This is a genomic window from Haemophilus haemolyticus (assembly GCF_001008205.1).
Lineage (GTDB): Bacteria > Pseudomonadota > Gammaproteobacteria > Enterobacterales > Pasteurellaceae > Haemophilus > Haemophilus haemolyticus_Q.
Genome location: NZ_LCTK01000020.1, coordinates 1 through 96,518 on the forward strand (window position 1 = coordinate 1; position 96,518 = coordinate 96,518).

At 38.4% G+C, this 96,518-nt stretch carries 98 protein-coding genes, 9 tRNA genes and 1 other annotated feature; of the genes, 62 read left to right on the plus strand and 45 right to left on the minus strand.

The window, feature by feature from the left end; all coding sequences use genetic code 11:
- Window positions 1-171: 171 nt before the first annotated feature.
- Genes AAX18_RS04315 through rnd form a run of 5 tightly spaced genes read left to right on the plus strand, consistent with a single transcriptional unit; the run spans window position 172 to window position 6,322 of the window.
- Window positions 172-2,094, plus strand: coding sequence for an ATP-dependent DNA helicase (locus AAX18_RS04315; protein WP_046953080.1), 1,923 nt, complete (start codon window positions 172-174; stop codon window positions 2,092-2,094).
- 12 nt (window positions 2,095-2,106) lie between these two features.
- The gene (tsaB, locus tag AAX18_RS04320) at window positions 2,107-2,817 is read left to right on the plus strand and encodes a tRNA (adenosine(37)-N6)-threonylcarbamoyltransferase complex dimerization subunit type 1 TsaB (protein WP_046953081.1); all 711 of its coding nucleotides are present in this window, start codon (window positions 2,107-2,109) and stop codon (window positions 2,815-2,817) included.
- A 24-nt stretch (window positions 2,818-2,841) separates the two neighbouring features.
- Window positions 2,842-3,393 (plus strand): Slp family lipoprotein, encoded by a 552-nt coding sequence (locus tag AAX18_RS04325; RefSeq protein ID WP_046953082.1) that lies wholly within the window; start codon window positions 2,842-2,844, stop codon window positions 3,391-3,393.
- 42 nt (window positions 3,394-3,435) lie between these two features.
- Window positions 3,436-5,124: a long-chain-fatty-acid--CoA ligase FadD gene (gene fadD / locus AAX18_RS04330; RefSeq protein ID WP_046953083.1), complete on the plus strand. Its 1,689-nt coding sequence runs from the start codon at window positions 3,436-3,438 to the stop codon at window positions 5,122-5,124.
- A 55-nt stretch (window positions 5,125-5,179) separates the two neighbouring features.
- Complete coding sequence (rnd, locus tag AAX18_RS04335) at window positions 5,180-6,322, plus strand: ribonuclease D (RefSeq protein ID WP_046953084.1); 1,143 nt, start codon at window positions 5,180-5,182, stop codon at window positions 6,320-6,322.
- 50 nt (window positions 6,323-6,372) lie between these two features.
- Here the strand turns inward: rnd and ychF are convergent, their stop codons facing one another.
- Together ychF and pth are read right to left on the minus strand one after the other, a co-directional pair.
- Window positions 6,373-7,464 (minus strand): redox-regulated ATPase YchF, encoded by a 1,092-nt coding sequence (ychF, locus tag AAX18_RS04340; protein WP_046953085.1) that lies wholly within the window; start codon window positions 7,462-7,464, stop codon window positions 6,373-6,375.
- 47 nt (window positions 7,465-7,511) lie between these two features.
- Window positions 7,512-8,096, minus strand: a complete 585-nt coding sequence (gene pth / locus AAX18_RS04345) for an aminoacyl-tRNA hydrolase (protein ID WP_046953086.1) — start codon at window positions 8,094-8,096, stop codon at window positions 7,512-7,514.
- A gap of 176 nt (window positions 8,097-8,272) precedes the next feature.
- On the opposite strand from pth, the gene AAX18_RS04350 reads away from it, so the two are divergent.
- The 5 genes from AAX18_RS04350 to cpdA all read left to right on the plus strand — a co-directional run bounded on the left by AAX18_RS04350 (window position 8,273) and on the right by cpdA (window position 12,783).
- A complete protein-coding gene (locus AAX18_RS04350; RefSeq protein ID WP_046953087.1) occupies window positions 8,273-8,581 on the plus strand; it encodes an RnfH family protein in 309 nt (102 codons plus the stop codon).
- Window positions 8,582-8,583: 2 nt separating this feature from the next.
- Entirely contained in the window at window positions 8,584-9,798 is a 1,215-nt protein-coding gene (locus AAX18_RS04355; RefSeq protein WP_046953088.1) for a ribosomal protein uL16 3-hydroxylase, read from the plus strand.
- Window position 9,799: 1 nt separating this feature from the next.
- A complete protein-coding gene (gene xseA / locus AAX18_RS04360; RefSeq protein ID WP_046953089.1) occupies window positions 9,800-11,119 on the plus strand; it encodes an exodeoxyribonuclease VII large subunit in 1,320 nt (439 codons plus the stop codon).
- A 197-nt stretch (window positions 11,120-11,316) separates the two neighbouring features.
- Window positions 11,317-11,949, plus strand: a complete 633-nt coding sequence (nudF, locus tag AAX18_RS04365; protein WP_046953090.1) for an ADP-ribose diphosphatase — start codon at window positions 11,317-11,319, stop codon at window positions 11,947-11,949.
- A gap of 9 nt (window positions 11,950-11,958) precedes the next feature.
- On the plus strand, window positions 11,959-12,783 hold the full coding sequence (gene cpdA, locus AAX18_RS04370; RefSeq protein ID WP_046953091.1) for a 3',5'-cyclic-AMP phosphodiesterase: 825 nt from the start codon (window positions 11,959-11,961) through the stop codon (window positions 12,781-12,783).
- A gap of 91 nt (window positions 12,784-12,874) precedes the next feature.
- On the opposite strand, the gene purM is transcribed toward cpdA, so the two are convergent.
- Both purM and AAX18_RS04380 read right to left on the minus strand, forming a co-directional pair.
- Complete coding sequence (gene purM, locus AAX18_RS04375) at window positions 12,875-13,912, minus strand: phosphoribosylformylglycinamidine cyclo-ligase (protein ID WP_046953092.1); 1,038 nt, start codon at window positions 13,910-13,912, stop codon at window positions 12,875-12,877.
- Between the two features lie 138 nt (window positions 13,913-14,050).
- Window positions 14,051-14,338 (minus strand): YfcZ/YiiS family protein, encoded by a 288-nt coding sequence (locus AAX18_RS04380; RefSeq protein ID WP_046953093.1) that lies wholly within the window; start codon window positions 14,336-14,338, stop codon window positions 14,051-14,053.
- A 207-nt stretch (window positions 14,339-14,545) separates the two neighbouring features.
- On the opposite strand from AAX18_RS04380, the gene AAX18_RS04385 reads away from it, so the two are divergent.
- From AAX18_RS04385 to mutH, 3 genes are all read left to right on the plus strand, one after another.
- Window positions 14,546-15,922, plus strand: coding sequence for an outer membrane protein transport protein (locus AAX18_RS04385; protein ID WP_046953094.1), 1,377 nt, complete (start codon window positions 14,546-14,548; stop codon window positions 15,920-15,922).
- 76 nt (window positions 15,923-15,998) lie between these two features.
- Window positions 15,999-16,538, plus strand: a complete 540-nt coding sequence (locus tag AAX18_RS04390) for a methylated-DNA--[protein]-cysteine S-methyltransferase (protein ID WP_046953095.1) — start codon at window positions 15,999-16,001, stop codon at window positions 16,536-16,538.
- Window positions 16,535-17,206 carry a DNA mismatch repair endonuclease MutH gene (gene mutH / locus AAX18_RS04395; RefSeq protein WP_046953096.1) on the plus strand — a complete coding sequence of 224 codons (672 nt, stop codon included), beginning with the start codon at window positions 16,535-16,537 and terminating at the stop codon, window positions 17,204-17,206. The genes AAX18_RS04390 and mutH overlap by 4 nt, the downstream gene beginning before the upstream one ends.
- A gap of 18 nt (window positions 17,207-17,224) precedes the next feature.
- Here the strand turns inward: mutH and AAX18_RS04400 are convergent, their stop codons facing one another.
- The 6 genes from AAX18_RS04400 to znuC form a co-directional block, all read right to left on the minus strand.
- Window positions 17,225-17,842 (minus strand): MarC family protein, encoded by a 618-nt coding sequence (locus AAX18_RS04400; protein WP_046953097.1) that lies wholly within the window; start codon window positions 17,840-17,842, stop codon window positions 17,225-17,227.
- 88 nt (window positions 17,843-17,930) lie between these two features.
- Window positions 17,931-19,217, minus strand: a complete 1,287-nt coding sequence (gene tilS / locus AAX18_RS04405; RefSeq protein WP_046953098.1) for a tRNA lysidine(34) synthetase TilS — start codon at window positions 19,215-19,217, stop codon at window positions 17,931-17,933.
- Entirely contained in the window at window positions 19,217-20,083 is an 867-nt protein-coding gene (gene pdxY, locus AAX18_RS04410; protein ID WP_046953099.1) for a pyridoxal kinase, read from the minus strand. Before pdxY ends, tilS begins: the two co-directional genes overlap by 1 nt.
- A 73-nt stretch (window positions 20,084-20,156) precedes the next feature.
- Window positions 20,157-21,104, minus strand: coding sequence for an acetyl-CoA carboxylase carboxyl transferase subunit alpha (accA, locus tag AAX18_RS04415; protein ID WP_005639260.1), 948 nt, complete (start codon window positions 21,102-21,104; stop codon window positions 20,157-20,159).
- Between the two features lie 88 nt (window positions 21,105-21,192).
- Window positions 21,193-21,978: a zinc ABC transporter permease subunit ZnuB gene (znuB, locus tag AAX18_RS04420; RefSeq protein ID WP_046953100.1), complete on the minus strand. Its 786-nt coding sequence runs from the start codon at window positions 21,976-21,978 to the stop codon at window positions 21,193-21,195.
- Complete coding sequence (gene znuC / locus AAX18_RS04425; protein WP_046953101.1) at window positions 21,978-22,784, minus strand: zinc ABC transporter ATP-binding protein ZnuC; 807 nt, start codon at window positions 22,782-22,784, stop codon at window positions 21,978-21,980. The genes znuB and znuC overlap by 1 nt, the downstream gene beginning before the upstream one ends.
- Before the next feature lie 177 nt (window positions 22,785-22,961).
- On the opposite strand from znuC, the gene mepM reads away from it, so the two are divergent.
- Window positions 22,962-24,431 carry a murein DD-endopeptidase MepM gene (mepM, locus tag AAX18_RS04430; protein ID WP_046953102.1) on the plus strand — a complete coding sequence of 490 codons (1,470 nt, stop codon included), beginning with the start codon at window positions 22,962-22,964 and terminating at the stop codon, window positions 24,429-24,431.
- A 120-nt stretch (window positions 24,432-24,551) separates the two neighbouring features.
- Entirely contained in the window at window positions 24,552-25,508 is a 957-nt protein-coding gene (locus tag AAX18_RS04435) for a sigma 54-interacting transcriptional regulator (RefSeq protein WP_046953103.1), read from the plus strand.
- 11 nt (window positions 25,509-25,519) lie between these two features.
- On the opposite strand, the gene hflX is transcribed toward AAX18_RS04435, so the two are convergent.
- The 3 genes from hflX to rluC all read right to left on the minus strand — a co-directional run bounded on the left by hflX (window position 25,520) and on the right by rluC (window position 28,231).
- Complete coding sequence (gene hflX / locus AAX18_RS04440; protein WP_046953104.1) at window positions 25,520-26,881, minus strand: ribosome rescue GTPase HflX; 1,362 nt, start codon at window positions 26,879-26,881, stop codon at window positions 25,520-25,522.
- A gap of 14 nt (window positions 26,882-26,895) precedes the next feature.
- Window positions 26,896-27,171, minus strand: a complete 276-nt coding sequence (gene hfq, locus AAX18_RS04445; RefSeq protein WP_005645681.1) for an RNA chaperone Hfq — start codon at window positions 27,169-27,171, stop codon at window positions 26,896-26,898.
- 91 nt (window positions 27,172-27,262) lie between these two features.
- Window positions 27,263-28,231, minus strand: a complete 969-nt coding sequence (rluC, locus tag AAX18_RS04450; protein ID WP_046942173.1) for a 23S rRNA pseudouridine(955/2504/2580) synthase RluC — start codon at window positions 28,229-28,231, stop codon at window positions 27,263-27,265.
- Window positions 28,232-28,642: 411 nt separating this feature from the next.
- Between rluC and rne the strand changes: the two genes are divergently transcribed.
- Both rne and AAX18_RS04460 read left to right on the plus strand, forming a co-directional pair.
- Entirely contained in the window at window positions 28,643-31,456 is a 2,814-nt protein-coding gene (gene rne / locus AAX18_RS04455) for a ribonuclease E (RefSeq protein WP_046953105.1), read from the plus strand.
- Between the two features lie 152 nt (window positions 31,457-31,608).
- A tRNA-Ser gene (locus AAX18_RS04460) sits at window positions 31,609-31,698 on the plus strand.
- Window positions 31,699-31,749: 51 nt separating this feature from the next.
- Here the strand turns inward: AAX18_RS04460 and priC are convergent.
- From priC to cmoA, 5 genes are all read right to left on the minus strand, one after another.
- Window positions 31,750-32,337, minus strand: coding sequence for a primosomal replication protein PriC (priC, locus tag AAX18_RS04465; RefSeq protein ID WP_046953106.1), 588 nt, complete (start codon window positions 32,335-32,337; stop codon window positions 31,750-31,752).
- 32 nt (window positions 32,338-32,369) lie between these two features.
- Window positions 32,370-33,722: a Na+/H+ antiporter family protein gene (locus AAX18_RS04470; RefSeq protein WP_046953107.1), complete on the minus strand. Its 1,353-nt coding sequence runs from the start codon at window positions 33,720-33,722 to the stop codon at window positions 32,370-32,372.
- A 103-nt stretch (window positions 33,723-33,825) separates the two neighbouring features.
- Window positions 33,826-33,947, minus strand: a sequence feature (His leader region).
- Window positions 33,948-34,053: 106 nt separating this feature from the next.
- Window positions 34,054-34,731, minus strand: coding sequence for a ribonuclease T (gene rnt, locus AAX18_RS04475; RefSeq protein ID WP_005628550.1), 678 nt, complete (start codon window positions 34,729-34,731; stop codon window positions 34,054-34,056).
- Between the two features lie 73 nt (window positions 34,732-34,804).
- On the minus strand, window positions 34,805-35,212 hold the full coding sequence (gloA, locus tag AAX18_RS04480) for a lactoylglutathione lyase (protein WP_046953108.1): 408 nt from the start codon (window positions 35,210-35,212) through the stop codon (window positions 34,805-34,807).
- A 74-nt stretch (window positions 35,213-35,286) separates the two neighbouring features.
- Window positions 35,287-36,009, minus strand: a complete 723-nt coding sequence (cmoA, locus tag AAX18_RS04485) for a carboxy-S-adenosyl-L-methionine synthase CmoA (protein WP_046953109.1) — start codon at window positions 36,007-36,009, stop codon at window positions 35,287-35,289.
- 197 nt (window positions 36,010-36,206) lie between these two features.
- Here cmoA and aspS point away from each other — a divergent pair, with 197 nt between their 5' ends.
- From aspS to ruvB, 6 genes are all read left to right on the plus strand, one after another.
- Window positions 36,207-37,973, plus strand: coding sequence for an aspartate--tRNA ligase (aspS, locus tag AAX18_RS04490; RefSeq protein WP_046953110.1), 1,767 nt, complete (start codon window positions 36,207-36,209; stop codon window positions 37,971-37,973).
- Between the two features lie 21 nt (window positions 37,974-37,994).
- Complete coding sequence (gene nudB, locus AAX18_RS04495; RefSeq protein WP_046953111.1) at window positions 37,995-38,468, plus strand: dihydroneopterin triphosphate diphosphatase; 474 nt, start codon at window positions 37,995-37,997, stop codon at window positions 38,466-38,468.
- Window positions 38,469-38,480: 12 nt separating this feature from the next.
- Window positions 38,481-39,221 carry a YebC/PmpR family DNA-binding transcriptional regulator gene (locus AAX18_RS04500; RefSeq protein ID WP_005637404.1) on the plus strand — a complete coding sequence of 247 codons (741 nt, stop codon included), beginning with the start codon at window positions 38,481-38,483 and terminating at the stop codon, window positions 39,219-39,221.
- A gap of 46 nt (window positions 39,222-39,267) precedes the next feature.
- Window positions 39,268-39,840 (plus strand): crossover junction endodeoxyribonuclease RuvC, encoded by a 573-nt coding sequence (ruvC, locus tag AAX18_RS04505; protein WP_005628536.1) that lies wholly within the window; start codon window positions 39,268-39,270, stop codon window positions 39,838-39,840.
- A gap of 62 nt (window positions 39,841-39,902) precedes the next feature.
- On the plus strand, window positions 39,903-40,517 hold the full coding sequence (gene ruvA / locus AAX18_RS04510; protein WP_005628534.1) for a Holliday junction branch migration protein RuvA: 615 nt from the start codon (window positions 39,903-39,905) through the stop codon (window positions 40,515-40,517).
- Window positions 40,518-40,524: 7 nt separating this feature from the next.
- A complete protein-coding gene (gene ruvB, locus AAX18_RS04515) occupies window positions 40,525-41,532 on the plus strand; it encodes a Holliday junction branch migration DNA helicase RuvB (protein ID WP_046953112.1) in 1,008 nt (335 codons plus the stop codon).
- A gap of 51 nt (window positions 41,533-41,583) precedes the next feature.
- On the opposite strand, the gene AAX18_RS04520 is transcribed toward ruvB, so the two are convergent.
- Window positions 41,584-41,868, minus strand: a complete 285-nt coding sequence (locus tag AAX18_RS04520) for a DUF5339 domain-containing protein (RefSeq protein ID WP_005634127.1) — start codon at window positions 41,866-41,868, stop codon at window positions 41,584-41,586.
- A 452-nt stretch (window positions 41,869-42,320) separates the two neighbouring features.
- On the opposite strand from AAX18_RS04520, the gene AAX18_RS04525 reads away from it, so the two are divergent.
- The 21 genes from AAX18_RS04525 (at window position 42,321) to iscX (ending at window position 57,593) form a co-directional block, all read left to right on the plus strand.
- Window positions 42,321-43,886, plus strand: coding sequence for a cytochrome ubiquinol oxidase subunit I (locus tag AAX18_RS04525; protein ID WP_005629075.1), 1,566 nt, complete (start codon window positions 42,321-42,323; stop codon window positions 43,884-43,886).
- A gap of 14 nt (window positions 43,887-43,900) precedes the next feature.
- Complete coding sequence (cydB, locus tag AAX18_RS04530) at window positions 43,901-45,037, plus strand: cytochrome d ubiquinol oxidase subunit II (protein WP_032825774.1); 1,137 nt, start codon at window positions 43,901-43,903, stop codon at window positions 45,035-45,037.
- Window positions 45,038-45,147: 110 nt separating this feature from the next.
- Window positions 45,148-45,441, plus strand: coding sequence for a cyd operon protein YbgE (gene ybgE / locus AAX18_RS04535; RefSeq protein WP_005626977.1), 294 nt, complete (start codon window positions 45,148-45,150; stop codon window positions 45,439-45,441).
- Between the two features lie 78 nt (window positions 45,442-45,519).
- A complete protein-coding gene (gene ybgC, locus AAX18_RS04540; protein ID WP_046953113.1) occupies window positions 45,520-45,930 on the plus strand; it encodes a tol-pal system-associated acyl-CoA thioesterase in 411 nt (136 codons plus the stop codon).
- 17 nt (window positions 45,931-45,947) lie between these two features.
- Window positions 45,948-46,634, plus strand: a complete 687-nt coding sequence (tolQ, locus tag AAX18_RS04545; RefSeq protein ID WP_005626973.1) for a protein TolQ — start codon at window positions 45,948-45,950, stop codon at window positions 46,632-46,634.
- Window positions 46,635-46,698: 64 nt separating this feature from the next.
- Complete coding sequence (tolR, locus tag AAX18_RS04550) at window positions 46,699-47,118, plus strand: colicin uptake protein TolR (RefSeq protein ID WP_005634116.1); 420 nt, start codon at window positions 46,699-46,701, stop codon at window positions 47,116-47,118.
- A gap of 14 nt (window positions 47,119-47,132) precedes the next feature.
- Window positions 47,133-48,296 (plus strand): cell envelope integrity protein TolA, encoded by a 1,164-nt coding sequence (tolA, locus tag AAX18_RS04555; protein ID WP_046953114.1) that lies wholly within the window; start codon window positions 47,133-47,135, stop codon window positions 48,294-48,296.
- Window positions 48,297-48,337: 41 nt separating this feature from the next.
- Window positions 48,338-49,621 (plus strand): Tol-Pal system beta propeller repeat protein TolB, encoded by a 1,284-nt coding sequence (gene tolB, locus AAX18_RS04560; RefSeq protein WP_009766717.1) that lies wholly within the window; start codon window positions 48,338-48,340, stop codon window positions 49,619-49,621.
- Window positions 49,622-49,646: 25 nt separating this feature from the next.
- The gene (gene pal / locus AAX18_RS04565; RefSeq protein ID WP_005626966.1) at window positions 49,647-50,108 is read left to right on the plus strand and encodes a peptidoglycan-associated lipoprotein Pal; all 462 of its coding nucleotides are present in this window, start codon (window positions 49,647-49,649) and stop codon (window positions 50,106-50,108) included.
- Between the two features lie 154 nt (window positions 50,109-50,262).
- Window positions 50,263-50,338: transfer RNA gene (locus tag AAX18_RS04570), tRNA-Lys, on the plus strand.
- 23 nt (window positions 50,339-50,361) lie between these two features.
- Window positions 50,362-50,437 (plus strand) — tRNA-Lys (locus AAX18_RS04575).
- Between the two features lie 115 nt (window positions 50,438-50,552).
- The gene (trmJ, locus tag AAX18_RS04580; RefSeq protein ID WP_046953115.1) at window positions 50,553-51,272 is read left to right on the plus strand and encodes a tRNA (cytosine(32)/uridine(32)-2'-O)-methyltransferase TrmJ; all 720 of its coding nucleotides are present in this window, start codon (window positions 50,553-50,555) and stop codon (window positions 51,270-51,272) included.
- A gap of 56 nt (window positions 51,273-51,328) precedes the next feature.
- Window positions 51,329-51,784: a Fe-S cluster assembly transcriptional regulator IscR gene (gene iscR / locus AAX18_RS04585; protein ID WP_005630093.1), complete on the plus strand. Its 456-nt coding sequence runs from the start codon at window positions 51,329-51,331 to the stop codon at window positions 51,782-51,784.
- A 71-nt stretch (window positions 51,785-51,855) separates the two neighbouring features.
- Window positions 51,856-53,070, plus strand: coding sequence for an IscS subfamily cysteine desulfurase (locus AAX18_RS04590; protein WP_005634106.1), 1,215 nt, complete (start codon window positions 51,856-51,858; stop codon window positions 53,068-53,070).
- Window positions 53,071-53,127: 57 nt separating this feature from the next.
- Window positions 53,128-53,511 (plus strand): Fe-S cluster assembly scaffold IscU, encoded by a 384-nt coding sequence (gene iscU / locus AAX18_RS04595; RefSeq protein WP_005626962.1) that lies wholly within the window; start codon window positions 53,128-53,130, stop codon window positions 53,509-53,511.
- A 53-nt stretch (window positions 53,512-53,564) separates the two neighbouring features.
- Window positions 53,565-53,888: an iron-sulfur cluster assembly protein IscA gene (gene iscA / locus AAX18_RS04600; protein ID WP_005626961.1), complete on the plus strand. Its 324-nt coding sequence runs from the start codon at window positions 53,565-53,567 to the stop codon at window positions 53,886-53,888.
- A 12-nt stretch (window positions 53,889-53,900) separates the two neighbouring features.
- Window positions 53,901-54,422 (plus strand): Fe-S protein assembly co-chaperone HscB, encoded by a 522-nt coding sequence (hscB, locus tag AAX18_RS04605; RefSeq protein ID WP_009766719.1) that lies wholly within the window; start codon window positions 53,901-53,903, stop codon window positions 54,420-54,422.
- Between the two features lie 30 nt (window positions 54,423-54,452).
- Window positions 54,453-55,139 (plus strand): DUF2625 domain-containing protein, encoded by a 687-nt coding sequence (locus tag AAX18_RS04610; RefSeq protein ID WP_046953116.1) that lies wholly within the window; start codon window positions 54,453-54,455, stop codon window positions 55,137-55,139.
- Between the two features lie 18 nt (window positions 55,140-55,157).
- A complete protein-coding gene (gene hscA, locus AAX18_RS04615; RefSeq protein ID WP_046953117.1) occupies window positions 55,158-57,017 on the plus strand; it encodes a Fe-S protein assembly chaperone HscA in 1,860 nt (619 codons plus the stop codon).
- Between the two features lie 40 nt (window positions 57,018-57,057).
- Window positions 57,058-57,399 carry an ISC system 2Fe-2S type ferredoxin gene (fdx, locus tag AAX18_RS04620; protein WP_005640724.1) on the plus strand — a complete coding sequence of 114 codons (342 nt, stop codon included), beginning with the start codon at window positions 57,058-57,060 and terminating at the stop codon, window positions 57,397-57,399.
- Complete coding sequence (gene iscX / locus AAX18_RS04625) at window positions 57,399-57,593, plus strand: Fe-S cluster assembly protein IscX (RefSeq protein ID WP_005626949.1); 195 nt, start codon at window positions 57,399-57,401, stop codon at window positions 57,591-57,593. Before fdx ends, iscX begins: the two co-directional genes overlap by 1 nt.
- A gap of 50 nt (window positions 57,594-57,643) precedes the next feature.
- Here the strand turns inward: iscX and AAX18_RS04630 are convergent, their stop codons facing one another.
- The 6 genes from AAX18_RS04630 to rlmN all read right to left on the minus strand — a co-directional run bounded on the left by AAX18_RS04630 (window position 57,644) and on the right by rlmN (window position 63,451).
- Window positions 57,644-58,258 carry a YfgM family protein gene (locus tag AAX18_RS04630; RefSeq protein WP_046953118.1) on the minus strand — a complete coding sequence of 205 codons (615 nt, stop codon included), beginning with the start codon at window positions 58,256-58,258 and terminating at the stop codon, window positions 57,644-57,646.
- Window positions 58,259-58,275: 17 nt separating this feature from the next.
- Complete coding sequence (gene hisS, locus AAX18_RS04635; RefSeq protein ID WP_046953119.1) at window positions 58,276-59,547, minus strand: histidine--tRNA ligase; 1,272 nt, start codon at window positions 59,545-59,547, stop codon at window positions 58,276-58,278.
- A gap of 9 nt (window positions 59,548-59,556) precedes the next feature.
- Window positions 59,557-60,663 (minus strand): flavodoxin-dependent (E)-4-hydroxy-3-methylbut-2-enyl-diphosphate synthase, encoded by a 1,107-nt coding sequence (ispG, locus tag AAX18_RS04640; RefSeq protein WP_005630108.1) that lies wholly within the window; start codon window positions 60,661-60,663, stop codon window positions 59,557-59,559.
- Between the two features lie 11 nt (window positions 60,664-60,674).
- Complete coding sequence (locus AAX18_RS04645) at window positions 60,675-61,586, minus strand: RodZ domain-containing protein (RefSeq protein ID WP_046953120.1); 912 nt, start codon at window positions 61,584-61,586, stop codon at window positions 60,675-60,677.
- 70 nt (window positions 61,587-61,656) lie between these two features.
- The gene (gene pilW / locus AAX18_RS04650) at window positions 61,657-62,199 is read right to left on the minus strand and encodes a type IV pilus biogenesis/stability protein PilW (RefSeq protein ID WP_046953121.1); all 543 of its coding nucleotides are present in this window, start codon (window positions 62,197-62,199) and stop codon (window positions 61,657-61,659) included.
- Between the two features lie 100 nt (window positions 62,200-62,299).
- Window positions 62,300-63,451 (minus strand): dual-specificity RNA methyltransferase RlmN, encoded by a 1,152-nt coding sequence (gene rlmN, locus AAX18_RS04655; RefSeq protein ID WP_046953122.1) that lies wholly within the window; start codon window positions 63,449-63,451, stop codon window positions 62,300-62,302.
- A gap of 246 nt (window positions 63,452-63,697) precedes the next feature.
- On the opposite strand from rlmN, the gene AAX18_RS04660 reads away from it, so the two are divergent.
- The 5 genes from AAX18_RS04660 to AAX18_RS04680 all read left to right on the plus strand — a co-directional run bounded on the left by AAX18_RS04660 (window position 63,698) and on the right by AAX18_RS04680 (window position 68,240).
- Window positions 63,698-64,576, plus strand: a complete 879-nt coding sequence (locus AAX18_RS04660; RefSeq protein ID WP_046953123.1) for a D-alanyl-D-alanine carboxypeptidase family protein — start codon at window positions 63,698-63,700, stop codon at window positions 64,574-64,576.
- 202 nt (window positions 64,577-64,778) lie between these two features.
- Window positions 64,779-65,660 (plus strand): metal ABC transporter substrate-binding protein, encoded by an 882-nt coding sequence (locus AAX18_RS04665; protein ID WP_046953124.1) that lies wholly within the window; start codon window positions 64,779-64,781, stop codon window positions 65,658-65,660.
- Window positions 65,660-66,580, plus strand: a complete 921-nt coding sequence (locus tag AAX18_RS04670) for an ATP-binding cassette domain-containing protein (protein ID WP_032825517.1) — start codon at window positions 65,660-65,662, stop codon at window positions 66,578-66,580. The genes AAX18_RS04665 and AAX18_RS04670 overlap by 1 nt, the downstream gene beginning before the upstream one ends.
- Window positions 66,581-66,583: 3 nt before the next feature.
- A complete protein-coding gene (locus AAX18_RS04675) occupies window positions 66,584-67,432 on the plus strand; it encodes a metal ABC transporter permease (RefSeq protein WP_046953125.1) in 849 nt (282 codons plus the stop codon).
- Window positions 67,425-68,240 (plus strand): metal ABC transporter permease, encoded by an 816-nt coding sequence (locus AAX18_RS04680; protein ID WP_005637468.1) that lies wholly within the window; start codon window positions 67,425-67,427, stop codon window positions 68,238-68,240. The genes AAX18_RS04675 and AAX18_RS04680 overlap by 8 nt, the downstream gene beginning before the upstream one ends.
- Before the next feature lie 348 nt (window positions 68,241-68,588).
- Here AAX18_RS04680 and AAX18_RS04685 read toward each other — a convergent pair whose 3' ends face one another.
- Entirely contained in the window at window positions 68,589-69,644 is a 1,056-nt protein-coding gene (locus AAX18_RS04685; RefSeq protein WP_046953126.1) for a porin, read from the minus strand.
- Between the two features lie 263 nt (window positions 69,645-69,907).
- Window positions 69,908-70,372 (minus strand): ribonuclease HI, encoded by a 465-nt coding sequence (gene rnhA, locus AAX18_RS04690; RefSeq protein ID WP_046953127.1) that lies wholly within the window; start codon window positions 70,370-70,372, stop codon window positions 69,908-69,910.
- A 60-nt stretch (window positions 70,373-70,432) separates the two neighbouring features.
- Between rnhA and dnaQ the strand changes: the two genes are divergently transcribed.
- The 3 genes from dnaQ to AAX18_RS04705 all read left to right on the plus strand — a co-directional run bounded on the left by dnaQ (window position 70,433) and on the right by AAX18_RS04705 (window position 71,467).
- On the plus strand, window positions 70,433-71,203 hold the full coding sequence (gene dnaQ / locus AAX18_RS04695) for a DNA polymerase III subunit epsilon (RefSeq protein ID WP_046953128.1): 771 nt from the start codon (window positions 70,433-70,435) through the stop codon (window positions 71,201-71,203).
- An 87-nt stretch (window positions 71,204-71,290) separates the two neighbouring features.
- Window positions 71,291-71,367 (plus strand) — tRNA-Asp (locus tag AAX18_RS04700).
- Between the two features lie 23 nt (window positions 71,368-71,390).
- Window positions 71,391-71,467, plus strand: a tRNA-Asp gene (locus AAX18_RS04705).
- A gap of 133 nt (window positions 71,468-71,600) precedes the next feature.
- Here AAX18_RS04705 and AAX18_RS09085 read toward each other — a convergent pair.
- Complete coding sequence (locus tag AAX18_RS09085) at window positions 71,601-71,660, minus strand: hypothetical protein (RefSeq protein ID WP_371316032.1); 60 nt, start codon at window positions 71,658-71,660, stop codon at window positions 71,601-71,603.
- Between the two features lie 225 nt (window positions 71,661-71,885).
- On the opposite strand from AAX18_RS09085, the gene der reads away from it, so the two are divergent.
- Window positions 71,886-73,397, plus strand: coding sequence for a ribosome biogenesis GTPase Der (der, locus tag AAX18_RS04710; protein ID WP_046953129.1), 1,512 nt, complete (start codon window positions 71,886-71,888; stop codon window positions 73,395-73,397).
- Between the two features lie 79 nt (window positions 73,398-73,476).
- On the opposite strand, the gene AAX18_RS04715 is transcribed toward der, so the two are convergent.
- The 4 genes from AAX18_RS04715 to udk are packed head-to-tail and all read right to left on the minus strand — an operon-like array spanning window position 73,477 to window position 77,089.
- Window positions 73,477-74,667, minus strand: coding sequence for a sugar transporter (locus AAX18_RS04715; RefSeq protein ID WP_046953130.1), 1,191 nt, complete (start codon window positions 74,665-74,667; stop codon window positions 73,477-73,479).
- Complete coding sequence (locus tag AAX18_RS04720; protein ID WP_046953131.1) at window positions 74,667-75,851, minus strand: hypothetical protein; 1,185 nt, start codon at window positions 75,849-75,851, stop codon at window positions 74,667-74,669. The genes AAX18_RS04715 and AAX18_RS04720 overlap by 1 nt, the downstream gene beginning before the upstream one ends.
- A gap of 3 nt (window positions 75,852-75,854) precedes the next feature.
- Entirely contained in the window at window positions 75,855-76,442 is a 588-nt protein-coding gene (gene dcd, locus AAX18_RS04725; RefSeq protein ID WP_046953132.1) for a dCTP deaminase, read from the minus strand.
- 8 nt (window positions 76,443-76,450) lie between these two features.
- Window positions 76,451-77,089 carry a uridine kinase gene (udk, locus tag AAX18_RS04730; protein WP_046953133.1) on the minus strand — a complete coding sequence of 213 codons (639 nt, stop codon included), beginning with the start codon at window positions 77,087-77,089 and terminating at the stop codon, window positions 76,451-76,453.
- A gap of 166 nt (window positions 77,090-77,255) precedes the next feature.
- On the opposite strand from udk, the gene AAX18_RS04735 reads away from it, so the two are divergent.
- From AAX18_RS04735 to fbpC, 4 genes are all read left to right on the plus strand, one after another.
- Entirely contained in the window at window positions 77,256-78,296 is a 1,041-nt protein-coding gene (locus tag AAX18_RS04735) for an ABC transporter substrate-binding protein (protein WP_005668523.1), read from the plus strand.
- A gap of 122 nt (window positions 78,297-78,418) precedes the next feature.
- Window positions 78,419-79,453 (plus strand): ABC transporter substrate-binding protein, encoded by a 1,035-nt coding sequence (locus AAX18_RS04740; RefSeq protein ID WP_046953134.1) that lies wholly within the window; start codon window positions 78,419-78,421, stop codon window positions 79,451-79,453.
- 63 nt (window positions 79,454-79,516) lie between these two features.
- The gene (locus AAX18_RS04745) at window positions 79,517-81,574 is read left to right on the plus strand and encodes an ABC transporter permease (protein WP_046950167.1); all 2,058 of its coding nucleotides are present in this window, start codon (window positions 79,517-79,519) and stop codon (window positions 81,572-81,574) included.
- Window positions 81,575-81,598: 24 nt separating this feature from the next.
- Window positions 81,599-82,648 (plus strand): ferric ABC transporter ATP-binding protein, encoded by a 1,050-nt coding sequence (gene fbpC / locus AAX18_RS04750; RefSeq protein ID WP_046953135.1) that lies wholly within the window; start codon window positions 81,599-81,601, stop codon window positions 82,646-82,648.
- An 89-nt stretch (window positions 82,649-82,737) separates the two neighbouring features.
- Here the strand turns inward: fbpC and AAX18_RS04755 are convergent, their stop codons facing one another.
- Window positions 82,738-84,054, minus strand: a complete 1,317-nt coding sequence (locus AAX18_RS04755) for an NCS2 family permease (protein WP_005627949.1) — start codon at window positions 84,052-84,054, stop codon at window positions 82,738-82,740.
- A 233-nt stretch (window positions 84,055-84,287) separates the two neighbouring features.
- On the opposite strand from AAX18_RS04755, the gene AAX18_RS04760 reads away from it, so the two are divergent.
- On the plus strand, window positions 84,288-84,818 hold the full coding sequence (locus tag AAX18_RS04760; protein WP_046953136.1) for an inorganic diphosphatase: 531 nt from the start codon (window positions 84,288-84,290) through the stop codon (window positions 84,816-84,818).
- 118 nt (window positions 84,819-84,936) lie between these two features.
- Here the strand turns inward: AAX18_RS04760 and AAX18_RS04765 are convergent.
- The 4 genes from AAX18_RS04765 to AAX18_RS04780 all read right to left on the minus strand — a co-directional run bounded on the left by AAX18_RS04765 (window position 84,937) and on the right by AAX18_RS04780 (window position 85,301).
- Window positions 84,937-85,012, minus strand: a tRNA-Lys gene (locus tag AAX18_RS04765).
- A 19-nt stretch (window positions 85,013-85,031) separates the two neighbouring features.
- Window positions 85,032-85,118: transfer RNA gene (locus tag AAX18_RS04770), tRNA-Leu, on the minus strand.
- Window positions 85,119-85,145: 27 nt separating this feature from the next.
- Window positions 85,146-85,219, minus strand: a tRNA-Cys gene (locus AAX18_RS04775).
- A 6-nt stretch (window positions 85,220-85,225) separates the two neighbouring features.
- Window positions 85,226-85,301 (minus strand) — tRNA-Gly (locus tag AAX18_RS04780).
- A 246-nt stretch (window positions 85,302-85,547) separates the two neighbouring features.
- On the opposite strand from AAX18_RS04780, the gene AAX18_RS04785 reads away from it, so the two are divergent.
- From AAX18_RS04785 to trxA, 3 genes are all read left to right on the plus strand, one after another.
- Complete coding sequence (locus tag AAX18_RS04785; protein WP_032825634.1) at window positions 85,548-86,657, plus strand: methionine biosynthesis PLP-dependent protein; 1,110 nt, start codon at window positions 85,548-85,550, stop codon at window positions 86,655-86,657.
- Window positions 86,658-86,669: 12 nt separating this feature from the next.
- A complete protein-coding gene (locus tag AAX18_RS04790) occupies window positions 86,670-87,665 on the plus strand; it encodes a 2-hydroxyacid dehydrogenase (RefSeq protein WP_005627942.1) in 996 nt (331 codons plus the stop codon).
- A 120-nt stretch (window positions 87,666-87,785) separates the two neighbouring features.
- Window positions 87,786-88,109 (plus strand): thioredoxin, encoded by a 324-nt coding sequence (gene trxA / locus AAX18_RS04795; RefSeq protein ID WP_005627940.1) that lies wholly within the window; start codon window positions 87,786-87,788, stop codon window positions 88,107-88,109.
- 100 nt (window positions 88,110-88,209) lie between these two features.
- Here trxA and AAX18_RS04800 read toward each other — a convergent pair whose 3' ends face one another.
- The 6 genes from AAX18_RS04800 to AAX18_RS04825 all read right to left on the minus strand — a co-directional run bounded on the left by AAX18_RS04800 (window position 88,210) and on the right by AAX18_RS04825 (window position 93,301).
- Window positions 88,210-88,674: a hypothetical protein gene (locus AAX18_RS04800; protein ID WP_046953137.1), complete on the minus strand. Its 465-nt coding sequence runs from the start codon at window positions 88,672-88,674 to the stop codon at window positions 88,210-88,212.
- Window positions 88,667-89,836, minus strand: a complete 1,170-nt coding sequence (locus AAX18_RS04805; protein ID WP_005627935.1) for a cobalamin-independent methionine synthase II family protein — start codon at window positions 89,834-89,836, stop codon at window positions 88,667-88,669. Before AAX18_RS04805 ends, AAX18_RS04800 begins: the two co-directional genes overlap by 8 nt.
- Window positions 89,837-89,889: 53 nt before the next feature.
- Entirely contained in the window at window positions 89,890-90,696 is an 807-nt protein-coding gene (locus tag AAX18_RS04810) for a phosphate/phosphite/phosphonate ABC transporter substrate-binding protein (protein ID WP_046953138.1), read from the minus strand.
- A gap of 13 nt (window positions 90,697-90,709) precedes the next feature.
- Entirely contained in the window at window positions 90,710-91,837 is a 1,128-nt protein-coding gene (locus AAX18_RS04815; RefSeq protein ID WP_046953139.1) for an acyl-CoA dehydrogenase family protein, read from the minus strand.
- A gap of 111 nt (window positions 91,838-91,948) precedes the next feature.
- Window positions 91,949-92,737, minus strand: a complete 789-nt coding sequence (locus AAX18_RS04820) for a TatD family hydrolase (protein ID WP_046953140.1) — start codon at window positions 92,735-92,737, stop codon at window positions 91,949-91,951.
- 54 nt (window positions 92,738-92,791) lie between these two features.
- Window positions 92,792-93,301 carry a peptidylprolyl isomerase gene (locus AAX18_RS04825; RefSeq protein ID WP_005627927.1) on the minus strand — a complete coding sequence of 170 codons (510 nt, stop codon included), beginning with the start codon at window positions 93,299-93,301 and terminating at the stop codon, window positions 92,792-92,794.
- Between the two features lie 102 nt (window positions 93,302-93,403).
- Between AAX18_RS04825 and cysS the strand changes: the two genes are divergently transcribed.
- Window positions 93,404-94,783 (plus strand): cysteine--tRNA ligase, encoded by a 1,380-nt coding sequence (gene cysS, locus AAX18_RS04830; protein ID WP_005627925.1) that lies wholly within the window; start codon window positions 93,404-93,406, stop codon window positions 94,781-94,783.
- 74 nt (window positions 94,784-94,857) lie between these two features.
- On the opposite strand, the gene AAX18_RS04835 is transcribed toward cysS, so the two are convergent.
- Window positions 94,858-95,724, minus strand: coding sequence for a ferritin-like domain-containing protein (locus AAX18_RS04835; protein ID WP_046953141.1), 867 nt, complete (start codon window positions 95,722-95,724; stop codon window positions 94,858-94,860).
- Between the two features lie 10 nt (window positions 95,725-95,734).
- Window positions 95,735-96,518: acyl-CoA thioesterase II (gene tesB / locus AAX18_RS04840; protein ID WP_046953142.1), on the minus strand; the 784-nt coding region annotated here is incomplete at its 5' end.

Here is a 96,518-nt window from a genome sequence, read left to right on the forward strand (position 1 = left end):
GTAAAAACAGAAGAACCCCATGTCGAAAGATACGGGGTTTTTGTTTTTTATAATCTATTCATGATCTTAAAGAAATAAGAGTCTAATTTTAGTTTTAATAAAACTGCTATCTCCATATACGATTTTTTATAAGTTTGTTAAACTAATAAAAATTTATGTTTTTCTAATTTAATGAATTATCAAGATCGCATTTCTAATATTTTCTCTGTTAATGGCGAATTAAGTCAGAGTATCAAAGGTTTTAGACCTCGAGCTGAGCAGATTGAAATGGCGCATGCTGTTGGCGAGTCAATCCAAAATAAATCTTCCCTTATCATTGAAGCTGGAACGGGTACAGGAAAGACCTTCGCATATCTGGCTCCAGCTCTACTATTTGGTAAAAAAACAATTATTTCTACAGGATCTAAAAATCTTCAAGATCAGCTTTTTAATCGAGATCTGCCTGCTATTAAAAAAGCCCTTAATTTCACGGGAAAAATTGCGTTGCTAAAAGGTCGGGCAAACTATCTTTGTTTAGAACGTTTAGATCAAGTTATTGCTCAAGGTGTGCTTGGAGATAAGTCCGTTTTAGCTGAATTAAGCAAAGTACGTAAATGGAATAACAGTACTAAAACAGGTGATTTTACAGAATGTATTGAGCTTGCAGAAGATAGCCCTATTATTCCTCAACTGACGAGTACAGCGGAAAGCTGTTTAGGTACAGATTGCCCTAATTATTCAGAATGTTATGTAGCAAGTGCGCGTAAAAAAGCATTAAATGCTGATTTGGTTGTGGTTAATCATCATTTATTTTTTGCTGATATGGCTGTGAAAGAAAGTGGTTTTGGAGAACTTATTCCAAATGCAGAAGTAATTATTTTTGACGAAGCTCATCAGCTGCCAGATATTGCTAGTCAATATTTTGGTCAATCTTTAACATCACGCCAGCTTTTTGATTTATGTAAGGACATTAATATTGTCTATCATACAGAGCTCAAAGATATGCAACAGCTTGGCACAACATCTGATACCTTACTGAAGGTTGTGCAAGATTTTCGTTTATTATTGGGTAATGGGAGTAATGTTCGAGGAAATTGGCGTGAGCTTTACACGCAAAATGCGGTGAAAAAATCCTTTGAATTATTACAGGAGAAAATAGATTTCTTAGCTGAGGTAATTAAATTAGCGCTTGGTCGCTCCCAAACTTTGGATAGTATTTTTGAGCGTGTTGAATCCATTAAAATTCAGCTCAAGCGTTTATCTGAAACAAATATTGTGGGTTATTGTTATTGGTATGAAGGAAATGGTCGCCAATTTGGTTTACATATTACGCCATTAACGGTGGCCGATAAGTTTGGTGCTCAGCTCGAAGCTAAAGAAGCCGCTTGGATATTCACATCCGCGACATTAGAAGTAGGTGGAACCTTTAATCATTTCTGCCAACGTTTAGGCATTGAAGATGCTACACAAAAAATTTTACCTAGTCCCTTTAATTATTCTGAACAATCTTTGCTTTGTGTGCCTCGATATTTGCCGAATACGAATCAGGCTAATACATTAAGTTCACTAGGAGAAATGTTATTGCCTGTGATTGAAGCAAATAAGGGGCGTTGTTTTGTTCTGTGTACCTCTTATTCAATGATGCGCGGTTTAGCAGAATACTTCCGTGAAAAAAGTAACCTTTCTATTTTATTACAAGGCGAAACCTCAAAAGGAAAATTACTAGAGCAATTTATAAAAGAAACGCATAGCGTTTTGGTGGCAACATCTAGCTTTTGGGAAGGTGTAGATGTGCGCGGCGATGCACTTTCTTTAGTCATTATTGATAAGCTTCCTTTTACTGCGCCAGATGAGCCTTTGTTAAAAGCCCGTATTGAGGATTGTCGTTTGCAAGGTGGCGATCCATTCAATGACATTCAAATTCCTGAAGCGGTGATTACGTTGAAACAAGGCGTTGGACGTTTAATTCGCGATGTTACAGATCGTGGCGTTGTGATTATTTGTGATAATCGATTAGTAATGCGCAATTATGGCGAAACTTTTTTGAAAAGTTTACCTAACTCAAGTCGTACCCGTGATCTCAACAAAGTGATACAATTCTTACAAAATAAATAAACGAGAATAATAATGCAAAATTTAACTTTACTGGCGCTAGATACTTCAACGGAAGCTTGTTCTGTCGCTTTATTGTATCGTGGTGAGAAAACACATATTAATGAACTTGCTCAACGCACTCACACCAAACGAATTTTACCTATGATCGATGAAATTTTGGCAAATTCCGGGATAGGTTTAAATCAAGTTGATGCCCTTGCCTTTGGGCGTGGTCCGGGGAGTTTTACTGGCGTTCGTGTTGGTGCTGGGATTGCACAAGGTTTAGCGTTTGGTGCGGATTTGCCTGTCATTCCTATTTCAAATTTAACCGCAATGGCACAGGCGGCATTTGAATTACATCAAGCAGAAAATGTCGTTGCAGCGATTGATGCGAGAATGAACGAAGTTTATTTTTCTCAATTAGTGAGAGAAAAAGTGCGGTCTGATGTCGGGGAATTTTTTCAATGGCGAGAAATCATAACTGAACAAGTTTGTTCCCCAGAACAAGCGATTAAACAGCTTCAAAATGATAATGCATTTAGAGTCGGGACTGGTTGGGCAGCGTATTCTCAATTTACTGAAAAAAATCTAACGAGCTCAGATATAGCGTTGCCTAATGCATTATATATGCTGGAGCTTGCACGAGTAGAATACTTGCAAAAACGCACAATTTCAGCTTTAGAGATTGAACCGATTTATTTGCGAAACGAGGTTACTTGGAAAAAATTACCAGGACGTAAATAAGTTTAAATAACTGGAGGATAGAAAATGAAAGGAAAAATCACCTTATTTTTTACCGCACTTTGCTTGGGATTGACAGGCTGTATGGTACCGCCGAAAGGATTAGAAGAAGAGCGGTTCTCTATTAATTCCTATCGCGATATTTCACCTAAAGATTTAACTTGTCATTGTAAAACTGTTCGACTTGGAGGGAAAATTGTTCAGGCGACTGTTTTACCAAGTCAAACAAAAATTGAAGTGTTAAGTTTACCGGTATCATCAATTTCAGGTAAACCATTTGTTGAATTTCAATCAGATGGCCGTTTTATTGTGTATTTCAACGGCTTTGTGGATCCTGAAAATTTAAAAGAACGTTATATTACTGTGGGCGGGCTATTAGCTGGAACAGAGAAAGGCAAGATAGAACAGGCTGATTATACTTATCCTGTTATTCAACCTGATAAATACCGTATTTGGACACTTAGTACCACCTATGATTATCCAACAGATGATTGGGATGAAGATGATGATTGGGGATTTTTTAGATGGAGACATCGCCCTTGGTATGTGCAGCCTGAAATTCGCTATTATTTGAATTAAATGATAAAATCTTAAAGATTTTCCAACAAATTAGGATAAAAAATGGAAAAAATTTGGTTTCAAAATTATCCAGAAGGTTCTGAAAAATTTCTGGATACCTCAAAATATGAATCTATTTTGGATATGTTTGACAAAGCAGTGCGCGAACATCCAGATCGCCCCGCTTACATTAATATGGGGCAAGTACTTACTTTTCGTAAATTAGAAGAGCGCAGTCGTGCATTTGCCGCGTATTTGCAAAATGAATTTAAACTTCAACGTGGTGATCGTGTAGCATTAATGATGCCAAATTTATTGCAATATCCTATCGCACTTTTTGGTATTTTGCGTGCGGGCTTAATTGCAGTAAATGTGAATCCTCTTTATACACCGAGAGAATTAGAGCACCAGTTGCAAGATAGTGGTGCGGTAGCGATTGTCGTGGTATCAAATTTTGCTTCTACCTTGGAAAAAGTCGTTTTCAATACCAATGTTAAACACGTTATTCTTACCCGAATGGGCGATCAACTTTCATTTGGTAAGCGTACTTTAGTCAATTTTGTCGTGAAATATGTGAAAAAACTCGTGCCGAAATATAAATTACCGCACGCAGTAACATTCCGTGAAGTATTGAGTATTGGTAAATATCGACAATATGTTCGCCCTGAAATGGAACGCGAGGATTTAGCCTTTTTACAATATACCGGTGGCACAACAGGTGTAGCGAAAGGTGCAATGCTGACGCACGGAAATATTATAACCAATGTCTTCCAAGCAAAATGGATTGCAGAACCATTTATTGGTGATCATTCTCGCACTCGTTCTGCCATTTTAGCCTTGCCTCTTTATCACGTATTTGCCTTAACGGTGAACTGTTTATTATTTTTAGAGTTAGGTGTAACGGCGATCTTAATCACCAATCCGAGAGATATTGAAGGATTTGTGAAAGAGTTGAAAAAATACCGTTTTGAAGCTATCACTGGTGTAAATACTTTATTTAATGCGTTGTTAAATAATGAAAATTTCAAAGAAGTTGATTTTTCAGCTTTAAAACTTTCTGTAGGTGGCGGTATGGCTATTCAACAGTCTGTAGCAACACGTTGGCACGAATTGACGGGCTGTAACATCATTGAAGGTTATGGAATGACAGAATGTTCACCATTAATCGCAGCTTGTCCGATTAATGTTGTGAAACATAATGGCACTATTGGTGTACCAGTGCCAAATACTGATATAAAAATCATTAAAGATGATGGTTCAGATGCAAAAGTTGGCGAACCTGGTGAATTATGGGTGAAAGGTGACCAAGTAATGCGAGGTTATTGGCAACGACCAGAAGCAACGAGTGAAGTTTTAAAAGATGGTTGGATGGCAACTGGTGATATTGTGATTATGGATGAATCATATAGCTTACGCATTGTGGATCGTAAAAAAGATATGATTTTGGTTTCTGGCTTTAATGTCTATCCAAATGAAATTGAAGATGTCGTTATGCTTAATTACAAAGTCGCGGAGGCTGTGGCAATTGGTGTTCCTCATGAAGTTTCTGGTGAGACGATTAAAGTATTTGTGGTGAAAAAGGATGATACTTTAACCCGAGATGAACTTCGAAACCATTGTCGCCAATATCTCACAGGCTATAAAGTACCAAAAGAAATTGAGTTTCGAGACGAACTGCCAAAAACTAATGTTGGAAAGATTTTACGTCGGGTTCTACGCGATGAAGAGATCGCAAAACGTTCAAAACATTAATGTCAAAATGGGATAGCAATATCCCATTTTTGTTCTTTTTAAATAAAAAATCACTATGATAAAAGAATGTCAAAATCCACCGCACTTTACGGTTATTACGGATAATACTTCGCTATTGGAAATTTGCAATTTGGCTCAGCAGCAAAGTGCGATTGCCCTAGATACAGAATTTATGCGTGTTTCCACTTATTTTCCTAAGTTGGGATTAATCCAGCTTTATGATGGCGAGCGCGTCTCTTTAATTGATCCTTTAGCGATTACTGATTTTTCGCCTTTTGTTGCATTGTTAGCCAATCCTAAGGTATTAAAAATCTTACATTCTTGTAGTGAAGATTTATTGGTTTTCTTACAAGAATTTGATCAGCTTCCACGCCCAATGATTGATACGCAAATTATGGCGCGCTTTCTTGGACTTGGCACATCAGCAGGATTGGCAAAATTAGCACAACAATACTTAAATGTAGAAATCGATAAAGGCGCAACTCGCACCAATTGGATTAAGCGCCCCCTTTCTGATATTCAACTTCAATATGCTGCAGGTGATGTTTGGTATTTGTTGCCGCTTTATCATATTCTTGAAAAAGAGTTATCGAAAACATCTTGGGAACAAGCAGTAAGAGATGATTGCGAACTTGCTCTTTCTAAAACGCATAAATTACAAGAACGAGATTCAGAAAAAGCTTATTTAGATATTCCAAATGCTTGGAAATTAAATCCATTAGAATTGTCTCGTTTAAGAATTTTGGCGCAGTGGCGACAAAACGTGGCAATAGAGCGTGATTTAGCGCTGTCTTATATTGTGAAATCAGATAATCTTTGGAAAGTGGCAAAGAATAATCCACGTAATACATCTGAAATGTTAGAAATGGGATTAACTGAAAATGAAGTGCGTGTACGTGGTAAAAAGATTTTGCAATTACTTGCTCAAGCAAGGCGTGTTTCTTCTAATGACTATCCAAAACCTATTGAACGTATTTCTGAAGATCCTCGTTATAAAAAAACAATTCGATTATTACAAGAAAAAGTGAATAGCTTAACACCAGAAGGTTTAACCCCTGAAATCGTTGCAAGTAAACGCACTTTGGAAGAATTGATTAAATGGGGTTGGAAATATGATTGTTCTCAAGACAAACTACCAGAGTTGCTGATTGGATGGCGCAAACCTATTGGTGAAAATTTAGTTGATCTCATCAGGTGAACGTAACAAATAACCGCACTTAAAAAGTGCGGTTATTTTTTTGTATATTTTTATACATTGAATCGGAAGTGCATTACATCGCCATCTTGTACGATATAATCTTTACCTTCTAAACGCCATTTACCCGCTTCTTTTGCACCGTTTTCACCGTTGAATTGGATAAAGTCTTCATAAGCGATAACTTCTGCTCGGATAAAGCCTTTTTCAAAGTCGGTGTGGATTACAGCTGCTGCTTTTGGTGCGGTTGCGCCGACTGAAACTGTCCACGCTCGTACTTCTTTTACGCCAGCTGTGAAATAAGTTTGAAGATTTAAAAGTGCGTAACCCGCACGAATTACGCGGTTCAATCCAGGTTCTTCAATGCCTAAATCTTGTAAAAACTCGACTTTCTCTTCATCATCAAGTTCCGCAATTTCAGATTCAATCACCGCACATACTGGAACAACCACTGCACCTTCTTTTGCGGCAATTTCACGAACGCGATCTAAATATGGGTTATTTTCAAAGCCATCTTCATTTACGTTTGCGATGTACATTGTTGGTTTTAAAGTTAAGAAGTTGTAACTCTTGATTGCTTGCAATTCTTCTTTATCTAACCCAACAGAGCGAATCATTCCTGCATTTTCAAGCACAGGGAGGATTTTTTCCATAACGGAAAGTTCAAATTTAGCCTCTTTGTCGCCACCTTTTGCACGTTTTTGTAAACGTTGGATCGCGCGTTCACAGCTGTCTAAGTCTGCTAAGGCTAATTCGGTATTGATGGTATCAATGTCATCTTGTGGGTCAATTTTCCCCGCAACGTGCACGATATCGTCATTTTCAAAGCAACGAACAACGTGGCCGATCGCATCTGTTTCACGAATATTAGCGAGGAATTTGTTACCTAAGCCTTCACCTTTACTTGCTCCCGCAACTAAGCCTGCGATGTCCACGAATTCCATCGTGGTAGGTAATACACGTTCAGGTTTAACGATTTCTGCCAATGCATCTAAACGCGGATCTGGCATTGGTACGACACCCGTATTTGGTTCGATAGTACAGAATGGATAGTTTGCGGCTTCAATACCAGCTTTAGTGAGCGCGTTAAAAAGAGTAGATTTGCCGACATTTGGCAATCCCACAATACCACATTTGAATCCCATAATTTTTCCTTATTTTGAGTAAAACGGTTGTAAAACTAACCGCACTTTTAAATTTTGAAACTGTTTAAACGGTTGGTCGCTTTGACCATGCCATCTTTGAAAATCATTTCTACACAATCAGTTGCTTCATCTAGCACTTTTTCAAGTGCATCACGATCTGATGGTGATGGTTTATTTAATACGTAACCCGCCACTAAATCACGATGGCCAGGATGCCCAATGCCAATGCGTAAACGGTAGAAATTATTGTTATTGCCTAATTGAGCCACAATATCTTTTAAGCCGTTATGTCCGCCGTGCCCGCCGCCTTGTTTGAGTTTTGCCGTGCCTGGCGGTAAATCTAATTCATCATGAATCACTAAAATTTCTTCAGGTTTAATACGGTAAAAACTTGTCAATGTCCCAACCGCTTTACCGCTTAAATTCATAAAAGTTGTCGGTACTAAAAGGCGAACTTCTTTTCCATTCACTAAAGTGCGGGCAGTTTTTCCGAAGAATTTACTTTCTGGATTTAGCGAAACGTTAAAACGACGCGCCAAGCGTTCAATAAGCCATTCGCCTGCATTGTGGCGTGTATCTGTATATTTATCGCCAGGATTGCCTAAACCAACAATAAGTTTTATTTCTGACATTTTTATTTGATGATGTAAAAAATAGTGGCGTATTGTAGCGAAAAAGCCTTAAATTCTCAATCTATAATGCTAAAACAAGCGGCTATAATTGAAGGAATTTATTGCTCGTGATTTATCATTAAAAGTCACCGCACTTTTCCGTTATAATGGTTAAAATTTTTAACAAAGAAGTAAAAATGAATCAGATTAACATTGAAATTGCCTACGCCTTGCCAGAACGTTATTATTTGAAATCTTTTCAAGTTGATGAAGGAATCACCGTGCAAACGGCGATTACGCAATCAGGGATTTTAAGCCAATTTCCAGAGATTGATTTGAGCACAAATAAAATTGGGATTTTCAGTCGTCCAACAAAATTGATTGATGTGTTAAAAGAGGGCGATCGTATTGAAATTTATCGTCCATTACTTGCTGATCCGAAAGAAATTCGCCGTAAACGTGCAGCAGAGCAAGCTGCAGCCAAAGACAAAGAAAAAGGAGCTTAAAAATGACCGCACTTTCATCTGCTGATTTTTGTTTACCTGAACATATCACACCAGAAATTTTTCTACGCGATTATTGGCAGAAAAAGCCACTAGTGATTCGTAATGGTTTGCCTGAAATCGTTGGGCAGTTTGAGCCACAAGATATTATTGAGCTCGCTCAAAATGAAGATGTCACCGCTCGTTTAGTAAAGACATTTTCTGATGATGATTGGAAAGTTTTTTTTAGCCCTTTAAGCGAGAAGGATTTTCAAAAATTGCCAGAAAAATGGTCGGTGTTAGTTCAAAATTTGGAGCAATGGTCGCCTGAATTAGGACAACTTTGGAATAAATTTGGCTTTATTCCTCAATGGCAACGAGACGATATTATGGTGTCTTACGCGCCGAAAGGTGGCTCTGTTGGTAAGCATTATGATGAGTATGATGTATTCTTGGTGCAAGGATATGGTCATCGTCGTTGGCAGTTAGGAAAATGGTGTGATCCAAGTACCGAATTTAAACCAAATCAGCCAATCCGAATTTTTGACGATATGGGCGAATTAGTGATTGATGAAGTAATGAATCCGGGCGACATCCTATATATTCCAGCGCGTATGGCACATTATGGGGTAGCTGAAGATGATTGTTTAACCTTTTCTTTTGGCTTGCGTTATCCAAATTTAAGCAATTTGATTGATGGGATAAGCAAAGGTTTTTGTCATCAAGATCCTGATTTGAATTTAAGCGAGTTTGATTTGCCGCTACGTTTAAGTCAGTCTGAACAACGTACAGGTAAACTTGCGGATGAAAATATTCAAGCGATGAAACAGCTTTTATTGGATAAATTGGCTCATTCAGAAGCTTTTGATGCGTTGTTTAAGCAAGCCGTAGCAAGTGCGGTGAGTTCTCGTCGTTACGAGTTATTAGTCTCTGATGAAATGTGTGATCCTGATGAAGTGCGGTCAATTTTAGAAGAGGATGGAGCATTCCTTTCTCAAGACAACAATTGTAAATTGCTTTACACTGAAAATCCGTTGCGTATTTATGCGAACGGTGAATGGCTAGATGAACTTAATGTGATTGAGACCGAAGTATTGAAACGTTTATCTGATGGTGAAAGTTTGGATTGGGTATTTCTATCTAATTTAGTGAATGAAACCGAAGATCCTGAAACTTCGATGGATTTGTTGTTGGATTCAATTTGTAACTGGGTCGATGATGGTTGGGCGTTAATTGAATAATATGTCCGACAATATTTATTCCGTCTCTCAACTGAATTCTGCCGCGCGTCAGATGCTTGAGGGCAATTTTTCCCAAATTTGGCTAACGGGTGAAATTTCCAATTTTACGCAACCCGTATCTGGGCATTGGTATTTAACGCTGAAAGATGAAAATGCACAGGTGCGTTGTGCAATGTTTCGCATGAAAAATTTGCGTGTTGCTTTTCGTCCGCAAAATGGGATGCAAGTGCTTGTGCGTGCTAATGTGAGTTTATATGAGCCTCGTGGTGATTATCAGCTTATTATTGATTCTATGCACCCAGCTGGCGAGGGCTTGTTGCAACAGCAATTTGAAGCGTTAAAAATGAAGTTGGCTGCGGAAGGATTATTTGCTCAAAATCTTAAGAAAAATCTACCGCACTTTAGTAAAGCAGTTGGGATTATTACTTCTTCTACAGGTGCGGCATTGCAAGATATTTTGCATATTTTGGCTCGTCGTGATCCAAGTTTAAAAGTTGTTATTTATCCCACTGCGGTTCAAGGCAAAGAGGCGACCGCAGAAATTGTGCAAATGATTGAACTTGCCAATCTGCGACAAGAAGTTGATGTATTAATTGTGGGGCGTGGTGGAGGTTCATTAGAAGATCTTTGGTGTTTTAATGAAGAAGAAGTGGCGCGAGCGATTTTTCGTTCAACCTTACCCATTATCAGTGCGGTGGGGCATGAAACAGATGTGACGATTGCCGATTTTGTTGCAGATCTTCGTGCACCGACCCCTTCTGCTGCGGCTGAGTTAGTTAGTCGTAATCAAGATGAATTATTGCAACAACTTCGCCATCAACAGCAACGTTTAGATATGGCATTTGATCGTTTATTTACGCGAAAAAGCCAGCGTTTGAAACAGCTAACCTTACGATTACACAATCAACATCCACAGAATCAGTTACGAGCTCAACAAGCGAAAAATGAACAGCTTACGCATCGCTTGCAACTTGCTATGTGGCGTCAGTTTGAAAATACACAACAAAAATTCACCGCACTTTCTTCTCGTTTGAAACAAAATCCATTGCCATATCGAGTGCAACGTCACCAACAATGCTTAGAGCAGTTACAAGTGCAGTTAAATTTTTGCGTAAATCGCCAAGTGACGGAGCGTCAAAATAAACTGGCAACGTTATGTGGAAAATTGGATGCTTTAAGCCCGTTGAAGGTATTGGCAAGAGGTTATTCCATTGCAGAGAACCCGCAAGGTAAAGCCATTGTTAGCGTGAAAGATGTAAAGCAAGGGGACTTCATTACAACTCAAGTGGCTGATGGAAAAATTGTGAGTAAAGTTTTGTAGGAATGCCTATTTCATAAAAATGGAGTGAAATACTGTTTCGCTTACTTCTAAAAAAGAATGCTGTGATTGTTGAATAAATAATCATGGCATTTTATTTTTTTGTGACTCACTTCAAACTTTCAACAAAAAGTGGAAACCTTCTATTTTTTTTGTAGTCTTTTAAGCGTATGATTTTGCGCGCAGTTTTGGAGAAAAAGATGTCAGAAATTCAACACTTTAGCCAACAAGATATAGAAATATTGGGTGAACAAACTTTATATGAAGGTTTTTTCACACTCAAACGAATTCAATTTAAACATAAGCTTTTTGCTGGCGGTGAAAGCGGTGTAGTAACGCGTGAATTACTTATTAAAGGCTCTGCCTCTGCCGTCATCGCTTATGATCCAAAAGAAGATTCGGTGATTCTAGTTGAACAAGTTCGTATTGGCGCGGCTTATCATTCAGAATCTCATCGTTCGCCTTGGTTACTTGAATTAATTGCAGGCATGGTGGAAAAAGGTGAAAAGCCAGAAGAGGTTGCTTTGCGTGAGAGTGAAGAAGAAGCGGGAATTCAAGTAAAAAATTTAACGCATTGCTTAAGTGTGTGGGATAGCCCAGGTGGAACGCTGGAGCGAATTCATTTATTTGCTGGTGAGGTTGATAGTTCACAAGCAAAAGGTATCCACGGTTTGGCTGAAGAAAATGAAGACATTCGAGTACACGTAGTAAAACGTGAACAGGCGTATCAATGGATGTGCGAGGGGAAAATTGATAATGGCATTGCAGTGATTGGATTGCAGTGGCTTCAATTAAATTATGCTCAGTTACAACAAAGTTGGAAATGTAGTTAGGGGGCATTAATGAAAAATACGTTTGTTTATCAGGCGGAGAAGCCTGTTATTAAGTTATTACAAATTACGGATCCCCATTTATTTAAAGATGAAAGTGCGGAATTATTGGGGGTAAATACACAAGCAAGTTTTGCTCAAGTATTAAAGGAAATTCAGCAAGAAAATCATGAGTTTGATGTTATTCTTGCTACAGGCGATCTTGTGCAGGATAGTAGTGATGAAGGTTACACTCGTTTTGTAGAAATGATGAAACCTTTCGATAAACCTGTGTTTTGGATTCCGGGAAATCACGATTTTCAGCCTAAAATGGCGGAATTCTTAAATCAGTCGCCAATGGATGGGGCAAAACATCTTCTATTAGGCGAACATTGGCAAGCTTTATTGTTAGATAGCCAAGTTTATGGTGTACCACATGGACAACTAAGCCAGCATCAACTCGATTTATTAAAAGAAACCTTAGAAAAAAATCCTGAACGTTATACGTTGGTTGTATTACACCATCATTTATTACCAACTAATTCTGCATGGCTTGATCAACATAACCTTCGTAATTCTCACGAATTGGCAGAAGTGCTTGCGCCTTTTACCAATGTGAAAGCTATTTTATATGGGCATATTCATCAAGAAGTAAACAGTGAATGGAATGGTTATCAAGTGATGGCAACGCCAGCAACTTGTATTCAATTTAAACCTGATTGCCAGTATTTTTCTCTTGATACGTTACAGCCCGGTTGGCGTGAAATTGAGCTACATTCAGATGGTTCAATTCGTACGGAAGTAAAGCGCATTCAGCAAGCGGAATTTTTGCCGAATATGCAAGAAGAAGGGTATTAACCAAACTAAAGTGCGGTGAACATTCACCGCACTTTTTTCCAGTTAGAAATGGTATGCATCAGTAAATGTGTACCATTTTTTTATGATTTTATTACGCAATCACAACTTGTTCTGCATCGTCTTCAGTATGTTCAATACGCCCGATTAACCATGCATTTTCCCCCGCTTGTTTTAAGATCGCTAATGCGGTCTCGACTTGCTCTTGAGGAAGTGCAATTACCATGCCCACACCACAATTGAAGGTTCGGTACATTTCATATGTGTCGATATTGCCTTTTTCTTGTAACCAATTAAACACGGAAGGCCATTTCCAGCTTTTTTCATCAATTACTGCTTTGGTGTTTTTAGGCAATACGCGCGGAATGTTTTCCCAGAACCCGCCGCCTGTTAAATGCGCAATCGCATGTACATCGGCTTGCTTAATAAGTGCTAATACGGATTTAACATAGATTTTTGTTGGCGCAAGTACATGTTCACTTAATGGTTTATTATCAAGTAGTTCTGTTGCAGGATTAACGCCCGCGACATCAATTACTTTACGAACTAAAGAATAACCGTTTGAATGTGGGCCACTGGAACCTAAGGCAATTAATGCATCGCCATTTTTTACACGGCTACCATCAATAATTTCAGATTTCTCTACAACGCCTACACAGAATCCTGCTAAATCATAATCGCCCGCATGATACATGCCTGGCATTTCTGCTGTTTCACCACCTACTAATGCACAACCCGATTGCACACAACCATCAGCAATCCCTTTTACAACGTCAGCAGCTACATCAACATCTAGTTTTCCTGTTGCATAATAATCTAAGAAAAATAGTGGTTCAGCACCTTGAACGACTAAATCATTGACACACATAGCGACCAAATCAATGCCAATGGTGTCATGTTTTTTTAAATCAATGGCTAAGCGTAATTTAGTGCCAACTCCATCGGTGCCCGATACTAAAATAGGTTCTTTATATTTGCTTGGTATCGCACATAAGGCGCCAAATCCACCTAATCCCCCGATCACTTCCGCACGAGTAGTACGTTTTACTTCTGGTTTAATCCGTTCAACCAATGCATTGCCAGCATTAATGTCAACGCCGGCATCTTTATAGCTTAATGATTGTTTGCTCACAGTGTTTTCCTATATCGATAAGTATTGAAAAATAAATTGCAATTTATTTTAACAGCTTAAGCAAACGTTTGCGATTTAAATTTTAAGATAAAAAAAGACCGCACTTTAGAAAAAGTGCGGTCGAGTTTGATATTGTTTTTAACGATTCGCGAGTTCAAAAATCATCGCTTCTGCTTGGCAACTAAAAGTGAAAGAGGCATTTAATTGAACACCGTTTTCAACCGTCACGATTTCGCTTTTAATTTCGCAAGGCTCGCTTTCTGTATTGCGTGCTTTCTTCGTTAATCGTTCAAGCGCTGCATTGGCATCAGCTTCTGTGTTATAAACTTGATGTACTTCTACAGTGCAGTCAGAGCCATCAATAATAGTGCCTACATCAACACAGCTACAAGTTAAGGATTCTTCAGCTTTGCATTTTACGGTCATTTTCTTTTCCTTATATGAATATTTTGGTGCATTTTATCATTTTTCTTTTTCTCCATAAATGACAAAAATTGAACAAAATAGCCCACTAAATGCAAAAAGTTCCCGCTAACTGGTCGGAACTCTAATAAAAACAAGGAAATGAATTTGCACTCAATAGATTCGGGTTTTAGAATCGCCCAGATTTTTATTTATAACAAAGGTTTCCAAATGAAAAAATTTAATCAATCTGTATTAGCAACTGCGATGTTATTAGCAGCTAGTGGGGCAAATGCAGCCGCATTCCAATTAGCAGAAGTTTCTACATCAGGTCTTGGTCGTGCTTATGCCGGTGAAGCAGCAATTGCTGATAATGCTGCAGTAGTTGCAACTAACCCTGCATTAATGAGTTTATTCAAAACTAATCAATTCTCTGTGGGTGGCGTTTATGTGGATTCTAAAATTCACATGAGTGGTAATACTGATATTACTGCGTTAGGTAGAAATGTGAGTGCTCGTTTACCAAGTGCTTCAACTAATCTTCATCAAAAAAATGTAGTTCCAGGCTCTCTTGTACCAAATATGTATTTTGTGGCACCTGTTAATGACAAAGTGGCGGTTGGTGCAGGCATGAATGTGAATTTTGGTTTGAAAAGCGAGTATGATAACAAATACAACGGCGGTGTATTTGGTGGAACAACAGATCTAACTGCGTTAAATTTAAACCTAAGTGGTTCTTATCGTGTTACTGAGGGATTTAGTGCTGGTTTAGGCTTGAATGCGATTTATGCTCAAGCAAAAATTGAGCGTAGAGCTGGTGCTCTGGCTGATGCAGCTCAATATGTTGGTAATGCTGTACGCGCAGGAGCTATACAATTACCTCCTACAGCTGGTCCATTATTGGCTTCATTAAGTAGAGTTCAAAAAGATACTATTCTAACTCAACTACAAGACAAAGCGGCTTGGGCTTTTGCTTGGAATGCTGGTGTAATGTATCAATTTAATGAAAATCATCGAATTGGTTTAGCTTACCATTCTAAAGTAGATATTGATTTTACAGATCATACAGCAACTAGTTTACAAGCTCAGCGTATTGGGCAAGAAGGTGGTTTAAAGCTTAATTTGCCTGATTACTTAGAGTTTTCAGGATTCCACCAATTAACCGAGAAATTTGCTATGCACTATAGTTATAAATATTCTCACTGGAGTCGTTTGAAAAACTTATATGCAACGTATCATGCTGATGGCGTAGAAGCATTTCATAAGAAAATGTACTACAGAAATAGTTCGCGTGTTGCATTGGGTGGAACTTATAACGTAGATGACAAATTAACTTTACGCGCAGGTATTGCTTATGATCAAGCTGCAGCAACTGAACATGCTAGTGCGGCAATTCCTGATACAGATCGTACTTGGTATAGTGTGGGTGCTACATATAAATTTACCCCTAATCTTTCAGTTGATTTAGGCTATGCTTATTTGAAAGGTAAAAAAGTTCATTTCAAAGAAGAGCAAGTTATTCGAAATGGAGCAATAGTAGTTACTGGAAACTATACATCTAAAGCTAGTGCAAATCTTTACGGTTTGAATTTAAATTATAGTTTCTAATCCATTAAAAAATTTAGCATAATAAAGCACACTTCCGCACGAAGTGTGCTTTTCTTTTTATAAAACAAGGCGAAAAATGACCGCACTTTATTACACTTATTATCCTTCACCCGTCGGGAGGCTTTTGATTTTATCTGATGGTGAAAGTATTACACATATTGATTTTGAAAAAGAGCAATATGAACCTAATCCCAAATGGCTCAAGCAAGATGAATTGCCTATTTTTCAAAAAGTGCGGTTGGCTTTTGAACGATATTTTAATGGAGAAGTTGAGCGCTTTGCAGATATTCCTTTAAAGCCAGAAGGCACCGCGTTTCAACAAGCCATTTGGCAAGCCTTGCGAAAAATTGATTATGGCGAGCTTTCAAGTTATGGAGAGCTGGCGTTACGGATTAATAATCCTAAAGCTGTTCGTGCCGTGGGCGGTGCGGTAGGCAGTAATCCGATTAGTATTATTATTCCTTGCCATCGTATTTTAGGCAAAGATCGGACTTTAACTGGTTTTGGTGGTGGTTTAGAGGCAAAACGTTTTTTATTGCAGTTAGAGAAAATTCCCTATATTGATAAAGGCACTGAAAATACTAAGCCTCGCTTTTTTAAGAAATATCACGAATGATTCCACAAACCCTTGAACAATTACTTTCCCAAGCGCAATCAATTGCAGGCTTAACTTTTGGGGAGTTAGCTGATGAACTGCATATTCCTGTCCCGCCTGATTTAAAACGTGATAAAGGCTGGGTGGGCATGTTATTAGAGCGTGCTTTAGGCGCAACGGCAGGGAGTAAAGCTGAACAGGACTTTTCTCATTTAGGTGTTGAGCTTAAAACATTGCCGATTAATGCTGAGGGTTATCCTCTTGAAACGACCTTTGTGAGCCTTGCCCCATTGGTACAAAATTCAGGGGTTAAATGGGAAAATTCCCACGTTCGTCATAAACTTTCTTGTGTACTTTGGATGCCTATTGAAGGCAGTCGCCATATTCCATTGCGTGAACGCCATATCGGCGCGCCAATTTTATGGAAGCCAACCGCTGAGCAAGAACGTCAATTAAAACAAGATTGGGAAGAATTGATGGATTTAATTGTACTTGGCAAATTGGATCAAATTACCGCTCGAATTGGGGAAGTGATGCAACTTCGTCCTAAGGGGGCAAATAGCCGTGCTGTGACAAAAGGCATAGGAAAAAATGGCGAAATTATAGAAACCTTGCCTTTGGGCTTTTATTTACGTAAAGAGTTTACTGCAGGTATTTTGAAGGCGTTTCTAGATAATAAAAATGGGTGAATAATCCCCCATTTTATTTTACGCAACTTGTATGAAGAAATCTTTTAATCCGACTAATATATTATTTACGGCCACTGTTGCCAATATTAATCCCATCACACGACTAATGATTGCAGCTCCAGAGTTTCCAATAATATGTTGAATGCGATTTGCCGCAAGGAGCAAGAAGTAGGTAATGAGCAGCACGATTAGCATAATGCCAGCAGTGATGATTTGCTCGGTAAGATTAAAACGATGATTATCAGTTAAAAGTACGATTGCCATCATTGCACCTGGCGAGGCAATAGAAGGTACTGCGAGGGGATAAACAGCAATTTCAGTAATGTTTGCTTTTATTTTAATTTCTTGTTCAGGCTTACTTTCACCAAAAATCATAGTTAAGGCAAATAAGAAAAGCACTAAACCACCAGCAATTTGGAATGCGGGAAGTGGCACTTGCATCGCTTCAAAAAGAACTTGTCCACCAATTAAGAAGAAAAGCAAAATGCCAGCTGAAATCACAATGGCATGACGCGCAATTTTACGGCGCTCTTCTAATGAAAAAACAATCGTTTTCGAAAGATAAACAGGCACAGAACCGATAGGATCGATAACTGCCCAAAGTACCACAAATTGTACGATAAGAGAATCAAACATAGACTTTTCCGATTAAGATTGTAAATGATAGCATTTTATCAGATTAGTTTATGAAACTGGGATCATTTTTAAATGAATTTTTATACCTTCATTTTTCATGAAAAACACGAAAAAACCCCACCGCACTTTGTAAGGTTCTATCATAAAAAATGAGTGGAATGCGGTTTCGTTGCCAAGGCGGAACACCGAGCTCTTGCCAGATTTTTTTCATGGTTTCGGCAGGGCGATTATGCTGTCGTTTCACTTTGCCAGTATAAGCAAATCGTATTTGAATCGGTTCTTGTGTATCGGCAAGTTGAACCTGTTTTTCGTTCCAATTGACTAAAATGCCTTTCGCGTTGTGGGCTGCATAAATTGTTCCAAGATTATCAGGCAAGGTAATCTGTTGATTTAATGGCATATCAATACAAGTTTGCGACAAATCAACGAATTTCTCTGTTAAATAGAGACGTTGTTGATATCGGCGAATAATATGTTCTCCGAGTTGAAATTGGGGGGTTGCATCTGCTTTGGCTTTAATTACATCATCAATAATATGTGCTAATTGAACCTGCGTAGGCATGGCAATCTGATTTTTAGCCAACCACATTCGCAAAAGTGCGGTTTGTTTTTGCGATGAATATTCTAGAAAGTTTACGAGTGAAAACTGTTTTTGATCCTCTAGAAGATGCTGCTCAAAGCAAGGTTGTAATAATTCATTAATTAGTTGTTGTTGCTCAAAACAATGTTGTGCGGCACGCTGAACTGCATGATCAAAATGCCCCCAGCGTTGGCGTATTTCAGGCAAAATTTGGTTGCGTAAAAAATTGCGATCGTAATAATTATCTTGATTACTTTCGTCTTCGACCCAAGACAGATTTTCTTGCTGAATGTAATCTTCTAATTCATTACGGGTGAAAGAAAGAAGCGGGCGTAGAATAGACATCCCGAACAATTGGCTTTCTTTTTGCATGGCACCTAAACCTTGTAATCCCGTGCCTCGTTTTAATGTGAGGAAAAAGGTTTCAGTTTGATCATTTAAATGATGTGCAGTGACCAGATATTCATCTGGCTGAATATGTTTTAAAATCGCCTGATAACGCGCTTCTCTTGCCCCAGCTTCAATGCCATCGTGCATTTCCACTTTGACTTTTTCAATAATAAGTGGAATGGCAAATTGCTCACAGAGTTGTTGGCAATGAGCTGTCCAAGCATCCGCATTCGGGCTTAATCCGTGATGGATATGGATGGCTCGCAGACTTAAGTGCGGTCGTTTTTCGCGGAGTTTTTTAACTAAAGAAAGTAGTGCAGTTGAATCCAAACCACCGCTAAAAGCAATGAGAAGCTTATTGGCGGTGGTTGGGATTTGAGTTTGGAATAATGAAAAAAGATCCATTAGGCAACTTTAACAGCTTTGTAGTTTGTGCTTGGATTTAAGATCTCAAAACGTGCAGCAATAGGTTGGAGTTCGTAAGATTTCAAATCAAAGGTAGTTTTCATTACGCCTGCAACAGCATTATTCATTTTTTCAAAAGCTTCAACATCGTTGCCGCAGTTTAAGTAATGTGCCAAGAAAGTCCCTGCAATTAAATCACCCACACCAACAGGTTCAAAGTTAAATTTATAAAGCGGACGGCTTAAATGCCATATACCTTCAGGTGTCGCCATAATGATTTCAAAGGTATCAGGATCGTTAATTTTACCCGCACTGCCCAAATGTTTTACGAGGACTTTCTTCACGCCTTTTGCAATTAATGCATTCACCGCTTTTAACACATCATCAAAGGTATTAATTGGGAATTCGGTTAGTTGGCGTAATTCATGCAAGTTTGGCGTCATGATATCCGCCACTGGGATAGCTTTTTCAATAAGTGCTTCGCGAACACCATTGGCAACTACGCAGATTTTTTTCGGATGTGGCATCACTGGGTCACATAAATAAAGCGCATTGGGATTACGCAGTTTGATTTGTTCTAAGGCAAAAAGAATTTGATCGACTTGTTCCGCAGAACCTAAATAACCAGATAACAAGGCGTCACATTCTTGTAGTTTTTCAATGTTATCGACTCCGGTCACAATTTCTCGGATTTGTTCTTGCGGAATGACCATGCCTGTCCATTTTCCATATTGGGTGTGATTAGAAAATTGAACGGTATTTAATGCCCATACATCGACGCCTAATAACTGCATTGGAAAAGTCGCGGATTTGTTACCCGCAAAACCATAGACCACGTGGGATTGGATCGAAAGTACGTTTTTCATTGTGTTTGCTCCTTTGTTGTTATATTTAGATCAAAAAAGAGCGGCAAAAATCACCGCTCTTTTAGAATGTTAGTTAGCAATAACCGTAAGACATTAAACGTTCATAGCGTCTATTTAATAATTCTTCTTTGCTTAGTCCATCGAGCTCTGCTAAATCTTCTTTTAAACGAAGTTTTAAGTTTTCAGCCATTTTTGCATAATTGCGATGTGCGCCGCCCAAAGGTTCTTGCACAATGCTATCGATGAGATTTAATTCTTTTAAACGGCTTGCGGTTAATCCCATTACTTCTGCTGCTGTTGATGCTTTTTCTGCACTTTTCCAAAGAATAGAAGCACAGCCTTCTGGAGAAATAACAGAATAGGTCGAATACTGTAACATATTTACTTTATCGCCCACGCCAATAGCTAATGCACCGCCAGAACCGCCTTCACCGATAACGGTACAAATAACGGGAACGGTAAGTTGCGCCATTTCGCGTAAGTTGCGAGCGATAGCTTCCGCTTGACCGCGCTCTTCTGCGCCAATACCTGGATAAGCTCCCGGGGTATCAATAAATGTGATAATTGGCAATTTAAAGCGTTCAGCCATTTCCATTAAACGTAACGCTTTACGATACCCTTCAGGTGCTGGCATACCAAAATTACGTTGTACTTTTTCTTTTACGGAACGACCTTTTTGATGACCAATCACCATCACGGGGCGACCATCTAAACGTGCAAGACCGCCCACGATCGCTTTATCATTAGCAAATGCGCGATCGCCTGCAAGTTCTTCAAATTCAGTAAAAATATGTTCGATATAATCTAATGTATAAGGGCGGTTTGGATGACGCGCCATACGTGAAACTTGCCAAGCATCGAGGTTGGCAAAGGTTTTTTTAGTGAGTTCGTTACTTTTCTTTTGTAAGCGTTTGATTTCATCAGTTAAATCAACTTTATCATCCGATGCTGCACGTAATGCTTCAATTTTTGCTTCTAATTCTGCAATCGGCAATTCAAAATCTAAATATTCTTGACTCATTTTCTTATCCTAAAAAGACCGTAAAAATTGACCGCACTTTATCAAGAATTAAAGTGTGGCGCAAATGGTTTTCACTGGTTGGGCAAGCTTATAATCGCTCTTTTTTGAAGAGTGAGAAGACAAATAAAAACGCTGAACAAATGACAACGGAAGGCCCCGCAGCGGTATCATAAAAGGCTGATAATATTAGCCCAGCTATAATCGATAACATACTGACTACAATCGCCCAGCCCACCATCGATTCTGGCGTTCTCGCAAAACGACGAGCGGTTGCAGCAGGAATTATTAATAAGGATGTGATAATTAATGCCCCGACAAATTTCATGCTCAAGGCAATAGTTAACGCTGTTAATATCATCAAAATAAAACGCATTTTTTTGATATTAATGCCTTCAACTTGCGCGAGTTCTGGCGATACGGTGGTGGAAAGTAAGGATTGCCAAAAGTAAATTAATGTTGAAAGCACAATTATCACGCCAATCCCAATATAAATTAAATCGGTATAATTAATTGCGAGCAAATCCCCAAATAAGTAACTCACCAAATCTACGCGTACATTTTGTAATAATCCCACTGTCACCACCCCGAGGGATAAACAGCTATGGGCAATAATGCCAAGTAAGGTATCAATAGAAAATTGCGTGTTGCTTTCTAACCACACCATTGCGATAGCAAGAATTAAGGTAAGCACGACAATTGCAATGTAAGGATTGATTTGTAAGAAAATACCTAATGCTACACCTAGCAAGGCAGAATGAGAAAGTGTGTCGCCAAAATAAGCCATTTTCCGCCACACCACAAATACGCCAAGTGGCGCGGTAATAAGTGAAAGCAAAATGCCTGTTAAAAGTGCGGGAAATAAAATCTCAAGCATTATTTATCCTTATTTTGGCAATGTACTGCTGGTGAATTACAACCACATACATCACCGTGTAAAGTGTGGTGATGATTATGATGATGAGTATAAAAGCCGACATTTTGTGCGAGCTGATTTCCCCATAAACGCATAAATGTTGGATCATTTGAGAGAACATCGGGCGTACCTGCACAGCAAATATGTTGGTTAATACACAATACTTCTTTACTATCTGCCATCACAATGTGTAAATCGTGTGATACCATCAATACGGCACAGTTTAATTTTTGTTGGGTTTGATGAATGAGCTGATAAAGCTCTGCTTGCCCAGTAATGTCTACGCCTTGGGTGGGTTCGTCTAGCACAAGTAAATTGGGTTTATTTAAAATTGCACGCGCCAATAATACGCGTTGCATTTCACCACCAGAAAGTTTTTGCATATTACTTTTGCGTAAATGTGAAATTGAAAGTTGCTCAAGTGCGGTGGATATTTCTTGTGTTTTAAGACCTTTTTTTAGCGAAAGAAATCGCTCAACCGTAATAGGTAAACTATGATCCAAATGGATTTTCTGTGGAACATAGCCAATGCGAACATTTTTACTGTAAATGATTTCGCCAGAAGTGGGCGTTTGTAGTTTTAATAAGGTTTTTAATAACGTTGATTTGCCACCACCATTTGGTCCAACAATAGTGATAATAGAATTCGGATAAATATTTAAATTAATATTTTGTAGTGCAGTTTTTTGTGCGAAAACCACATTGATATTTTTTAATTGAATGAGCGGTTGTGGGTTTTGCTCGTTGCGAATGGCTGTGATATTCATAAAATCGCCGTGTTTTCAACAATGGTTGGGGAAAATAACGCATTTTTATAGAATTCTCAAGACTTTCTACCTGATGTTTAATATTTAAGCGTTTGAATAATGCTTTTCTCGTAGAAATGAATTTTCTTTATAATATGTAGTCTGAATGCTGAAAACTTTTTTATTTTAGGAATCCTTGTGCAACACGTAAAATTAGCTAGAGATAGAAGAAAAAAACGCTCTCGTATTAAAGAGGGTGTGTTTTTTATTGCTATTTTACTGATTTTCTCTGGGATTCTACTCACTCTAAAAGATAATTCAGAACATCATGATTTACCGGAACAAGTCATTCCAGCTGTGGTGGATAATGTTGAATATCAATCATTAAATACCTCAAATAAACAAGAAGAAAAAACAGCACACACTTCAGTCGAGCATCAAACAACAGAGCATCTTAATGATGAAGATGCTACATCTTATGATGATGAATTACAGGCTAAAGATGATGAAGTTGATGAAGTGAAGCCTTCAACAGATGAACTGGATAATTTGCCGCAAAATGCACAAGATGCATTAAGTGGCTTATTAGATGCTGCCGATCAAGCAATTCGTATTACCGATCAATTTAGCCATACGGTGACACGTGGAGATAGCTTAAAAGACGTATTGGAACTTTCTGGTTTGGAAGATGATACCGCACAGCGTTTAATTGCAGTGGACGGTGAGCTGGCAAATTTGAAAGCGGGTCAACAGTTCTATTGGATTTTAGATAAAAATGATGAACTAGAATATTTAAATTGGCTTGTATCTGAAAAAGAAGAACGCATTTATGAACGAGTTGAAGGCGGTAAGTTTAAACGTCAAGTTGTTGAAAAGACAAGTGTTTGGCGAAAAGAAGTATTAAAAGGTGAAATTAACGGGACGTTTGCGGCTAGCTTAAAAGCTCAGGGATTGGATAATCGTCAAATCAACCAATTAACCACCGCACTTCAATGGCAAGTGAGTATTCAGAAATTGAAAAAGGGGACTAAATTTGCAATTTTAGTTTCTCGTGAATATTTAGGCGATAAACTCACTGGTCAAGGTAATGTTGAAGCATTACATATTTCATCTGAAGGTAAGAGTTATTATGCGGTTCAGGCTGCTAATGGTCGTTACTACAGCCAACAAGGGGAAACCTTAGGTAAAGGTTTTGCTCGTTATCCATTGCAACGACAAGCACGCGTTTCTTCACCATTTAATCCAAATCGTCGTCATCCAGTAACTGGGCGCGTACGACCGCATAAAGGTGTGGATTTCTCTGTTTCTCAAGGTACACCGATTATCGCTCCAGCAGATGGCGTAGTTGAAAAAGTCGCATATCAGGCTGGTGGCGCTGGACGTTATATTGTTATGCGTCATGGTCGTGAGTACGAGACTGTTTATATGCATTTAAGTAAACCTCTTGTACGCGCAGGACAAGCAATTAAAAAAGGTGAGCGAATTGCGCTTTCTGGTAATACCGGAATTTCAACAGGGCCACATTTACACTATGAATTCCATATTAATGGACGGGCAGTCAATCCGTTGACGGTTAAATTACCTGGCACAAGTAGTGGAATGGGAACTGCCGAACGTAAACAATTCCTTGTTCGTGCACGTGAAGCGGAGCGAATGTTAAAATTATAGTCATATAAAGTGCGGTCAAATACGACCGCATTTTTATTCCCTAATGTGTAAAATAATATTTACACTTTTATGTGAAAAAACTATCATAATCCAATCTTATTTTCCCTACATTTCTGATATATGACCAGTTTCAAATTTAATCCACAAAATCCTTTTGATTGTTTTATTGTGCAAAGTGAATCTATGAAAAGTGCGGTAGAAAACGCGAAACGTTTTGCTATGTTTGATGCGCCTTTATTGATTCAGGGTGAAACTGGGAGTGGAAAAGATTTGCTAGCGAAAGCCTGCCATTATCAGAGTTTACGTCGAGATAAAAAATTTATCGCAGTAAATTGTGCGGGGTTGCCTGATGAAGATGCGGAAAGTGAAATGTTTGGTCGAAAAGTCGGAGACAGTGAAACCATCGGTTTTTTTGAATACGCGAATGAGGGAACTGTATTACTAGATGGTATTGCTGAACTTTCATTGGGTTTGCAGGCTAAATTATTGCGTTTTTTAACAGATGGATCTTTCCGCCGAGTGGGTGAAGAGAAGGAGCATCATGCAAACTTACGAGTGATTTGCACATCACAGGTTCCACTCCATTTGCTTGTTGAGCAAGGTAAAGTACGTGCTGATTTGTTTCATCGCTTAAATGTTCTCACTATTAATGTGCCACCATTACGAGATCGCATGGCAGATATTGAGCCACTGGCACAAGGTTTTTTACAGGAAATCAGTGAAGAATTAAAAATTGAAAAACCAACTTTCGATAAAGATTTTCTTCTTTATTTGCAGAAATATGATTGGAAAGGGAATGTTCGTGAGCTTTATAACACCCTTTATCGTGCCTGCTCTCTGGTACAAGATAATCATTTAACTATCGAAATTTTAAATCTTGCTCCTCCACAAAGTGCGGTGATTTCTTTGGATGAATTTGAAAATAAAACCTTAGATGAAATCATCGGTTCTTATGAGGCACAAGTTCTAAAATTATTTTATACAGAATATCCAAGCACGAGAAAATTAGCTCAGCGTTTAGGCGTTTCGCATACTGCGATTGCGAATAAATTGAAACAATATGGGATTGGAAAATAATTTTCTATAAATTAGGCATTCTCAGATTGTATTTTAATATCCGCTAATCTAGAAAATTGCTTACATAACTTTAACCACATAATCTTATCAATCTGTATATCTAACAAGAATTCGCCTTGTTCAGAGATTTGTTCATGGCGTACACAATCAAGGTGATAAAAAGTATGGCGAAGTTTGCCTTCGTGTGGTTGTAAAATTAAAGAAAGAGAAAGTATCTCGTTTTTTAACCGCACTTTAATGGCTTCAAACAATAACTGAATACCTAGCTTGTTTTGAGCGGAGAGATAGACTACAACAGGCTGATTTTCATCATTGTATTCGATATGCGGCGCAACATTTTCCAACAAATCAATTTTGTTATATACCAATAGAACAGGAACTTCTCCAGCACCAATTTCTTCTAGCACATCATTGACGGCATCGATATTTTCTTGTTTTCGTAAGTCAGCGGCATCAATCACATGGAGTAATAAGCTGGCTTCTACCGTTTCTTGTAAAGTCGATTTAAAGGCTGAAACAAGATCATGCGGAAGCTGTCGAACAAATCCTACCGTATCCGCTAAAATTGCTGTACCTACATCTTGAATCTGTAATTTTCGTAAAGTGGGATCTAATGTTGCAAAAAGCTGATCTGCAGCATAAACCTCTGCATTGGTTAAACGATTAAATAAGGTTGATTTTCCTGCATTGGTGTAGCCAACAAGTGAAATCGTTGGAATGTCTGCTTTTTGGCGCGTTTGGCGATTTTGATTACGCTGTTTCTCTACTTTTGCCAAGCGATTTTGTAATTGAGAAATGCGCACTTTAATCAAGCGACGATCTGTTTCTAACTGAGTTTCACCTGGCCCGCGTAATCCTACCGCACCTTTTTGTTGATCTAAGCCTGTTTTGCGACGAACTAATCGAGTGGATAAGTGTTTTAGTTGCGCAAGTTCAACCTGTAATTTCCCCTCATGAGAACGTGCTCGTTGGGCGAAAATATCTAAAATGACGCCAGTGCGATCGACCACTCGACAATGACACAAACTTTCTAAGTTACGTGTTTGTGCTGGAGTTAATTGATGGTTAAAAAGCACAACATCAGCATTATGTGATTGCACCGCATCTGCAATTTCTTGAGCTTTTCCCTCACCTACAAAATATTTAGCTTGAGGAGTGGTGCGACTGGTCGTGATTGTATCCAATACATCTACGTTGGCAGAATCAGCGAGTAGCAAAAACTCTTGTAGATCGTCAGTGTTTTTATCTTGCGCAAAGAAAACGTGAACCACGATGGCGGTATCACGTGTTTTTTCAGATTGTTGGGATGAAGAAAGTGCGGTTGAAATTTCATGAGAATTTTCAACCGCACTTAATAAATATTGATTATCCATTGATGGAGCTGTGATTATTCTGCTTGAGTTTCCACGCTTTCAACGGCTTCAGTTGTTGCTACATGATGGTTGCTATTGTGATGAGAAACAGAGCGCGCAGGCACAACAGTTGAAATTGCGTGTTTATATACCATTTGGTTCACAGTGTTTTTTAATAAAATCACGAATTGATCGAATGATTCAATTTGACCTTGAAGTTTGATTCCGTTTACAAGGTAGATTGATACAGGAATGCGTTCGCGACGAAGCGCATTTAAATAAGGATCTTGTAAAGATTGTCCTTTTGCCATTTTGCTATCCTTTGTTGTCGTTATTATGAAATTTTGATGATAGAAACGAGTTGTCTCCGCACGCAAGTGTAGCAATAAACACAAATGTTGTCTATTTGCTTTCCCGTAACTTTTGCAAAATTGCTTTCATTTTATGATCTAGTGGTGCATTAAAGCGTAGCGTTTCACCATTTTTAGGATGCTCAAATCGAATTGAAAAGGCATGTAAGAACAAACGGTTCAATCCCAATTCGCTCATTTGTTTATCAAAATCTTTATCACCATATTTATCATCTAATGCAATGGGATGTCCTGCATATTGTGTATGTACACGAATTTGATGTGTACGCCCAGTTACTGGTGAAGCCTTCACAAGCGTAGCATTTGTATAGCGTTCTTCAATGCTAAATCGGGTTTCAGATGGTTTACCTTGCTCACTGACACGCACAATGCGCTCTCCGCTGGATAATTCATTTTTCAAAAGCGGTGCTTGAACAACTTTTACATGGGATTGCCATTGCCCACGTACTAACGCTAAATAATCTTTTTGAACAGTTTTTACGCGAAGTTGTTCATGCAAATTACGTAATGCTGAACGTTTTTTCGCAATTAATAAAATGCCTGATGTATCGCGATCCAAACGATGAACTAGTTCTAAAAAGCGTGCTTCTGGACGCAGTGCTCGCAAGGCTTCAATCACGCCAAAATTTAAACCACTTCCACCATGCACAGCGATTCCTGAAGGTTTATTTAAAACAATCAAACAATCATCTTCAAACAAAATTTGATTTTCAAGTGCGGCGACTTTATTGAGGTTTTTTGAAATCGATGCGTCGTTTTTTTCAGCCACACGCACTGGCGGAACGCGAACAATATCACCTGTTTGCAGTTTATATTCTGGCTTAATACGGCCTTTATTTACCCGCACTTCACCTTTACGCACAATACGATAAATTAAACTTTTGGGTACGCCTTTGAGTTTTGCTAATAAATAATTATCGATACGTTGGCCACTTTCATCTTCACTAATTGTCAGCATTTTTACTGATGAATTAATGATTTTTTCGTTTTGTTCAGTCATCTTTTTTCCTTTTGAAAATTGTCGCGAATCATATCATAAAGGCGCTATTAACGTAACTCTATGAACGTAATATTCACCTTGCTAATTAATCGTTTTCTATGGATAATAGGGCGTCTTTTTGCGCCTAAGAATTTGCGTAAAAAAGGATAAGTTTTGTTGGTGAAAACTCAATGCAGCAATCGGCATAAGACATTGATAATCAACATTTTTCTTAAAATAAATTAGCCGCTTGCAACGCGTGTGGAATATCGCGTTGTTTTATTAAGCAAACGTTTATGCTTAATAACGTTATCAATGCACCCAGCAACATACAGTCGTGAGATTGACTGGCGCGAGAAACACGAGGTCGATAACGAAGCAAAGTGCGGTTTATTTTGAGGTCTTTTAAAATATTTAATAAGAGAATTGACAATGAAAAGAATGTTAATTAATGCGACTCAAAAAGAAGAGCTGCGTGTAGCGCTTGTTGACGGACAGCGCTTATTTGACCTGGATATTGAAAGCCCAGGACATGAGCAAAAAAAAGCGAATATCTACAAAGGGAAAATTACTCGCGTTGAGCCAAGCTTAGAAGCGGCTTTTGTGGATTATGGTGCAGAACGTCATGGTTTTTTACCATTAAAAGAAATTGCTCGTGAATATTTTCCCGATGATTATGTTTTCCAAGGTCGTCCGAATATTCGCGATATCTTGAGCGAAGGCCAAGAAGTTATCGTTCAAGTTAATAAAGAAGAACGCGGAAACAAAGGTGCAGCCTTAACTACTTTCGTTTCTCTTGCGGGTAGTTATTTGGTTATTATGCCAAATAATCCGCGTGCCGGTGGGATCTCTCGTCGTATCGAAGGGGATGAGCGCACTGAATTAAAAGAGGCATTAAGTTCATTAGATGTGCCTGAAGGTGTGGGCTTGATTGTTCGTACTGCAGGTGTGGGTAAATCTCCAGAAGAGTTGCAGTGGGACTTAAAAGTTTTACTTCACCATTGGGAAGCGATTAAACAAGCATCTCAAAATCGTCCAGCACCTTTCTTGATTCACCAAGAAAGTGATGTGATTGTACGTGCTATTCGTGATTATTTGCGTCGTGATATTGGTGAGATCCTTATTGATAGCCCGAAAGTGTTTGAAAAAGCAAAAGAGCATATCAAACTGGTTCGCCCAGATTTCATTAATCGTGTGAAACTTTATCAAGGCGAAGTGCCTCTTTTCAGCCATTATCAGATCGAATCTCAAATCGAGTCAGCATTCCAACGTGAAGTGCGTTTACCTTCTGGCGGTTCAATCGTTATTGATGTAACTGAAGCCTTAACTGCTATTGATATTAACTCCGCGCGTTCTACTCGTGGTGGCGATATTGAAGAAACGGCATTAAATACTAACCTTGAAGCGGCAGATGAAATTGCGCGTCAATTACGTTTGCGTGACTTAGGTGGTTTAGTTGTTATCGATTTCATTGATATGACGCCAGTTCGTCACCAACGTGAAGTAGAAAATCGTATTCGTGATGCCGTTCGCCAAGATCGTGCTCGTATTCAAATTAGCCGAATTTCTCGTTTCGGTTTGTTAGAAATGTCACGTCAGCGTTTAAGCCCTTCATTAGGTGAATCTTCACATCACATTTGTCCTCGTTGTCAAGGAACAGGTAAAGTGCGTGATAACGAATCACTTTCCTTGTCTATCTTGCGTTTAATCGAGGAAGAAGCGTTAAAAGAAAATACTAAGCAAGTACATACGATTGTGCCTGTACAAATTGCTTCTTATCTTCTTAACGAAAAACGTAAAGCAATAAGCAATATTGAAAAACGTCACAATGTAGATGTGATTGTTGCGCCAAATGAAGCAATGGAAACACCGCACTTTAGCGTTTTCCGCTTACGCGATGGCGAAGAGGTGAATGAATTGAGCTATAACTTAGCGAAAATTCACTGTGAGAAAGATGAAAGCACCGAGGAATCTCTTGTTTCTCGTAATGTGGAAACAACTGTTGTTGCTGAACAACCAGCAGTTGAAAGTGCGGCAGTGGCACTTTCTATTTCTGAAGCAGCCCCGACTCCAGTTGAGCGTAAATCGAATGAACCGTCTTTGTTAGCGAAAATTATTGCGAAAATTAAAGGTTTATTTGCTTCTGAATCCGAAGAAAATAAACCAAAAAATAACCGCACTTCGCGCAATTCTAATCGTAATCAACGTCGTCCACAGGATCGCCGTACTTCTCGTCGACCACGTTCTGAAAATAACGAAACGGAAAGAACCGAAGAACAAGTTCGTAATATCCGCGAGCGTAATCAACGCCGTCCGCGCCGTAACTTAGTGGAAGAAAGCATCGCTGAAAATGCGGTAAATTCTACACCGGTTTTTGAGGCTCAAGATGAAAAAACTGAGCAAGTGACTCAACGCCGTCAACGTCGAGATTTACGTAAACGCGTGCGTGTTGAAGACAATGAGATTTCTGTTGAAAATAACGAAAGCATTGTTGAACAAATGCCAGAAGTGGATGTTGTCGAAGTTCAGGCCGTTCAAGATGATGAAAAACCAGTTCGTCAAAACCAAGAACGTTCTGAACGTCAAGATCGTCAACGCCGCACTCCACGTCATTTACGTGCAGCGAATAATCAACGTCGTCGCCGTAATCAAGAGCCAAAATCGCCAATGCCATTATTTGCTGCAGTGGCTTCACCTGAATTGGCAAGTGGAAAAGTGTGGGTGGACTATTCAACAGTGAATACTCCGAAAGAAAATAATTTCTTATCTGTGGATGAATTGCTCGAGCAAGAGAAAACTAAAAAAGGTTTTATCACGCCAGCAATGGGGATTGTGGTTGAAGAAAAATCTCTTGAAGTAAAACCAGCATTAGATTTTATTACTCAGCCCGCTAATGAATCTGTACAGAAAAAAGTACAAGAATCTCTAGAGCGTTTAAATTCTCATAAATCTCAAGAAACAATTGAGTCTATTGAGTCAACGATTACCGTAAATGAGCATGAAACTGTAAATGAACCAGCCTTTGTTCGTACTTATGAGTTTAATGGGCGTTTAGGTACTATTTCTTCAGTTACTCATACAAAAGCAGAGATGACTTTGGCTAAAGCGAGTGATGAAATGCCAGATGCTTTCCCAATTATTGAATGGCAAGATTCTCGTTATTATTTTTACGGTAAAGGGGCGGCTGGACATCATTGTGCGATTAGCCATGTATATTCTGAGCCTACCCGAGCAAAATCAGAGTAATTTAAAATAAAAAATTAGAATTGGCGTGATGTTTATTACGTCAATTCTTTTTATTTTGAGGTTGCAGTAAAAATAATCACTTGATAAAAACGAGATGATTTCTGCTTGACGGTCTTTCTCAAAAAACGTATTATGCGTCTGCATTAAATCACGGAGGAATGGTCGAGTGGTTGAAGGCACCGGTCTTGAAAACCGGCGAGGGTTTACGCCCTCCTAGGGTTCGAATCCCTATTCCTCCGCCATCAACTTTTTAAAGTTAATTAATTCGAGAGAATTAGTTTTTTTATTTCTCATCATCTATTTTCCGTATTTTCACGGTTTCCTAATTCTTCTTTAAATACCAAATATTCTTCTAAAAGATCTATTGCCTCTTGGCATTTTTGCTGGCGTTTTTTATAACCTTCTGCAAGTTGAGTATAACGTATTTTTTCATCATTATTTTTTTCTTCCTGCGCCAAATCTTTATGTTGTTGATAAAGTTTATTCAAGCGTTCTAATGCTTCATAGTATTTTTCCAACCGTTCTCTTGGCGGTAATTTATGAATGCTATGTTGAGATTTTTGAATGGTTTGTTTCGTTGTTGTTTGGGATACAGTTAGGTAAGTATTCTTACGAGCTAAAGCTTCCGAAAGAACGGAACATTGAGCGAGTAAACGCTCTGCCAGAAAATTATAATGATTAAGATCGTTAGATGCTAATGTCTTTATTCTATCTAGCGTTTGATTGATTTCCTTTAGATAAAAGGAAACATTTTGTCCATTTTCACTAAACAAAGTGCGGTCAAATTTGGCGAAGATTTTTTCTTCTCGTTTGGATAAATGAGCTTCACAAAGTCTCTGAACTTTTTGATCTAAAATCTGGATAAGTTGTTGAACTGTCATAAAAAATCCCCCAGGTCGGGGGATTATAATCGTTAAAGGTACATTGCTGCAATCCAGCCAAACGCTAATAATGGAATATTGTAGTGTAGGAAAGTGGGTACAACAGAGTCCCAAATGTGGTCGTGTTTACCATCCATATTTAAACCTGATGTTGGACCTAAGGTGGAGTCAGATGCAGGGGAACCGGCGTCTCCTAAGGCGGCTGCAACACCAACGATTGAAACGGTAGCTAATGGTGAGAAACCAAAAGATAAACAAAGCGGTACGTAGATAGAAGCAATGATTGGCACCGTTGAGAATGATGAACCAATTCCCATTGTAATCAACAATCCGACCAGTAACATTAAGAATGCGGCCAAACCTTTACTTTGAATCGCTCCGTTACTTAAGCTTTGAACTAAATCTGTTACGCCCGTTGTGGCATTAATAACATTAGCGAAACCGGATGCCGCAATCATAACAAATCCAATCATAGCCATTAAACGTAAACCTTGTTGGAAGATATCGTTACTTTCTTTCAGTTTGAAAATGCCAAATATTACGAAAATGACTATCCCAACTAAACCACCAATAATAGTCGAACTTGTCACTAATTGTGTTGCGAAGGTCGCTACAATGGCGATTAAACTTGCAGTGATTTGTTTTGGTTTTATGTTTGCGATGTGCGCTTCAATTTCTTTTGTGGTTGGCTCTTGAATAGTTACATCATATTCTCTTGGTTTGCGATAAGTGATGAATATTGCGGTGAGCAACCCTAAAATCATACCAATTACAGGCAATAACATCGCGAGGGATACTTGAGCAACATTGGTTTGTAAACCTAGAGCAGCCCCAGCTTGATTGATGTTTTTTACTAAAATACTTTCGATAAAGATTTTACCAAACCCTACAGGAAGTAACATATAAGTTGCGGTTAAACCGAATGTAAGTACGCAGGTTACAGCGCGACGGTCTATTTTTAGACGATTAAAAATAGAAAGTAACGGCGGCACGACGATTGGAATAAAAGCAATGTGTACAGGAAGTAAGTTCTGTGAAGAAATGGCGAATAATACCAATACACCAAAAATTAAATATTTAAACCAAGTTAAGTTGCTGGAACTTGGTGTTTTATTCATTTTAGTGATGATCTTATAGGCAATTAAATCGGTAATACCTGATTTAGAAATCGCAATCGCGAATGCACCAAGCATCGCATAGTTCATCGCGACTTCTGCGCCGCCACCTAAACCTCCAGTGAAGGTTTCAATTGTTTTGCTTAAACCTAGACCGCCACAGAGTCCGGCAGTGAGTGCGGCAATAACTAACGCAATAATTACGTTAATACGTAGCAAACTTAGTGCTAGTAAAACGATAATCGAAATAACAACGGGATTTGTTAACATTGTATTTTTCCTTGTGAATTAAATAGTGAATACTTTACTTTAAAATTTTTGATTGTCGAATAAATAATAATGTCGTTGCATTGATGACTCCTGTGTAGTAACAAAACAAAACCCCTCGAAAGTTGCCTTCCGAGGGGTAAGATTTTTATTATCCTGTCAGCTCGGAAGAAATCTTCCAAGCACACCAAAAACCTGAAAGATTATTCAGTTGAATGGTGATGATGGTGACGACGGATAATGTTCATTTTTTATCTCCAAATAAGAATTGCTTTTAAACTACTGGAAAAATAAAACTATTGCAACCACTTTTTTATTTTTCTTAAAGTGCGGTCTATTTTTCAGTTGTTTTTTCCTGTTCTAGTTCAGACGCAATATGTGGGAAGCCACCTAAATCTTTTAAATGATTGACCATATAACAGAATAATTCTGCTGTACGTTCGGTGTCGTATAACGCAGAGTGCGCTTGTTTCCCATCAAATGGGATTTTAGCGGCAAGACAGGCCTTAACGAGAACAGTCTGACCAAACATTAAGCCCGCTAAACTTGCCGTGTCAAACATCCCAAAAGGGTGGAAGGGATTACGCTTTACGCCGGTACGTTCAGCGGCAGCCATCACAAAACTTTGGTCAAAAGCAGCATTGTGCGCCACAATGATAGAACGTTGGCAATCTGCATCTTTTTGTCCTCGACGTACCATTTGAAATAACCCTGTGATTGCATCGAGTTCAGACACCGCACCACGTAATGGATTATGAATATCAATGCCATTAAATTTCAAGGATTCTGGATTAATATTTGCCCCTTCAAAAGGCTCGATATGAAAATGGCATTTCTGATCAGGATGCAAATAACCATGTTCATCCATTTTTAATGTGATTGCGGCTAGTTCGAGTAATGCATCTTTTTTTGCATCAAAACCTGCAGTTTCAACATCAATGATGACGGGGAAATAGCCACGAAAGCGATTTTTTAATTGGTTGTGATAAGGGATTTCTTGAGAATCGGACATAATCTATCTCTTAAAAATAAAATAACGTAGGAATCCCTACGTTATTAAAAATACAATAAAAATTGACCGCACTTTAGTTGCCTAAACCAGATTTAGTACTTTTGTTTTCGATAAATTCAATTTTATAACCATCTGGATCTTCAACAAAAGCAATGACGGTTGAGCCACCTTTCACTGGCCCTGCTTCGCGAGTAACGTTACCACCGCTTGCACGAACGGCTTCACAAGTCGCATAAATATCATCCACGCCGATAGCGATATGTCCATATGCAGTGCCATGTTCATATTTATCTACTCCCCAGTTGTATGTTAATTCAATTTCTGCCGCACTTTCGCCATCTTCGTAACCTAAAAAAGCCAGCGTATATTTGTATTCTGGGTTTTCACTTGTGCGTAATAAGCTCATACCTAAAACATCTTGATAAAATTTGATTGAACGATCTAAATCGCCCACGCGTAACATAGTGTGTAAAATTCGCATTGGTTTAATCCTTTTTTGATAAAAGTGCGGGCATTATGCCATAAAAAAATTGAATTAAATAAATTTGTTATGAATTATTTAACTGCAATCATCGAGCCAAAATTAAAGCATTGGAACCAAAGTTCTACTTGTGAAAATCCTACGTTTTTTAACCGCACTTTGTGTGTTTCGATAGAATCAGTATGCATGACATTTTCAAGTGCAGTGCGTTTTTGGCTCACTTCAAGCTCACTGTAACCGTTAGCACGTTTGAATTGGTGATGGAGATCAATAAGCAACTCATTCACTTTTTCATCTTCAAAACGGAATTTTTCAGAGAGCACCAACACACCGTTTGGGTTTAAACCTTGGTAGATTTTTGTGAGCAAGGCTACACGATCTTCTGGTGGTAAAAATTGCAATGTGAAGTTGAGCACTACCATTGAGGCGTTCTTAATTTCAATTTGACGAATATCATCGCAAAGAATTTCTACGGGTACATCACTATGATAAGCCGCAACGTGCTGACGGCAGCGTTCCACCATTGGCAGAGAATTATCGACACCGATAATTTTCACATTCGGTTGTTTAATATTACGTCGCATAGAAAGAGCTGCCGCACCGCGTGAACAGCCTAAATCATAGACTTGGCTGTCAGCAGTCACAAAACGCTCAGCCAACATACCAATCGCCGTGATAATGTTGGAGTAGCCAGGTACGGATCGTTGAATCATATCTGGAAAGACTTCAGCAACGTTTTCATCAAAGGTAAAATCGCCGAGTTTTTCAATTGGAGCAGAAAAAATAGTATCTTTCATGGTTTACATTGTGTGGAGTATGTGTGTTTTTCACTTTTCCACACCCTACGAATTAGAAAATATTTAAAAAGTGCGGTCATTTTAAGGAAAGTTTTCAAGGGGTCAAATAAATTTCCGTTTAAGATTTAAAAGACGCACCTTTTTCCGTATAATTCTGCAGTATTTTTCCATTTTTATAGAAAGTTAAGGAATTGAATATGATGCGTACACATTATTGCGGTGCATTAAACCGCAACCATATTGGACAAGAAGTAACATTAAGCGGTTGGGTTCACCGTCGTCGCGATTTAGGTGGTTTAATTTTTATTGATATGCGTGATCGCGATGGTGTCGTACAAGTTTGTTTTGACCCTAAATATCAAGAAGCGTTAACAGCAGCTTCAGGCTTACGTAATGAATTTTGTATTCAAATTAAAGGTGAAGTGATCGCGCGTCCTGACAATCAAGTTAATAAAAATATGGCGACAGGCGAAGTAGAAGTATTGGCGAAAGAATTACGCATCTACAACGCTTCTGACGTTTTACCATTAGACTTCAACCAAAACAACACAGAAGAACAACGTTTAAAATATCGTTATTTAGATTTGCGTCGCCCGGAAATGGCGCAACGTTTGAAAACCCGTGCAAAAATCACCAGCTTTGTGCGTCGTTTTATGGATGACAATGGTTTCCTTGATATTGAAACCCCAATGCTTACCAAAGCAACGCCAGAAGGTGCGCGTGACTATTTAGTGCCAAGTCGTGTACATAAAGGCAAATTCTATGCATTACCTCAATCACCACAACTGTTCAAACAGCTTTTAATGATGTCTGGTTTTGATCGTTATTATCAAATCGTGAAATGTTTCCGTGATGAAGACTTACGTGCAGACCGTCAGCCTGAGTTTACTCAAATCGATGTGGAAACCTCTTTCTTAACCGCACCAGAAGTGCGTGAAATTATGGAACGTATGGTACACGGTTTATGGCAAAATATCATTGGTGTGGATTTAGGTAAATTCCCACAAATGACCTGGCAAGAAGCGATGACTCGTTTTGGTTCAGATAAACCAGATTTGCGTAATCCGCTTGAACTAGTCGATGTGGCTGATATCGTTAAAGATGTTGAATTTAAAGTATTTAATGAGCCTGCAAACAATCCAAATGGTCGTGTGGCAGTCATTCGTGTACCAAATGGTACTGAAATCACTCGTAAACAAATTGATGAATATACACAATTTGTTGGTATTTATGGTGCGAAAGGTTTAGCTTGGGCAAAAGTAAACGACATCAATGCTGGTCTTGAAGGCGTACAAAGCCCTATTGCGAAATTCTTAAATGAAGATGTATGGAAAGCATTAGCTGAACGTGTGAAAGCTCAAACTGGAGATATCTTATTCTTCGGTGCAGATAAATGGCAAACCACTACTGATGCAATGGGCGCATTGCGTTTGAAATTAGGCCGTGATCTTGGCTTAACTCGTTTAGACGAATGGCAACCGCTTTGGGTGATTGATTTCCCAATGTTTGAACGTGATGAAGAGGGTAATCTCGCAGCAATGCACCACCCATTCACTTCACCAAAAGATTTTACGCCAGAACAATTAGAAGCGAATCCAAGCGATGCGGTAGCAAATGCTTACGATATGGTTATTAATGGCTATGAAGTAGGTGGTGGTTCCGTCCGTATTTTCGATCCGAAAATGCAACAAACTGTATTCCGCATTCTTGGTATTAACGAACAAGAACAACGTGAAAAATTTGGTTTCTTATTAGATGCATTAAAATTCGGTACACCGCCACATGCAGGTTTAGCATTTGGTTTAGACCGTTTAACCATGCTTTTAACAGGCACTGAAAATATCCGCGATGTGATTGCATTCCCGAAAACAACCGCGGCAGCGTGTTTAATGACAGAAGCACCAAGTTTTGCGAATCCGCAGGCGTTGGGTGAGTTGGCAATTTCTGTCGTTAAAGCAGAATAAGTTTGAAATATTAGGAATGAAGTGCGGTCAGATTTGGCCGCATTTTTAATGATGCAATATAAAAATAATCAATCGGTTCTCGTTGTAATTTACGCTAAAGATACAAACCGAGTTTTAATGCTCCAACGCCAAGATGATCCTGATTTTTGGCAGTCTGTTACTGGCACCATTGAAAGTGGTGAAACACCAAAAAAAACAGCAATTCGTGAGCTTTGGGAAGAAGTACGGTTAGAAATTTCAGAAAATTCCACCGCATTTTTTGATTGCAAAGAGAGCATAGAATTTGAAATTTTTCCACATTTCCGATATAAATACGCACCGAATGTGACGCATTGCCGTGAACATTGGTTTTTATTGGCAATGGAGCAAGAATTCGAACCAGTATTAAGTGAGCATTTGGCATATCAATGGGGTTCCCCTGAACAAGCAATCCAAATGACAAAATCTTCCAATAACGCGGAAGCAATTAGAAAATATATTCTTAAAGATAAATAGAAGGAAAACAACATGGCAGGCCATAGTAAGTGGGCTAATATTAAACACCGCAAAGCAGCACAAGATGCACAACGCGGTAAAATTTTTACTAAATTAATTCGTGAACTTGTTACCGCAGCTAAAATTGGTGGTGGCGATGTGAGTGCTAACCCGCGTTTACGTGCAGCAGTAGATAAAGCGCTTAGCAACAATATGACACGCGATACTATCAACCGCGCTATTGATCGTGGCGTAGGTGGTGGCGATGACACCAATATGGAAACCAAAATCTATGAAGGCTATGGCCCAGGCGGTACAGCGGTTATGGTTGAATGTTTAAGTGATAATGCAAACCGTACGATCTCACAAGTGCGCCCTAGTTTTACTAAATGTGGTGGTAACTTGGGAACAGAAGGTTCTGTTGGTTATTTATTTAGCAAAAAAGGTTTAATTTTAATTGAACAAGCAGATGAAGATGCGTTAACTGAAGCGGCTATAGAAGCGGGTGCTGATGATATTCAACCACAAGATGATGGTTCATTTGAAATCTATACTGCTTGGGAAGATTTAGGTTCAGTACGTGATGGCATTGAAGCAGCTGGCTTTAAAGTTCAAGAAGCTGAAGTGACGATGATTCCATCAACAACCGTTGATCTTGATATTGAAACTGCACCAAAATTACTTCGTTTAATTGATATGTTGGAAGATTGTGATGACGTACAAAACGTATATCACAACGGTGAAATCAGTGACGAAGTGGCATCTCAACTTTAATAATGCAATAAATGGGTAATTTAATTACCCATTTTTTATAGAAATTATGAGCATTATTTTAGGTATTGACCCAGGTTCTCGCGTAACTGGTTATGGTGTGATTCGTCAAACAGGAAGACATTTGGAATATCTTGGCAGTGGCGCAATTCGTACTCAAGTTGAAGATTTACCAACCCGTTTGAAACGTATTTATGCTGGAGTAACTGAAATCATCACGCAATTTCAACCTGATATGTTTGCGATTGAGCAAGTGTTTATGGCGAAGAATGCGGATTCAGCTTTGAAACTCGGGCAGGCTCGTGGTACGGCGATTGTTGCCGCGGTAAATCATGATTTACCTGTTTTTGAATATGCCGCACGTTTAGTCAAACAAACGGTTGTGGGCATTGGTTCCGCAGATAAAGTGCAAGTGCAAGAAATGGTGACTCGTATTTTGAAGTTGTCAGATAAACCTCAAGCCGATGCCGCGGATGCATTGGCTATCGCGATTACACACGCTCATTCTATTCAACATTCTTTACATATTGCCAATTCTGTGAAAATGACAGAAACGCAAGAAAAAATGACCGCACTTTTAAAGACCAGATATAGTCGAGGACGCTTTAGATTAAAAATTTAACTGGATGTTCGTCCAGTTTTATTTTATTCTATGCGTTACGTTTTTTATCATTCGGAAGAATTATGATCGGTCGCTTACAAGGCATTCTTTTAGAAAAACAACCTCCAGAAATTTTACTCAATGTGCAAGGCGTAGGCTATGAATTGCTTTTGCCTATGACGAGTTTCTATGATTTACCAGAAATTGGACAAGAAACTACTTTATTCACCCATCTTGTTGTTCGTGAAGATGCTCATTTACTTTTTGGATTTGCTCAGAAAACAGACCGCACTTTATTTCGTGAATTAATTAAAACAAATGGGGTGGGGCCTAAATTAGCCTTAGCGATTTTATCCGCCATGTCAGTCGAACAATTTGCTTACGCAATTGAGAGAGAAGAGCTCTCTAAACTCACTAAAATTCCAGGAGTTGGCAAAAAAACAGGTGAACGTTTGTTAGTTGAGCTCAAAGGTAAATTTAAAGGCGTAAAACAAAGTGATTTCTTTGTAGAAAGTACTCATATTCCGTCACTTCCATCTATTGAATCGCGTGTAGAAAATTCATCTGATGAAGCTATTTCAGCCTTGATTGCTTTAGGTTATAAACCTGCAGAAGCAGAAAAAATGGTGAAACGAGTTGCTAAGCCAGAATTAACCAGTGAGCAAGTTATTCGCGAAGCTTTAAAAGCCGCACTGTAGGTGAGACATGATTGAAGCAGATAGAATTATTAGCGGGCAAGCTAAACTTGATGAAGATGTTATTGACCGCGCTATTCGTCCGAAATTATTAGCAGATTATGTTGGGCAGCCGCAAGTGCGCGAGCAAATGGATATTTTCATCAAGGCAGCCAAACTACGTCAAGATGCCTTAGATCATTTATTGATTTTTGGCCCTCCAGGTTTAGGAAAAACCACTCTTGCTAATATTGTGGCAAATGAAATGGGCGTGAATATTCGTACGACATCTGGGCCAGTATTAGAAAAAGCGGGAGATTTGGCTGCAATGCTAACTAATCTTGAACCGCACGATGTGTTATTTATTGATGAAATTCATCGACTTTCCCCTGCAATTGAAGAAGTCCTTTATCCAGCAATGGAAGATTATCAATTGGATATTATGATTGGTGAAGGGCCTGCTGCGCGTTCTATTAAATTAGATTTGCCACCTTTTACTTTGGTTGGCGCGACGACAAGAGCGGGTTCTTTGACTTCGCCATTGCGTGATCGTTTTGGTATTGTACAACGTTTGGAATTCTATTCTGTAGAAGATTTAACATCTATCGTTGCAAGAAGTGCGGGGTGTTTGAATCTTGAATTAGAACAGCAAGCCGCTTTTGAGATAGCTCGTCGTTCACGAGGCACGCCTCGAATTGCAAACCGTTTATTACGACGCGTGCGTGATTATGCAGATGTACGTAATGGGGGAGTAATTTCTGTAGATGTGGCAAAACAAGCGCTTTCAATGCTAGATGTAGATGATGCCGGATTTGATTATTTAGATAGAAAATTATTGTCTGCAGTTATTGAGCGTTTTGACGGCGGGCCTGTAGGATTGGATAATCTTGCTGCTGCAATTGGTGAAGAACGCGATACTATTGAGGATGTGTTAGAGCCTTATTTGATTCAACAGGGGTTTCTACAAAGAACGCCACGTGGACGTATTGCAACATCGCAAACTTATCGCCATTTCGGTCTGCAGAAATTATCAGACTAGATAAATTTAACCACTAAAAAAGCCTTATTGTATTCAATAAGGCTTTTTTAATTACTCACTATAACTTTTCAAATTACTTAATTTTGCTAAACCCACTTCACAACTTTTTAACTGAGTCGCTAATTCCATTTGAAGAATTTGTTGTTTGCTTTGGTTTAACTTATTTTTAATTTTTCCTACCTGTGTATGTGTGCCAGGCTGTTTTTCTGCTTGCGCAATCAAATTCTCTGTTTCTTTAAATAGTTGTTCACATTGTTGTGGCAGAATATTTGATGCAAAAGTAGAGGTTGATACAGCAGAGAAAAGTGCGGTTAAAATAAGGAATGTTTTTTTCATTTTAAGTCCTTGTTTCTCTTTATTATGAAATCTAAAAATTAAACTAGGCGGGAAAATAGCAAAATATACCTAGTATGTCTAGATTTTGAAGTCATTTATTGTTGTAAATTGTGATAAGGATCACGTGTAACACATATTTTTGTACAAAAAATAGCAAAATTGATTTATATCAATTAAATTATTTTTAATAAATAATAGGTATTTTATGTCTTATGTCAAAAATGTGATCTAGATATCGTTTTTACTGTTTTTTATACTTATGTTTAGTAGTAGAATACCCGCCAATTTGGTTTATCTCTATAATAATTGGTGTTTTTTAACCATTTGAGAATGATTATGTAGATAAACCAATTTAAACTTAGCTAATTGGAGTTGAGTGATTAGGGATTATTTAAGGCTTTGCCTTTTTAATCATTGTTGGAACTAATGTTGTTTATACAGAGGAGTTGAGAATGTTGGACGTTGTTGACCTTTCTCGCTTGCAGTTTGCTTTAACTGCGTTGTATCACTTCATTTTCGTGCCGCTGACATTAGGTTTGTCATTCGTCCTTGTGATTATGGAAACCATTTATGTGGCGACAGGCAAAGAAGTTTATAAAGATATGACAAGATTTTGGGGTAAGTTATTTGGTATTAACTTTGCCCTTGGGGTGACCACAGGTATCATTATGGAATTCCAATTCGGTACTAACTGGTCTTATTATTCTCATTATGTAGGTGATATTTTCGGTGCGCCATTAGCAATCGAAGCATTACTTGCGTTCTTCTTAGAGTCCACTTTCGTGGGTCTATTCTTTTTCGGTTGGGATCGTTTAACTAAAGGTAAACACTTACTCGCAACTTACTGCGTAGCCTTTGGTTCAAACCTTTCTGCGATGTGGATTTTAGTGGCAAATGGTTGGATGCAACATCCGGTAGCGGCAGAGTTTAACTTTGAAACCGTTCGTATGGAAATGACTAGCTTCTTAGATCTTTGGTTAAATCCAGTTGCGCAAAGTAAATTTTTACACACATTAACAGCAGGTTATACAACCGGTGCAATGTTTGTATTAGGTATCAGCGCATTCTATTTATTAAAAGGTCGCGATATTGGTTTTTCTAAACGTTCATTCTCTGTCGCGGCAACATTTGGTTTTATTGCTGCATCAGCGGTATTAATTATGGGTGATGAATCAGGTTATGACATCGGTAAAGCACAACCTGTGAAATTGGCTGCAATGGAAGCTGAGTTTGATACTCATGCAGCTCCAGCACCATTCCATCCAGTTGCGATTCCAAATACTGCTGAAATGAAAAATGATTTTGCGATTGAAATCCCTTACTTAGGTGGTTTAATTGCAACGCGTTCTTTAGATACTGAAATTGTTGGTTTGAAAGATATTCAAGCGAAAAATGAAGGTCGTGTTCGTAATGGTATGGTAGCGTATGATTTATTCACACAATTAAAAGCAGAGAAAAAATCAGCAGGCCAAGTAAGTCCAGAAACTAAAGCTAAATTTGATGAAGTCAAAGGTGATTTAGGTTTCGGTTTATTATTAAAACGTTACACAGATAAAGTTGTTGATGCAACGGATGAACAAATTAAACAAGCAGCACGTGATACTATTCCAAATGTCGGTCCTAACTTCTGGGCATTCCGTGGTATGTTAGCGGCTGGTGGTTTAATTATCTTATTAGCTTTCGGTGCATTTGTTCAGAATTTACGTAACAAAGTGACTTCTTCTCGCTTATTACTTAAAGCATTACTTTGGAGTATTCCATTGCCATTCTTAGCGATTGAATTTGGTTGGTTCTTAGCTGAATTTGGTCGTCAACCATGGGCAATTTATGAAGTTTTACCTGTTGGAGTGTCGGCGTCTCAGTTAAGTACTGGCGATTTATGGTTCTCTATTGGTTTAATTTGTGCGCTTTATCTTGCGTTCATTATTGTTGAGATGTATTTGATGTTTAAATATGCGCGTTTGGGTCCAAGTGCGTTAAAAACCGGCAAATACTACTTTGAACAATCATCTAAATAAGCAGGAGATGAATTATGATTGATTATGAATTTCTACGTTTTATTTGGTGGGTGTTAGTCGTTGTATTGTTGATCGGTTTCTCTGTAACTGATGGATTTGATATGGGCGTGACCGCACTTTTACCTGTAACAGGTAAAAAAGAAGTGGAACGCCGTATTATGATCAACTCTATTGCCCCACATTGGGATGGTAACCAAGTTTGGTTATTAACTGCAGGCGGCGCAGTATTTGCGGCATGGCCAATTGTATATGCAGTTTCATTCTCAGGTTTCTACATCGCTTTAGTATTGGTTTTAGCTGCGTTATTCTTACGTCCATTGGGTTTTGAATATCGTGCAAAAATTGATAACCCGACTTGGCGTTCTGTTTGGGATTGGGGACTATTCGCAGGTGGTTTTGTACCATCATTAGTATTTGGTGTGGCTTTTGGTAATTTATTACAAGGCGTTCCATTCCATTTCAATGAATTGACTCAAGTAACTTATACCGGTTCATTCTTCGAATTATTAAATCCATTTGCATTGTTGTGTGGTGTTATTAGCTTATCTATGCTTGTGACTCACGGTGCGAACTGGTTACAAATGAAAACAACCGAAGAATTACGTGATCGCGCTCGCTCAGTGAGCCAAATCGGTGCTATTGTCACTTTAATTGCGTTTGTATTAGCTGGTGCATGGTTATACTTTAAAGAGGGGTATGTAGTAACGAGTGTTGTGGATCATTACGCTCCATCTTCTCCAATAAATAAAGAAGTTGCTGTCGAAACTGGTGCATGGTTTAGAAATTTCAATGAAATGCCAATTCTTTGGATTTTCCCTGCATTAGCAGTAGTTGCTGCGCTATTAAATGCGGCATTTTCTAAAGCTAATCGTTGTGGTTTCGCATTCTTTTTCTCTGCATTAACAATGGCTGGCGTAATTATTACTGCTGCAGTATCTATGTTCCCATTTGTGATGCCTTCAAGCTCACACCCTGAACAGAGTTTGTTAATGTGGGATGCAACTTCAAGTGAATTAACATTAACGTTAATGTTGATTTTTGCACTTATCTTTGTGGCTATTTCTTTGGTTTATACCATTTGGTCTTATTCGAAGATGTTTGGTCGCTTAGATGCGAATTTCATTGATGAAAATAAACACTCATTATACTAAGGAGATTAATATGTTATATGTAATTTGGGTAGTGGGTGTGTTATTAGCTATATTTGCCAGCGCAAAATTAACCATTGGCAAAGAAAAAGCAGGAAAATTTGACGAGTAATATGATTCATTCACTCTATCAATTAATTAATAAGGGTTCGTTTCGAACCCTTTCATTTATTTTAGCGCTAGGACTAACAGCCGTATTTTTCTTTAATATTGATAATTTTTCAACGTTGTTACGAAATGATTCTCCTTGGTGGATTTTGATGATCTTTTGGGGATTGATTACGGTTTGGATTCATGGAATCGGATTTGAAATTAAAAGCGTAATTTGGAAACTACTTTTCTTACCTTATATCGCTTATATCATTATATTGATTAGTGCTGTAGAGCATTTTTATTTACGAGGATGATTTTTTTCTTCGGCATATTGCTTATCTAAAAAACAGGTTCTAAAATATCCGACCTATTGCGGTGGGCAAAGCTTAATAATGTCAGAAAAAACCTTCTATCTTCCCGTTCGAGTATATTATGAAGATACTGATGCTGGTGGCGTTGTGTATCATGCTCGTTATTTGCATTTTTTTGAGCGGGCTAGAACAGAATATTTGCGAGCGTTAAATTTTACGCAGCAAACTTTATTACAAGAACAGCAACTCGCGTTTGTTGTCAAATCGCTCGCTATTGATTATTGCGTTGCGGCAAAATTGGATGATTTACTCACGGTAGAAACAGATGTCATAGAGATAAAAGGCGCAACAATCCTTTTTGAGCAACGGCTTATGCGTGATACGGTGATGTTATCAAAGGCTACAGTCAAGGTAGCCAGTGTTCATCTTGACAATATGAAACCTGTGGCGCTTCCTAAAGAAGTAAAAGCTGCGTTTTACAACCTAAAATAAACTTTTCGGAGTATGCAATGACTGCAGAATTGAATTTTTTAGATCTTTTTCTAAAAGCAAGTATTGTTGTTCAACTTGTAATTGTGATTTTGATTTCATTCTCAATTATTTCTTGGGCAATTATTATTCAACGTAGCCGAGTTTTAACGGCTGCTTTAAAAGAAGCCAATACTTTTGAAGACCGTTTCTGGTCTGGTGAAGATTTGAATAAGCTATATGAAGGATTATCAAATCGTCGTGATATTTTAACGGGTAGTGAGCAAATTTTCTTTGTTGGTTTCAAAGAGTTTTCTCGCTTGAAACAAGTGAATCCTGATGCGCCTGAGGCGATTATTAAAGGAACTACGCGAGCAATGAATCTTACAATGAATCGTGAAGTTGAAAGTCTTGAAAGCCGCGTACCATTTTTGGCCACAGTAGCTTCTGTTAGCCCTTATATTGGTTTATTCGGAACTGTTTGGGGTATCATGCACGCTTTTATGGCATTAAGTGGTGCTAAACAAGCAACTTTACAAATGGTTGCCCCAGGTATCGCCGAGGCTTTGATTGCTACTGCTATCGGTTTGTTTGCTGCGATTCCAGCTGTAATGGCTTATAACCGTTTAAGTTTACGTGTGAATGCTATTGAACAGAATTATGGTAACTTTATTGATGAATTTACGACGATTTTACATCGCCAAGCTTTCGGCAAAGCACCACACTAAAATATAGAAAAAATACATCGCACTCTTTCGTTAAGTGCGGTGAAAAATAAGAGAGATTTGAATTATGGCTCGTCGTCAGCGTAAAGATATTAAATCTGAAATTAATATTGTCCCGTTTTTGGATGTATTGTTAGTGCTTGTGTTGATCTTTATGGCAACAGCACCAATTATTAGCCAAAGCGTACAAGTGGAATTGCCAGATTCAGTGCAAAGTCAAAATGTATCTAATGAAGATAAAGTGCCGGTAATTCTTGAAGTTTCAGGGATTGGACAATATGCGATTTCTATTGGCGGAGAACGTCAAGAAGGGTTAACGGAAGAAATGGTGACACAGTTATCTCGACAAGAATTTGATAAGGATAATAACACACTATTTTTAGTGGGTGGAGCTAAGGAAGTTCCCTATGAAGAAGTGATTAAAGCACTTAATCTGCTCCACCTTGCTGGAATTAAATCTGTTGGTTTAATGACAAACCCAATTTAACTAAGTAGGTAACCGTGCAAAATAATCGACAAAAAAAAGGCGCAAATGCATTTGTTATTTCTATAGTGATGCACCTTGTTTTGTTTGGATTGTTGATTGTCAGCTCTTTCTACCATACAGTTGAAATTATGGGTGGCGGAGAAGGTGATGGTGATGCAATGGGGGCGGTAATGGTCGATACTGGCTCTGCAGCGCAAGAATGGGGTAGAATTCAACAACAGAAAAAGGGGCAAGCTGATAAACAGAAGCGTCCAGACCCCGTTATTGAAGAAAAACTGCCACAACCTAATCAAGAAGAGATTAAGCGTCAACAGGAAGTTCAACGACAAGAAGAGTTAAAACGTCAGCAAGAACAGCAACGTCAGCAAGAAATAAAAAAACAACAAGAGCAAGCTCGTCAAGAAGCGCTGGAAAAACAGAAACAAGCTGAAGAGGCAAAAGCTAAACAAGCTGCTGAAGCTGCAAAATTAAAAGCAGATGCAGAGGCTAAACGTTTAGCTGCAGCAGCAAAACAAGCTGAAGAAGAGGCGAAAGCTAAAGCGGCAGAACTTGCAGTACAAAAAGCAAAACAAGAAGCAGAAGCCAAGGCAAAAGCTGAAGCCGCTGCTAAAGCAAAAGCTGAGGCTAAAGCGAAAGCTGAAGCAGATGCAAAAGCTAAGGCCGCTGCTGATGCTAAGGCAAAAGCTGAAGCCGATGCAAAAGCTAAAGCCGCAGCTGATGCTAAAGCAAAAGCTGATGCAGAGGCGAAAGCTAAAGCGGATGCGGCAAAACGAAAAGCGGACCAAGCCAGTTTAGATGATTTCTTAAATGGCGGAGATATTGGTGGCGGTAGTGCATCTAAAGGCGGAAATGTGAATAAAGGTGGAACTCAAGGTAGCGGTGCTGCGCTTGGTTCTGGCGATGGTGGCAAAGTAGGAGATCAATACGCTGGAGTGATTAAGAAAGAGATTCAGCGTCGTTTCTTAAAAGATCCAAGTTTTGCAGGAAAAGTTTGTCGTATTAAAATTCAATTGAGTCGAGATGGAACAATCTTGGGATATCAAAAAATTTCAGGTCCTGATGATATTTGTACAGCAGCATTAAGTGCAGTGGCTAGAACGAAAAAAGTTCCAGCAGCTCCGTCGGATGCTATCTATGAGAAATATAAATCGCCAATTATTGACTTTGATATTCGATAATTCTTTAGAAAAATTTATTGTTAAATTTTAAAGGTAACAAAATGAAATTATTAAAACGTTTAGTGAGCGTATTAGCGATTGTACTTGCTGTTGCAAGCAATGTATTCGCAGATGATGAAGTTCGCATTGTAATTGATGAAGGGGTTGATGGTGCACGTCCTATAGCTGTTGTGCCGTTTGCTGGATCTGCACCAGAAGATATTAGCAAAATTGTTGCTGATGATTTACGTAACAGTGGTAAGTTTAATCCTATTGCGGTGTCTCAGATGCCTCAACGTCCAACTTCAGCAGCTGAGGTAAATCCTGAAGCTTGGTCTAATATTGGAATTGACGCAATTGTGGTAGGGCAAGTTGTTCCATCTGGTAATGGTTATAGTATTACTTATCAATTAATTGACACCGTTGGTGCATCAGGTACGCCTGGAGCGGTATTAATGCAAAATAGCTATACAGTGACAAATAAATGGTTACGCTATGGTGCTCATACTGTTAGTGATGAAGTTTTTGAAAAATTAACTGCTATCCGTGGTGCCTTTAGAACTCGTATCGCTTATGTTGTGCAAAAAAATGGTGGTTCACAACCCTATGAAGTTCGTGTTGCAGACTACGATGGCTATAATCAATTTATCGTAAATCGTAGCTCTCAACCAATTATGTCACCAGCTTGGTCTCCAGATGGTCAACGTTTAGCGTATGTGTCCTTTGAAAATAAAAAATCACAACTTGTTGTACAAGATTTAAATTCTGGTGCTCGTAAAGTAGTGGCTTCTTTCCCTGGACATAATGGTGCTCCTGCATTCTCTCCGGATGGTTCACGTTTAGCCTTCGCCTCTTCACAGGATGGCTCATTAAATATTTATGTGATGAGTTCTCACGGCGGCGCGCCGACTCAATTAACTCGTGGTGCAGGTAATAATACAGAACCATCTTGGTCTCCAGACGGTAGCTCAATTTTATTTACATCCGATAGAAGTGGTTCACCACAAGTTTATCGTATGAGTGCAAACGGTGGTGGTGCAACACCGGTTGGTGGTCGCGGTAGTGCACAAATTAGCGCTGATGGCAAAACCCTTGTGATGATTAATGGAAACAATAATGTAGTTAAACAAGATCTCACATCTGGTGCATCAGAAGTACTTAGTACGTCTTTCTTAGGCGAAAGTCCAAGTCTTTCACCAAATGGAATTATGATTATTTATAGCTCTACACAAGGCTTAGGAAAGGTGCTACAATTAGTTTCTGCAGATGGTCGCTTCAAAGCGAGCCTTCCAGGAAGTAATGGCCAAGTGAAATTTCCTGCTTGGTCGCCATACTTAACTAAATAAAGAAAACTCATTGAGGAGAAATCTAATGAACAAATTTGTTAAATCATTATTAGTTGCAGGTTCTGTAGCTGCATTAGCTGCTTGTAGTTCATCTAACAACGATGCTGCAGGCAATGGCGCTGGCCAAACTTTTGGCGGTTACTCTGTTTCTGATCTTCAACAACGTTACAACACCGTATATTTCGGTTTTGACAAATACAACATCGAAGGTGAATACGTTCAAATCTTAGATGCACACGCAGCATATTTAAATGCAACTCCAGCTGCTAAAGTATTAGTAGAAGGTAACACTGACGAACGTGGTACACCAGAATACAACATCGCGTTAGGTCAACGTCGTGCAGATGCAGTTAAAGGTTATTTAGCTGGTAAAGGTGTTGATGCTGGTAAATTAGGCACAGTATCTTACGGTGAAGAAAAACCTGCAGTATTAGGTCACGATGAAGCTGCATATTCTAAAAACCGTCGTGCAGTATTAGCGTACTAATTCTTAGTATTTCTAATACTTGAAAAACAGGATCCATTTTTATTGGATCCTGTTTTTGTTTTCATCGTTTGTAATTTAACCAATTAGCTTGAAAGAATTAATTTATTCTTTTGATTCTAAAATAAATGCGCTATCATTAGTTCATCAACACAGTGGGTCGTTAGCTCAGTCGGTAGAGCAGCGGACTTTTAATCCGTTGGTCGAAGGTTCGAATCCTTCACGACCCACCACTCTCTGATTTAGTTGTCCAGTTGGGTTGTTAGCTCAGTTGGTAGAGCAGCGGACTCTTAATCCGTCGGTCGAGAGTTCGAGCCTCTCACAACCCACCATTCTTGTTTTTATTATTCATCTCTAATATTTAAATTTCTTTAATTTGCTTAAATTCTTGACTATTTTTAGCGGTTATTGTGGTAGAATACCCTTAAATTTTAGTCGGGCATCATTATGTTGGAAAATATTCGTATTGTTTTAATTGAAACTTCGCATAGCGGTAATATTGGTTCTGCTGCTAGAGCAATGAAAACAATGGGATTGACCCAGCTTTGTCTTGTTTCACCAAAATCCGTTGATGAACAATCTTATGCTCTTTCAGCTGGAGCAGAAGATATTGTAAAAAATGCTAGAGTTGTCGATAGTTTTGATGAAGCTGTCTATGATTGCTCTTTGGTGATTGGAACAAGTGCTCGTTTACGTCATTTGCAAAGTACATTGATTGAGCCTCGAGAATGCGCGGAGAAAGTTGTAGAGCATGAAGGCAAGATAGCTATTGTGTTTGGTCGTGAACGTATTGGATTAACGAATGAAGAATTGTTGAAATGTCATTACCATTTGAATATTCCGGCTAATCCTGATTATTCTTCTTTAAATTTGGCAATGGCGGTACAGTTGGTAAGCTATGAATTGCGCATGGCATTTTTAGCTAAAGATAAGAAGGAAAATTCACTTTCTTTAATAGAACAAAACTATCCAACAGCAGAACAACTCGCTTATTTTTTTGAGCACACGGAACGTGTATATCAATCACTCGGATTCATTCAAAATCAAGGTGTTATGCAAAAATTAAAGCGTTTATATTATCGCGCTCAACTTGAAAAAAATGAATTAAATATTTTAAATGGCATGCTAAGTGTGGTTGAAAAACGGATTGATCTTGATTTAGATTAATTGACTGATTTGGTAGGATATGTAAATATTGCAACATCACTTTTTGGGAACACTTTATGAAACTTACATCGAAAGGTCGTTATGCAGTCACTGCGGTTTTAGATATCGCTTTAAATGCAGAAAAAGGTCCTGTGAGCCTTGCAGATATTTCTGAACGACAACATATTTCCTTATCTTATTTAGAACAACTTTTTGCTAAATTACGTCGTGATGGATTAGTAAAAAGTGTTCGTGGACCTGGTGGTGGGTATCAGCTAGGTTTACCAAGCGATCAAATCTCAGTGGGAATGATTATTTCAGCGGTAAATGAAAATATTCATGTGACAAAATGTCTTGGTCGTGGAAATTGTCAAAATGGCGTAGAATGTTTAACTCATACATTGTGGGAAGATCTGAGTAATCGCATTGAAAGTTTTCTCAATGAAATTACTTTGGCTGAATTGGTGAGTAAACGTGAGTCAAAACGCCAAACTCATAGCGATTTTGAGAATTTATTAATTGTTAATCAATAAAGGAAAGTAGTCCGTACAGTGCAAAATGCATTAAAAGTGCGGTCAAATTTAGAATGATTTAGGAGTGAAAAATGAAATTACCTATTTATTTAGACTATGCAGCAACTTGTCCTGTGGACGAGCGTGTTGCGAAGAAAATGATGGAATTTTTAACCATTGACGGTACATTCGGTAACCCAGCTTCTCGCTCGCATAAATTTGGTTGGCAAGCAGAAGAAGCGGTTGACGTGGCTCGTAATCAAATTGCGGATCTTATTGGTGCAGATTCTCGTGAAATTGTGTTTACTTCTGGTGCGACAGAATCAGATAACCTTGCAATTAAAGGCGCTGCGCATTTTTACCAAACTAAAGGTAAACATATCATCACTTGCAAAACTGAGCATAAAGCCGTATTAGATACTTGTCGTCAATTAGAACGTGAAGGTTTTGAAGTGACTTATTTATCACCCGAGTCTGATGGGTTAATTGATTTAGAGAAATTTAAAGCCGCACTTCGTCCCGATACTATTTTAGTTTCAATTATGCATGCCAATAATGAAATTGGTGTGTTGCAAGATATTAAAGCTATTGGTGAGCTTTGTCGTGCAAATAAAACGATTTTCCACGTGGATGCAACTCAAAGTGTGGGCAAAGTTGCGATTAACTTGGAAGAGCTGCCAGTTGATTTATTATCTATGTCTAGCCATAAACTTTATGGACCTAAGGGTATTGGTGCATTATACGTTCGTCGTAAACCACGTATTCGCTTAGAAGCGATTATTCATGGCGGTGGTCATGAGCGCGGAATGCGTTCAGGTACATTACCTGTTCACCAAATCGTCGGAATGGGCGAGGCTTATCGAATTGCAAAAGAAGAAATGGCATCAGAAATGCCACGTTTAAAAGCTCTTCGTGATCGTTTATATAATGGCTTAAAAGATATTGAAGAAACCTACGTAAATGGCTCAATGGAGCACCGTTTAGATAGTAATTTAAATATTAGCTTTAACTATGTTGAAGGTGAATCTTTAATGATGGCGTTGCGTGATATTGCTGTATCTTCTGGTTCTGCTTGTACATCAGCTAGCTTAGAGCCATCTTATGTGTTACGCGCACTTGGTTTAAATGATGAGTTAGCACACAGTTCAATTCGTTTTACACTTGGCCGTTACACCACTGAAGAAGAAATTGATTACACTATTAATTTAGTAAAAGGTGCGGTGGAAAAACTTCGTGCATTATCGCCATTATGGGATATGTTTAAAGAAGGTATCGACCTTAGTACAATTGAGTGGTCTGCTCACTAGGATTTAACTGCTATTATGAAATAGCGTTTCTCAAGGATTTAAAAAAGGAAAGTTAAAATGGCTTATAGCGAAAAAGTAATCGATCATTATGAAAATCCGCGTAATGTGGGTTCTATGGATAAAAAAGATAGCAATGTTGGTACTGGCATGGTGGGTGCGCCAGCTTGTGGAGATGTAATGCAGTTACAAATTAAAGTAAATGATAACGGCATTATTGAAGATGCAAAATTCAAGACTTATGGTTGTGGTTCTGCTATTGCATCTAGCTCATTAATTACCGAGTGGGTGAAAGGTAAATCTTTAGAAGAAGCAGGCGCAATCAAAAATAGCCAAATTGCAGAAGAGTTAGAATTGCCACCAGTGAAAGTACACTGTTCCATTTTAGCGGAAGATGCAATTAAAGCGGCAATTGCTGATTACAAATCCAAAAAAGGCGAATAATATGAAAAAGTGCGGTCGGTTTTGACCGCACTTTTAGTGGTTTTGGGGGATATATGAGTATTACATTAACAGAAAAAGCCGCTCAACGAGTGAAAGCTTTTTTGGATAATCGTGGTAAAGGTATTGGCTTGCGTTTAGGCGTGAAAACATCAGGCTGTTCTGGCTTAGCTTATGTGCTTGAATTTGTTGATGTCTTAAATGAAGAAGATCAAGTTTTTGAACAACACGGTGTGAATATTATTGTCGATCCAAAAAGCTTAGTTTATCTCAATGGTATTGAGTTGGATTATGTGAAAGAAGGCTTAAATGAAGGCTTTAAATATAATAATCCAAATGTAAAAGAATCTTGTGGCTGTGGTGAAAGTTTCCATGTTTAAGGTAATAATCTAATGTTAAATCCTTTTCAAATTTTTGATTTACCCGTTGATTTTCAGTTAGATGAGAAGGCGCTAAATACACGTTATTTAGAATTACAAAAGGCGCTACATCCAGATAATTTTGTATCAAGTAGTGCGTTAGAACAACGCGTTGCGATGCAAAAATCCACCGAAGTGAATGATGCCTTAAAAACGTTAAAAGACCCAATTTTGCGAGCGGAAGCTATTATTGCGCTTAATACTGGTGAACAGATAGATCTTGAACAAAAAAGTACACAAGATGTGGCATTTTTAATGCAACAGTTACAGTGGCGAGAACAACTAGAAGAACTTGAACATCAGAAAGATGAAGGTGCATTAAACGTTTTTGTAAAAGAAATTAAACAAGAAACTCAGTCATTATTAACCGCACTTTCGGATAGTCTGAAATCCCAACAATGGACGAAAGCATCTCAACAGTGTGATAAATTACGTTTTACTAGTAAGCTTTCTGAAGAAATTGAACGTGTAGAAGAACGCCTTTTTGAACTGTAATAGATCTATATCTCAATATCCCTTGATATTATGCAAACTCTCGAACAACTAATATCTCCAGAAAACTCTGCTTGGCCTATACTTTCCCAATGGATTGAAAGTGCACGGAATCATTGTTATGTCATTAAAAAAGATCAATCAAGTGCAGAACGTGAACTTTTTACCATGCAAATGCCTACGTCATCACCAATGGGGGCTGTGATTTATGAAACAGGTGGAATTTTAATTCATCATGGTTGGTTGCGTATTTTAGGTTCAGGAAGTTTTAAATTACCGCGCGGATTGATGGATTGGAATTTTAGTAAGTCTTTTAGTCAATCTGGTGAAAAACCAAAATATTTATTGGTTGCAGATGATGTGATAGGCGGTTACTTTGCATTAAATGGTGGTTCGTTAGGCGATAACCTTGGCAAAATTTATTACTTTTCACCAAAAGATCTCACTTGGCATAATTTAAATTTTACTTATACAGAATTTTTAGCTTGGGCATTGAATGGTGATTTAGAGGCTTTTTATCAAGGTCTATTTTGGCAAAATTGGCAAGATGATGTGAAACAATTGGATGGTAATCAAATTTTTGTATTCTCGCCTGACTTAAGCGAAGAGAGAAAAATAGCGATTGATGAACGTCAAAAACACGAAGTCAATATTGAAACACATTACCAATCAAGCTTTGCAGAAAAAAATAAATTTGATTTGGCGTATTCCGTCGCATAACCAGTAGAAAAATAGCATATGGCATTATTACAAATTGCAGAACCCGGACAAGCTGCTGCACCGCATCAACATCGTTTAGCCGTTGGGATTGATTTGGGAACAACCAATTCTTTGGTTGCATCCGTGCGTAGTGGGCAATCCGTGATTCTTAATGATGAACAAGAACGTAGTCTTGTGCCATCTGTCGTTCATTATGGCGCCGCAGAAAAGAAAGTTGGTTTAGAAGCCTTTGAACAAGCCTCACTTGATCCAAAAAATACGATAATTTCGGTAAAACGCCTAATTGGTCGTAGCCTTGCTGATGTTCAGTCTCGTTATCCTAGTTTGCCTTATGAATTTGTGGCGAGCGAAAATGGATTACCTTTAATTGTTACGGCACAGGGGCCAAAAAGTCCAATTGAAGTATCCTCAGATATTTTATCGCGTTTAAATCATATTGCAGAACAACGCCTTGGTGGCGAGCTTTCGGGGGTTGTGATTACGGTTCCTGCTTATTTCGATGATGCTCAACGTCAAAGTACGAAGGATGCTGCGCGTTTAGCTGGGCTAAATGTATTACGTTTATTGAATGAACCTACTGCAGCCGCAGTCGCTTATGGATTAGATAGCGGTCAGGAAGGGATTATTGCAGTTTATGATTTAGGTGGCGGTACATTTGATATTTCAATTTTACGCTTATCAAAAGGTGTCTTTGAAGTTCTAGCAACGGGTGGCGATACTGCGCTAGGTGGTGATGATTTTGATCATTTAATTGCAGATTGGGTCGTTGAACAAACCCAAGTAAAACCACAAACCCCAAATCAACAGCGAGAACTGATAACCCTTGCTAGCCAAGCCAAAATTGCTTTAAGTACTGAGAAAAGTGCAGTGATTTCTTGGCAAAATTTTTCAGTAGAAATTTCACGAGAACAATTTAATTCGTTGATTCATTCACTGGTAAAACGTTCACTGTTAACTTGTCGCCGAGCCTTGAAAGATGCCAACATTGAATCTGAAGAAGTGCAAGCGGTGGTAATGGTTGGTGGTTCAACACGAGTGCCATATGTACGAGAGCAGGTTGGTGAGTTTTTTGGTAAAACACCACTCACTTCCATTGATCCAGATAAAGTTGTGGCACTTGGTGCAGCAATTCAAGCGGATATTTTGGTCGGTAACAAAACTGATTCTGATATGTTGTTGCTCGATGTCGTGCCGCTTTCTTTAGGCATTGAGACGATGGGGGGATTAGTAGAAAAAATTATTCCACGTAATACGACAATTCCTGTGGCTCGTGCACAAGAGTTTACTACTTTCAAAGATGGCCAAACAGCAATGACTGTTCATGTTGTACAAGGTGAACGTGAGTTGGTAGATGATTGTCGTTCTTTAGGGCGTTTTACTCTACGAGGTATTCCGGCAATGGCTGCGGGTGCCGCTCATATTCGAGTGACTTATCAAGTCGATGCAGATGGTTTATTAAGTGTGACTGCAATGGAAAAATCGACGAAAGTGCAGGCATCAATCCAAATTAAACCTTCTTATGGTTTAACAGATGAAGAAGTGACCGCAATGATTAAATCTTCTTTTGATAATGCGCAAGAGGATTTACAAGCTCGTGAATTAGCCGAGCAGCGAGTAGAAGCGGATCGTGTCATTGAAAGTGTAATTGTTGCGTTACAAGCAGATGGGGCTGAATTGCTGAGCACAGAAGAGTTTCATCATATTGAAAGTGTGTTAAAACAATTAATGGATGTAAAACAAGGTTCAGATCGTGATGCAATTGCGCAAGGAATTAAAGCCTTGGATAATGCTACCCAAGAATTTGCAGCACGTCGCATGAATGCATCGATTAATAAAGCTTTGACAGGCAAAAATTTGTCAGATATTGAAAAACCGTAAAAGCGCGGTCAGATTATTAAATAATTTTGAGGAAAGTGTTATGCCAAAAGTGATTTTTTTACCTAATGAAGAATTTTGTCCCGAAGGTATGGTCGTTGATGCAGCGGCAGGTGATAACTTATTAGAAGTTGCCCACAATGCTGGAGTAGAAATCCATCATGCTTGTGATGGTTCCTGTGCTTGTACAACCTGCCATGTGATTATCCGTGAAGGTTTTGACTCTCTAAATGAAACGAGTGATCAAGAAGAAGATATGCTGGATAAAGCTTGGGGATTAGAAATGGATAGTCGTTTATCTTGCCAATGTGTAGTGGGAGACGAAGATCTTGTGATAGAAATTCCGAAATATAATATTAACCATGCCAATGAGGCGGCCCACTAATGAAATGGACTGATACACAATTAATTGCAGAAGAACTTTACGATCGTAATCCAGATTTAGATCCAAAAACGGTTCGTTTTACTGATTTACATAAATGGATTTGTGAACTTGAGGATTTTGATGACGATCCTAATAAGTCAAACGAAGCAATTCTTGAGGCTATTTTATTGAAATGGCTGGATGAATTTGAATAATCAGAAATTTGATTGAAAAAATACCCGCACGTTGATGCGGGTATTATTTTTTAAAGATTGTTTAATTTCATTTTGGCCATTTGTTGTTCTAATTGGCTACCATTTTGTTGTGCTTGCTCAAAGCTGTTTTTAGCCGCAACTTTATCACCTTTCGCGACTTGGATATCGCCAGTTAAAATAGCTTTACGAGCATTAAAACTTTCGCCCTTCACTTGATTTAAGGTGGTTAACGCATTATCTAATTGACCTAATTGAAATTGCACCGCACTTAGACGTAATGCAACAATAGATGTTAATACTTCATCTTGAGATTGCGTTAATGCTTGATTTAAGTTTGCTTCTGCTGCTGCAAAATCTTGTTTTTCAGTCGCTTTTTTCGCTTCATCTAACAAAGTAAAGACAGCGTATGCTGTTTTGCTGTTAGCTTGCACAAATTGTTCTATATTGGCTTTTTTAGCTTGTTCATCTTGTTCTGCAGAATAGATTAAAGCATCATACTGAGCAGAAGCTTGAGCGATTTGTTCTGCTTGGTGGGCTTGCCAATAACGCCATCCAAACATACCTCCAACTCCTAAGATGAAAGCAACAATAATTGTTTTGCCATTTTCTTTCCACCAGTCTTTCAACTGGTTAATCTCTTGTTCTTCTTCAATGGAATAAGCCATGTTTTTCCCCTTTTAAATTAAAATTGAGTTTGAATATAGTTGATTACATTCACTAAATCTAAGGTTTGCTGATCTGCACCACCTTGTAAGTGTTTAACAACGACTTGTTTATTTTGTACTTCGCTTTCGCCGATAACTAATGCCAATGTTGCACCAGATTTATCTGCACGTTTAAATTGTTTTTTGAAATTACCGCCAGAGCAGTGCAACATCGTATTTAAGTGCGGTAATTCTGAGCGTACTTTTTCCGCTAATTCAAAAGCGGGTAATGTTGCGCCTTCACCTTGATAAACAACATAAATATCTACCGCACTTTTCACAGGAACATTTGGATTCACTTCTTGTACCAACAAGACTAAACGTTCTAATCCCATCGCAAATCCGATGCTTGGCGTTGCGTGTCCGCCAAGTTGTTCCACTAAACCGTCATAACGACCGCCGCCACACACGGTACCTTGTGCGCCAAGAGCAGAGGTTACCCATTCAAATACAGTTTTGTTGTAATAATCTAAGCCACGAACGAGCTTAGGATTAATTTCATATTGAATACCCACTGCATCTAATAATGAACATAATTGTTCAAAATGCTCACAGCTTTCATCATCTAAATAATCAAGTAATTTTGGCGCGTTATCTAATACTTTTTGTAATTCTGGATTTTTGGTATCCAAAATACGAAGCGGATTTTTTACCAAGCGATCTTTTTCTTCATCGCTCATTAAATCTTGATGGTTTTCTAAGAATCCAACCAAAGCTGAACGATAATTTGCGCGTGCTTCTAAAGAACCAATTGAATTAAGTTGAAGTGTAACATGTTGATCGATACCTAATGCTTTCCATAAACGGTAGGTAAGCATGATTAATTCTGCATCGATTTCTGGATTCGCAATACCGAATACCTCAACACCTGCTTGATGGAATTGACGATAACGACCTTTTTGTGGACGTTCATGACGGAACATTGGTCCCATATACCATAAGCGTTGTTCATTGTTATAGATCCAACCGTGTTCAATGGCAGCACGCACGCAACCTGCAGTGCCTTCAGGGCGTAAGGTTAATTGTTCATCGTTATCCCAAAATGTGTACATTTCTTTTGAAACAACATCTGTTACTTCACCGATTGCACGCGCAAACAATGGTGTGCTTTCTACAACTGGCATACGCACTTCGGAATAACCGTAGTTGTTTAATACCTGGCGTACTTGTGCTTCAATCCATTGCCATAATGGAGATTCAGTAGGGGAGCAATCGTTCATTCCGCGGATTGCTTGAATAGTTTTAGCCACGAGCTTTCCTTAAATAATTCTGTTTTTTGGATCTTGTTGTGCAACTTTTGCACGAATTTTTGCTTCTAATTGGTTAACAATATCTTCGTTATCGAAGCGTTCTTTTTGACGTTCGCCATTAAGATAATAACCGCTTTTTTTGTTACCACCAGTTACCCCGAGATCGGATACGAGTGCTTCACCTGGACCATTCACTACGCAACCGATAATTGATACATCCATTGGTGTAATAATATCTTCAAGGCGTTGTTCTAACGCATTTACTGTACCTATTACATCAAACTCTTGGCGAGAACACGTTGGGCACGCAATAAAATTAATGCCACGAGAGCGAATTCGTAAAGATTTAAGAATATCAAAACCTACTTTAATTTCCTCTACAGGATCGGCTGCTAATGATACACGTAATGTGTCACCAATACCTTCGGCAAGTAACATGCCTAAACCTATTGCTGATTTAACCGCACCTGCTCGCGCGCCACCAGCCTCTGTAATACCTAAATGCAATGGCTGTTTGATAGATTTAGCAAGTAAACGATAAGCTTCTACCGCTAAGAAGACATCGGAGGCTTTTACACTCACTTTAAATTGATCGAAATTAAGACGATCTAGAATTTCTACATGACGTAATGCTGATTCTAATAACGCTTCTGGTGTTGGCTCGCCGTATTTTTCTTGCAGATCTTTTTCTAAAGAGCCTGCGTTTACGCCGATACGAATCGGAATATTTTTGTCACGAGCACAATCAACAACGGCACGGATGCGATCTTCACGACCAATATTGCCGGGATTGATACGTAAACAATCTACTCCATATTCTGCGACTTTTAGCGCAATACGATAGTCGAAATGAATATCTGCTACGAGGGGGACATTCACTTGCTGTTTAATTTGTTTAAATGCTTCTGCAGCATCCATTGTTGGAACAGATACGCGAACGATATCTGCACCAACACGTTCTAATGATTTAATTTGAGCAACTGTCGCCTCCACATCAGTGGTGCGAGTATTTGTCATTGATTGCACGGCAATTGGCGCATCACCACCAACTGGTACATTTCCTACATAAATTTTTGTCGATTCACGACGCTTAATGCTTGGTTGAAAAGCTGACATCTTTTTCCTTATTAAGGTTGTGAAAGTTTGAATTTTGCTATGCGGCCATCCACTTTTAATGGATAATTTTCACCTTTATAGGTGATACGAACATTACTTGGTGCGCCAACAATTAATGAAAACTCATCACCATTAAAAGTTAATATTTCACCTTTTTTATACTCTTTTTGTGCTAATACTCGGCGATTTTTATCTTTTACACTGAGCCAGCTCGTATTATTTAAGATTTCTACAATCAAGTCTCCTTTCACACTAGGGACAGCTGGAGAAATTGATGGGTTTTCTACCGTACTTTGAGTGTCTGAAACTGATTTTTCATCATTTTTTGTTTGTGGAACAGCATTTTCTTGTGCTATTTCTGGTAACACATTATTTGTCATTTCTACTGGTTGTGAGACAGCTGCTGTTGTTTCTGGTAAAGTTTTATTACTTTCTTCTGTCGTCACAGGAACTGTGGCTGACTGATTGTTTTCGTTAGCAGCAACATAGCTTTGTACTAAGTCATCACGTTCTTGGTTATTTTGTTGGTAACTTTGCCACCACCAAAGTCCAGTCATGCCAAGGACTAAAAGAAGTACAATGATAGATAAACGTCCGACCCAACGAGAGTGCGATGAATATTGATTTACTTCACGAGTTGAACGGGCATTTTTACTCAGATCGTTTTTATCATTTTCTGCAAATGTAATACTCTCCCATACAGAATCGGGTAAGCGTAAGAACTTGGCATAGCTGCGCACATAACCTTTTACAAAGATTGCAGGGGTAGATTTTTGAATAAATTCGTTGTTTTCAAGTTGCTGTAATATGGAAGGACGCAGCGCAATTTCTTTGGCGACGTCTTCGAGAGAAAGATTCAAGTTTTCACGTGCTTGGCGAAAAATCTCACCTGGTGAAAGTTCTTGCTCAGTTGTTGGATTCATAAATTTAATCAAATAATATGCGATAAATAAAGGCTAAATTTTAAAGTCCAACGCTTGATTTGGCAATGCTTTATTTGAAGGTATTAAATTTTTCCGCTCGTTTACTATCAGTTTGTCGCAATTTTTGTAATGCTTGTTGATAAATATCCATTTTTTGAGCGGAATAAGCACAAATAGCCATATTTTCAAATGTATCTGCTTGATGATAATAATTAGGTGAATTCAGTGCGAGTTGAAATTGCTGTTGAGCTTGTTCAAATTGCTTTTGACGACATAAAAATGTACCAAAATTATTATGCAAGTCTCCCTGTTGATTATTGAGCTTTAAAGCTATTTCATATTCACGATGTGCATTCTCGATTTCCCCTTGTTGCTGATAATAATGCGCAAGCCCTGAATGCACGAGATAGTAATCTTTATCGTGTTGAAGTGCTTTATCTAAGTTGATTTTGGCTAGTTGAGGATTACCTTGTTGAAGGTAACCGAGGGCAAGTTCTACACGAGCTTTCGCTGCTGATTGTTGATTAAAATCTTGAATTGTTGATTGAAAAACGCAAGCAGAAAAAATGAAAGGGAAAATAACCGCACTTAATTGTTTACTTATTGTTTGCATTTTTTCTCCTTTTAACAGGGGAGGAAGAAATATTTAATATGCTTTAATTTGTATGAAAACATAGGGCATGTGAACTTGATTAATTCACATGCCTAGAATATTAATTAACTTCTGTCACCCCAATATTTTGTCCAAATTGGCGTTTCATTGCCGTACGTTTAGTACGATCGATAACATCTCCAGCTAACTGTCCGCAAGCTGCATCAATGTCATCTCCACGCGTTTTACGAATAATCACGGTAAAGCCATATTCCATCAAGGTTTTTTGGAAACGGTCAATACGCGTATTCGAGCTTTTTGCATAAGGTGCTTCAGGGAACGGATTCCACGGAATTAAATTAATTTTACAAGGCGTATTTTTTAATACTTCTGCAAGTTGATGAGCATGTTCTACGCTATCATTTACATGATCGAGCATGACATATTCAATTGTCACTTTGCCGTGATTCGCATTTGATACACTCAAATAACGATTTACTGAGTCAATCAAGGTTTTGATATTATATTTTTTGTTGATTGGCACAATTTCATCACGTAATTCATCGTTTGGGGCATGTAATGAAATAGCCAAAGCCACATCGATCATTTTGCTCAAATTATCTAGTGCTGGCACAACGCCAGAAGTTGATAAAGTGACACGACGTTTTGATAAACCGTAGGCAAAATCATCTAACATAATTTCCATTGCGGGAACAACGTTAGCGACATTTAACAAGGGTTCGCCCATTCCCATCATTACCACATTGGTAATTGGTCTAATGCCAGTCACTCCAAAGTTACCAATAATTTTAGATGCTCTCCAAACTTGGCCGATAATTTCTGAAACCGTTAAATTGCGATTAAATCCTTGTTGTGCTGTTGAACAGAATGTACAAGCTAAGGCACAGCCAACTTGGGAAGATACACAAAGCGTCGCGCGATCTGCTTCGGGGATATACACGGTTTCAACTTGCTGCTCGCCCACTTGCATTGCCCATTTTATCGTGCCATCACTAGAACGCTGTTCAACTGCAACCTCTGGGGCTTTAATTTCTGCAACAGCCTTAAGTTTTTCACGTAATTTTTTATTAATATTTGTCATATTGTCGAAGTTATCTTCGCCAAAATGATAAATCCATTTTACTAACTGATCTGCTCGGAATGGTTTTTCGCCGAGTTCTTTAAAAAATTCGCGCATTTGTTGGCGCGTTAAATCCATTAGATTAATTTTTTTAGCTGGTGCATCTGATTGCACTGACAATAATTCTGACATTTTAGCCTCGTTATTACACATTGTGGCGATAGCGTTGTGCTGGTGTTTTTATTAAAAACTCACAACGAAAAATTCGCAATTAAAAAATGAACGGCGATTGTACAGATTTGTCACCGCATAATCTAGCGGAATTGAAAAACGATGGAAAATATCACCGCACTTTTTTGCGATCTAGATCGCAAATATTTCCAATTACTGAGTAAAAAGTGCGGTAAAATGTAAGCCTATTTTCTAAGGTGACTAATAATGTTTAAAAAAGCTTTATTTATTTTATCTTTGCATCCTTCTTTTGCAGTGGCACAGTCTTATGTTGTGTATGATTTTACACATAATCGAGTGTTGGAAAGCCATGCGCCTGATAGCGTTCAGCCCATTGCTTCTGTAACGAAATTAATGACGGCGAACGTTTTTCTAGAGAATAATACAAATCCTAATTGTACCATTGCGATAACCAGTGACGATCGTGATTATATTAAAGGTACAAGCACCAAATTACCTATGAATGTGCCGATAGCTTGCAGAGAATTATTAAAGGCGATGCTTGTGCATTCTGATAACTATGCCGCTCATGCGCTTTCTCGTGCTGCAGGAATGAGCAGAATACAATTTATTCATAAAATGAATGAAAAAGCTCGCCAATTAGGCATGTATTCTACTCGTTTTCATGATAGTTCAGGTTTATCGAGTAGCAATATCTCCAGTCCTATGGATTTAGTTAAACTTGCTAAACATTCTTTAAATAAACCTGAAATTCGACAACTATCTAACATCAGCGCTACGAATATCCAAGCAGGAAGACATAGCGTATTAATGAAAAATACAAATAAATTAGTGCGTGATGAAATTTTTGATGCTGTGGTAAATAAGACTGGCTACATTCGAGAATCTGGTTATAACCTTGTTTTCATCAATAAACACCCATGTAAAAGTTCTACCATCGGTGTAATTAGTCTCAATAATTCTTCTTCTGCATATCGTTCTAGCTTTACTAAAAACAAATTAGAAAAATACGGTTGTACTGCATTGAATGGACGAACCATTCATGATGTTGAAGGCGAGGCACAATATGAAGATGGCTATGATGAAGAAGGTTTAAATGACCTAATAAAGAAAGTATCAGGCTAATAGAATAACCGTTGAACACATAGGGAAAATCTATCACATTTTTTGTTATTCTCTATGTAATTAAAAATAATCACTTAATTTGATAATTATTTTCATTTGAAAAGTGTAATAAAAATAGTACTATTATCTGTGATGAATAATTGTTGAGCTGTTGAGCGATTATTCAGGCATCCAATCTAATACTTTTTTATAAGGACATCTTATGCGAAATTCATTAAAAATTATGACCGCACTTGCACTTGGTTTATTTACAATGCAGGCTAATGCAAAATTCAAAGTCGTCACCACCTTTACCGTGATTCAAGATATCGCGCAAAATGTGGCAGGCAATGCAGCTACAGTGGAATCTATCACCAAACCAGGTGCTGAAATTCATGAATATGAACCTACTCCAAAAGACATTGTGAAAGCACAATCTGCCGATTTAATTCTATGGAACGGCTTAAATTTGGAACGTTGGTTTGAACGTTTCTTCCAAAATATTAAAGACAAACCAGCAGTAGTGGTGACTGAAGGTATTCAACCATTGTCTATTTATGAAGGCCCGTATAAAGATGCGCCTAACCCACATGCGTGGATGTCGCCATCTAATGCATTAATTTATATTGAAAATATTAAAAATGCATTGGTGAAATACGATCCACAAAATGCAGCAGTGTACGAAAAAAATGCCGCTGATTATGCTCAAAAAATTAAACAACTTGATGAGCCACTTCGTGCAAAATTAGCACAGATTCCAGAAGCTCAACGTTGGCTTGTGACAAGTGAAGGTGCTTTCAGTTATTTGGCGAAAGATTACAACTTAAAAGAAGGCTACTTATGGCCAATTAATGCTGAACAACAAGGCACCCCACAACAAGTGCGTAAAGTGATTGATTTAGTTCGTAAAAATAATATTCCTGTTGTGTTTAGTGAAAGTACAATTTCAGCAAAACCAGCACAACAAGTAGCGAAAGAAAGTGGCGCAAAATACGGTGGCGTATTGTATGTTGATTCACTTTCAGCGAAAAAAGGCCCAGTGCCAACTTATATTGATTTGCTTAACGTAACTGTATCAACCATTGTTAAAGGATTCGGAAAATAATGGACTCTTTCTCGACATCAATTTGGGTTAATGATGTAACTGTTCGTTACAACAATGGCCACACAGCTATTCACAATATGACGTTCTCATTAAACAGTGGAACTATTTGTGCATTAGTGGGTGTGAATGGCAGTGGTAAATCCACGTTATTTAAAAGCATAATGGGGCTTGTGAAGCCACAACAAGGTGAAATCAAGCTTTGTGATTTGCCAATTTCCCAAGCACTGAAACGTAATTTAGTTGCTTATGTTCCACAATCTGAAGAAGTAGACTGGCAATTTCCTGTGTCAGTGTATGATGTCGTGATGATGGGGCGTTATGGGTATATGAATTTCCTTCGTATCCCCAAAGCGATTGATAAACAAAAAGTTCAAGAGGCGATGCAGCGAGTGAACATTGAGCATCTCGCACATCGTCAAATCGGTGAGTTATCTGGCGGGCAGAAAAAACGCGTGTTTTTGGCCCGCGCTTTAGCACAACAAAGTCCAATTATTTTATTGGATGAACCTTTCACTGGCGTTGATGTAAAAACTGAAAATGCTATTGTTGATCTTCTTCAACAGCTTCGAGAAGAAGGTCATCTTATTCTTGTCTCAACTCATAACTTAGGTTCTGTCCCAGATTTCTGTGATCAAGTAGTGATGATTAATCGTACGGTGATTGCAGCAGGGAAAACGGAAGATACCTTTAACCAACATAATTTGGAAATTGTGTTTGGTGGGGTATTACGCCATATTAAATTATTGGGTGAAAATTTACATAATGATGAGGATAAACGTGCGGTTACCGTCTTAACAGATGATGAAAAAGCCGTTGTATTCTATGGCGAAACTAAGCAAGATCCTCCAGCGCCAACAACACAGGATTGCCATTTCGAAGACTGTCCTTGTAAAAGTGCGGTGAAAAAAGAGGAGGGTTAAGGCATGTTAGCATTATTATTAGAACCTTTTTCCTATGATTATATGCTCAAGGCGATGATCTTGAGTACGGCAGTGGGTGGGATTTGTGCTTTTTTGTCTTCATATTTAATGCTTAAAGGCTGGTCTTTGATTGGTGATGCACTTTCTCATTCTGTTGTGCCTGGTGTCGCGATAGCTTATGCCTTTTCTTTGCCTTATGCCCTTGGTGCATTTTTTGCTGGAATTTTAGCCGCACTTTCCATTCTTTGGATTAAATCCATTTCTAAACTGAAAGAAGATGCTGTGATAGGTTTTATTTTCAGTACTTTCTTTGCATTAGGTCTATTGATCATTTCTTTAAATCCAACAGCAGTAGATGTGCAAAGCATCATTTTAGGCAATATTTTAGGCATTGCTGACGAAGATATTTACCAAGTGGCAATTATCATCGGTGTTTGTTTAGTATTGCTTTTATTATTCTGGAAAGACTTATTACTTATCTTTTTTGATGAAACACAGGCAAGAACGGTAGGGCTTTCGCCATTATTTTATAAAGTTTTGTTTTTTACTCTATTAAGTGCTTGTGTGGTTGCTGCCTTGCAAACTGTAGGCGCGATTTTAGTGATTGCGATGGTCGTTACCCCAGGTGCGACAGCATATTTACTCACAGATAAATTCAAAACCTTGTCAATCATCGCGATTATTTTAGGGGCGGTGACAAGTTTTGTTGGGGTCTATATTAGCTATTATTTAGATGGTGCCACTGGCGGTGTGATTGTCACATTGCAAACCATATTGTTTTTAGCTGCTTTTTTATTTTCACCAAAATATGGCTTACTTACTCGCAATAAAAAGGCGGTAGAAAATGTTTGATTGGCTTTTAGAACCGCTACAATTTGAGTTTATGCAAAATGCCTTGTTGACCGCATTTATTGTTTCAATTATTTGTGCATTGCTTTCTTGCTATTTAGTCTTGAAAGGTTGGTCATTAATGGGCGATGCGATTTCCCATGCCGTCTTGCCTGGTATTGTACTTGCTTATTTGGCAGGAATACCTTTAGCGATTGGGGCATTTTTTTCAGGCATTTTTTGCTCCCTTGGCGTGGGATATTTAAAAGAAAATAGTCGTATAAAAGAAGATACCGCAATGGGCATTGTATTTTCTGGAATGTTTGCTATTGGTCTTGTTATGTTCACCAAAATTCAAACAGAACAGCATTTAACGCATATTTTGTTTGGTAATGTATTGGGTGTTAGTCATCAAGAGCTTATTCAAAGTGCGGTTATTTCTGCGATAATTTTTTGTATGATTGTCTTTAAACGCAAAGACTTTTTGCTTTATTGTTTTGACCCTAGTCATGCTCGTGTTGCAGGTCTTTCTCCAAAGATTTTACATTATGGCTTATTAATGTTGCTTGCTTTAACCATTGTAAGCACGATGCAAGTGGTAGGCGTTATTTTGGTGGTGGCAATGTTAATTGCGCCAGGAATTACCGCACTTACGCTCACAAAATCTTTTGATAAAATGTTATGGATTGCTATTGTCAGTTCCATTACATCAAGTCTAATTGGCGTAATATTGAGCTACCATTTTGATGCGTCAACTGGCGCTTGTATTATTCTGTTGCAAGCTGTCTTTTTTGTTATTGCATTAGCTTATAGCAAAATTAAAACAAGATAATTTCTCTTCTTTAAAAACGGCACAAGCTTAAGTTTGTGCCGTTTTTGTTCGATGAAATATTCTTTCAACTTCCACAAATTATTTATTTTATATAAGTCATTCTTTATCTTATTTTCCTCATTATTTTCAAAATCTTCTTTAGCTGAATTTTGTGGTATCTCTTATTGAATAGATATATGTGAGGATTTAACGTAGAGAAAAATCGAAATGAATAACTATAAAATAACGTCGCATACTTTGTAATATCTATTGGCCTTAAATGTTTTAAAAAGACTCTAGATTTTTTATTTTTAGAGCAAACAAAAAGGCGAATCCTTCGGTTCGCCTTTATAGTGTCTAATTGTTTAATTAGAAGAATACACGTAAACCTACGCCAATAGCTTTGTCTTTAACTTTACTATTTTGCTCGTAATTACCTTGTGCATCATAACCTTTAGTAACTTGGTATTTACCTTCAACATAGGTTACAACTTGTTTATGAAGTTTATAGTCAACACCTAACAAGAAACCGTGTTGTTTAGTTTTTGAACTATCTTCTTCTTTTTGTTGCTCATATTTGTAGTTACCGTATACGTTACTTAATTCAGTAATTTTGTATTGGAAACCAGGAGATACATAGAATCTCTTAGTGCTGTATCCCATTTCTTTTTCATTTGCGTAACCAGCATCAAGAGATACAATTGCATCACCGAAATCATAACCCAAGGTAGTTAAGAAACCATCAACATGGTGTTTTTGAGATGTTGCTGATTTATAATTTGTACGACCGTAACCAAATTTTGCAATAATGCCATCTTCATAGGCAACGCCAGCTTGGAAACCATTTTCAAGTTTGCCGCTTAATACTTCGTTGTTTGCATCACGTTCATTTGCGAATAAATAGTCTGCACTGATTACTAATTTATCAATACCTTTGTAAGCATAGCGAATAACTGAATCACCTTCTGTTGGGATATATGCGTCTTTATCAATAATACCGTAGGTGTAATCGTTAGCTGTGCTTAAAGAGTCTGCTGTGGTTAATTGGCGACCAAATGTAAGTTCACCACGTTCTTTGTGACCTAATCCAACGAACGCACGTCTAGTACCTAAAGCTCCGAAACCGTCGGCTTTAGCGCCATTTCCTTGTTTTCCATCAAATCGAACTTGTAACTGACCTAATGCGTAATAGCCGCTATCTAAATTATGTTTTACTTTAACTTCTAAACGAGAACCAGCATTTCTTAATCCAGAATGAGTACGTTTAGTATCTGCTTTATTGCCGCCTTTGTTAGTTTTTTCTAACTGAACACGAATAGAACCACCAAGTTCAACTTTAGTTCCTTCGTTATCGTAAACTACTGCTGCGTTCGCTGCTGAAGCTGCGAATGCACCGATGATTAATGCTGCAAGTGTTTTTTTCATAATTTGTATTCCTTATGGTTGTTTACTATCTATGATTGAACTCTTTTCATATAAGATTGTCCAACCGCCTAAATAGACATGGCGAATCATTGCAAATTCGCATTTTGATGTCAACTCTCCAAAATTTTAATTTTCTTGAAATCTGATCGAGATCACACTTTTTGTATATTTTTGTCTGTTTTTTGTTCTGTTTTTGAAGCTTGAGTATCATCTATAAATATTTTTAGGTATTGGGGAATAGAATGATATGCCACTTTTCTATATTATTCTTCTATGTAGCCAATATCTTCCTGTGTTGGGTTTTCTGCCCCTTTTCTAGCTAATTCATCGCACATTTCATTTTCTCTGTGTCCTGCATGACCTTTCACCCATTGCCAATTAATTTTATGACATTGGATGGATTCATCTAAGGCTATCCATAAATCTTGGTTTTTTACAGGCTTTCCAGAACTTGCTTTCCAATTATTTTTTTTCCAGTTAAAGATCCATTTTGTTATGCCATTCTTCATATATTGGCTATCGCTATAAAGCGTGATCAAGCAAGGTTCTTTTAATGCATTTAATGCCTCAATGACAGCGCGTAATTCCATTCGATTATTGGTGGTTTTAAAATAGCCTTTGGAGAGCATTTTTTCATGCTGTTTATAACGTAATACAGCGCCAATTCCGCCCGCACCTGGATTACCTAAGCAAGATCCATCAGTAAAAATTTCAATCTGTTTTTGCATAACAAAAAGGTTGTTGTGTAGAATGGCAAGTATTTTAATGGAAAGAGATAGGTTGAACAAATGATTAATCCCAATCGCCAAATTGTATTAGATACTGAAACTACAGGTATGAATCAGCTTGGCGCGCATTATGAAGGACACTGCATTATTGAAATTGGTGCAGTTGAATTAATAAATCGTCGTTACACAGGTAATAATTTCCATATTTACATTAAACCAGATCGCCCTGTTGATCCTGATGCGATTAAAGTTCATGGTATTACTGATGAAATGTTAGCGGATAAACCAGAATTCAAAGAAGTTGCCCAAGATTTTTTGGATTATATTAATGGTGCGGAATTGCTTATTCACAATGCACCCTTTGACGTTGGATTTATGGATTATGAATTTCGTAAACTTAACCTTAATGTGAAAACAAGCGATATTTGTTTGGTGACAGATACTCTACAAATGGCGCGTCAGATGTATCCTGGAAAACGTAATAATTTGGACGCACTTTGTGATCGTTTAGGTATTGATAATAGTAAACGTACTTTGCACAGTGCGTTACTGGATGCCGAGATCTTGGCGGATGTTTATTTGATGATGACGGGGGGGCAAACAAATTTATTCGATGAAGAAGAATCTGTTGAGTCTGAAGTTATCCATGTTGTGCAAGAAAAAGCGGCGGAAGAAATAAAAAGTGCGGTAGATTTTGCGCACAATTTAAAATTACTTCAACCTACTGATGATGAGCTACAAGCGCATTTAGAATTATTAAAGATGATTAATAAAAAAAGTGGAAATAATTGTCTTTGGGATAAACGCTTTGGTAATGATAATGTGTATTAATCGTTTGGAATTTAAGCAGGTAAGTAAAATTTAATAAAAAAAGATTGACGAGATTTATGTTCGTCATTATGATACGCACCACTTAGCGGAGTGGTAGTTCAGCTGGTTAGAATACCTGCCTGTCACGCAGGGGGTCGCGGGTTCGAGTCCCGTCCATTCCGCCAATTTAAAATTAATATCTTACCTCGGAGTGGTAGTTCAGCTGGTTAGAATACCTGCCTGTCACGCAGGGGGTCGCGGGTTCGAGTCCCGTCCATTCCGCCAATTAAGATAAATAAAGATAGCACCTAACGGTGCTTTTTTTGTATCTAAAATTTGCTTCATCCTTGACAAAAATAAAGTAAACTTTTAAGATTTGAAGAACTAGGGAGCTGCTACTCCCTAGTATGTCGTGTTATTAGTAAGTCGGTAAACTCACTAATAATAGTAGTACGACAAGGATAATGACTTTAATCATCTTTTTATCCTCTTCAAACGTTGCGAAAAAGCGCAACACTCGCTTTCAAGCTGAATCCTTGAAAGCGAGATTATTATAACGTTAGGTTATAGATAAATAAACAGTGTTTAGAAAGCCATAGGATTGTATCCTGTGGCTTTTTCTTTTCCTTGTTGAAATCATTTTTACCAATCCTTTAACTTCCGATATAATAGCCGCCATTTTTGACAAAATAAGAGATTTTTTATGGCAACTCCAGTTGTGGCCCTTGTCGGTCGCCCGAATGTGGGAAAATCCACATTATTTAATCGCCTTACCCGTACAAGAGATGCGTTAGTCGCTGATTTTCCTGGTCTAACTCGTGATAGAAAATACGGCCATGCTCATATTGCTGGTTATGAGTTTATTGTTATTGATACTGGCGGTATTGATGGAACCGAAGAGGGCGTAGAAGAAAAAATGGCGGAGCAATCTTTGCTTGCGATTGATGAAGCCGATATTGTTCTTTTTCTTGTGGATGCTCGAGCGGGTTTAACGGCAGCTGATATTGGTATTGCTAATTACTTACGTCAACGCCAAAACAAAACGACGATTGTGGTGGCAAATAAAACCGATGGTATTGATGCGGATTCTCATTGTGCTGAATTTTATCAGTTAGGTTTAGGGGAAATTGAGCAAATTGCAGCCTCACAAGGCCGTGGTGTCACTCAGTTAATGGAACAAGTACTTGCGCCTTTTGCGGAACAAATGGAAAACTCCGATGAAAATAACCGCACTTCTGAGGAAGAACAAGACGAATGGGAACAAGAATTCGATTTTGATTCAGAAGAAGATACAGCATTGCTTGATGAGGCGTTAGAGGAATCGGAAGAAGAGCAAGATAAAAATATTAAGATTGCGATTGTTGGTCGCCCAAATGTCGGTAAATCCACTTTAACCAATCGTATTTTAGGTGAAGATCGTGTGGTGGTTTACGATATGCCAGGCACGACACGCGACAGTATTTATATTCCAATGGAGCGTGATGGACAGCAATATACGTTGATTGATACGGCTGGTGTGCGTAAGCGTGGTAAAGTGCATTTGGCTGTGGAAAAATTCTCCGTGATTAAAACCTTGCAAGCGATTCAAGATGCTAATGTTGTGTTGCTGACTATTGATGCAAGAGAGAACATTTCTGATCAGGATTTATCTTTGCTCGGCTTTATTTTAAATGCAGGTCGTTCTCTAGTGATCGTCGTGAATAAATGGGATGGTTTAGATCAAGATGTGAAAGACCGGGTTAAATCTGAGCTTGATCGTCGTTTAGATTTTATTGATTTTGCGCGAGTGCATTTTATTTCCGCATTGCACGGCAGCGGTGTGGGTAATCTTTTTGATTCGATTAAAGAAGCCTATGCTTGCGCGACTCAAAAAATGACGACTTCGCTTTTAACTCGTATTTTGCAAATGGCAACCGATGAGCATCAACCACCGATGATTGGCGGTCGTCGAATTAAATTAAAATATGCTCATCCAGGTGGTTATAACCCGCCGATTATAGTGGTTCATGGTAACCAAATGGATAAATTACCGGATTCTTATAAACGTTATTTATCTAATTATTATCGTAAGAGTTTGAAAATTATTGGTTCACCAATTCGTCTTCTTTTCCAAGAAGGTTCGAACCCATTTGCGGGGCGTAAAAATAAACTTACCCCGAACCAATTACGTAAACGTAAACGTTTGATGAAGTTTATTAAGAAAGCGAAACGTTAAATTCGAGATAAATAAAACTTATAAAGATTTAACCGCACTTTTAAAACTCTTTTTGGAGAACTAAAGTGCGGTTATTTTTTTATTTGTTTTGCAGAAGAAATGTATGGCGATATTTTAAGTGCGTTGTAATAAAAATAATAAAACCGATTAAACCTAATGTTGCCCCCGTATAACCAATTTCGTTTAATCCTAAATAGGTTGTCGCAAGATTTCCAAATAATGCGCCAGCTCCAATTCCTGCATTGAAAATGCCCGAGTAAATAGCCATGGCAACATCTGTTGCATCTGGCGCAAGTTTTAGTACGCGCATTTGTAGAGATAGTCCGATACAAGAAATGCCAATACCCCAAATAAACACAAGGCTGAACATTGCTATCATTGTTTCAGTAGAGAAGAGCAGTAGTAGGAGAGAGAGTATTAATAATCCCATCGAAACAACAATAAATTTTGTAGGAGCAAGTCGGTAGAATCTGTTAAATAATAGGCTTGCGGCAATACCTGAGAAACCAAAAACTAATAATACAGCCGTGGCAAAATTTGGATCCAAGTGCCCTACATCAATCATGAATGGTTCGATATAAGTATAAGCGGTAAAGTGTGCTGAAATGACGATTGCCGTTGTTACATAAAGCCAAAGTAATAATGGGCGTTTCGCAAGCAAGGGTAAACTTGCAATAGAGCCAGCATTTTTACTGGGTAAATTTGGTAATAATCGAATAATTAAAAACATGATAGATAATGCCAGTACCGCAATAATGCCAAAAGTGACCCGCCAACCGACAAGCTGTCCGACAATTCTCCCAATTGGTAGACCTAAGATGGTGGCAAGTGCGGTGCCAATAGCGAGCATTCCTAATGCTTGAGTTTTCTTGTGTTTAGGTGCGATGCGCATCACAAGTGAGGCAGTAATTGACCAAAACACCGAATGTGCTAATGCAATACACATTCGAGCGAGAAGTAATATCCAGAAATTCCATGCAATGACCGATAAAATATGCCCAACAATAAATATAATGAAAAGCTTAATAAGCAGACTTTTACGTTCCATGTTGCCTGTGGCAAGCATGGCTGGTAGAGACATAATTAGCACTGTCCACGCATAAACTGTCATCATTAAACCAGTATCGGCGATTTGCATATTAAAACTTTGTGCAATGTCGCTTAACATTGCAACGGGTACGAATTCTGTAGTATTAAAAATAAATCCTGCGCAAGCCATAATAAGCACGCGCCATGATTGGATTTTTTCAGCTTTTAAATATAACGACATTAACGTAACTTTTCTTTAATCGCATCAATTAATTGATGGCGGAATTTCTTCGTAAAATTAATTTTATATTGTGGTGAACTGCAGTTACCAAAAAAATTAATTGGTAGTGCCAAATTTTGATAGCGTTGATCAGTAGAATGTAAATTGATATCCACATTGCATTCCATTCGATGTAAATCAATGATGCCTTTCCCTTGCCCCAAAAGTGCGGGTGTTTTTAATTCAATTTTTTCAGCAATAAGTTGATTCTGTTGGAGAAATAATTGTAAGTAAAATTGTTCAAAGCGAGTGTTTAATTCTTTGTATTGTAACAGATCACCGTTGTAATTGATAGGGAAATATTGACTGACCATATCCAATAAATTTACACCAAGAATTTCACCATTTTGAGCGAGGATATTTAACTTTCCTTGAATAAGTTGTGAATGTAAAAATGTGAAATCAATATTAAAATCTGCGTGTCCACTTAACACTTCTGGCAAATTTAATAGTGCGAATAAGCGTTTAACCGGGAAATATTTGCCTGAAAAATTTACCGCACTTTGATTGTCTATTTGTTGATATTTCAATATGGCTAAACAATCGTTATCACACTGTGGTTTTATATAAGTCACCATTTGTTGGCGTGGGGACGTAAAATCTGCGTGGGTTTCTATATAACCAAGAGGTTGGTTATTTAAGCTTGCATCTACAAATTGAATCAGGGCAGATTTCGATTTTGAAAAATCTAAATTCGCTTTCTTGAAAGTAAAATTGAATGTTTTATTTCCATATATAGGTTTATCAAATTCAATACGAATATGGCTTTCAGCATTCAACATTACTTTTGGGGATAAAAGTTGATTTAAGGAAAACGGCGCTAAATCCATTGAGATATTTGCGCTGTTTTGTGTGTTTTGATTGAGAGTGATTTGTTGAATATTAAGTGAGTGAAGTTTTGCGTTGCCATAAAAAAGAGGCAAAAAATTCAGTTTAGCCTCAAGTTTTTGAACTGAAAATTGCGTAGTTTTTATATTTTTAAGAGAAAGTGCGGGTGGAAATAGAGATAAATTGACGGATTGAACCGCAATATTTTGTTGTGCTAGTTGTTCATCGATGGTACTTTGTACTCGATAAAGTTGGATATACAAAAAAGAAAAGATCGCCAAAGCGACGATCCCTACGCCAAGCGCGAACTTTTTCATCGATTATTCCTTGTCTTCGTCAATACGACTCGCAACCGCACTTTGTTGATTTTTATATTTTGCATCTTTGCGGCTACTGTATGGTCGTTTCGCTTCGCCACTTAATATTTCAAAGCTTAATGCACCAATCACCATATTTGGGCGTAATGCTAATGGTAATTTCCCTGAATTATAAAATTCTAACACGATTTTTCCTTCCCAACCCGGATCAATACGGTGTGCAGTGACGTGTACCATTAAGCCTAAACGCGCTAAAGAAGATCGACCATCTAACCAACCTATAATATTGGCGGGTAATTTCACTGATTCAAGTGTGGTTGCTAACGCTAAAGTACCTGGATGCAAGAAAAATGCTTCGTCTTCAGGCACAATAATTTCATCGCTCATTACAGATTCAAGCTGGGCGGACACTTCTTCTTTCGGACCGCTTAAATCAATGAAAGGCGCCGAGTGCTCACGAAATACGCGGAAAGAATTACCCAAGCGAACATCAATTGTCGCGCCGTTGATTTTGTCATTATTTGGACGAGGAGTTAAAGAAATAATGCCATCATCGAGATAGCGTTCAATATCAGTATCGCAAAGGCGCATAAGATTTCCTATTTTTGATTCAATAAATGAAGGATTTGAGCTTTTAACATATTGATGGCAATACGGTTTTTACCACCACGAGGAATAACAATATCCGCATATTGTTTAGATGGCTCAATAAATTGTAAGAACATCGGGCGGACGGTTGCGCGATATTGATCAATAACCGATTGTAGGGAGCGACCACGTTCTTCCATATCGCGTTGTAAACGACGAATAAAACAAATGTCTAATGGCGTGTCCACGAATACGGAAATATCCGCAAGTTGACGAACGCGTTCATCAGTAAGCAGTAAAATCCCCTCTAAAATCACAATACGTTTTGGGGTAAATGTTGTGGTTTCACCCGTACGGGTATGATCAACATAGCTATAAACAGGTACATTAACAGATTTTCCTGATTTTAAATCTTTTAAATGTTGAATGAGCAAATCGCGATCCATTGAGCTTGGATGGTCATAATTTGTTTTTATGCGTTCGCTCATTTCTAAATGGCTTTGATCTTTGTAGTAACTGTCTTCGGCAATAATACCAATTTCTTGGCAGCCTAATTCATTACAGAGTTCTTTGTGAACGGTAGAGGCGATAGAACTTTTGCCTGATGCGGATGCGCCAGTGATGGCGATGATGATACAAGAATCTGACATAATTGTGTTTTGATGTAAGGGAAATTTCGCCAATTATAAGTAAAAGTGCGGTGAATTTCACGTTTATTTTTTCACTTAAATTTTAAAAAGTGTGAGCTTCATCACGGTATTATTCGCCTTTTTCACGTAGGATTCGAATCATTCTATCCAATAAGGAGTATTTATTATGAAGTTCAACAAAATTTCTCTTTCTGTTTCTGCCGCACTTTTAGCTGCAGGCTTGGCTATTTCTGGTTCTGCTAACGCTAAAGGTCGTTTAGTTGTGTACTGTAGTGCAACCAATATTTTGTGCGAAACCACCACAAAAGCATTTGGCGAAAAATATGATGTGAAAACGTCCTTTATTCGTAATGGTTCAGGCAGTACTTTTGCTAAAGTTGAAGCTGAAAAAAATAACCCTCAAGCGGATGTTTGGTTTGGTGGTACCTTTGACCCTCAAGCTCAAGCTGCAGAATTAGGGTTAATTGAGCCTTATAAGTCTAAACACATTGATGAAATCGTAGAACGTTTCCGTGATCCCGCGAAAACGAAAGGTCATTATGTTTCCTCAATTTATATGGGGATCTTAGGTTTTGGTGTGAATACTGAACGTTTGGCAAAATTAGGCATTAAAGAAGTGCCGAAATGCTGGAAAGACCTAACAGATCCTCGCTTAAAAGGCGAAGTTCAAATTGCAGACCCTCAAAGTGCGGGTACCGCTTACACAGCATTGGCAACTTTCGTTCAATTATGGGGCGAAAAAGAGGCATTCGATTTCCTAAAAGCCTTGCATCCTAATGTTTCTCAATATACCAAATCGGGTATCACGCCATCACGTAACTCTGCGCGTGGCGAAGCGACAATTGGGGTAGGTTTCTTACATGATTATGCATTAGAAAAACGCAATGGTGCACCGTTAGAATTAGTCGTGCCTTGCGAAGGAACGGGGTATGAGTTAGGTGGCGTGAGTATCTTAAAAGGTGCACGTAATATTGATAATGCAAAATTATTCGTCGATTGGGCTTTATCAAAAGAAGGCCAAGAATTAGCTTGGAAACAAGGAGATTCTTTACAAATCTTAACTAACACGACCGCAGAACAATCACCAACTGCATTTGATCCAAATAAACTCAAATTAATCAATTATGACTTTGAAAAATACGGTGCAACAGAACAACGTAAAGCCTTAATTGAAAAATGGGTACAAGAAGTTAAATTAGCGAAATAGCGCTGAATAAGTGCGGTAAAAAATACTGAAGTTTTTGACCGCACTTTTTCGTATTTTTAATGTGATTTCGTTTTCCCTCTAAGAGATTGCAAAATTTTCATTCATAAGGGAGTTATAATCAGATGAAACTATCAAAAATCGCAGTAACCCTGTCTGGTATGATGTTAAGTGGATTAGTATTAAGTAATCCATCTTTTGCAAAAGGACGTTTAGTCATTTATTGCAGCGCGCAAAATACGATGTGCGAGCAAGAAGCGATGGCATTTGAGAAAAAATTTGATGTTAAAACAAGTTTTATTCGTGGTGGCACGGGAACCATTTTAGCGAAAATTGATGCTGAAAAAGATAATCCACAGGGCGATGTTTGGTATGGTGGAACGATGGATCCTCATTCTCAAGCAGGGGAAATGGGCTTGTTGGAGCCTTATAAATCATCCAATCTTCCTCAGATCGTAGAAAAATTCCGTGATCCAGCCAAAATGAAAGGGAATTATTCTTCAGCGATTTATTTAGGCGTGTTAGGTTTTGGGGTAAATCCAGAACGGTTGAAAAAATTGAATTTACCTATTCCAAAATGCTGGAAGGATTTAGCTAACCCAATTTACAAAAATGAAATTCAAGCGGCAGATCCACAAAGTTCTGGTACGGGTTACACTCAGCTAGCCACTTATATGCAACTTTGGGGAGAAGACGAGGCGTTTAAATTCTTAAAAGAGTTGAATAAAAACGTATCGCAATATACCAAATCTGGTAATACGGCAACACGTAATACAGCGCGTGGAGAAACGGCAATTGGTATTGGTTTCTTGCATGAATATTCTTTAGAAAAAGCGAAAGGCGCACCAGTAGAATTAGTTGTACCTTGTGAAGGTACTGGCTATGAAATTGGCGGCGTGAGTGTTATTAAAGGAGCTCGAAATTTAGATAATGCGAAACTTTTTGTTGATTGGGCATTATCCAAAGAGGCGCAAGAATTAACTTGGCAAAAAGGTGAGGCGTATTCCATTTTAACCAACACTACTGCACAACAATCGCCTTATGCGTTAGATTTTAAATCTATTAATTTAATTAACTATGATTTTGATAAATACGGTGCGACTGATTTACGTAAACGCTTAATCACAAAATGGGTTGATGAAGTAAAATTAGCCAAATAATGATGTCACTAACGAAGTGATATGTCGCATATCGCTTCGTTTTTTTACCCTATGCGAGGTTGTATGAACGCAAAAAAACTTTCCATAATGCATTCTGCTTATTTTTGGATTATTTTATCCTTATTAGCGTTTGCGCTTCTGCCTTCCAATGCACTTGATTACGGTTTGTTTGAAAGTACTTCAGATGAATATTTAGATGCAATGGGCTGGGCTTCTTTCAATTTAACTTGGGCTTGGTTCCTGCCCGTTATTGTGTATGGTGCTTTGCCGTTATTTAGATTGCCACAGCAAACCCAAGCAAAAACAGAGCTATTTTTGACCGCACTTTCTGTACTGTTTATGTTTATCAGTGCGACGGTGTGCAAAATCAGCATGGGTTATTCTGTGATCGTGTTACTTGTGGGATATACCGCATTAGCAACACTTTCATTGGCAAAACTAAAAGTGATGCAAGGTGATAAATTTATCATCGCTTCTTTGCTTTGCATTATTTTGCTTATTTTCTTTTTTATCGTTTATCCAACATTGGCGATTTTCGTTTCAATGTTTTATGACGGAGACACGTTTGCGCCACAACAAGTGATGCGTATTTTAACGCAGAGCTATATTGTTCGAGTAATTACCAATTCGCTTTTCTTATCGGGCTTTGTGGGCGTAGTATCTACTGTATTTGGTTTAGCCTTCGCGCTTTATACCACGCGTATCGCTCGTAGAACGGCATTTATCGGAAAAATTTTCTCTATTTTGCCAATTGTTACACCACCATTTGTTGTGGGATTAGGGGTAACTTTAATGCTTGGCCGTTCTGGTTATGTAACTGAATTTTTAAGTACGAATTTTGGTTTCACCAATCATAACTGGTTGTATGGTTTTAATGGGATTGCAATTGCTCAGATTCTCGCATTTGCCCCTATTTCTTTTATGATTTTAGATGGCGCATTAAAATCGGTACATCCTTCTATTGAAGAAGCCTCTTATACGTTACGAGCCAATCGCTATCAAACTTTTTATAATATTATTTTTCCATTGTTACGCCCCGCATTGGCGAACTCATTTTTAATTGTATTTATCCAATCGCTTGCAGATTTTAGTAACCCATTGGTATTGGGCGGTAGCTTTGATGTGATTGCAACACAGATTTATTTCTATATTGCGGGTTCGCAATTAGATTACGCATCAGCAAGTACCTTAGGTTCAATATTATTAATTTTCTCTCTAGCGATTTTTATCATTCAATACATTTGGATTGGTAACCGCTCTTATGTCACCGTTTCAGGTAAATCTTATCGTGGTGATGTGCAAGATCTTCCAACTGGTTTGAAATATACAATCATCGGCATGCTTGGATTCTGGGTAATCTTTAACATGGCACTTTACGGCAGTATTTTCTACGGAAGCTTCACTGTAAACTGGGGCGTAGATTACACTTTAACCTTGAAAAACTATGCCATGTTATTCGGGCAAGGATTAAGCGATGGAGCGTGGCCGTCACTAATTAATACCTTAATTTATGCAGGTATTGCCGCACCATTAACTGCATTCTTTGGATTATTGATTGCGTACATTGTGGTGCGTAAAGATTTCCAAGGTAAAAAATCCCTTGAGTTCTTAACCATGCTTTGTTTTGCCGTGCCGGGTACCGTAGCGGGGGTCTCTTACATTTTAGCCTTCAACAATGCGCCACTTTATATTACGGGAACTGGCATTATCGTGATTATTTCAATGGTTATGCGTGACTTACCAATCGGTATGCGAGCAGCGATTGCAGGGTTAGGTCAGCTTGATAAATCTCTTGATGAAGCATCGCTTTCTTTAAAAGGGAGTTCCTGGAAAACCTTATGGTATATCGTCTTGCCATTATTAAAACCAGCATTGCTTTCCGCACTTGTTACCAGCTTCGTTCGTGCAATGACGACGGTGAGCGCAATTATATTCTTAGTGACAGCAGATACTCGGGTTGCAACAGCTTATATCCTAAATCGCGTTGAAGATGGTGAATACGGTGTTGCTATTGCGTACGGCTCAATCTTAATTGTTGTCATGATGGCAATTATTTTATTCTTCGATTGGATTGTAGGTGATACACGTATCTCTCGTTCTAAAGCGAAAAAAATGAATTAACTCGTTAAGTTGTAGGTAAATATTATGAGTAATAATGATTTCTTAGTATTAAAAAATATTACCAAAGCATTTGGTAAAGCGGTCGTCATTGATAATTTAGATTTAACGATCAAACGTGGCACGATGGTGACATTGTTAGGGCCCTCAGGTTGTGGAAAAACCACCGTATTACGTTTGGTTGCGGGGTTAGAAAATCCAACATCAGGCCAAATTTTTATTGATGGCGAAGACGTAACAAAATCCTCTATTCAAAATCGAGATATTTGTATCGTCTTCCAATCTTATGCGCTATTCCCGCATATGAGCATTGGCGATAACGTGGGCTACGGCTTAAAAATGCAAGGCATTGGCAAAGAAGAACGTGCTCAACGTGTAAAAGAAGCTTTAGAGTTGGTGGATTTAGCTGGGTTTGAAGACCGTTTCGTGGATCAAATTTCGGGTGGTCAACAACAACGTGTTGCATTGGCTCGTGCTTTGGTATTGAAACCAAAAGTCCTATTGTTTGATGAACCATTAAGTAATTTGGATGCAAACTTACGTCGTTCTATGCGTGAAAAAATCCGTGAATTGCAACAACGTTTAGGCATTACTTCGCTTTATGTGACACATGACCAAACAGAGGCCTTTGCTGTATCTGATGAAGTTATCGTTATGCATAAAGGTAAAATTATGCAAAAAGCGCCAGCGAAAGAACTTTATCTCCGACCAAATTCCTTGTTTTTAGCAAACTTTATGGGTGAATCCAGTATTTTCAATGGAAAATTAGAAAATGGCGTGGTGGATATTAATGGCTATCATGTGTCTTTAAAAGATGCTGCACAGTTTAATTTACCCGATGGTGAATGCTTAGTAGGTATTCGCCCAGAAGCAATTTATCTTGCTGCAGAGGGCAGTGATGCTCAGCGTTGCGAGATTAAAAGTGCGGTCTATATGGGCAACCATTGGGAGGTCGTCGCAAATTGGGCAGGAAAAGATTTATTGGTGAATTGTAAGCCAGAAGATTTTAATGCCGATTTAAAACAAGCTTATGTAAATTTATCTGATCACGGTATTTTCTTATTGAAGAAAGAGTAGTACAGACATAAAAGAAGTGCGGTGAAATTTCACCGCACTTTTGTGATTACAATTAAGGGGAAGGATTTTCCCTTTTTTTATTTCTGTTATTAAATCGCCCAACCGCCTGCATAGAATGCAACGAGTACGATTGCAATAATCACAGTCCCTACATTTAAGCGTTTAATATCGCCACTCACGATTCTTCCAATTACTAATGCCGCAAAACCTAACATAATGCCTGTTACGATGTTAGCGGTAAGTACGATAAATACTGCGCAGATTAATCCGCTCATCGCACCAACGAAATCATCGAAATCTAATTTGCTTACATTGCTTAACATTAATAAACCAACATACATTAATGCTGGAGCAGTTGCGTATCCAGGCACTAAGAAAGCTAATGGTTGGAAGAAAAGCATTAATAGGAATAACACACCAACAACGATTGCTGTAATGCCTGTTTTACCGCCTGCTGCTGTCCCTGCTGCAGACTCAATGTAAACGGCAGCTGGTGCTGTACCGAATAAACCTGAGAATAAGCTACTGATTGAGTCTGAAGTTAAAGCTTTACCGCCATTGATAATTTGACCGTCTTTATCAAGTAAGTCTGCTTGACCTGCAACTGCGCGAATAGTGCCCGTTGCATCAAATACGGCGGTCATTACCAACGCAAATACGACAGGTAAGATTGCGGGTTGTAGTGCGCCCATAAAGTCTAATTGTAAGAAAAGAGAATTTTCACCAAAGGTTGGCATTTTGAAAATCTCTCCGCCAAATTTTACATTTGGATCAAAAATTAAACCTACGATAGTAATAGCGATAATTACCCATAAAATACCGCCTTTAATTTTCATTTTTTCAAGGCCGATAATGAGCGCCAAACCAATTAAGGACATCATGACTGGGAATGAGGTGAAATCGCCTAATTTTACTGGCAAGCCAGCTTGATTGCTGACGACTAAACCAACGCCGTTTGCCGCAATTAAAAGTAAAAAGAGTCCGATACCAATGCCTGCTCCGTGAGCGATACTGGATGGTAAATTACGCAAGATCCATGCACGGATACCTGTGGCAGAAATTAAGGTAAACACAACCCCCATTAAGAATACTGCGCCTAGGGCAACAGGAATGGCAACCTTTTGACCAATTACTAAGCTAAATGCCGTGAAAGCTGTAAGAGAAATTGCACAACCAATTGCCATTGGTGCATTTGCCCATAAGCCGATTAAGATAGAGCCTAACCCTGCAACTAAACAGGTGGCAATAAAGACAGATTCTGCGGGAAAACCTGCAGCACCTAGCATATTGGGTACCACGATTACAGAATAAACCATTGCTAAGAACGTGGTTAAACCCGCGATAATTTCTTGACGAACAGTTGAACCACGTTGCTTGAGCTCAAATGTTTTTTCTAAAGTTGGCATAGTGTTCCTTAAAGTTGAGTGAAAAATTGAAGTGAATAAGGTGCGCTATTTTACATCATAAAAATGAGAAGTAAACGTTTGCGTGAGTTTTGTTTAGGATAAAGTGCAGTCAAAATTATGAATAGTTATGAAATAATCTATTTGCTGATTTTCTCTACAAATGAGACTGCGACTCAGCAGAAAAACTGCTATACTTGTCGCGTTTTTTAACTTGATAAAATGAAGGAAACAAAATGGCTGATTTTAATCAAATTTTAACGCCAGGCGATGTAGATGCTGGCATTATCAATGTAGTAAATGAAATTCCAGAAGGTAGCTGCCATAAAATCGAATGGAACCGTAAAGTTGCGGCATTCCAATTAGATCGTGTTGAGCCAGCAATTTTTGCAAAACCAACTAACTATGGTTTCATTCCACAAACTTTAGATGAAGATGGTGATGAGTTAGATGTGTTATTAATCACTGGTCAACCATTAGCAACAGGTATATTCCTTGAGGCTAAAGTAATTGGTGTCATGAAATTTGTTGATGATGGCGAAGTGGATGACAAAATCGTTTGTGTTCCTGCAGATGATCGTGATACAGGCAATGCGTACAATTCATTAGCAGATTTACCGGCAAACTTAATTAAACAAATTGAGTTCCATTTCAATAACTATAAAGCGCTTAAGAAACCTGGCTCAACGAAAGTAACTCATTGGGGCGATGTAGAAGAAGCGAAAGAAGTGATTCGCGAGTCTATTAAACGTTGGAATGAGCGTTAATTAATAAATACATTTGATTGTAAAAGTCCCTGATTCTTTGAGTTGGGGATTTTTTATATGAGTTTCAGAAATTTAGATAATAAAAAAAACACCTTTCGGTGCTTGCTTTATTTTTGAGTGGTGGGTCGTGAAGGATTCGAACCTTCGACCAACGGATTAAAAGTCCGCTGCTCTACCGACTGAGCTAACGACCCACTGATATCATTTTTGAAATGGTGCCCGAAGCCAGACTTGAACTGGCACGCCTCGAAAGGCGAGGGATTTTAAATCCCTTGTGTCTACCGATTCCACCACTCGGGCATATAGACAACTAACATTTGCGTATTATGGAGGCGTGTCCCGGAGTCGAACCGAGCTACATGGATTTGCAATCCAGTGCATAACCGCTTTGCTAACACGCCACGAATTGGAGCGGGAAACGAGGCTCGAACTCGCGACCCCGACCTTGGCAAGGTCGTGCTCTACCAACTGAGCTATTCCCGCATTCGCTGTTAGTGGTGCGCATTTTACGGAAATTAAGATAACTGTCAATTACAGATTTAAAAAAATTGTCTAACCGTTTAAAAAAAGTTCATTTTGTTCAAATAAATCACAGAAAATGATGGAAAAATGGAATTTTATGTAATTTTCCAATTTCTACTTTTATCACTTTTTCCTTTGTGCCAAAATGCTAAACGTTTTTTAGCACGTAAAGTGCGGTTGATTTTTTCATTATTTTTAGAGGATGTTATGACACAACAATATGCTATCGATACTTTATTAGCTCAAGCAGGCAATCGCAGTGATGAGCGTACGGGCGCGGTTTCTACACCAATTTTTCTTTCTACGGCTTATGGCCATTATGGTATCGGTGAAAGTACGGGATTTGATTACACGCGTACCAAAAACCCAACTCGTACAGTATTAGAAGAAACGATAGCTAAATTAGAGAATGGAGATCGTGGCTTTGCTTTTTCTTCTGGTATGGCGGCAATTCAAGTTTTGATGACGCTTTTCACTGCACCAGATGAATGGATCGTTTCTAGCGATGTGTATGGTGGTACTTATCGACTATTAGATTTTTCTTATAAAAATAACAATAGTGTAAAACCGGTTTATGTTAATACCGCATCTGTTTCTGAAATTGAGGCTGCCATTAACCTAAATACGAAAGCGATTTTTATTGAAACTCCATCAAATCCTTTAATGGAAGAATGTGATGTGGTTGAAATTGCAAAACTTGCGAAAAAACATAATTTGATGTTGATCGTGGATAATACGTTTTTAACGCCAGTGCTTTCTCGCCCATTAGATTTAGGCGCAGATGTGGTGATTCACAGCGGGACTAAATATATTGCCGGTCATAATGATGCACTTGTTGGTTTAATTGTTGCGAAAGGACAAGAACTTTGCGATCGCATTGCTTATATTCAAAATGGTGCGGGTGCGGTGCTTTCACCTTTTGATTCTTGGCTGACTATTCGTGGTATGAAGACCCTTTCTTTACGAATGAAACGTCATCAAAAGAATGCACAAGCCATTGCGGAATTTTTAAAAGCTCAACCACAAGTGGAATCAGTGCTTTATCCAAATAAAGGTGGGATGTTGTCTTTCCGTTTGCAAGATGAAGCTTGGGTTAATACGTTCTTAAAATCCATCAAATTGATTACTTTTGCAGAAAGTCTAGGTGGCACAGAAAGTTTTATTACTTATCCTGCTACTCAAACTCATATGGATATTCCAGAATCCGAGCGTGTAGCTCGCGGGATTACTAATACCTTGTTGCGTTTTTCAGTCGGTATTGAAGATGTAGAAGATATTAAAGCGGACTTATTACAGGCTTTTGCACATTTAAAATAATTGGAGCAAACCATGAAAATTGCAATCTATAGCACTAAAAGCTATGACAGAAAATATATTGAGCTCATTAACGCGAAATATAATTTTGATTTAGAATTTTTTGATTTTATGCTGAACGAGAGCACTGCACGTTTGGCAGAACATTGCGAAGTAGTATGCATTTTCGTGAATGATAATGGTAGCCGAAAAGTATTAGAAAAATTAGCTAGACTTGGCGTGAAAATCGTGGCTTTGCGCTGTGCGGGTTTCAATAATGTTGATTTAAAAGCAGCTCAAGAATTGGGCATCCAAGTTGTCCGCGTTCCCGCTTATTCGCCTGAAGCAGTGGCAGAACATACCATCGGTTTGATGATGACTCTGAACCGTCGAATTCATCGTGCTTATCAGCGTACCCGCGAAGCAAATTTCTCTCTTGAGGGGTTAATTGGTTTCAATATGCATGGGCGCACGGTCGGCGTAATCGGAACGGGTAAAATTGGGATTGCGGTGATGCGCATTCTGAAAGGTTTCGGCATGAATATCTTGGCGTACGATCCTTTCAAAAATCCAGTGGTGGAAGAACTGGGGGGACAATATGTTGAATTAGATGAGCTTTATGCTAAATCTCATGTGATTACGCTTCATTGCCCAGCAACGCCAGAAAACTATCATTTATTAAATCGCGAAGCTTTTGCCAAAATGAAAGATGGCGTGATGATCGTTAATACGAGTCGCGGCTCTTTGATTGATACCCAAGCTGCAATTGATGCGTTAAAACAGCGCAAAATCGGGGCGTTAGGTATGGATGTGTATGAGAATGAGCGAGATTTGTTCTTTGAAGATAAGTCTAACGAAGTGATTCAAGATGATATTTTCCGCCGTTTATCTTCTTGCCATAATGTATTGCTGACAGGCCATCAAGCATTTTTAACCGAAGAGGCACTAACCAATATTGCGGATGTGACTTTATCAAACGTTTATAAATTGAAGTCTGGTAAAGTGTGTGAAAATATTGTTTTGCCGTCTTAGCTTTTGGCAATTAAAACGATTAGTTTACATTTTTTAAAACGGTGTTATTCTGCACCGCACTTGTAAGTTTAAAAAAAGCCCTTATATAGGGATTCCATTCACAAAATTAAGGAAAACAAAATGAGCGAAGTATTACACATTAATGACGCAGATTTTGAAAGTGTTGTAGTTAATTCAGATATCCCCGTTTTATTAGACTTTTGGGCACCTTGGTGTGGTCCTTGCAAAATGATTGCTCCAGTGTTAGATGAACTTGCACCTGAATTTGCTGGTAAAGTTAAAATCGTGAAAATGAATGTGGATGACAACCAAGCAACCCCAGCACAATTTGGTGTTCGTAGTATCCCAACATTATTATTGATTAAAAATGGTCAAGTTGTAGCAACTCAAGTTGGTGCATTACCAAAAACTCAATTGGCTAACTTCATTAACCAACATATTTAATCGTTGCTTAAAGCTATAAGTAACTTTAGTGCATTGATAAGATTGCCCCTTAATGGGGCAATTTTTTTGTCTAAAATTTTGATGAACGACCTGATGAGAATCAAAGCACTTGCTCAAATTCTATATTTAAAGGAAAGGCTTTGGTTATCGTATTGTAAATAAAACAACAGCGTAATGCGTTTTGTGTGAGTTGTGTGAAGATATCATCGGTTAAATCCGATGAAATAAAAATTTTAATTTTTCCGTCATTAATGACAGGCTGCTCACTATAGCCGCGAACGCCAAGTAAGGTTAAAGGATTGGCGAGGTTGAGCCAAATTTTTCCTTCCATTTCTACAATATCGGCACGTTGTTGAGCAAAATGTGCTTTTACACTGCTCAAAATACCACCTAAAATAGAAACGGCAAAATAATCCACCGCACTTTTTTGTAACGATTGGTTATCGAAATTGACTTGTGAATAGAGAGAAATACTGTCATTTGGTGTGAATAATTTAATTTCTTCTCCGCGTAATACGGCTCGATATTTCGCTGTAAAAGATTCACTTTCAGGTACGTTATACATAACGTTCCCTCAATATTGATTTTGCTTCATTTAATACCTTAAGTTTGGCTTCAATAATGTCAAATCCATTTAAAGGGCGGTTAGAAAAAGTGGCAAATCCACAATCTGGATTTAGCCAAATTTGCTCTGGTGGAAGGTAATTTAAGGCTTTTTCTGCTCGTTGAGTAATCTGATCTACGGTTTCCACTTCATCTGAACGAGGATTGATGACGCCTAAGCCTAAAATACATTTTTGTCTTAAGATTTTACTTTCTAACAACGAACTTAATTCTCCCGCTCTTGGCGTAGAAAATTCGAGCATTAAAATATCAGGTAATGCCGATTCAAATAAATCCACTAATGATGTATAAGGCCCGCGCAGTAATACGCTCTCATCTTTGCTCCAGTTGCCACGGCATACATGTAATGCAGTTTTGATATTTTTATTTCTTGCATACTCAAAGATTTGAGTAATTAAACTTTTTGCAAACTGTAGTTCCGCTGCAAAATCTTGTTTTTCGCTTAACGCCGCACACATAAATGAACGTGTTTGATGATGGCTAAAAATAACCTCAGTCAAAACAGGCTCATCAAATTGGACTACACTTACGCCTAGCTCACATAAATGATCAATTTCTTGCTTTAAGATAGTAACAACATCTTTTGCCATTTCTTCTTTTGATGAATAATGTTGCCCTGACACAGGCGAAAGCCACATGGAGCGAGCCATTAAGTAAGGCCCTGGCAAGGTTGCTTTAATTGGTTGCTTAGTTAGATTTTTCAGTAGTAGCATTTCATCTGCTACTAAAGATTGTTTGTAGCTGATTTTTCCCACGCAAATCGCATTTTTTATGGAAAGTGCGGGAACATCCAAGGTTTCTAGCATTGACTCAAAAATTTGCTTTTCTTTAATGTGATCGAACATTTCACTCATGCTCATTAAGATTGCGCCTTGAATTTTTTGTGCAATAAAAGAAAGGTAATTGTCGCGAAGTAATTCGCCACTCGTGATAATATCAATGCCAGTACGTTGTTGAAGTTCGACAACTTGTTTTGTTTCTTGAACAACAATTTGCTTAAGCTCTGTTGTGGTGATTTTACCGAGTGCGTGCTTTTTACGCGCCATCAAAAGTGCTTGGCTACGAGGCATTGAGCCTAAAAGGGAAGTTGTGAAAAGTTCCATAGAAAATCCACAATGATGGGCGTTTATTACACGCCCATCATGACATATCAATCTTAAAAGAATTTTAAATATTCATTGGCAGCTTGTAATTGAGCAAAACCTTCTGTTCTACCCGCAACCCAACGTTTTAATCCTTCCAAATCCATCATTTCTTTATGTTCTGGATTGTTGTAATCCATTTTGAACAAGGTTTCGGTGAATGCATTGAATTTGGTTTCATCTAATCCCACGCGCCCACTAAAAATACAATGGTCAAATGATGGTGTTTTTGCGAGTACTCGAACTGTTGCAGGATCGAGCGTACCATCTTTTGTCCAACGTTCAAAATTGAAATCTAACATCCATGTCGCCGCAACTTGGCGATCTTTTAATGCATTGGCTGCATCTAATTCACCGCCTACATGATCACCGTGTAAACCAACACCCACATCAAAGCGTTTTTCTACATAATCTTGACCAAATTCCAAGCCATGTTGATGTAAAAACTCGATTGGAATTAACCGCGCTTGTGGGGAATCAATCGCACCAAAAGCTATAGTTTTATTTTTTAAATCTTCAATAGATTGTATAGCTGGATCATTAACAACTAAATAGCTTTGACGATCTTGGTCGGTATCACGCATTGCACCATTTAAGGTTTTACCCGCACTACGCAAGTAACCATCTAACCAAGCAAGGGGAGAGTTCCACGCCATATCAATTTCATTATTGAGTAACGCATCAACTTGTCCTTTGTAGTCTTTGAAATAGACTGGCTCAATAGGGAAACCTTCTTTTTCGAAAAAGTCTGTAATAATGCCCCAAATAACTGTCACTTGTGGGGCGTAGATTACCGCCCCGATTTTTAATTTCTCACTCATTTTTCACCACTCTTTATGGAATTTGTTGACCTGTAATGGCTTTACCTAACCAAATATTTAGCACATCGACACTTGGCGCCATTACTTGGCTTGCTAATGCATCGCGTAAATAGCGTTCCATTGGCCCCATTTTGTTATAAGCCTTGCCACCGCCAATACGCATACCAATTTGAGCAAGAGTAATAGCGTTTTCGCTCGCAAGAATTCGGGCAGCTAATAATTTAGCTAATGCATCTGCATCACCTTCTGTGGCTGATCGAGCCGCATCTCGCGTAGCACATACAGCAGCGTTTGTGTTTGCATAGATTTTAGCTAAGTGAATTTGCACGGTTTCGATTTCAGCTAATGCAGTGCCAGATGTGTATTTACGGTGTGTTGAATGTTTAATTGCCTCAGTGAGCACTGCTTTACAGACGCCGCTATAGACAGCAGCCAAGCCACAAATAAAGGCAGGTGCAATGCCACCAAATACTTGTTCTGCGCCTGCGCCAACTTCGCCAATGCGCCAGCCACGATCTAATGGCATATCGGTCATTCGCATAAAGCAAGAGACATTGCTACGCATACCTAAGCCATTCCAGCTATCGGATTCAAACGTTAAGCCTTGAGTACCAAGTGGAAGCACCCAGTTATCAATAGTTTCACCATTTTCGGAAGGCAAAAGTGCTAAATAATAAGAGGCATAATTGCCTGATGTCACCATGGATTTTAAGCCATTGAATACTGCATGTTCAGCATTAAATTGTGCGGTTGCATCGGTAATATAGAAGTGAGTACCTGTGCCTAATTCACTATAGGCGAGTGCGGCAAAGGTTTGATTTTGAACAATGTCAGAAAAGATTTTTTGTTTGAGTTGATCGCTGCCGAATAGATTTAAGCAATTCACTGCAACATTACTCATCATGTAACAGAGACCAGCAGAGGCTGAACTTTCTGCTAACGCCATACAGACTTCAGCATGTTCTTTCAGGGTTAATCCCATTCCGCCGTATTCTCTCGGAATTAAAAGTGAAAACCAACCGGCTTTACCTAATTCCTTAAATGCCTGAACAGGAAATTCTTTTTTTTGATCGAGTTCGTCGGCGTAAGGCTCAATAAACTGTTCCGCTAACTTTCTCACCTGAGTATAGATTTGCGACATAATATATCCTTATTGTGTGTTGAGAAAAACTTTCTACGAGGCGGATATTATTATGCTCGGTTTCTTTTTTCTAGTATTTAATTCAAAATAATTTCAGTAATGTGACGTGGATCAAGAAAAAATCTGGCAAGCATTTTCCCATGTGACTTTTTTAATCAATTCTGCAGATTCATTTCTTAAGGTACAAAGAGCTTTGAAACTTTCCACAATACGCTCTGGTCGATTAGGTTGGCCTTGAAAACCAAATACAGGCATATCTGGACTATCTGTTTCCAACACTAAGGCATCAAGTGGCAACTTCGCGATCGCTTGACGAGTTTTATTGGCGCGTTCATAAGTGATCGTGCCGCCAACCCCGATTTTATAACCTAAATCAACAAAGCGTTTTGCTTGCTCGTAGCTTCCTGAAAAACCGTGTACCACGCCAAGTTTAGATAATGGAATACGTTTTAAAAAAGTAAAAATTTGATCATGAGTTTTTCGACTGTGAATATTGACGGGTAAATTAAATTGTTTTGCCAAATAAAGTTGGCTTTCAAAAAAATGACATTGTTTTGCCCAAAGTTCATCGGTGAGCAAATCAGGAATTGCGCGTTCCAAACCAATTTCTGCCACCGCCGTGCAATTTGCATCACGATTTTTTAAGGCTTGTTCTAACAGAATTAAATCATTTTCGGCGTGTTCTTTAATATAAAGAGGATGGAGCCCAAGCCCATAGCGCAAATTATCAGGAAAAAGTGCGGTCATATTTTGGATTGTTTTAAAATCAGTTTCTTTCACCGCCACAATCAGTATTTTTTGCACATCGGCTTGCTTAGCATTATCAATAAGCTGTGACAACGGTTCTCCTGTAAATTGTTGGAGATAATCGAGATGCGTGTGAGTGTCGAAGAAAGGCATGAGCATTTTCCTTTAGGTCAATAAAAAATGGCGGAATTTATCCGCCATTCACGATTATTCTACTGAAACTGATGTAATAACCACATCTTCAGTTGGAACATCTTGATGAAAGCCTTTGTTGCCTGTCTTCACTTTTTTGATTTTATCAACAACATCCATACCTTCAACTACTTCACCAAATACCGCATAGCCCCATTCTTGAACGACTTCGCGACCAAACATTTCTTTTGAACGATAATTTAAGAAATCATTGTCTGCTACGTTAATGAAGAATTGTGCTGTCGCTGAATGTGGATCTGAAGTGCGAGCCATTGCAATGGTTCCACGTTTGTTACTTAAACGATTGTTCGCTTCATTTTGGATTGGTGCGTTTGTTGCTTTTTCGCGCATACCGCTTTCCATACCACCGCCTTGAATCATAAAGCCATCAATAACACGGTGAAAAATTGTGTTATTATAAAAACCGTCTTTGCAGTAATTTAAGAAGTTTTCTGCTGTAACTGGAGCTTTATCAAAATCCAATTTAATTTTAATGTCGCCAAAGTTTGTGTGTAACGTAACCATTTTGTTTTCCTTCTGAAAAATTAAGGGTCGTATTATTCCACAATCGAGGTAAAAGTGCTATAAAAGTGCGGTTTGTTTTTATTTCATTTTACGAGCTTAAAAATGCTAAAAATTTTCAATACCTTAACGAGAGAAAAAGAAATCTTTAAACCTATCCACGAAAATAAAGTGGGAATGTATGTTTGTGGCGTCACTGTTTATGATTTGTGCCATATCGGTCATGGACGCACTTTTGTGTGTTTTGATGTGATTGCCCGTTATTTACGTTCTTTGGGTTACGATTTAACTTATGTACGCAATATTACGGACGTAGATGACAAAATTATTAAACGAGCGTTAGAAAACAAAGAAACCTGCGATCAACTTGTGGATCGTATGGTGCAGGAAATGTATAAAGATTTTGATGCACTTAATGTATTACGCCCTGATTTTGAGCCTCGTGCGACCCATCATATTCCAGAAATTATTGAAATTGTGGAAAAATTGATTAAACGCGGACATGCTTATGTTGCGGATAATGGCGATGTGATGTTTGATGTGGAAAGTTTTAAAGAATACGGCAAATTATCTCGTCAAGATCTTGAGCAATTACAAGCTGGTGCACGTATTGAAATCAATGAAATCAAGAAAAATCCAATGGATTTCGTGCTTTGGAAAATGTCGAAAGAAAACGAACCAAGCTGGCCATCCCCATGGGGGGCTGGTCGTCCAGGTTGGCATATTGAATGTTCTGCAATGAACTGCAAACAGCTTGGCGAACATTTTGATATTCACGGTGGTGGCTCTGATTTAATGTTCCCTCACCACGAAAATGAAATCGCGCAATCTTGCTGTGCACATGGCGGCCAATATGTGAATTATTGGATCCATTCCGGCATGATTATGGTGGATAAAGAAAAAATGTCGAAATCTCTCGGCAACTTCTTCACTATTCGTGATGTATTAAACCACTACAATGCAGAAGCGGTGCGTTATTTCTTACTAACGGCACACTATCGCAGCCAGCTCAATTATAGCGAAGAAAACTTGAATTTAGCACAAGGTGCATTAGAACGTTTGTACACCGCTTTACGTGGCACCGTTCAAAGTGCGGTTGCTTTTGGCGGAGAAAATTTTGTGGCAACTTTCCGTGAAGCAATGGACGATGATTTTAATACGCCAAATGCACTTTCTGTTTTATTCGAAATGGCGCGTGAAATTAACAAGTTAAAAACAGAAGATGTTGAGAAAGCCAATGGACTTGCCGCGCGTTTGCGAGAATTGGGTGCGATTTTAGGATTACTTCAACAAGAACCAGAGAAATTCTTACAATCGGGTTCCGACGATGATGAAGTAGCAAAAATTGAAGCGCTGATTAAACAACGCAATGACGCCCGCGCTGCTAAAGATTGGTCTGCTGCAGATGCTGCGCGTAATGAGCTTACCGCTATGGGCATCGTATTAGAAGATGGGCCGAATGGAACAACTTGGCGTAAGCAATAAATTTAAATGTTAAATTAATTTCATTAAAAAGACTAAGTTCAGAATGTAATAGAACTTAGTCTTTTGCTCTTTCATCATTTCTTAATATAGGATTTTAATGTTTGTTCCACTTCATAAATCCAATCCAACTCATGCTGAGTGAAACCCGCTTGAATGCGAGCATCGGTATTAATGACACCTTTAAAAATCACAATACGGTATTTGTGTAGCAACTCAGTAAAGCATTTCATCACATCTAAACCACGTTTTTTAGAAAGGGCGTGATACCAATGATTGCCGATATAAACATGGCCAATTTCATCGCGCAAAATAATATCCAAAATGTTCACTGCGGCAAAATCTTTACGTTGTGCGATTTTTTCTTGCAGAACAGGTGTTGCATCGAGGCCGCGTGCTTCTAATACACGAGGAACTAACGCCATTCGTTCCCAAATATCGTACGCGGTGGCTTGCGCCATTTCCCATAATCCAGCATGAGCTTCAAAATCACCATATTGATAACCCAATGTTTTTAAATGTTCATTGACTAAGGAAAAGTGAGTGCTTTCTTCACGAGCGACACGCAGCCAATCTTTCACAAAAGCCAAGCCTTCGCCAAGTTCTTGTTGTGCATTACGCCCGAATCGCCAAGCCGCATCTAAGCCTAAATTAATCGCATTAAACTCAATATGTGCGATAGCGTGCAATGTGGCAGCATAGCCTTCTTCTGTAGCAAAAGAACGTTTTGGCACATCTTTCGGTGTAACTAAGAGCGGTTTTTCAGGAAAAGCGGCAATATTATCTTGTGGCACGACTTTGGGAAAATCTTCTGATTTTATTAACTGAATTTGTGGCAGAAGATTATCGTAGAGATCATTAACTAAACGACATTTTTCTTGTGGATTCGCTGTTTTTAGTGCAGTTTCAACTTGTTGCCAAAATTGTGTAATAAGTACGGTCATTTTTTCTCTCTCATTCGTTAAAACGGATCAAGCCTTCTTGTTGTGTTGTTGCGATTAATTGACCATCTGGCGAGAAAATCTGCCCTCGAGCCAAACCACGGCCTCCAAAGGCATTATTGCTTTCAATTGCGTGTAAATGCCAGTGATTTAAATCAAACGGACGATGGAACCAAATACTATGATCAATGGTTGCCACTTTCATTCCTTTTTGTAAAAAGCCTTTTTCGTGCGGATGAAGTGCGGTCAAAATACAGTGAAAATCGGAAAAATAAGCCAATAAACATTGCTGAATTTTTATATCAAGCGGCGTTTCACCATTGGTTTTAAACCAAGAATATTGCTCGGCTGGCAATTTTGTCCCGTTAAATGGGTTATTCAAATATTTGGTACGTACCTCAAATGGACGCTCTGCTGCAAATTTTTCATTGAGTGGTTCTGGCAAGGTTTGAGCTACTTTTTGTAGCATCATATTTTCATCCGTAAAGTCTTCAGGTGAGCCAACATTTGGCATTGTATTTTGATGTTCAAAACCTTTTTCCGGCACTTGGAAAGAGGCTGTTACATGACAAATGGTATTTTTATGTTGAATGGCTTTCACGCGTAATGCAGAAAAATTACGCCCTTCACGCAAGGTTTCCACATCGTAAATAATCGGATATTGGCTGTCTCCTGGGGCAAGAAAATAGGCATGACAAGAATGTAAAATACGATCTTCTGGCGCCACCTGCATTGCCGCTGATAATGCTTGAGCTACAACTTGCCCGCCAAATACTTGGCGAAAACCTAAATCTTGG

Bases quoted from the DNA above. Each gene is read 5' to 3' on its own strand.
- AAX18_RS04315 (WP_046953080.1), top strand. From the start codon at position 172: ATGAATTATCAAGATCGCATTTCTAATATTTTCTCTGTTAATGGCGAA.
- tsaB (WP_046953081.1), top strand. From the start codon at position 2,107: ATGCAAAATTTAACTTTACTGGCGCTAGATACTTCAACGGAAGCTTGT.
- AAX18_RS04325 (WP_046953082.1), top strand. From the start codon at position 2,842: ATGAAAGGAAAAATCACCTTATTTTTTACCGCACTTTGCTTGGGATTG.
- fadD (WP_046953083.1), top strand. From the start codon at position 3,436: ATGGAAAAAATTTGGTTTCAAAATTATCCAGAAGGTTCTGAAAAATTT.
- rnd (WP_046953084.1), top strand. From the start codon at position 5,180: ATGATAAAAGAATGTCAAAATCCACCGCACTTTACGGTTATTACGGAT.
- ychF (WP_046953085.1), bottom strand. From the start codon at position 7,464: ATGGGATTCAAATGTGGTATTGTGGGATTGCCAAATGTCGGCAAATCT.
- pth (WP_046953086.1), bottom strand. From the start codon at position 8,096: ATGTCAGAAATAAAACTTATTGTTGGTTTAGGCAATCCTGGCGATAAA.
- AAX18_RS04350 (WP_046953087.1), top strand. From the start codon at position 8,273: ATGAATCAGATTAACATTGAAATTGCCTACGCCTTGCCAGAACGTTAT.
- AAX18_RS04355 (WP_046953088.1), top strand. From the start codon at position 8,584: ATGACCGCACTTTCATCTGCTGATTTTTGTTTACCTGAACATATCACA.
- xseA (WP_046953089.1), top strand. From the start codon at position 9,800: ATGTCCGACAATATTTATTCCGTCTCTCAACTGAATTCTGCCGCGCGT.
- nudF (WP_046953090.1), top strand. From the start codon at position 11,317: ATGTCAGAAATTCAACACTTTAGCCAACAAGATATAGAAATATTGGGT.
- cpdA (WP_046953091.1), top strand. From the start codon at position 11,959: ATGAAAAATACGTTTGTTTATCAGGCGGAGAAGCCTGTTATTAAGTTA.
- AAX18_RS04380 (WP_046953093.1), bottom strand. From the start codon at position 14,338: ATGACCGTAAAATGCAAAGCTGAAGAATCCTTAACTTGTAGCTGTGTT.
- AAX18_RS04385 (WP_046953094.1), top strand. From the start codon at position 14,546: ATGAAAAAATTTAATCAATCTGTATTAGCAACTGCGATGTTATTAGCA.
- AAX18_RS04390 (WP_046953095.1), top strand. From the start codon at position 15,999: ATGACCGCACTTTATTACACTTATTATCCTTCACCCGTCGGGAGGCTT.
- mutH (WP_046953096.1), top strand. From the start codon at position 16,535: ATGATTCCACAAACCCTTGAACAATTACTTTCCCAAGCGCAATCAATT.
- AAX18_RS04400 (WP_046953097.1), bottom strand. From the start codon at position 17,842: ATGTTTGATTCTCTTATCGTACAATTTGTGGTACTTTGGGCAGTTATC.
- tilS (WP_046953098.1), bottom strand. From the start codon at position 19,217: ATGGATCTTTTTTCATTATTCCAAACTCAAATCCCAACCACCGCCAAT.
- pdxY (WP_046953099.1), bottom strand. From the start codon at position 20,083: ATGAAAAACGTACTTTCGATCCAATCCCACGTGGTCTATGGTTTTGCG.
- accA (WP_005639260.1), bottom strand. From the start codon at position 21,104: ATGAGTCAAGAATATTTAGATTTTGAATTGCCGATTGCAGAATTAGAA.
- znuB (WP_046953100.1), bottom strand. From the start codon at position 21,978: ATGCTTGAGATTTTATTTCCCGCACTTTTAACAGGCATTTTGCTTTCA.
- znuC (WP_046953101.1), bottom strand. From the start codon at position 22,784: ATGAATATCACAGCCATTCGCAACGAGCAAAACCCACAACCGCTCATT.
- AAX18_RS04435 (WP_046953103.1), top strand. From the start codon at position 24,552: ATGACCAGTTTCAAATTTAATCCACAAAATCCTTTTGATTGTTTTATT.
- hflX (WP_046953104.1), bottom strand. From the start codon at position 26,881: ATGGATAATCAATATTTATTAAGTGCGGTTGAAAATTCTCATGAAATT.
- hfq (WP_005645681.1), bottom strand. From the start codon at position 27,171: ATGGCAAAAGGACAATCTTTACAAGATCCTTATTTAAATGCGCTTCGT.
- rluC (WP_046942173.1), bottom strand. From the start codon at position 28,231: ATGACTGAACAAAACGAAAAAATCATTAATTCATCAGTAAAAATGCTG.
- rne (WP_046953105.1), top strand. From the start codon at position 28,643: ATGAAAAGAATGTTAATTAATGCGACTCAAAAAGAAGAGCTGCGTGTA.
- priC (WP_046953106.1), bottom strand. From the start codon at position 32,337: ATGACAGTTCAACAACTTATCCAGATTTTAGATCAAAAAGTTCAGAGA.
- AAX18_RS04470 (WP_046953107.1), bottom strand. From the start codon at position 33,722: ATGTTAACAAATCCCGTTGTTATTTCGATTATCGTTTTACTAGCACTA.
- rnt (WP_005628550.1), bottom strand. From the start codon at position 34,731: ATGTCCGATTCTCAAGAAATCCCTTATCACAACCAATTAAAAAATCGC.
- gloA (WP_046953108.1), bottom strand. From the start codon at position 35,212: ATGCGAATTTTACACACTATGTTACGCGTGGGCGATTTAGATCGTTCA.
- cmoA (WP_046953109.1), bottom strand. From the start codon at position 36,009: ATGAAAGATACTATTTTTTCTGCTCCAATTGAAAAACTCGGCGATTTT.
- aspS (WP_046953110.1), top strand. From the start codon at position 36,207: ATGATGCGTACACATTATTGCGGTGCATTAAACCGCAACCATATTGGA.
- AAX18_RS04500 (WP_005637404.1), top strand. From the start codon at position 38,481: ATGGCAGGCCATAGTAAGTGGGCTAATATTAAACACCGCAAAGCAGCA.
- ruvC (WP_005628536.1), top strand. From the start codon at position 39,268: ATGAGCATTATTTTAGGTATTGACCCAGGTTCTCGCGTAACTGGTTAT.
- ruvA (WP_005628534.1), top strand. From the start codon at position 39,903: ATGATCGGTCGCTTACAAGGCATTCTTTTAGAAAAACAACCTCCAGAA.
- ruvB (WP_046953112.1), top strand. From the start codon at position 40,525: ATGATTGAAGCAGATAGAATTATTAGCGGGCAAGCTAAACTTGATGAA.
- AAX18_RS04520 (WP_005634127.1), bottom strand. From the start codon at position 41,868: ATGAAAAAAACATTCCTTATTTTAACCGCACTTTTCTCTGCTGTATCA.
- AAX18_RS04525 (WP_005629075.1), top strand. From the start codon at position 42,321: ATGTTGGACGTTGTTGACCTTTCTCGCTTGCAGTTTGCTTTAACTGCG.
- cydB (WP_032825774.1), top strand. From the start codon at position 43,901: ATGATTGATTATGAATTTCTACGTTTTATTTGGTGGGTGTTAGTCGTT.
- ybgE (WP_005626977.1), top strand. From the start codon at position 45,148: ATGATTCATTCACTCTATCAATTAATTAATAAGGGTTCGTTTCGAACC.
- ybgC (WP_046953113.1), top strand. From the start codon at position 45,520: ATGTCAGAAAAAACCTTCTATCTTCCCGTTCGAGTATATTATGAAGAT.
- tolQ (WP_005626973.1), top strand. From the start codon at position 45,948: ATGACTGCAGAATTGAATTTTTTAGATCTTTTTCTAAAAGCAAGTATT.
- tolR (WP_005634116.1), top strand. From the start codon at position 46,699: ATGGCTCGTCGTCAGCGTAAAGATATTAAATCTGAAATTAATATTGTC.
- tolB (WP_009766717.1), top strand. From the start codon at position 48,338: ATGAAATTATTAAAACGTTTAGTGAGCGTATTAGCGATTGTACTTGCT.
- pal (WP_005626966.1), top strand. From the start codon at position 49,647: ATGAACAAATTTGTTAAATCATTATTAGTTGCAGGTTCTGTAGCTGCA.
- trmJ (WP_046953115.1), top strand. From the start codon at position 50,553: ATGTTGGAAAATATTCGTATTGTTTTAATTGAAACTTCGCATAGCGGT.
- iscR (WP_005630093.1), top strand. From the start codon at position 51,329: ATGAAACTTACATCGAAAGGTCGTTATGCAGTCACTGCGGTTTTAGAT.
- AAX18_RS04590 (WP_005634106.1), top strand. From the start codon at position 51,856: ATGAAATTACCTATTTATTTAGACTATGCAGCAACTTGTCCTGTGGAC.
- iscU (WP_005626962.1), top strand. From the start codon at position 53,128: ATGGCTTATAGCGAAAAAGTAATCGATCATTATGAAAATCCGCGTAAT.
- iscA (WP_005626961.1), top strand. From the start codon at position 53,565: ATGAGTATTACATTAACAGAAAAAGCCGCTCAACGAGTGAAAGCTTTT.
- hscB (WP_009766719.1), top strand. From the start codon at position 53,901: ATGTTAAATCCTTTTCAAATTTTTGATTTACCCGTTGATTTTCAGTTA.
- AAX18_RS04610 (WP_046953116.1), top strand. From the start codon at position 54,453: ATGCAAACTCTCGAACAACTAATATCTCCAGAAAACTCTGCTTGGCCT.
- hscA (WP_046953117.1), top strand. From the start codon at position 55,158: ATGGCATTATTACAAATTGCAGAACCCGGACAAGCTGCTGCACCGCAT.
- fdx (WP_005640724.1), top strand. From the start codon at position 57,058: ATGCCAAAAGTGATTTTTTTACCTAATGAAGAATTTTGTCCCGAAGGT.
- iscX (WP_005626949.1), top strand. From the start codon at position 57,399: ATGAAATGGACTGATACACAATTAATTGCAGAAGAACTTTACGATCGT.
- AAX18_RS04630 (WP_046953118.1), bottom strand. From the start codon at position 58,258: ATGGCTTATTCCATTGAAGAAGAACAAGAGATTAACCAGTTGAAAGAC.
- ispG (WP_005630108.1), bottom strand. From the start codon at position 60,663: ATGTCAGCTTTTCAACCAAGCATTAAGCGTCGTGAATCGACAAAAATT.
- AAX18_RS04645 (WP_046953120.1), bottom strand. From the start codon at position 61,586: ATGAATCCAACAACTGAGCAAGAACTTTCACCAGGTGAGATTTTTCGC.
- pilW (WP_046953121.1), bottom strand. From the start codon at position 62,199: ATGCAAACAATAAGTAAACAATTAAGTGCGGTTATTTTCCCTTTCATT.
- rlmN (WP_046953122.1), bottom strand. From the start codon at position 63,451: ATGTCAGAATTATTGTCAGTGCAATCAGATGCACCAGCTAAAAAAATT.
- AAX18_RS04660 (WP_046953123.1), top strand. From the start codon at position 63,698: ATGTTTAAAAAAGCTTTATTTATTTTATCTTTGCATCCTTCTTTTGCA.
- AAX18_RS04665 (WP_046953124.1), top strand. From the start codon at position 64,779: ATGCGAAATTCATTAAAAATTATGACCGCACTTGCACTTGGTTTATTT.
- AAX18_RS04670 (WP_032825517.1), top strand. From the start codon at position 65,660: ATGGACTCTTTCTCGACATCAATTTGGGTTAATGATGTAACTGTTCGT.
- AAX18_RS04675 (WP_046953125.1), top strand. From the start codon at position 66,584: ATGTTAGCATTATTATTAGAACCTTTTTCCTATGATTATATGCTCAAG.
- AAX18_RS04680 (WP_005637468.1), top strand. From the start codon at position 67,425: ATGTTTGATTGGCTTTTAGAACCGCTACAATTTGAGTTTATGCAAAAT.
- AAX18_RS04685 (WP_046953126.1), bottom strand. From the start codon at position 69,644: ATGAAAAAAACACTTGCAGCATTAATCATCGGTGCATTCGCAGCTTCA.
- rnhA (WP_046953127.1), bottom strand. From the start codon at position 70,372: ATGCAAAAACAGATTGAAATTTTTACTGATGGATCTTGCTTAGGTAAT.
- dnaQ (WP_046953128.1), top strand. From the start codon at position 70,433: ATGATTAATCCCAATCGCCAAATTGTATTAGATACTGAAACTACAGGT.
- der (WP_046953129.1), top strand. From the start codon at position 71,886: ATGGCAACTCCAGTTGTGGCCCTTGTCGGTCGCCCGAATGTGGGAAAA.
- AAX18_RS04715 (WP_046953130.1), bottom strand. From the start codon at position 74,667: ATGTCGTTATATTTAAAAGCTGAAAAAATCCAATCATGGCGCGTGCTT.
- AAX18_RS04720 (WP_046953131.1), bottom strand. From the start codon at position 75,851: ATGAAAAAGTTCGCGCTTGGCGTAGGGATCGTCGCTTTGGCGATCTTT.
- dcd (WP_046953132.1), bottom strand. From the start codon at position 76,442: ATGCGCCTTTGCGATACTGATATTGAACGCTATCTCGATGATGGCATT.
- udk (WP_046953133.1), bottom strand. From the start codon at position 77,089: ATGTCAGATTCTTGTATCATCATCGCCATCACTGGCGCATCCGCATCA.
- AAX18_RS04735 (WP_005668523.1), top strand. From the start codon at position 77,256: ATGAAGTTCAACAAAATTTCTCTTTCTGTTTCTGCCGCACTTTTAGCT.
- AAX18_RS04740 (WP_046953134.1), top strand. From the start codon at position 78,419: ATGAAACTATCAAAAATCGCAGTAACCCTGTCTGGTATGATGTTAAGT.
- AAX18_RS04745 (WP_046950167.1), top strand. From the start codon at position 79,517: ATGAACGCAAAAAAACTTTCCATAATGCATTCTGCTTATTTTTGGATT.
- fbpC (WP_046953135.1), top strand. From the start codon at position 81,599: ATGAGTAATAATGATTTCTTAGTATTAAAAAATATTACCAAAGCATTT.
- AAX18_RS04755 (WP_005627949.1), bottom strand. From the start codon at position 84,054: ATGCCAACTTTAGAAAAAACATTTGAGCTCAAGCAACGTGGTTCAACT.
- AAX18_RS04760 (WP_046953136.1), top strand. From the start codon at position 84,288: ATGGCTGATTTTAATCAAATTTTAACGCCAGGCGATGTAGATGCTGGC.
- AAX18_RS04785 (WP_032825634.1), top strand. From the start codon at position 85,548: ATGACACAACAATATGCTATCGATACTTTATTAGCTCAAGCAGGCAAT.
- AAX18_RS04790 (WP_005627942.1), top strand. From the start codon at position 86,670: ATGAAAATTGCAATCTATAGCACTAAAAGCTATGACAGAAAATATATT.
- trxA (WP_005627940.1), top strand. From the start codon at position 87,786: ATGAGCGAAGTATTACACATTAATGACGCAGATTTTGAAAGTGTTGTA.
- AAX18_RS04800 (WP_046953137.1), bottom strand. From the start codon at position 88,674: ATGTATAACGTACCTGAAAGTGAATCTTTTACAGCGAAATATCGAGCC.
- AAX18_RS04805 (WP_005627935.1), bottom strand. From the start codon at position 89,836: ATGGAACTTTTCACAACTTCCCTTTTAGGCTCAATGCCTCGTAGCCAA.
- AAX18_RS04810 (WP_046953138.1), bottom strand. From the start codon at position 90,696: ATGAGTGAGAAATTAAAAATCGGGGCGGTAATCTACGCCCCACAAGTG.
- AAX18_RS04815 (WP_046953139.1), bottom strand. From the start codon at position 91,837: ATGTCGCAAATCTATACTCAGGTGAGAAAGTTAGCGGAACAGTTTATT.
- AAX18_RS04820 (WP_046953140.1), bottom strand. From the start codon at position 92,737: ATGCCTTTCTTCGACACTCACACGCATCTCGATTATCTCCAACAATTT.
- AAX18_RS04825 (WP_005627927.1), bottom strand. From the start codon at position 93,301: ATGGTTACGTTACACACAAACTTTGGCGACATTAAAATTAAATTGGAT.
- cysS (WP_005627925.1), top strand. From the start codon at position 93,404: ATGCTAAAAATTTTCAATACCTTAACGAGAGAAAAAGAAATCTTTAAA.
- AAX18_RS04835 (WP_046953141.1), bottom strand. From the start codon at position 95,724: ATGACCGTACTTATTACACAATTTTGGCAACAAGTTGAAACTGCACTA.